At 70.0% G+C, this 114,108-nt stretch carries 96 protein-coding genes and 2 riboswitches (2 of these 98 running past the window's edge); of the genes, 45 read left to right on the top strand and 51 right to left on the bottom strand.

Annotation, left to right across the window (positions count from 1 at the left end; translation table 11 throughout):
• Window positions 1-612 carry the 3' portion of a hypothetical protein gene (locus AC1VNM_RS23685; RefSeq protein ID WP_483108530.1) on the top strand. 348 nt of this gene lie to the left of the window's left edge, so only the last 612 of its 960 coding nucleotides appear in the window; its start codon lies off the left edge, out of view; it ends in the stop codon at window positions 610-612.
• On the opposite strand, the gene AC1VNM_RS23680 is transcribed toward AC1VNM_RS23685, so the two are convergent.
• The 7 genes from AC1VNM_RS23680 to AC1VNM_RS23650 all read right to left on the bottom strand — a co-directional run bounded on the left by AC1VNM_RS23680 (window position 591) and on the right by AC1VNM_RS23650 (window position 10,246).
• Window positions 591-4,244 (bottom strand): hydantoinase B/oxoprolinase family protein, encoded by a 3,654-nt coding sequence (locus AC1VNM_RS23680; protein ID WP_483108529.1) that lies wholly within the window; start codon window positions 4,242-4,244, stop codon window positions 591-593. The two genes, AC1VNM_RS23685 and AC1VNM_RS23680, sit on opposite strands and share 22 nt — an antisense overlap.
• A 21-nt stretch (window positions 4,245-4,265) precedes the next feature.
• Window positions 4,266-5,504 (bottom strand): MFS transporter, encoded by a 1,239-nt coding sequence (locus tag AC1VNM_RS23675; RefSeq protein WP_483108528.1) that lies wholly within the window; start codon window positions 5,502-5,504, stop codon window positions 4,266-4,268.
• 28 nt (window positions 5,505-5,532) lie between these two features.
• Window positions 5,533-6,345: a putative hydro-lyase gene (locus AC1VNM_RS23670; protein ID WP_483108527.1), complete on the bottom strand. Its 813-nt coding sequence runs from the start codon at window positions 6,343-6,345 to the stop codon at window positions 5,533-5,535.
• Window positions 6,346-6,468: 123 nt separating this feature from the next.
• Window positions 6,469-7,413: a LysR family transcriptional regulator gene (locus AC1VNM_RS23665; protein WP_377158379.1), complete on the bottom strand. Its 945-nt coding sequence runs from the start codon at window positions 7,411-7,413 to the stop codon at window positions 6,469-6,471.
• A 93-nt stretch (window positions 7,414-7,506) separates the two neighbouring features.
• A complete protein-coding gene (gene amt, locus AC1VNM_RS23660) occupies window positions 7,507-9,051 on the bottom strand; it encodes an ammonium transporter (protein ID WP_377158381.1) in 1,545 nt (514 codons plus the stop codon).
• A 123-nt stretch (window positions 9,052-9,174) separates the two neighbouring features.
• Window positions 9,175-9,513 carry a P-II family nitrogen regulator gene (glnK, locus tag AC1VNM_RS23655; protein ID WP_067279313.1) on the bottom strand — a complete coding sequence of 113 codons (339 nt, stop codon included), beginning with the start codon at window positions 9,511-9,513 and terminating at the stop codon, window positions 9,175-9,177.
• Between the two features lie 10 nt (window positions 9,514-9,523).
• Window positions 9,524-10,246: a TorF family putative porin gene (locus tag AC1VNM_RS23650; protein WP_377158382.1), complete on the bottom strand. Its 723-nt coding sequence runs from the start codon at window positions 10,244-10,246 to the stop codon at window positions 9,524-9,526.
• 236 nt (window positions 10,247-10,482) lie between these two features.
• Here AC1VNM_RS23650 and AC1VNM_RS23645 point away from each other — a divergent pair, with 236 nt between their 5' ends.
• The 3 genes from AC1VNM_RS23645 to AC1VNM_RS23635 are packed head-to-tail and all read left to right on the top strand — an operon-like array spanning window position 10,483 to window position 13,227.
• Complete coding sequence (locus tag AC1VNM_RS23645) at window positions 10,483-11,118, top strand: ImmA/IrrE family metallo-endopeptidase (protein ID WP_483108526.1); 636 nt, start codon at window positions 10,483-10,485, stop codon at window positions 11,116-11,118.
• A gap of 35 nt (window positions 11,119-11,153) precedes the next feature.
• The gene (locus AC1VNM_RS23640; protein ID WP_377158386.1) at window positions 11,154-11,687 is read left to right on the top strand and encodes a hypothetical protein; all 534 of its coding nucleotides are present in this window, start codon (window positions 11,154-11,156) and stop codon (window positions 11,685-11,687) included.
• A 22-nt stretch (window positions 11,688-11,709) separates the two neighbouring features.
• Window positions 11,710-13,227 carry a YifB family Mg chelatase-like AAA ATPase gene (locus tag AC1VNM_RS23635; RefSeq protein ID WP_483109321.1) on the top strand — a complete coding sequence of 506 codons (1,518 nt, stop codon included), beginning with the start codon at window positions 11,710-11,712 and terminating at the stop codon, window positions 13,225-13,227.
• 147 nt (window positions 13,228-13,374) lie between these two features.
• Here AC1VNM_RS23635 and AC1VNM_RS23630 read toward each other — a convergent pair whose 3' ends face one another.
• Window positions 13,375-14,043: a glycine zipper 2TM domain-containing protein gene (locus tag AC1VNM_RS23630; RefSeq protein ID WP_483108525.1), complete on the bottom strand. Its 669-nt coding sequence runs from the start codon at window positions 14,041-14,043 to the stop codon at window positions 13,375-13,377.
• A 163-nt stretch (window positions 14,044-14,206) separates the two neighbouring features.
• Window positions 14,207-16,990 carry a methionine synthase gene (metH, locus tag AC1VNM_RS23625; RefSeq protein WP_483108524.1) on the bottom strand — a complete coding sequence of 928 codons (2,784 nt, stop codon included), beginning with the start codon at window positions 16,988-16,990 and terminating at the stop codon, window positions 14,207-14,209.
• Window positions 16,991-17,071: 81 nt separating this feature from the next.
• Window positions 17,072-17,176, bottom strand: a riboswitch (S-adenosyl-L-homocysteine riboswitch).
• Window positions 17,177-17,342: 166 nt separating this feature from the next.
• Here metH and AC1VNM_RS23620 point away from each other — a divergent pair.
• A complete protein-coding gene (locus tag AC1VNM_RS23620; RefSeq protein WP_377158424.1) occupies window positions 17,343-18,548 on the top strand; it encodes an HD-GYP domain-containing protein in 1,206 nt (401 codons plus the stop codon).
• Window positions 18,549-18,551: 3 nt separating this feature from the next.
• Here the strand turns inward: AC1VNM_RS23620 and AC1VNM_RS23615 are convergent, their stop codons facing one another.
• Genes AC1VNM_RS23615 through AC1VNM_RS23605 form a run of 3 tightly spaced genes read right to left on the bottom strand, consistent with a single transcriptional unit; the run spans window position 18,552 to window position 21,433 of the window.
• Complete coding sequence (locus tag AC1VNM_RS23615) at window positions 18,552-19,628, bottom strand: homocysteine S-methyltransferase family protein (protein WP_377158425.1); 1,077 nt, start codon at window positions 19,626-19,628, stop codon at window positions 18,552-18,554.
• A gap of 40 nt (window positions 19,629-19,668) precedes the next feature.
• The gene (locus tag AC1VNM_RS23610) at window positions 19,669-20,346 is read right to left on the bottom strand and encodes a DUF4197 domain-containing protein (protein ID WP_377158426.1); all 678 of its coding nucleotides are present in this window, start codon (window positions 20,344-20,346) and stop codon (window positions 19,669-19,671) included.
• Window positions 20,327-21,433: a fumarylacetoacetate hydrolase family protein gene (locus AC1VNM_RS23605; RefSeq protein ID WP_483108523.1), complete on the bottom strand. Its 1,107-nt coding sequence runs from the start codon at window positions 21,431-21,433 to the stop codon at window positions 20,327-20,329. Before AC1VNM_RS23605 ends, AC1VNM_RS23610 begins: the two co-directional genes overlap by 20 nt.
• Before the next feature lie 34 nt (window positions 21,434-21,467).
• On the opposite strand from AC1VNM_RS23605, the gene AC1VNM_RS23600 reads away from it, so the two are divergent.
• From AC1VNM_RS23600 to pssA, 18 genes are all read left to right on the top strand, one after another.
• Complete coding sequence (locus AC1VNM_RS23600) at window positions 21,468-22,346, top strand: hypothetical protein (RefSeq protein WP_483108522.1); 879 nt, start codon at window positions 21,468-21,470, stop codon at window positions 22,344-22,346.
• A 218-nt stretch (window positions 22,347-22,564) separates the two neighbouring features.
• Entirely contained in the window at window positions 22,565-22,870 is a 306-nt protein-coding gene (locus tag AC1VNM_RS23595) for a BTH_I0359 family protein (protein WP_067279348.1), read from the top strand.
• Window positions 22,871-23,189: 319 nt separating this feature from the next.
• Window positions 23,190-25,523, top strand: a complete 2,334-nt coding sequence (locus tag AC1VNM_RS23590; RefSeq protein ID WP_483108521.1) for an ATP-binding protein — start codon at window positions 23,190-23,192, stop codon at window positions 25,521-25,523.
• Window positions 25,524-25,629: 106 nt separating this feature from the next.
• Window positions 25,630-26,613: a TraB/GumN family protein gene (locus AC1VNM_RS23585; protein ID WP_483108520.1), complete on the top strand. Its 984-nt coding sequence runs from the start codon at window positions 25,630-25,632 to the stop codon at window positions 26,611-26,613.
• A gap of 100 nt (window positions 26,614-26,713) precedes the next feature.
• Entirely contained in the window at window positions 26,714-27,385 is a 672-nt protein-coding gene (locus tag AC1VNM_RS23580) for a MarC family protein (RefSeq protein ID WP_377158433.1), read from the top strand.
• 126 nt (window positions 27,386-27,511) lie between these two features.
• Complete coding sequence (locus tag AC1VNM_RS23575) at window positions 27,512-28,237, top strand: PhaM family polyhydroxyalkanoate granule multifunctional regulatory protein (RefSeq protein ID WP_483108519.1); 726 nt, start codon at window positions 27,512-27,514, stop codon at window positions 28,235-28,237.
• A gap of 29 nt (window positions 28,238-28,266) precedes the next feature.
• Window positions 28,267-29,406 carry an FIST signal transduction protein gene (locus AC1VNM_RS23570; protein WP_483108518.1) on the top strand — a complete coding sequence of 380 codons (1,140 nt, stop codon included), beginning with the start codon at window positions 28,267-28,269 and terminating at the stop codon, window positions 29,404-29,406.
• Window positions 29,406-30,347 (top strand): substrate-binding periplasmic protein, encoded by a 942-nt coding sequence (locus AC1VNM_RS23565; RefSeq protein ID WP_483108517.1) that lies wholly within the window; start codon window positions 29,406-29,408, stop codon window positions 30,345-30,347. The genes AC1VNM_RS23570 and AC1VNM_RS23565 overlap by 1 nt, the downstream gene beginning before the upstream one ends.
• Before the next feature lie 47 nt (window positions 30,348-30,394).
• The gene (locus AC1VNM_RS23560) at window positions 30,395-31,921 is read left to right on the top strand and encodes an FAD-linked oxidase C-terminal domain-containing protein (protein ID WP_483108516.1); all 1,527 of its coding nucleotides are present in this window, start codon (window positions 30,395-30,397) and stop codon (window positions 31,919-31,921) included.
• 74 nt (window positions 31,922-31,995) lie between these two features.
• A complete protein-coding gene (glcE, locus tag AC1VNM_RS23555; protein WP_377161636.1) occupies window positions 31,996-33,084 on the top strand; it encodes a glycolate oxidase subunit GlcE in 1,089 nt (362 codons plus the stop codon).
• Window positions 33,085-33,179: 95 nt separating this feature from the next.
• Window positions 33,180-34,436, top strand: coding sequence for a glycolate oxidase subunit GlcF (gene glcF, locus AC1VNM_RS23550; RefSeq protein WP_483108515.1), 1,257 nt, complete (start codon window positions 33,180-33,182; stop codon window positions 34,434-34,436).
• A gap of 407 nt (window positions 34,437-34,843) precedes the next feature.
• Window positions 34,844-36,550: an alkaline phosphatase family protein gene (locus AC1VNM_RS23545; RefSeq protein ID WP_483108514.1), complete on the top strand. Its 1,707-nt coding sequence runs from the start codon at window positions 34,844-34,846 to the stop codon at window positions 36,548-36,550.
• Window positions 36,551-36,673: 123 nt separating this feature from the next.
• Window positions 36,674-38,650 carry an ABC transporter ATP-binding protein gene (locus tag AC1VNM_RS23540; protein ID WP_483108513.1) on the top strand — a complete coding sequence of 659 codons (1,977 nt, stop codon included), beginning with the start codon at window positions 36,674-36,676 and terminating at the stop codon, window positions 38,648-38,650.
• Window positions 38,651-38,828: 178 nt separating this feature from the next.
• On the top strand, window positions 38,829-39,503 hold the full coding sequence (locus AC1VNM_RS23535; protein ID WP_483108512.1) for a hypothetical protein: 675 nt from the start codon (window positions 38,829-38,831) through the stop codon (window positions 39,501-39,503).
• Window positions 39,503-39,844, top strand: a complete 342-nt coding sequence (locus tag AC1VNM_RS23530) for an HPr-rel-A system PqqD family peptide chaperone (RefSeq protein ID WP_483108511.1) — start codon at window positions 39,503-39,505, stop codon at window positions 39,842-39,844. The genes AC1VNM_RS23535 and AC1VNM_RS23530 overlap by 1 nt, the downstream gene beginning before the upstream one ends.
• Window positions 39,841-40,755, top strand: coding sequence for an HprK-related kinase A (locus AC1VNM_RS23525; RefSeq protein WP_483108510.1), 915 nt, complete (start codon window positions 39,841-39,843; stop codon window positions 40,753-40,755). Before AC1VNM_RS23530 ends, AC1VNM_RS23525 begins: the two co-directional genes overlap by 4 nt.
• Window positions 40,752-41,906, top strand: a complete 1,155-nt coding sequence (locus AC1VNM_RS23520) for a nucleotidyltransferase domain-containing protein (RefSeq protein ID WP_483108509.1) — start codon at window positions 40,752-40,754, stop codon at window positions 41,904-41,906. The genes AC1VNM_RS23525 and AC1VNM_RS23520 overlap by 4 nt, the downstream gene beginning before the upstream one ends.
• Window positions 41,907-42,023: 117 nt before the next feature.
• Window positions 42,024-42,641, top strand: a complete 618-nt coding sequence (gene pssA, locus AC1VNM_RS23515) for a CDP-diacylglycerol--serine O-phosphatidyltransferase (protein ID WP_483108508.1) — start codon at window positions 42,024-42,026, stop codon at window positions 42,639-42,641.
• Between the two features lie 85 nt (window positions 42,642-42,726).
• Here pssA and AC1VNM_RS23510 read toward each other — a convergent pair whose 3' ends face one another.
• From AC1VNM_RS23510 to AC1VNM_RS23500, 3 genes are all read right to left on the bottom strand, one after another.
• Complete coding sequence (locus AC1VNM_RS23510; RefSeq protein WP_483108507.1) at window positions 42,727-44,760, bottom strand: S41 family peptidase; 2,034 nt, start codon at window positions 44,758-44,760, stop codon at window positions 42,727-42,729.
• Window positions 44,761-44,932: 172 nt separating this feature from the next.
• A complete protein-coding gene (locus AC1VNM_RS23505; RefSeq protein ID WP_483108506.1) occupies window positions 44,933-46,606 on the bottom strand; it encodes a S41 family peptidase in 1,674 nt (557 codons plus the stop codon).
• Window positions 46,607-46,726: 120 nt separating this feature from the next.
• Window positions 46,727-47,062, bottom strand: coding sequence for a DUF2917 domain-containing protein (locus AC1VNM_RS23500; protein ID WP_483108505.1), 336 nt, complete (start codon window positions 47,060-47,062; stop codon window positions 46,727-46,729).
• Between the two features lie 152 nt (window positions 47,063-47,214).
• On the opposite strand from AC1VNM_RS23500, the gene AC1VNM_RS23495 reads away from it, so the two are divergent.
• On the top strand, window positions 47,215-48,678 hold the full coding sequence (locus AC1VNM_RS23495; RefSeq protein ID WP_483108504.1) for an aminotransferase-like domain-containing protein: 1,464 nt from the start codon (window positions 47,215-47,217) through the stop codon (window positions 48,676-48,678).
• 7 nt (window positions 48,679-48,685) lie between these two features.
• On the opposite strand, the gene AC1VNM_RS23490 is transcribed toward AC1VNM_RS23495, so the two are convergent.
• The 5 genes from AC1VNM_RS23490 to AC1VNM_RS23470 form a co-directional block, all read right to left on the bottom strand.
• Window positions 48,686-49,720, bottom strand: coding sequence for an alpha/beta hydrolase family protein (locus AC1VNM_RS23490; RefSeq protein WP_483108503.1), 1,035 nt, complete (start codon window positions 49,718-49,720; stop codon window positions 48,686-48,688).
• Window positions 49,717-50,703, bottom strand: a complete 987-nt coding sequence (locus AC1VNM_RS23485; RefSeq protein ID WP_483108502.1) for a DMT family transporter — start codon at window positions 50,701-50,703, stop codon at window positions 49,717-49,719. The genes AC1VNM_RS23490 and AC1VNM_RS23485 overlap by 4 nt, the downstream gene beginning before the upstream one ends.
• Before the next feature lie 21 nt (window positions 50,704-50,724).
• A complete protein-coding gene (locus tag AC1VNM_RS23480; protein WP_483108501.1) occupies window positions 50,725-51,552 on the bottom strand; it encodes an AraC family transcriptional regulator in 828 nt (275 codons plus the stop codon).
• Window positions 51,553-51,630: 78 nt separating this feature from the next.
• Entirely contained in the window at window positions 51,631-52,746 is a 1,116-nt protein-coding gene (locus AC1VNM_RS23475) for an AraC family transcriptional regulator (protein WP_483108500.1), read from the bottom strand.
• Complete coding sequence (locus AC1VNM_RS23470; protein ID WP_483108499.1) at window positions 52,743-53,672, bottom strand: GGDEF domain-containing protein; 930 nt, start codon at window positions 53,670-53,672, stop codon at window positions 52,743-52,745. The genes AC1VNM_RS23475 and AC1VNM_RS23470 overlap by 4 nt, the downstream gene beginning before the upstream one ends.
• Window positions 53,673-53,804: 132 nt before the next feature.
• Between AC1VNM_RS23470 and AC1VNM_RS23465 the strand changes: the two genes are divergently transcribed.
• From AC1VNM_RS23465 to AC1VNM_RS23450, 4 genes are all read left to right on the top strand, one after another.
• The gene (locus tag AC1VNM_RS23465) at window positions 53,805-55,421 is read left to right on the top strand and encodes a hypothetical protein (RefSeq protein WP_483108498.1); all 1,617 of its coding nucleotides are present in this window, start codon (window positions 53,805-53,807) and stop codon (window positions 55,419-55,421) included.
• Between the two features lie 156 nt (window positions 55,422-55,577).
• Window positions 55,578-58,175: a TonB-dependent receptor gene (locus tag AC1VNM_RS23460; RefSeq protein ID WP_483108497.1), complete on the top strand. Its 2,598-nt coding sequence runs from the start codon at window positions 55,578-55,580 to the stop codon at window positions 58,173-58,175.
• Window positions 58,176-58,198: 23 nt separating this feature from the next.
• A complete protein-coding gene (locus AC1VNM_RS23455; RefSeq protein WP_483108496.1) occupies window positions 58,199-59,926 on the top strand; it encodes a phytase in 1,728 nt (575 codons plus the stop codon).
• Between the two features lie 105 nt (window positions 59,927-60,031).
• Window positions 60,032-60,493, top strand: coding sequence for a GNAT family N-acetyltransferase (locus tag AC1VNM_RS23450; RefSeq protein WP_431101151.1), 462 nt, complete (start codon window positions 60,032-60,034; stop codon window positions 60,491-60,493).
• Window positions 60,494-60,540: 47 nt separating this feature from the next.
• Here the strand turns inward: AC1VNM_RS23450 and AC1VNM_RS23445 are convergent, their stop codons facing one another.
• Window positions 60,541-61,149, bottom strand: coding sequence for a diguanylate cyclase domain-containing protein (locus tag AC1VNM_RS23445; protein WP_483108495.1), 609 nt, complete (start codon window positions 61,147-61,149; stop codon window positions 60,541-60,543).
• 311 nt (window positions 61,150-61,460) lie between these two features.
• Between AC1VNM_RS23445 and AC1VNM_RS23440 the strand changes: the two genes are divergently transcribed.
• From AC1VNM_RS23440 to AC1VNM_RS23430, 3 genes are read left to right on the top strand one after another with little or no spacing between them, the layout of a single operon-like run.
• The gene (locus AC1VNM_RS23440) at window positions 61,461-62,015 is read left to right on the top strand and encodes an ECF-type sigma factor (protein WP_377158483.1); all 555 of its coding nucleotides are present in this window, start codon (window positions 61,461-61,463) and stop codon (window positions 62,013-62,015) included.
• Window positions 62,016-62,072: 57 nt separating this feature from the next.
• Window positions 62,073-64,799, top strand: a complete 2,727-nt coding sequence (locus tag AC1VNM_RS23435) for a serine/threonine protein kinase (protein ID WP_483108494.1) — start codon at window positions 62,073-62,075, stop codon at window positions 64,797-64,799.
• A gap of 30 nt (window positions 64,800-64,829) precedes the next feature.
• Complete coding sequence (locus AC1VNM_RS23430) at window positions 64,830-65,210, top strand: hypothetical protein (protein ID WP_377158485.1); 381 nt, start codon at window positions 64,830-64,832, stop codon at window positions 65,208-65,210.
• A 140-nt stretch (window positions 65,211-65,350) separates the two neighbouring features.
• On the opposite strand, the gene AC1VNM_RS23425 is transcribed toward AC1VNM_RS23430, so the two are convergent.
• Window positions 65,351-65,953 carry a hypothetical protein gene (locus AC1VNM_RS23425; protein ID WP_377158487.1) on the bottom strand — a complete coding sequence of 201 codons (603 nt, stop codon included), beginning with the start codon at window positions 65,951-65,953 and terminating at the stop codon, window positions 65,351-65,353.
• A gap of 63 nt (window positions 65,954-66,016) precedes the next feature.
• Here AC1VNM_RS23425 and AC1VNM_RS23420 point away from each other — a divergent pair, with 63 nt between their 5' ends.
• The 3 genes from AC1VNM_RS23420 to AC1VNM_RS23410 all read left to right on the top strand — a co-directional run bounded on the left by AC1VNM_RS23420 (window position 66,017) and on the right by AC1VNM_RS23410 (window position 69,089).
• A complete protein-coding gene (locus AC1VNM_RS23420; RefSeq protein WP_483108493.1) occupies window positions 66,017-66,541 on the top strand; it encodes an outer membrane protein assembly factor BamE in 525 nt (174 codons plus the stop codon).
• Between the two features lie 154 nt (window positions 66,542-66,695).
• Window positions 66,696-67,019 (top strand): hypothetical protein, encoded by a 324-nt coding sequence (locus tag AC1VNM_RS23415; RefSeq protein ID WP_483108492.1) that lies wholly within the window; start codon window positions 66,696-66,698, stop codon window positions 67,017-67,019.
• Window positions 67,020-67,112: 93 nt separating this feature from the next.
• Window positions 67,113-69,089 carry an RDD family protein gene (locus tag AC1VNM_RS23410; RefSeq protein ID WP_483108491.1) on the top strand — a complete coding sequence of 659 codons (1,977 nt, stop codon included), beginning with the start codon at window positions 67,113-67,115 and terminating at the stop codon, window positions 69,087-69,089.
• Window positions 69,090-69,176: 87 nt separating this feature from the next.
• Here AC1VNM_RS23410 and AC1VNM_RS23405 read toward each other — a convergent pair whose 3' ends face one another.
• Entirely contained in the window at window positions 69,177-69,653 is a 477-nt protein-coding gene (locus AC1VNM_RS23405; RefSeq protein ID WP_483108490.1) for a tellurite resistance TerB family protein, read from the bottom strand.
• 193 nt (window positions 69,654-69,846) lie between these two features.
• On the opposite strand from AC1VNM_RS23405, the gene AC1VNM_RS23400 reads away from it, so the two are divergent.
• Window positions 69,847-70,836 (top strand): hypothetical protein, encoded by a 990-nt coding sequence (locus tag AC1VNM_RS23400; RefSeq protein ID WP_483108489.1) that lies wholly within the window; start codon window positions 69,847-69,849, stop codon window positions 70,834-70,836.
• An 80-nt stretch (window positions 70,837-70,916) separates the two neighbouring features.
• Here AC1VNM_RS23400 and AC1VNM_RS23395 read toward each other — a convergent pair whose 3' ends face one another.
• The 7 genes from AC1VNM_RS23395 to glpD form a co-directional block, all read right to left on the bottom strand.
• Window positions 70,917-72,653: an ABC transporter substrate-binding protein gene (locus tag AC1VNM_RS23395; protein ID WP_067279460.1), complete on the bottom strand. Its 1,737-nt coding sequence runs from the start codon at window positions 72,651-72,653 to the stop codon at window positions 70,917-70,919.
• A 99-nt stretch (window positions 72,654-72,752) separates the two neighbouring features.
• Window positions 72,753-73,061: a DUF2160 domain-containing protein gene (locus AC1VNM_RS23390; RefSeq protein WP_483108488.1), complete on the bottom strand. Its 309-nt coding sequence runs from the start codon at window positions 73,059-73,061 to the stop codon at window positions 72,753-72,755.
• Window positions 73,062-73,179: 118 nt separating this feature from the next.
• Window positions 73,180-73,992 (bottom strand): carbohydrate ABC transporter permease, encoded by an 813-nt coding sequence (locus tag AC1VNM_RS23385; protein ID WP_297526369.1) that lies wholly within the window; start codon window positions 73,990-73,992, stop codon window positions 73,180-73,182.
• On the bottom strand, window positions 73,985-74,869 hold the full coding sequence (locus AC1VNM_RS23380) for a carbohydrate ABC transporter permease (protein ID WP_483108487.1): 885 nt from the start codon (window positions 74,867-74,869) through the stop codon (window positions 73,985-73,987). Before AC1VNM_RS23380 ends, AC1VNM_RS23385 begins: the two co-directional genes overlap by 8 nt.
• Entirely contained in the window at window positions 74,866-76,041 is a 1,176-nt protein-coding gene (locus tag AC1VNM_RS23375; RefSeq protein ID WP_483108486.1) for an ABC transporter ATP-binding protein, read from the bottom strand. The genes AC1VNM_RS23380 and AC1VNM_RS23375 overlap by 4 nt, the downstream gene beginning before the upstream one ends.
• The gene (locus AC1VNM_RS23370; protein ID WP_483108485.1) at window positions 76,041-77,111 is read right to left on the bottom strand and encodes an ABC transporter ATP-binding protein; all 1,071 of its coding nucleotides are present in this window, start codon (window positions 77,109-77,111) and stop codon (window positions 76,041-76,043) included. The genes AC1VNM_RS23375 and AC1VNM_RS23370 overlap by 1 nt, the downstream gene beginning before the upstream one ends.
• Before the next feature lie 105 nt (window positions 77,112-77,216).
• Window positions 77,217-78,800: a glycerol-3-phosphate dehydrogenase gene (gene glpD / locus AC1VNM_RS23365; RefSeq protein WP_377161640.1), complete on the bottom strand. Its 1,584-nt coding sequence runs from the start codon at window positions 78,798-78,800 to the stop codon at window positions 77,217-77,219.
• Window positions 78,801-79,055: 255 nt separating this feature from the next.
• Here glpD and AC1VNM_RS23360 point away from each other — a divergent pair, with 255 nt between their 5' ends.
• Both AC1VNM_RS23360 and glpK read left to right on the top strand, forming a co-directional pair.
• Window positions 79,056-79,820 (top strand): DeoR/GlpR family DNA-binding transcription regulator, encoded by a 765-nt coding sequence (locus AC1VNM_RS23360; protein ID WP_483108484.1) that lies wholly within the window; start codon window positions 79,056-79,058, stop codon window positions 79,818-79,820.
• A 56-nt stretch (window positions 79,821-79,876) separates the two neighbouring features.
• A complete protein-coding gene (glpK, locus tag AC1VNM_RS23355) occupies window positions 79,877-81,370 on the top strand; it encodes a glycerol kinase GlpK (protein WP_483108483.1) in 1,494 nt (497 codons plus the stop codon).
• Between the two features lie 461 nt (window positions 81,371-81,831).
• Here glpK and AC1VNM_RS23350 read toward each other — a convergent pair whose 3' ends face one another.
• The 3 genes from AC1VNM_RS23350 to AC1VNM_RS23340 all read right to left on the bottom strand — a co-directional run bounded on the left by AC1VNM_RS23350 (window position 81,832) and on the right by AC1VNM_RS23340 (window position 85,288).
• Window positions 81,832-82,410, bottom strand: a complete 579-nt coding sequence (locus AC1VNM_RS23350) for a TMEM165/GDT1 family protein (RefSeq protein ID WP_377158503.1) — start codon at window positions 82,408-82,410, stop codon at window positions 81,832-81,834.
• 78 nt (window positions 82,411-82,488) lie between these two features.
• Window positions 82,489-82,622: riboswitch (yybP-ykoY riboswitch) on the bottom strand.
• A complete protein-coding gene (locus AC1VNM_RS23345) occupies window positions 82,602-84,014 on the bottom strand; it encodes a M16 family metallopeptidase (protein ID WP_483108482.1) in 1,413 nt (470 codons plus the stop codon). It overlaps the preceding riboswitch by 21 nt.
• A complete protein-coding gene (locus tag AC1VNM_RS23340) occupies window positions 84,011-85,288 on the bottom strand; it encodes a M16 family metallopeptidase (RefSeq protein WP_483108481.1) in 1,278 nt (425 codons plus the stop codon). The genes AC1VNM_RS23345 and AC1VNM_RS23340 overlap by 4 nt, the downstream gene beginning before the upstream one ends.
• Window positions 85,289-85,487: 199 nt before the next feature.
• On the opposite strand from AC1VNM_RS23340, the gene AC1VNM_RS23335 reads away from it, so the two are divergent.
• Window positions 85,488-85,871, top strand: coding sequence for a VOC family protein (locus AC1VNM_RS23335; protein WP_483109320.1), 384 nt, complete (start codon window positions 85,488-85,490; stop codon window positions 85,869-85,871).
• A 28-nt stretch (window positions 85,872-85,899) separates the two neighbouring features.
• Here the strand turns inward: AC1VNM_RS23335 and AC1VNM_RS23330 are convergent, their stop codons facing one another.
• The gene (locus tag AC1VNM_RS23330; protein ID WP_483108480.1) at window positions 85,900-87,207 is read right to left on the bottom strand and encodes an NAD(P)/FAD-dependent oxidoreductase; all 1,308 of its coding nucleotides are present in this window, start codon (window positions 87,205-87,207) and stop codon (window positions 85,900-85,902) included.
• Between the two features lie 62 nt (window positions 87,208-87,269).
• On the opposite strand from AC1VNM_RS23330, the gene AC1VNM_RS23325 reads away from it, so the two are divergent.
• On the top strand, window positions 87,270-87,962 hold the full coding sequence (locus AC1VNM_RS23325) for a helix-turn-helix transcriptional regulator (protein WP_377161644.1): 693 nt from the start codon (window positions 87,270-87,272) through the stop codon (window positions 87,960-87,962).
• 72 nt (window positions 87,963-88,034) lie between these two features.
• Here AC1VNM_RS23325 and AC1VNM_RS23320 read toward each other — a convergent pair whose 3' ends face one another.
• Window positions 88,035-89,129 (bottom strand): acyltransferase family protein, encoded by a 1,095-nt coding sequence (locus tag AC1VNM_RS23320; protein WP_483108479.1) that lies wholly within the window; start codon window positions 89,127-89,129, stop codon window positions 88,035-88,037.
• A 168-nt stretch (window positions 89,130-89,297) separates the two neighbouring features.
• Window positions 89,298-89,867, bottom strand: a complete 570-nt coding sequence (locus AC1VNM_RS23315; RefSeq protein ID WP_483108478.1) for an SRPBCC family protein — start codon at window positions 89,865-89,867, stop codon at window positions 89,298-89,300.
• A gap of 67 nt (window positions 89,868-89,934) precedes the next feature.
• Here AC1VNM_RS23315 and AC1VNM_RS23310 point away from each other — a divergent pair, with 67 nt between their 5' ends.
• Window positions 89,935-90,942: an XdhC family protein gene (locus tag AC1VNM_RS23310; RefSeq protein WP_483108477.1), complete on the top strand. Its 1,008-nt coding sequence runs from the start codon at window positions 89,935-89,937 to the stop codon at window positions 90,940-90,942.
• A gap of 37 nt (window positions 90,943-90,979) precedes the next feature.
• On the opposite strand, the gene AC1VNM_RS23305 is transcribed toward AC1VNM_RS23310, so the two are convergent.
• The 3 genes from AC1VNM_RS23305 to AC1VNM_RS23295 all read right to left on the bottom strand — a co-directional run bounded on the left by AC1VNM_RS23305 (window position 90,980) and on the right by AC1VNM_RS23295 (window position 93,409).
• The gene (locus AC1VNM_RS23305) at window positions 90,980-92,236 is read right to left on the bottom strand and encodes an acyl-CoA desaturase (RefSeq protein WP_483108476.1); all 1,257 of its coding nucleotides are present in this window, start codon (window positions 92,234-92,236) and stop codon (window positions 90,980-90,982) included.
• A gap of 14 nt (window positions 92,237-92,250) precedes the next feature.
• Window positions 92,251-92,658, bottom strand: coding sequence for a metalloregulator ArsR/SmtB family transcription factor (locus tag AC1VNM_RS23300; protein ID WP_483108475.1), 408 nt, complete (start codon window positions 92,656-92,658; stop codon window positions 92,251-92,253).
• A gap of 136 nt (window positions 92,659-92,794) precedes the next feature.
• Window positions 92,795-93,409 (bottom strand): DUF6515 family protein, encoded by a 615-nt coding sequence (locus AC1VNM_RS23295; RefSeq protein ID WP_377158518.1) that lies wholly within the window; start codon window positions 93,407-93,409, stop codon window positions 92,795-92,797.
• Between the two features lie 302 nt (window positions 93,410-93,711).
• On the opposite strand from AC1VNM_RS23295, the gene AC1VNM_RS23290 reads away from it, so the two are divergent.
• Entirely contained in the window at window positions 93,712-94,374 is a 663-nt protein-coding gene (locus AC1VNM_RS23290; RefSeq protein ID WP_483108474.1) for a glutathione S-transferase family protein, read from the top strand.
• Between the two features lie 76 nt (window positions 94,375-94,450).
• Here AC1VNM_RS23290 and AC1VNM_RS23285 read toward each other — a convergent pair whose 3' ends face one another.
• The 8 genes from AC1VNM_RS23285 to AC1VNM_RS23250 all read right to left on the bottom strand — a co-directional run bounded on the left by AC1VNM_RS23285 (window position 94,451) and on the right by AC1VNM_RS23250 (window position 103,666).
• A complete protein-coding gene (locus AC1VNM_RS23285; RefSeq protein ID WP_483108473.1) occupies window positions 94,451-95,335 on the bottom strand; it encodes a hypothetical protein in 885 nt (294 codons plus the stop codon).
• Window positions 95,332-97,770: a penicillin acylase family protein gene (locus AC1VNM_RS23280; RefSeq protein WP_483108472.1), complete on the bottom strand. Its 2,439-nt coding sequence runs from the start codon at window positions 97,768-97,770 to the stop codon at window positions 95,332-95,334. Before AC1VNM_RS23280 ends, AC1VNM_RS23285 begins: the two co-directional genes overlap by 4 nt.
• Window positions 97,767-98,363, bottom strand: coding sequence for a response regulator (locus tag AC1VNM_RS23275; RefSeq protein ID WP_377158525.1), 597 nt, complete (start codon window positions 98,361-98,363; stop codon window positions 97,767-97,769). The genes AC1VNM_RS23280 and AC1VNM_RS23275 overlap by 4 nt, the downstream gene beginning before the upstream one ends.
• A gap of 219 nt (window positions 98,364-98,582) precedes the next feature.
• Entirely contained in the window at window positions 98,583-100,106 is a 1,524-nt protein-coding gene (locus tag AC1VNM_RS23270) for an ABC transporter substrate-binding protein (RefSeq protein ID WP_483108471.1), read from the bottom strand.
• Between the two features lie 9 nt (window positions 100,107-100,115).
• Complete coding sequence (locus tag AC1VNM_RS23265) at window positions 100,116-100,922, bottom strand: ABC transporter ATP-binding protein (protein ID WP_483108470.1); 807 nt, start codon at window positions 100,920-100,922, stop codon at window positions 100,116-100,118.
• Entirely contained in the window at window positions 100,919-101,872 is a 954-nt protein-coding gene (locus AC1VNM_RS23260; protein ID WP_483108469.1) for an ABC transporter ATP-binding protein, read from the bottom strand. Before AC1VNM_RS23260 ends, AC1VNM_RS23265 begins: the two co-directional genes overlap by 4 nt.
• Window positions 101,869-102,678, bottom strand: a complete 810-nt coding sequence (locus AC1VNM_RS23255; protein ID WP_483108468.1) for an ABC transporter permease — start codon at window positions 102,676-102,678, stop codon at window positions 101,869-101,871. Before AC1VNM_RS23255 ends, AC1VNM_RS23260 begins: the two co-directional genes overlap by 4 nt.
• 10 nt (window positions 102,679-102,688) lie before the next feature.
• A complete protein-coding gene (locus AC1VNM_RS23250; RefSeq protein WP_483108467.1) occupies window positions 102,689-103,666 on the bottom strand; it encodes an ABC transporter permease in 978 nt (325 codons plus the stop codon).
• Between the two features lie 224 nt (window positions 103,667-103,890).
• Here AC1VNM_RS23250 and AC1VNM_RS23245 point away from each other — a divergent pair, with 224 nt between their 5' ends.
• On the top strand, window positions 103,891-104,619 hold the full coding sequence (locus AC1VNM_RS23245) for a cistern family PEP-CTERM protein (RefSeq protein WP_483108466.1): 729 nt from the start codon (window positions 103,891-103,893) through the stop codon (window positions 104,617-104,619).
• 53 nt (window positions 104,620-104,672) lie between these two features.
• Here AC1VNM_RS23245 and AC1VNM_RS23240 read toward each other — a convergent pair whose 3' ends face one another.
• From AC1VNM_RS23240 to AC1VNM_RS23225, 4 genes are all read right to left on the bottom strand, one after another.
• Window positions 104,673-106,913, bottom strand: a complete 2,241-nt coding sequence (locus tag AC1VNM_RS23240) for a S8 family serine peptidase (protein ID WP_483108465.1) — start codon at window positions 106,911-106,913, stop codon at window positions 104,673-104,675.
• A gap of 230 nt (window positions 106,914-107,143) precedes the next feature.
• Entirely contained in the window at window positions 107,144-108,514 is a 1,371-nt protein-coding gene (locus tag AC1VNM_RS23235; RefSeq protein ID WP_483108464.1) for an MATE family efflux transporter, read from the bottom strand.
• A 201-nt stretch (window positions 108,515-108,715) separates the two neighbouring features.
• Window positions 108,716-108,979, bottom strand: coding sequence for a hypothetical protein (locus tag AC1VNM_RS23230; protein WP_431101109.1), 264 nt, complete (start codon window positions 108,977-108,979; stop codon window positions 108,716-108,718).
• 93 nt (window positions 108,980-109,072) lie between these two features.
• Complete coding sequence (locus AC1VNM_RS23225; protein ID WP_483108463.1) at window positions 109,073-110,281, bottom strand: phospholipase A; 1,209 nt, start codon at window positions 110,279-110,281, stop codon at window positions 109,073-109,075.
• A 98-nt stretch (window positions 110,282-110,379) separates the two neighbouring features.
• Between AC1VNM_RS23225 and AC1VNM_RS23220 the strand changes: the two genes are divergently transcribed.
• The 3 genes from AC1VNM_RS23220 to AC1VNM_RS23210 form a co-directional block, all read left to right on the top strand.
• A complete protein-coding gene (locus AC1VNM_RS23220; protein WP_483108462.1) occupies window positions 110,380-111,783 on the top strand; it encodes a hypothetical protein in 1,404 nt (467 codons plus the stop codon).
• Window positions 111,784-111,900: 117 nt separating this feature from the next.
• Window positions 111,901-112,794: an N-acetylmuramic acid 6-phosphate etherase gene (locus AC1VNM_RS23215; RefSeq protein ID WP_483108461.1), complete on the top strand. Its 894-nt coding sequence runs from the start codon at window positions 111,901-111,903 to the stop codon at window positions 112,792-112,794.
• Window positions 112,795-112,892: 98 nt separating this feature from the next.
• A protein-coding gene (locus AC1VNM_RS23210; RefSeq protein WP_483108460.1) for an MFS transporter crosses the window boundary here: on the top strand, window positions 112,893-114,108 show its 5' portion. Its footprint extends 86 nt past the window's final position; only the first 1,216 of its 1,302 coding nucleotides appear in the window; it begins with the start codon at window positions 112,893-112,895; the stop codon falls past the right edge of the window.

Here is a 114,108-nt window from a genome sequence, read left to right as displayed (position 1 = left end):
AACGTCGGCCTCATCGTCGACCTGAGCACCGGGGAGTCCTGCCGCACGGGCCCCCACGGCCTGTCCTCCACCTGGGACGGCGAGTTGCCCACCGGCGAACGGGCGGACATCTGTCGGGTCGACACGCCGCCGACGCAGGGCCTGCCCGAGCGCGCAACGACCGTTCAGCTCGATCTGATGCTGGCTCCGCCGGCACGCCATGGCAGGGCGGCGGCGCGGACGCAGAAATGCAGCATCGATCTGGTGGAACTCGGTCGGACGGACCCAAGCGACGCCCTGACGGTGGCAGAAGCGCTCGCCCTCGTCCGCCATTGCCAACGCCACCGCCAGGACTGCCCTGACGAGCGGATCGCCTTCCTGTCCGTCGACGGACGCGGGCCTGCCGCCGCGCTGGCCGGCATGGAACGCATCTTCACGGACTGGACCGGGCACCGGCTGCGCCCTGCCGAAGTCGACGCCGTCACGCTGCGTCACGCCCGTGATCTGACAGCGCTATGCGGCGCCTTCTCCCTGATGGAGAAGGATCTGACGACGATGGCCGACTTCACCGAATACCTCGCCGCAAATCCCCTGAGCGGCGCTCCGGACGATCAGCGCCGGTCCACGCCGTAACCCCCGCCGCCGGGCGTGCGGATGACGAAGACATCCCCGGGCGCCATCTCCACCTGGCCGATGTGGCCCAGCGGCTCGATCCGGCCGTCGGCGCGCTCGACGAGGTTCTCGCCGACCGCCCCCGGCTGGCCGCCGGCCATGCCGAAGGCGCCCGACGTCCGCCCGTTGCTCAGGATCGAGGCCGTCATCGGCGTCAGGAAACGGATGCGGCGTTCCCCGCCCTCCCCGCCGGACCAGCGGCCCGCGCCGGCCGATCCCTGCCGGATGGCATAGCTGTCCAGCCGCACCGGGAAGCGGAACTCCAGCACCTCGGGATCGGTGAGCCGCGAGTTCGTCATGTGCGTCTGCACGACCGAGGTGCCCGCGAAGCCCGGCCCGGCGCCGGAGCCGCCCGAGATCGTCTCGTAGTACTGGTGCGTCGCATCGCCGAAGGTGAAGTTGTTCATCGTGCACTGGCCGGCCGCCATCACGCCGAGCGCGCCGTACAGCGCGTTGGTCACGCACTGCGAGGTCTCCACGTTGCCCGCCACCACCGCCGCCGGATAACGCGGATTGAGCATGCAGCCCTCGGGCACGATCACGTCGATCGGCTTCAGGCAGCCGGCGTTCAGCGGGATCGCGTCATCGACCAGCGTGCGGAACACGTAGAGCACCGCCGCCATCGTGATCGACCTGGGCGCGTTGAAGTTGTTGGGCTGCTGCGCGCTGGTGCCGGTGAAGTCGACGGTCGCGCGGCGCGCCGCCGTGTCCACGGTCACCGCCACCTGGATGCGGGCGCCGTTGTCCAGCGGCAGCGTGAACGCGCCGTCCTTCAGCACCGAGATCACGCGCCGCACCGAGGCCTCGGCGTTGTCCTGCACGTGCTGCATGTAGGCCTCGACGGTGGCGCGGCCGAACTGGGCCACCATCGCCTGCAGCTCCTGCACGCCCTTCTCGTTGGCGGCCACCTGGGCGCGCAGGTCGGCCAGGTTCTGCGCCGGATTGCGGCTGGGGTGCGGCCCCGAGCGCAGCAGGGCCTGCAGCTCGGCCTCCCGCAGCCGGCCCTGCTCGACCAGCTGGAAGTTGTCGATCAGCACGCCCTCCTCGGTGATGTCCCGCGAGAACGGCGGCATCGAGCCCGGCGTGATGCCGCCGATGTCGGCGTGGTGGCCGCGGCTGGCGACGAAGAAGCCGGGACTGGCGTCGTCCTCGTCCAGGAACACCGGCGTCACGACGGTGATGTCGGGCAGGTGCGTGCCGCCGTGGTACGGGTCGTTGAGGACGTAGACATCGCCGCGCTTCATCGACGGATTGCGCTCGATCACCGAGCGGATCGACTCGCTCATCGAGCCCAGGTGCACCGGCATGTGCGGCGCGTTGGCGATCAGCTGGCCCTGCGCGTCGAACAGCGCGCAGCTGAAGTCCAGCCGTTCCTTGATGTTGACCGAATGGGCCGTGTTCTGGAGCCGCAGGCCCATCTGCTCGGCGATGTTCATGAAGAGGTTGTTGAAGACCTCCAGCACCACCGGGTCGGCCTCGGTGCCGAGCGCCCGCGTGCGGGTGCGTTCGCGGACGCGGGTCAGCAGCAGGTCGCCCGAGGACTGCAGCTCGGCGCGCCAGCCGGCGTCGACGACCGTGGTCGCGTTGCGCTCCGCGACGATCGCCGGACCGTCGATGCGCGCGCCCGGGCGCAGCGACTCGCGGTGGTGGAGTTCGGCGTCGCGCCAGCCGGCGGGCGACTCGTCGGCCAGGCAGTACATGCGCACGCGCTCCAGCGGCTCGGGGCGATGCGCGCTCGCGATGGCGGCCTCGACGGGCGCCTCCAGCGACGCGCCGGCGGCCAGCGCCTCGACCGAGACCGCCTCGATCACCAGCGCGCGGTCCGGCATCAGGAAGGCGAAGCGCCGCCGGTAGGCCGATTCGAAGGCTTCGCGGATGGCGGCGATCGCGGCCGGCGCCGACCCGTCGAGCGGCAGCGGACAGGTGAGCGCCGTGTCGGTGCCCTGGTAGCGGACCTGCGCCCGCGCGATGGTGCGCAACGCGCCGGCGGAGACGCCCTGCGACGCCAGCTCGCCGCCGGCCTGCGCGGCCAGCGACGCCGCCGTCTCGCGCGCGGCGGACAGGCCGTCGGCATCGAGCGCACGCTCGATCGAAGCCTCGCGCATGGCGGTCTGGTCGGCCAGGCCCATGCCGTAGGCGCTGAGCACGCCGGCGAACGGATGCGCCAGGATGCGCGTCATGCCGAGCGCGTCCGCGACCAGGCAGGCGGCCTGGCCGCCCGCGCCGCCGAAGCATTGCAGCGTGTAGCCGGTGACGTCGTAGCCGCGCGCGACCGAGATGCGCTTGATCGCGTTCGCCATCGCGCCGACGGCGATCTGCAACGCGCCGGCGGCGGCGTCCTCCGCCGTCATCGGCTTGCCCGCGGCGGACATCTGCGCGGCGAGCTCGGCGAAGCGCGTCTTCACGACCTCGCCGTCCAGCGGCTCGTCCGCGCCCGGTCCGAAGACCTTGGGGAAATGCGCCGGCTGGATGCGGCCCAGCATCACGTTGGCGTCCGTCGTCGCGAGCGGGCCGCCGCGGCGGTAGCTCGCGGGACCGGGGTTCGCGCCGGCCGAGGCCGGCCCGACGCGCAGACGCGCGCCGTCGAAGGCGATCACCGAGCCCCCGCCCGCCGCCACCGTGTGGATGCTCATCATCGGCGCACGCATGCGCACGCCGGCGACCTCTGTGTCGAAGGCGCGCTCGAACTCGCCGGCGAAGTGGCTGACGTCGGTCGACGTGCCGCCCATGTCGAAGCCGATGACCCGGTCGTGGCCGGCTGCCTCGGCCGTGCGCACCATGCCGACGATGCCGCCGGCCGGGCCGCTGAGGATCGCGTCCTTGCCCTGGAAGCGACGCGCCTCGGTCAGGCCGCCGGAGCTCTGCATGAAGAACAGCCGGACGCCGGGCATCTCGGCCGCCACCTGGTCGACGTAGCGCCGCAGGATCGGACTCAGGTAGGCGTCGACGACGGTCGTGTCGCCGCGCGGGATCAGCTTCATCAGCGGACTCACCTCGTGCGAGACCGAGATCTGCGTGAAGCCGATGTCCTGCGCGAGGCGCTTGGCCGCGAGCTCATGCGCCGGCGCGCGCCAGCCGTGCAGGAACACGATCGCGCAGGCGCGCAGGCCGGCGTCGAACGCCGATTGCAGCTCCACGCGCAGCGCGGCGTCGTCCAGCGGCGCGATCTCGCGGCCCTGCGCGTCGACACGCTCGTCGGCCTCGACGACGCGCTCGTACAGCAGCTCGGGCAGCTGGATGTGGCGCTCGAAGAGCCGGGGCCGCGCCTGCGTCGCGATGCGCAGCGCGTCGCGGAAGCCGCGCGTCGTCACCAGCAGCGTGCGGTCGCCGCGGCGCTCCAGCAGCGCGTTGGTCGCCACTGTCGTGCCCATCTTGACGCAGTCGACCCGCTCCGCCGTGATCGGCTCGCCGGCCTTCAGGCCGAGCAGGCGGCGGATGCCCTCGACCGCCGCGTCGCGGTAGTGCTCGGGGTTCTCCGACAGCAGCTTGAGCGTTTGCAGCGTGCCATCGGGCGCGCGTCCGACCAGATCGGTGAAGGTGCCGCCGCGGTCGATCCAGAACTGCCAGCGATCGGGGGAAGGGGTGGCTTGCATCGTGAGGTCCCAGGAGTTCATTCAGGCTGCCGCGGGCGCGAGTTCGCGTCCACGGGTCTCAGGCAGCGCCAGCGCCGCGACGATCACGAGGCCATAGCACAGCGCCGCGATCCATCCCAAGGTCTGCCCGAGAGGGTACTGCGTGCTGAAGTGTCCGATCAGCGCGGGACAGGCCGCGCCGAACGCCCGTCCGATGTTGTAGCAAAAGCCCTGGCCCGAGCCCCGCACGTCGCTGGGGAACAGCTCCGACAGGAAGGCGCCCATGCCGGAAAAGATGCCCGAGAGGAAGAAGCCCAGCGGGAAGCCCAGCACCAGCATCAGGCTGTCGGTGATCGGCATTTGCGTGTAGGCCAGCACCAGGATGCCGCCCATCAGCGCGAACAGCATGAAGCAGCGGCGCCGGCCGATCGCGTCGCAGAGCCACGCGCTCGTCAGGTAACCGGCGAAGGAGCCCGCGATCAGCACCAGCAGATAACCACTGGTGCCCAGCACCGACAGGTGGCGCTCGGTCTTGAGGAACGTCGGCAGCCAGGTCGTCACCGAGTAGTACGCGCCCTGCATGCCGGTGGCCAGCACGCTGGCGAGCACCGTGTTGCGCAGCAGTTCTGGCGAGAAGATCCGCAGGAAGTTCGCGCGCTCGCCGCGGGCCTTGGCGCGCGCCTGCTCAGCCAGGTAGACCGGCGGCTCGTCAAGGTTGCGGCGGATGTAGAGGATCAGCAGCGCCGGCAGGATGCCGATCCAGAAGAGCACCTTCCACGCGGTCTCCGGCGGCAGCACCGAGTACAGCCCCCAGAACGCCAGCGCCGACGCCGCCCAGCCGATGGCCCAGCTGCTCTGCACCAGGCCGGCGGCCTTGCCGCGATGTCTCGCCTTGATCGTCTCGGCGATCAGCACCGAGCCGACGGCCCACTCGCCGCCCATGCCGAAGCCCTGCATCGCGCGGGTGAAGAAGAGCTGCTCGAACGAGGTCGTGAATCCGCTGAGGAACGTGAACAGCGCGAACCACAGCACCGTCCACTGCAGCACGCGGACACGGCCGAAGCGGTCCGCGAGGACCCCGGCCGCCCAGCCGCCGACCGCCGAGGTCAGCAGCGCGCCGGTGGCGATCGCGCCGGCCTGTCCCTTGCTCATGCCCCAGGCCGCGATCAGCGTGGGGATCAGGAAGGTGTAGATCATGTAGTCGAAGCCGTCGACGGCGTAGCCGGCGAAAGTCGCGGTGAGCGTGCGCCGTTCGGTCGGCGTGGTGTCTCTGAGCCACATGGTGTCGTTCCTTGTTGTTGGACCGCGATCAGGCCGCGATGAGATCGCGGTTCAGGAGGTCGGTGACGAGCATGTGCCCCGGCGCATGCGTGATGCAGAACGGCGGACGGGCCGTCGCGATCGCCGATTGCGGCGTGACGCCGCAGGCCCAGAACACCGGGAGCTCGCCGTCCCGGATGTCGACGGCGTCGCCGTAGTCGGGGCTGGCGATGTCGTGGATGCCGATGCGCGACGGATCGCCCAGGTGCAGCGGCGCGCCGTGCACCTGCGGCAGCTTCGACGTGATCTGCACCGCGCGGATCGCATCGGCGGCGGTCAGCGGCCGCATCGACACGACGGTCGGTCCGCGGAAGACGCCGGCCGGCGCGGTCTCGATGCTGGTGCGGTACATCGCGACGTTGCGGCGCTGCTCGACGTGACGCAGCGGAATGCCCTCGGCCAGCAGCGCGTGCTCGAACGAGAACGAACAGCCGATGACGAAGGCGACCAGGTCGTCGCGCCACCAGCGCGTCACGTCGGCGGGCTCGTCGACGAGTTCACCGTCCCGCCACACGCGGTAGCGCGGCACGTCGGTGCGCAGGTCCAGGTCGACGCCGAGCGCGGCGAGCGTCGGATCCCCAGGCTCGGTCACGCCGAGCAGCGGGCAGGCCTGCGGGTTCAGCGCGCAGTAGCGGCGGAAGTCCGCGGCCAGCGCCGCCGGCAGGATGGCGAGATTCGCCTGCACGAACTCGCTGGCCAGGCCGCTGGTGTGGCCGGTGAAACCGCCGCGACGCGCGGCGAGTCGGACGTCGAGCGCGCTGGAGGACGCGTCGAGATCGAGGGAATCGGTCGGGTGGCTCATGGCGGGATCGCGAAGGCTGTCTGACGATGCGGCGGATTGTGGAAGCCGCCCGGCCTCGCGATCCAACGGAAATTTTCCGCCTCGCCTCATCGATTTTTTCGATGAGCCCAGCAGTGCTTCCGCTTAGCGCGGGGTCGACGTTCCGGCCATGCGGGGTTTCCCGGAAGCCCGCGCCGCGCGCTGTTGCCGCGCGACGAAGTCCAGCGCGGAGTCGAGCACCGTCTCGGTGAGCTGCGAGCTCGGATCCTCGCGGTAGCTCGCGTGGATGGGCAGCGCCACCAGGTCGGTGTCGCTGCGCAGCACGCGCAGCGAGAGCCGCTTCGCCAGCTGCTCCGCCACCGCCACCGGCAGCGTGGCGATGCCGAAGCCCCCCTCCACCAGCTGCACCATCGCGGAGATCGACGAGATCGCGTGCACGCGCGGCAGCGGCAGGCCGGATTCCTGGAACATCTGCAGCAGCGCCTGGTGCGGCTGCGAGCCGCGCTGGAAGGTCAGCAGGTCGTGGCCCGCCAGGTCCGACAGCCCGTAGCGGCGCTTCGTGTGCAGGTCCGACCGGCCGACGAAACCCATCGGCATCGACGCCATCGCCCGCGTGCGCACGCCGCCGGCGTCCGCCGCGGGGATCGCCGCGAAGACCAGGTCCTGCGCGCCCCGCCGCACCTGATCGACCAGCACCGGCGAGGTCTCCACCGTCAGCTCGAGCTCGAAGTCCGGATTCGCCGCGCGCATCTCCTGCAGCCAGCCGGTGAGCCAGCTGTGCACCACCGACTCGATCGCGCCGATGCGCAGCACCACGGGCCGCCCCGCGCCGCCGGCGCCGCCCATCTCCTCCTTCACCTGCCGCTGCACGTCGAGCAGGCGCTGCGCCAGCGTCTGGAAACGCTGGCCGGCCACGGTCAGACGGAACTGCTTGTCGCGACGGTCCAGCAGCACCACGCCGAGTTCCTCCTCCAGCGACGCGATGCGGCTGGACAGCGCGGACTGCGTGATGTGCAGCTTCTCCGCCGCGCGCGTGACGCTGCGCAGCGAGGCGGCCCAGTGGAAGGCTTCGACAAAGCGGAGGTTCATGGCGGCGGATTATGGGGATGCACCGACGAAAAAAGCCGCCCCGAGGGGCGGCTTTGAGCATTGCAGGAGACTGGAGATCTACTTCTCGAATGCTTACTTGTGATACGCGGTTTCGCCGTGCGACGCGATGTCCAGGCCCTCGCGCTCTTCCTCTTCGGAGACGCGCAGACCGATCACCAGGTCGACCACCTTGAACGCGATCACCGAGACCACGCCCGACCACACGATGGTCAGCAGGACGGCCTTGAGCTGCGTGAAGACCTGCGAGCCGATCGAGTAGGCGTCCGGCGCGATCGTCGCCGCGGTCACCCAGTCGCCGACGGCCGAGGGGCCGCCCAGGCTCGGGGAGTTGAAGACACCGGTCAGCAGCGCGCCGACGATGCCGCCCACGCCGTGGACGCCGAAGACGTCCAGCGAGTCGTCCGCGCCCAGCAGCTTCTTCAGGCCCGACACACCCCACAGGCAGGCGAAGCCGGCGACCAGGCCGATCACCAGACCGCCGCCGATGCCGACGTTGCCGGCAGCCGGCGTGATCGCGACCAGACCGGCCACGGCGCCCGACGCGGCACCCAGCATCGAGGCCTTGCCCTTGAGCAGCGCTTCACCGACGCACCAGGCCAGCACCGCGGCGGCGGTGGCGAACAGCGTGTTGATGAAGGCCAGCGCGGCGAAGCCGTTGGCTTCCAGCGCGGAACCGGCGTTGAAGCCGAACCAGCCCACCCACAGCAGCGAGGCACCGACCATCGTCAGCGTCAGGCTGTGCGGCGTGAACGCTTCCTTGCCGTAGCCGATGCGCTTGCCGACCATGAAGGCACCGACGATGCCCGCGACGGCGGCGTTGATGTGCACCACGGTGCCGCCGGCGAAGTCCAGCGCGCCCCATTGCCAGATCAGGCCGGCCTTGCTGTTCATCTCATCGACGACCGCCGCCGAGGCATAGGCGTCCGGACCCATCCAGAACCAGACCATGTGGGCCATCGGCGCGTAGCTGAAGGTGAACCAGAGGACCATGAACAGCAGCACCGCGCTGAACTTGATGCGCTCGGCGAAGGCGCCGACGATCAGGCAGCAGGTGATGCCGGCGAAGGTGGCCTGGAACGCGGCGAACACGATCTCGGGGATGTAGACGCCCTTGCTGAAGGTCGCCGCCGGCGCGAAGGTGCCGGCCACGTTGTCCCAGATGCCCTTCATGAACAGCCGGTCGAAACCGCCGACGAACTTGTTGCCTTCGGTGAACGCCAGGCTGTAGCCGTACAGGGCCCACAGCACCAGGATCAGCGAGAAGGTCACCATCACCTGCATCAGCACCGACAGCATGTTCTTGCTGCGGACCAGGCCGCCGTAGAACAGCGCCAGGCCGGGAACGGTCATGAGGATCACCAGCAGGGTGGAGACCATCATCCAGGTGGTATCGCCCTTGTTGGGGACCGGCGCGGGCGCGGCGGCGGCCGAGGCGGCGTCGGCGGGGGCCGAGGCGGCGGGCGCGGCGGCCACCGGCGCCGTCGGCGCGGGGGCCTGGGCGGTCGTCTCGCTGGCGACGGCGGCGGGCGCGGAGGCCGCATCCTGCGCCATGGCCGCGGGAGCCAGGCTGGTGAAGGCTGCCGCGGCCAAGGCCAGGCAGGCGAGTAGTTTCTTCATGATCGGGACTCTCTTCGTTGGATCTTGATCGGCGCACGCGCGGAACTGCTGCGCGCGGGGACGGCGAAGGACTGCTGCGGAGTGCGCGGCCTCCCTCGGGGGCCGCGGCGGATCAGGGGGCGATCAGAGGGCGTCCTGCCCGGTCTCGCCGGTACGGATGCGGATCACCTGGTCCAGCGGGGAGACGAAGATCTTGCCGTCCCCGATCTTGCCGGTGCGGGCGGCGTTCTCGATCGCCTCGATGACCTGCTCGACCACGGTATCGGAGACCGCGGCCTCGATCTTCACCTTGGGCAGGAAGTCGACGACGTACTCCGCGCCGCGGTACAGCTCGGTGTGGCCCTTCTGGCGGCCGAAGCCCTTGACCTCGGTGACGGTCAGCCCCTGGACGCCGATGGCGCTCAGCGCCTCGCGCACTTCATCCAGCTTGAAGGGCTTGATGACGGCAGTGATCAGTTTCATGCGTAGCTCCTCAGAAGACCTTCTTGACGGACACGACCACACCGTTCTTGCCCAGGTCCTTGCCCTTGCCGCCGATGTAGTTGTCGGTGTTGGTGGCGACGAAGCCGGCGCCGAAGGTGAAGCCGGACCAGTCCTTGTTCACCGTGAGCGAGTAGTCCGTGTAGCTGAAGTCGCCGTTGTTCTTGACCTTCTGGTGACCGATGTGCGGGGTCAGGGTGAAGCCGCCGCCGACGTCGAAGGTGGCGCTCAGGTCGAGGTAGCCGCTCTGCTTGGAATCGGCGAAACCGAACAGGTTGCTGATCGAGTGCGAGTACTTCAGCGTGGCGGGACCGAAGGACACCGCGCCGTACAGCTCGTTGGTGTTGGCGCTGGTGGGCAGGTCGTTGCCGGGGTAGTTGTAGCGCAGGAAACCGACGTCGACGGTGACGCCGCCGCCGACTTCGGTCTTGTAGCCGGCGTAGGTGTCGATCTCGATGTCGGCGTCGCCGCCGCCGTCCTTGATCCACTTGATGGTCGAGGCCCAGGCGCCGATGTAGAAGCCGCTCGAATGGGCGTAGTCGACACCGCCTTGCAGGGCGGGCTTGAGGCGGGTCTGCGAGATCCCGCGATAGCGGTAGTCGGAGGTGACGCTGACGTTGAAGGACAGCGGGTTGGCCTCCTGCGCCAGCGCCGGGAGGGCGATGGCGGCGATGGCGGCGACGGCTGCGGCGCGGACGACGGCGATGGGATTCATGCGCGGGGGCTCCTGATTGTTTGGGGCGACTCTGGGCGACTGCTTCCGGACGTGGCTTTGCAGCTTTTGTGCCAAGCGGGCCTTGGCGAGTCCCTTCCCCCATGAAGGGGCCCCATTCCGGCTCACATCGCCACGAACGGTTGCCGATCACGCCCCGTCAAGCGTCAAAGCGCACCAAATGCATGCACAAGCGGGGGAGTGGTTAACCCTGGAAACGCCCCAACAGGGTGCTAGGCGTGAAATCGTTCGCTGCGGACACTGCGGAGCTCATGAACCGAATGGGTGCGGAAGGAATGCAGATGCAAGGCGACGGATCGAACGAGAGGTCGAACGGCGGGTCGAACGGCGAATCGAGCGGCGAATCGAGCAACGTGACGGTGCGGTGGCCGGTGGACCTGTCGCACCTGCGGCCGGAGGACGCGGCGGAGTGGGTGGTGGCGCGGTACGGCGATGGCGCGATGCCGATCCTTCCGGAGAAGATTGCCGAGCAGATGGGGATCCGTGTGTGTGCCCTGGCTGATCACCATCGCCATTCGGTGTACGCGGGTCCGGACGGTGGACTGCGGATCGTGATCGACACGAACGGCAGCAACCATCGCAAGCGTTTCGCGGTGGCTCATGGCCTGGGGCATATCCTGCTGCGTCACGAGCATCCGCCGCTGGAGGCGTGGAACTCGTTCGGAAACCACCCACCCGACCCGCGGGACCATGCGGCCAACATGTTCGCGGCCAGTCTGCTCGTGCCCACCGAGAAGCTGCGGTGGTGCGTCACGAGCGGCTGGATGAGAAACGTCGACCACATCGTCAAGACGCTCTGGGTTCCATTGGAACTCCTCGAATTCCGATACCAACAGCTGCTCCGACGTCGTTGACTCGATGACGCCGCCTGCTGCTCAAGGAGCTGCAAATGTCCCAACTTCCCTCGGAGCACGCACCGGACCGACAAGGGGAGGCGGAGGCCGCGATCACACCCGAGATCCCGCTTCTCCGCGTCTCTGACGACTCGATCGAAGCGCGCGCCCGCATGTGCTTCCGCGCGTTGTCGCTGTGCCTCGCCGCCATGGTGCTAGTCCTCACCACACTCGGCCTCCACGCCGTGATATCCGGCTTTGTCAGCGATGTGCATGCCGGGCAGTACGACGCTCCACATGCGACACCCGCGAGCCTCGACACGGCGACCGACGTGGACGCCACCAACGGTTCACCGGCCCAAGCCTGGCCGCACGCCGTCGTTGCCGTGATCTCGATCCTGTTGATTGGCGAGGTTGTCCTGGCGATCGGACTGGTCCGCGCAACGTTCTCGATGAAGGTCAATACGGATGTGCCTTCAACGCCCGAGAAAGAGACCTCCTCCGCAGGCGGCGGTCTTCCCGGCATCGAGCTGCTCAAAGCCGCGACAGACACCATTGAGATGGTGCTCAAGGGCCTGCCCAAACGCTGACGCTGGGCGACGTCACATGGCGATGTCCCTCTCCATCATCCACAGCCGCGCGCTGGACGGCCTATCCGCCGCGGCCGTTGAAGTCGAGGTCCATCTGGCCAACGGGCTGCCGAGCTTCACCCTGGTCGGTCTCGCGGACCTGGAGGTCAAGGAGTCCCGCGAGCGCGTGCGCGCCGCGTTGCAGAGCAGCGGGCTGGAGTTCCCCGCGAACAAGCGCATCACGGTCAATCTGTCGCCGGCCGACCTGCCGAAGGAAGGCGCGCGCTTCGACCTGCCGATCGCGCTCGGCCTGCTTGCGGCGAGCGGGCAGATCGACGCGGACATGCTCGCGAACATCGAATGCGCGGGCGAACTCGGTCTGTCCGGTGAACTGCGGCCGGTCAAGGGCGCGCTGGCGATGGCGCTCGCGCTGCGCGCCGCCAAGCTCGATCGGGAACTGGTCCTGCCGCGCGGCTGTGCCGACGAGGCAGCGCTGGTGCAAGGCCTGGTGGTGCGGGAAGCGGCACACCTGCTCGACCTCGTGAATGCGCTGCAAGCCCGCAGCGAAGCGCCCTTGCCTCGCGTGCAGCGCGATCCGCCGCCGCGCGGCGAGACGCCGCTCGACCTGCGCGACATCAAGGGCCAGACCGGGCCGAAGCGCGCCCTGGAGATCGCCGCGGCAGGCGCATTGAGCATCCTCCTGGTCGGCCCGCCGGGTACCGGCAAATCGATGCTCGCGCAGCGGCTGCCGACGCTGCTGCCGCCCTTGTCGGAGTCCGAGGCGCTGGAGTCCGCCGCGCTGCTCAGCGCCAACGGCCAGTTCCGCCCGTCAATGTGGGCGCAACGCGCCTTCCGCGCGCCGCATCACAGCGCCTCGTCCGCCGCGATGATCGGCGGCGGCTCGCCGCCGCGGCCGGGCGAGATCACCCTCGCCCAGCACGGCGTGCTTTTTCTCGACGAACTGCCGGAGTTCCAGCGCATGTCACTCGAAGCCCTGCGCGAACCGCTCGAGACCGGCCGCGTCCACATCTCGCGCGCGGCGCATCAAGCGGAGTTCCCGGCGCGCTTCCAACTGATCGCGGCGATGAACCCCTGCCCCTGCGGACACCTCGGCAATCCGACCAAGGCCTGCCGATGTTCGCCGGATCAGGTCACGCGTTATCAGAACCGCCTCTCAGGTCCGCTGCTGGATCGCATCGATCTGACGGTGGAGGTGCCGGTGCTGCCGCCCGCGATCCTGTCGGCGGCCGCGGACGGCGAGACCAGCGCTGCCGTTGCCGCCCGCGTGGCCGTGGCCCGTGACCGCGCCATCCGTCGGCAGGGATGCACCAACGGACTGCTCGGGGCGGGACAACTGGACCGGCATCTCGCCATGGCGCCGGAAGCCGAAGCGATGCTGCATCGCGCCGCGGCGCGGCTGGCCTGGTCCGCGCGCAGCTTCCATCGAGTGATGCGCATCGCGCGCACTGTCGCCGACCTGGCGGAGAGTGACGCCATCACGGCATCGCATGTCTCCGAAGCGATCCAGTGGCGCCGCGCGCTGCCGGGGCGCGATGCGTGAGCGATGACGGAGCGCCCGTGTCAGTCCTCGTTCGGATCGAACTGATGGAGCGGGCAGTAGCCGGCCCGGGTCGGCGCTTCGAAAACGACAACGCCGACTCGGAGGTCGGCGTCGGTCGCAACACCGGGCAAGCCCGGGACGCAGCGTTTACTGGCGGATCAGCTGACCGTCGCTCACGCGCACGATGTCGCCGTTCTGCACACCCGGGTCGTGGCTGAACGTCATCGTGCGGTTGCTCTGGTCGGCGTTGCGCATCTTGACCACCCACACGGTGGTGCTGCGCTGGCGCTTCTCGATCTCGTTGCCGGCGTAGCCGCCCGCGACCGCACCGCCGACCGTGGCGATCTTCTTGCCCGTGCCGCCGCCGACCGCGCTGCCCAACAGGCCGCCGACCACCGCGCCGCCAACGACGCCGATGCCCGTGCCCTGGCCTTCACGCGCCTCGGTACGGACCGACAGCACCGTCGCGCAGGATGCGCACAGGCGGGACTCGGTCTGGCCCGCGCCGGACGTGCCGGCGTTGTCCGCATAACCGGTCGAACCGCCGTCGCGCGGCGCCTGCTGCTGCGCGACGCGGCGCGAGTCGTTGGCCGGACGCTGCTGGACGGCGTCATCGCCGGAGCGGCGGGCCGCCCGGGCCTCGTCCGCGGCGTTGGCGCCATTGCGGTCGACGACGTTGCCTTGCTGCTCGGTCGCCGCCACCGGCGAGTCCGGCAAGGTCGGCGCGGCCTGCCGGCCCGCGAAGAAGGCCGCCACGACCAGCACGGTCGCCCCAACGGCCCCAGCCGCGATCTTCTGATTGGTATTCAACGCCATGATTCACCTCTTATGGTTTTCCCCTATCTCGGGGGATGAGCGAAGAATGCCACGCTGTTACAAGTCGCGGGGGCCTAAAACTGTCCCGTTTGTAAAGGGGTGAAACGCCGCCTGTAGGACAAGGCCGCGTCCTGCGGCTTTCGTTGCGCGGACGCGTCGCGCGTCAGCCGAGCAGCGGCGCCAGCGCCCGTTGCGCGGCCTGATGGTCGAGCGCCATCCGTGCCGCCCAGTCGGCGACCTGGTCGTCCCCGATGCGGCCGACGTTGAAGTACGTCGCCTCCGGATGCGCCAGGTAGAAGCCGCTCACGCTGGCCGCCGGCGTCATCGCCATGCCCTCGGTGAGCGCCATGCCGATGTCCTCGGCCTGGAGCACGCGGAACATGTCCCGCTTGACCAGGTGATCCGGGCAGGCCGGATAGCCCGGCGCCGGACGGATGCCGCGATACGACTCCGCGATGAGTTCCTCGTTGCTGAGGGTCTCGTCCGCCGCATACCCCCACAGATCCAGCCGCACGCGCTGGTGCAGCCGTTCGGCGAAGGCTTCGGCCAGGCGGTCCGCCAGCGCCTTCAGCATGATCGCGGAGTAGTCGTCCAGGTCGTCGATGAACTGCTGCTCCTTCTTGTCCACGCCGAGCCCGGCGGTGACCGCGAACAGCCCGATGTAGTCCGGCACCGTGCCCTTGGCGGCGATGAAGTCGGCCAGCGCGCGATTGGGCCGGCGCACGCCGTCGACCACCGGCCGCTCGGTCTGCATGCGCAGGCCGCGCCAGGTCATCAGCACCTCGGTGCGCGACTCGTCGCTGTAGATTTCGATGTCGTCGTCGTTGACCTGCGCGGCGGGGTACAGGCCCATCACGCCACTGGCAGTCAGCCAGCGGCCCTCGATCAGCCGCTGCAGCATGCGCTTGCCGTCGCTGAAGACACGCTGCGCCTCGGCGCCGACGATCTCGTCCTTCAGGATGGCCGGGAACGGCCCCGCCAGGTCCCAGGTCTGGAAGAACGGGCCCCAGTCGATGCACTGCGCAAGTTCGGCCAGGTCGTAGTTGCGGAACTGGCGCCGGCCGACGAAGCGCGGCACCGCCGGCGTGTAGGTCGTGAAGTCGGCGCGGTGCTTGTTCGCGCGCGCCTGCGCCAGCGTCACCAGCGGGGTCTGCTTCTTGTTGGCGTGGAGCTCGCGGACCTTCTCGTAGTCGGACTTCAGCTCGTCGATGAAACGCGTCGCGCGCTCATCCGACAGCAGTTCCGAACACACGCCCACCGAGCGCGACGCGTCCGGCACGTAGACCACCGGGCCTTCGTAGTGCGGCGAGATCTTGACGGCCGTGTGCACGCGGCTGGTCGTCGCGCCGCCGATCAGCAGCGGGATCTTCTTCATGCGGAAGTAGTCGTCGCGCTGCATCTCTGCGGCGACGTACTGCATCTCCTCGAGGCTGGGCGTGATCAGGCCCGACAGCCCGATGATGTCCGCGCCCTCGACCTTGGCCTTCGCGAGGATGTCCTGGCACGGGACCATCACGCCCATGTTGACGACCTCGAAGTTGTTGCACTGCAGGACCACCGTGACGATGTTCTTGCCGATGTCGTGCACGTCGCCCTTCACCGTCGCGATGACGATCTTGCCCTTGGAGCGCACGTCCTCGCCGGCGGCGGCCATCAGCCGCTTCTCTTCCTCGATGTAGGGCACCAGGTGCGCGACCGCGGACTTCATCACGCGGGCGCTCTTCACCACCTGCGGCAGGAACATCTTGCCGGCGCCGAACAGGTCGCCGACGACGTTCATGCCGGCCATCAGCGGCCCTTCGATCACGTGCAGCGGCCGGCCGCCCTGGGCAAGGATGCCCTGCCAGGCCTCCTCGGTGTCCTCGACGATGAAGTCGGTGATGCCATGGATCAGCGCATGCGACAGCCGCGCCGCGACGTCGCCGGCGCGCCAGGCCAGCTTGGCGCTGTCGTCCTTGGCGGCGCCCTTGACCGTCTCGGCGACCTCGAGCAGCCGCTCGGTCGAATCCTCGCGGCGGTTCAGCACCACGTCCTCGACGCGCTCGCGCAGGTCGGCGGGGATCTCGTCGTAGACGCCGACCATGCCGGCGTTGACGATGCCCATGTCCATGCCGGCCTGGATCGCGTGGTACAGGAAGACCGTGTGGATGGCCTCGCGCACCGGCTCGTTGCCGCGGAAGCTGAACGACACGTTCGAAACGCCCCCGCTGACCTTCGCGCCGGGCAAGTTCTTCTTGATCCAGCGCGTCGCCTCGATGAAGTCGACGGCGTAGTTGTTGTGCTCCTCGATCCCCGTGGCGATCGCGAAGATGTTGGGGTCGAAGATGATGTCCTCGGGCGGGAAGCCGATCTCGTCGACCAGCATGCGGTAGGCCCGGGTGCAGATCTCGATCTTGCGCTGGTAGGTATCGGCCTGGCCGGTCTCGTCGAAGGCCATCACCACCGTGGCCGCGCCGTAGCGGCGGATCAGCTTGGCCTGGCGGCGGAACTCCGTCTCGCCTTCCTTCAGCGAGATCGAGTTGACGATGCCCTTGCCCTGGATGCACTTCAGGCCGGCCTCGATCACCTCCCACTTGGACGAGTCGATCATGATCGGCACGCGCGCGATCTCGGGCTCCGAGGCGATCAGGTTGAGGAAGCGCACCATCGCGGCCTTGCTGTCGAGCATGGCCTCGTCCATGTTGATGTCGATGACCTGCGCGCCGTTCTCGACCTGCTGACGGGCGACGCTCAGCGCGGCCTCGAACTCGCCGTTCAGGATCAGCCGCGCGAAGGCCTTCGAGCCGGTGACGTTGGTGCGTTCGCCAATGTTCACGAACAGCGTGCCGGCGCCGATGTTCACCGGCTCCAGGCCGGAGAGCTTCATCGGCGGCACGGCCACGGGCGAGGCCGGCGCGGCGGAAAGATCGGAAGCAGCGGAAGCGGAGGCGGAATTCGGGGCGGACATGGCGGCGGCGCTTTTCGAAGCTGGACGTGAGCTGAAACGAAAGACGGGGCCGCGCAACTCACCGCAACCCCGCGGAACGCGGGTCGGTGAGCGCCGTTGTGAGGCGGGGTCCAGGGGTCCGACACCGCCGTTCCGAGCCTGGCGGGAACCCGGGTGACGGGACCTGTCGCAACGCTCCTCGGAAACCACCGCCGCCGCAGGGGCGCGGTGCGGCCTTGCTGGTAGCGGGAACAGCGTGCATTCTACCGGTCCGGCCCTGGTTTGTTCGTGCCGTATTGCCTTCCCGGCCCAGGTGCGCCCGTATCCTGCGCGGCACAACGACAAGACGACGACACGTCGATGGGAAGCCACCGTGGATCTGGTCCAACTTCCTCCCAACAGCCTGCGCGTGGGACAGGTGCTGACGTTCTCGCTGCGCGACGCGGCGGGACATCTGCTGTTCGCCTCCGGGCATCCGCTGCCCGACACGCCGCAGGTGCGCGACCTGCTGGCCCGCGGGCCGTGGGTGCAGGCGCACGAGACGCGCGAGTACCAGCGCGCCCTCGCCCACAAGCTCGACACGATGATGCTGCAAGGCGCGTCGATGTCCGCGCTGGCCAACGCTACCGCGGAATACAAGCCCACGCGTCCGATGCCCATGCCGCAGTCGACGTCGCCGGCGCACACCGCCATCTGGGCCGACCTGCAATGGCATGCGCAGCAGGTGCTGCGTGATCCGCGACGGCCGGAATTCCTGCTGCGCCTGAGCGAACTGCTCGACAAGGTGCTGGCCCGGCTGACGCAGCAGCCGGACGCCTCGCTGGCGATGCTGGTGCACGACGCCGGCCAGGAGCCGCTGCAGTACAGCGCGCGGCATGCGCTGCTGTCGCTGGCGCTGGTCGAGATGACGACGCGCCAGCTCGGCTGGGGTGAAGGCCGCCGTCGCACGCTCGGCCTGGCGGCGCTGACGATGAACCTGGACAGCGGCGCGCAGCAGGACCAGCACGCGATGCGTCCGCAAGCGCTCGGCGACGCGCAGCGCGAGCAGTTGGCCGGGCACGGCGACCGCGCGGCGGCGACGCTGCAGGCGATCGGCGTGGACGACGAGGACTGGCTGACCGCCGTGCGGCTGCATCACGACGCCGGTCCGGGCCCCCTGGCGGGCCGATCGGACGGCGAGCTGATGGCGCGGCTGCTCCGGCGCATCGACGTGTATGGCGCCCGCCTCAGCCCGCGACGCAGCCGCCGGCCGCTGTCCGCGGCACAGGCGGCGCGGGCGGTCTACCTCGACGAACTCCAGCAACCCGACGAGGCCGGTGCCGCGCTGATCAAGGCGATCGGTCTCTACCCGCCGGGCTCGTTGGCCCGGCTGGCCAACGGCGAGGAAGGCATGGTGCTCAAGCGCGGCCACAGCGCCAACGCGCCGCTCGTGGCCTCGCTGGTCGGCCGCAGCGGCACGCCGTTGACCGTGCCGGTGCTGCGCGACACGCGGCTGCAGGCGCAGGCCATCACGGCCAGCCTCGCGCCGCATGAGATCCGCCTGCGGATCAACATGGACGCGATGCTGAAGTTGTATTGAGGCTCAGACCTCTTCGGCGACCAGCCCGCTGAAGAGCTTGCTGCCCCAGCGACGCGGCTGGTAGGCGGAGACCTTCTGCGCGATCGCCCGGATGTGATCCGGCGTCGTGCCGCAGCAGCCGCCCGCGATGTTCAGGAAACCCGCGGCGGCGAACTCGCCGACCAGACGGCCGGTGACGTCCGGCGTCTCGTCGAAGCCGGTGTCGCTCATCGGGTTGGGCAGGCCGGCGTTCGGATAGCAGGAGATCGGCGTGTCGCCGGCCGCCTTCGAGAGTTCCTCGATGTAAGGCCGCATCAGCGCCGCGCCGAGCGCGCAGTTCAAGCCGATCGCGATCGGCTGCGCGTGCCGCACCGAGTGCCAGAACGCCGTCACCGTCTGCCCCGACAGGATGCGGCCCGACGCGTCGGTCACCGTGCCGGAGATGATCACCGGCAGACGCTCGCCGGTGTCGTCCATCAGCTGGTCGACCGCGAAGATGGCGGCCTTGGCGTTCAGCGTGTCGAAGATGGTCTCGATCAGGAACAGGTCGACGCCGCCTTCGAGCATTGCCTTGGCCTGGTCGTAGTAGGCCGCGCGCAGGGTGTCGAAGTCGACGTTGCGGGCGCCGGGGTCGTTGACGTCCGGGCTGATCGAGGCCGTGCGCGGCGTCGGGCCGAGCGCGCCGGCCGCGAAGCGCGGCTTCTCCGGCGTGCTGAACGCATCGCAGGCCTCGCGCGCCAGGCGCGCGGCGGCGACGTTCATCTCGTAGGCGTAGGCCTCGAGGCCGTAGTCCTCCTGCGCGACGGTGGTCGTGCCGAAGGTGTTGGTCTCGATGATGTCGGCGCCGGCGTCGAGGTACTGGCGGTGGATCTCGCTGATGACCTCGGGCTTCGTCAACACCAGCAGGTCGTTGTTGCCCTTGAGGTCCTTGGGATGATCGGCGAAGCGCTCACCGCGGAAGTCGGCTTCCGTCAGCTTGTAGCGCTGGATCATCGTGCCCATCGCGCCGTCGAGGACGGCGATGCGTTGCGCCAGGATGGCAGGCAAGGCGGCGCCGCGGGTGTAGGCGACGGCGGGACGGGCGGAGGTCGGGGCGTTCATGGGGCTCGATTGTAGGAAGCCCCGCCCCGCCCCATCGTTCTCAACCGCCGAAGACCTTCTTCAGGATGGCGCTTCCGGTGCCGACCGGGTCCTGGCGGATCTTCTTCTCCTCCTGGCCGATCATGAAGTACAGGCCGTCCAGCGCCTTGTCGGTGACGTAGCCCTGCAGGTTGGCGTCTTCCTTGCGGATGAGGCCGAACCCGGAGGCCTTGCCGGCGACCGCGTTGTACTTCTCGCTCAGCGACTGGCGCTCGGTGGCCTTCGTGACGATGGGCAGGAACTTCGTCGTCAGCGGCGAGCGGGTCTTGTCCTCGAAGAACTGCGTCACCGCGTTGTCGCCGCCACGCACGATCCTCACCGCGTCCTCGACGCTGATGTTGCGCACGGTGGTCACCAGCAGCTGGCGCGCCTCGGGCATCGCCTGTTCGGCGGCGCGGTTCATCGAGGTGATCAGGTCGTCGATGCGCCTGCCCTGGCCGGTCGTGCGCAGCAGGCGCGCGGCGTCCTTCAAGGCGCCGGGGAGCTCGATCTTCACCTGAGGGTTGCCGAGGAAACCGTCGGTGCGACCCAGGTTGGCGAGCGCCGCCTGGGCGCCGCGCTCGAGGGCCGCGCGCACGCCGGAGGCGGCGTCGCCCTCGCTCAGGCTCAACGCCATCGCCCACGGCGAGGCGCAGCCCGCGCCCAGCAGCGCGATCAGGTCACGGCGAAGCAGGTTCATCGGTGTCTCCTTCTTGAGCTTCAGTGGGGGTCGCTTTCTCGGCTTCGATCGCCGCCTCGGCAGCGCCTTCCGAGGCGGCGGCGGCGTTCGAGGGCCTGTCGTCGGTGTTCTCGGCGTTCTCGGCGTTCTCGGTGTGCTCGGTGTGCTCGGTGTTCTCGTCGAGGCCGGCGTCGTCGGACGTTGCATCTTCCGACTCCGCGAGATCCATGTCGATGGCGCCGAACGGGCCGGGACCGTCGCCGAGCTTGAACTCGATGCGCAGGCTGTCCCCGGCCTCCAGCACCACCGGCTTGCCGAGCACCGGCGTGCCCGCGCCGACCAGCGTGCCGGCGCGCAGCGGCCGGTTGAGGGCCGCCTCGGCGAGCAGGTCGCCGAAGGACCAGCGCATGCCGGTCTTCGCGTCGACGACCGCCTGCTTGCGTCCGTTGCGCATCACCTGCAGCTGCAGCGCCGCGCGTCCGAGGTACCACGCACCGGGCAGTTCGTCGGGTGTGACGGCGACCGGCGCGAACTGCAGCGCCGGGCGGCTGTGCAGCGCCGGCCAGCCGTTGGCGAGTTCCTCCTGCTGCACCGGCCGCAGCACCCAGTCGCTGACCAGCATCAGCAGCCGGATCGACTCCAGCGCCTGCGACGGCACCGCGCCCTGCGCCAGGTCGCCGGTGAGCACGGCGAGCTGCGGCTCGGGTTCCAGCCCCGGCGTGCGCAGGTCCAGCAGTTCGGTCGGACCGAGCAGCGCCTCGGCGCCGCCGGCACGCAGCAACGGGGCGCTGAGGCGCTCCGGCCACGCGAGGCCGCGCTCGCGCAAGGCCTGACCCTGGTCCGGGTAGGCCTCGCCGGCGATCCAGCCGGCCAGGCGCGGCAGCGGTGCCAGGCATTGCTTCGGGTCGAACGCGAACGCATGCCGCGCGCGGCCGTGATTCAGCGACTGCGACAGCATCTCCAGCTGAGGCGCCATGAAATTCCAGTCGTCGAGCACCTGTTGCAGGCGCGTCGCGATGCCGTTGGCATAGCATGCCTGACTCAGGTCTCGCGACACGACCACCAGTTGGCCGTCGCGGGATCCGTCGCGGTAGGTTGCGAGTTTCATTGTGGTGGGCGGACAGTCATTCGTCGGGCGATCGTTGGCGGCATTTTCACCTCAGGATCGGGTCGCGCTCGCGACGGCCGTCGCGGGGGCGCTGGTGCTGCACGCGGCGGCGATCGGTGCGCTGTCTCAGCGTCCGCCGCCGCAGGCGATCGATGCGCCGGTGGTGTCGACCCGCGTCATCGAGGCGCCGCGCCCGCCCAAGCCCGAAGCGGTCGCGCCCGTGGCCGCTCCGCCCGCCACGCCGCGCACGCCATCGCGTCCCAGGCCCGCTCCCGATCCCGAAACCCGGCCCGTGCCAGCGCTGCTCGCGCTGCCGCTGCGCGGCGACGGCGCCCTCGCCTACGCCTTCGTCATCGACGGCCAACCCGGCGAGGCCGCCTTGAACTTCCACATCGGGAACGGGCGCTACGACATCACGCTCGAACGCCGCTCGGGCGATCGCGAGCTGCCGGTCTGGCACAGCGAAGGCCGCGTCGGTCCGCAAGGTTTGCAGCCGGAGCTGCACCGCGTGTCGCGCCAGGGTCGCGAACGGGAGCTGCAGATCTTCGACCGTGACGCCGCGCGTCCGGTTCTGCTTGTAGGCGCGCGCGCCTTTCCGCTGTCGGCTGGCACGCAGGACCGCCTGTCGTGGTGGCTGCAGGTGGCCGCCATGATGGCCGCCGAACCCGCGCCCTACATCGGGCAGCGCCTGCGCGTGCCGGTGGCTGGTCCGACGGGCGTCAGCGACTGGGATTTCGAGGTGATCGCGCGCGACGGCGGCCGGTGGCTGCTGCGGCGCGACCTGGCCCGCGGCGCGGGCCGCCCGGCGCTGCAATGGTCGGTCTGGCTCGACGGTCAGCGCGGTTTCCTGGCCGTCGACCTGCGCTTCAGCCTGGACGACGACGAGCAGTGGGCGCTCCGATTGCTGGAGTGACCCTGTCCGCCGCGTGCATGTCCGCTTGATCTCGATTCCGTGTGTGCGCGTTACGGTTCGTGAATCCGTGAAACCCTGTGCGGTTGGCACCACAAATGCTTGAGACACGGTGCAGCGTGTTCCGCGAGATCTGCCACCATGGGTCATGGCCTGGTTGGGAGCGACGGGTCTTGAATCTGTCGCAACAGGCCATAACTCCTCCAACCAAGGAGTCCTTCATGCACATGCTTTACGACTCACCGAGCTACATCGTCGTCCAGTTCGATGTACCGGTCGCTCCGTCCGCTGGCGATGCCGCGCACGCCGCCCAGGTGGACCACACGAACCTGCCATCGCTGCAGCGTGACGGTTTCGAGATCGTCGACAAGTTCACCCGCAAGGAGATCTTCATCGAAGGCGCCCTGGCGCAGACCTTCCAGGAGGGCGTCGAAGCCCTGATCGAGCAAGGTCCCGACGTCGACGACCTCGACGCCTTCATCGCGCAGTACGCGAACCTGGGCCAGCAGCCCGTGATCATGCATTGATCCCCCACACCACCCGCCCCTGACACGCAGTCGACCACTGCCCCGCAAACGGGCAGTCAGCGATTGCTGGTGGGGCCGGAGTGGCGCTTGGGGTTCCCGGAGGGAGGCCCCATGCACCGCGGAGAGCCCGCGCCTGGCCTCCCGCACGCTGACCGCCGCTGATTCCGTCAGCCGGGGCTTGTCCCCAAACCATCCCTGCGCCAAGATCGTGCAGCCGCGCCCCTTCGAGGGGTGACGCGGCAAGCGGCGCCCGGGTCCGGGGCCATGTCCGCGTCCTCGACGCCGTCCTCGTTCCGGAGATCTCCCTCCCGCACGAACCATGGGCAAGCGCGCGCAACTTCCACTGGACTCCCCGGGCCTGTCCGACAGCCCGGTGCTGGACCGCATGTGCTCGCACTTCGTGCTGACGCTGACGGTCCGCCACGCCAACCGCTTCAATCCGCGCCGCGACCTCAGCGGCCTGCTGGCGCTGACGGCGCGCCACCTGGTCTGGCCGCCGCAGGTGCTCACGCGTGTGCGGGGCTATCTGGCGCGGCGTTGCCAGGGCCACTCGCTGTGGGCCGGCCATGAACGGCTGGGCGACGCCGCCTTCCTTGCCCGCCACGGCGTGTGGCGCGGCCCGTTCGCTGAAGGCACGGTGTTCTTCTACCTCGACGAGTACGTCAAGGATGCGCCGAAGGACCTCCTCGCGCTGCTGTCCTGCACCTGCGACGCCCTCGACGGCCAGCTGCGCAGCCGGTCCACGCTGGTCGAGCAGAACATCGACGTGCTGGGCCGCCTGCTGCAGCTGAACGCGGCCGAGCGCGCGCTGCTGCTCTACGGCACGCTGGCGCGATACCAGCGCGAATTGCGCGGCGCGCTGGTCGAGTTCAAGGTCAACACCGCGCAGGAAGCCTTCGCCGCGATCGCGGACCTGGCCGGCGTCGATCCGCACGAGGTGGCCGACGCGCTGCGCGCCGGGTCGCGGCTGGAGCGGGTCGGCATGATCGAGAACCTGATCGCCGAACACAACATCACCGATCTCTCCGACCTGATGAAGGTCAGCGAGCAGTTGCCGCCGGTGCTGATGCGGGCCTATGACGGTCCGCAGGACCTGATGGCCGTGTTCACGCGCCCGGTGACGCCGAGCCCGCTGCAACGCGCGGACTTCGACTTCATCGCCGAGGACGTGACGCTGCTCGCGACCCTGCTGCGCCAGGCGGTGGCGCAGGGACAGGCCGGCGTGAACGTGCTGCTCTACGGGCCGCCCGGCACGGGCAAGACGGAGCTCGCCAAGGTCGCCGCGCGCGAGGCCGGCCTGGCGCTGTACGAGGTCGAGTACGCCGACCGCGACGGCAATGCGCTGAGCGGCCGCGACCGCTACCGTTCGCTGCAGATCAGCCAGGTGTTCCTGAAGGCGAGCCGCGACGTCGCGCTGCTGTTCGACGAGGTCGAGGACGTCTTCCCCCACCTGAGCGGCGACACCGCGCATCTGATGGCCCGGCTCGACGCGGCGCTGGAACTGCCGGCGACGATGGCCGTCAACGGCAAGGCCTGGGTCAACCAGATCCTCGAGAGCAACCCGGTCCCGGTGCTGTGGATCACCAACCGCATCGAGCACATCGACCCCGCGTTCCGGCGCCGTTTCCAGTACCACCTGGAACTGACCTCGCCGCCGCCCGGCGCGCGGCTGGGCCTGGTGCGCAAGGCGCTGGAGGAGCTGCCGGTCCCCGAGGGCTTCGCCGAACGGCTGTCCGAGCGCCGCGGCCTGACGCCGGCGCAGGTCCGCACCGCCGTGCGTTTCGCCCGGCTGGCGGGGGCCGGACGGGGAGGCGACGACAGCGCCGCCGATCCTGCCGAGGTCGCCGCCGCCAACGAGCGCCTCGTCAGCCGGCAGCTGCTGCACGCCGACAAGGCGCTCGGTCTGGTCGATGCCTCGCCCCAGTCGCGGCCGTCGGCGACGCGTTACTCGCTCGACCTGATCCACTGCGAATGCCGCTTCGCGCTGCCGCGCCTGATCGAGGCGCTGCGCCGCCGCGGCATGGGCAGCCTGTGTTTCCACGGCCCGCCGGGCAGCGGCAAGACCGCGCTGGCGGAGCACATCGCTTCCGAGCTGCAGCGGCCGCTGATGGTGCGGCTGGCCAGCGACCTGATGTCCAAGTACGTCGGCGAGACGGAGCAGAACATGGCCCGCATGTTCGAGACCGCCGCCGCCGAGGGCGCGCTGCTGCTGCTGGACGAGGCCGACAGCTTCCTGCGCAGCCGCCGCGCCGCCGAGCGGCACTACGAGGTCAGCGAGGTCAACGAGATGCTGGCCGGCATGGAGCGCCACGCCGGGCTCTTCATCTGCACGACCAACGCCTTCGACGATCTGGACGAAGCCGCGCTGCGCCGTTTCAGTTTCAAGATCCGCTTCAAGGCGCTGCGGCCGGACCAGCGGCTGACGATGTTCGAGCGCGAAGTCGGCGTGGCGCTCGACGATGCGCACGCGGACCGGCTGGGCGCGCTGGACGCGTTGACGCTGGGCGACTTCGCCGCGGTGCGGCAGCAGGCCGAGATCCTCGGCGAGGCGTTGTCGCCCGACGAATTCCTGACGCTGCTCGAGGCCGAGCATCGCGTGAAGCCGGAAGTCCGCCAGCGCCGCCCGATGGGCTTCCGCGCCGGCGAGGCCTGACCCCGGCCCGTTCATCCGCCCCAGCCGATCTCCCGCGTCACGCCGGAGAGCGCCGTCGTGCACCGCCTGCCTCGAACCGCGCCGGTTCTATGGCATCGTGCCGCCCATGCTGAACCCGTTCCTCTCGACGCTGCTGATGCGGGCCTCTCGCGGTCTCGCCACCGGCTCGCTCGCCTTGTTGGCGCTGCTGGCCGGCGCCGGCGCGCTGGCCGCGCCGCCCAAGCCCTCCTGCCCCCCGGAACCCGCGCCGCTGCCCGCCGACCGCCTCGCCGCCCAGGCCAGGGATCGCGGGCTGATGTGGACGCTCAAGCGCGACGGTCGGACCTCCTACCTGTACGCCAGCCTGCACGTCGGCAAGCCGGGCTGGGCCGCGCCCGGTCCGCGCCTGCGCAAGGCGCTGGACGAGGTCGACGCCGTCGCGCTGGAACTGGACCCGCTCGACCGCGACGCCTGGAAGATGCCGCCGATGCCCGAGCTGCCGCTGGACGCCGCGATGCGCCAGCGTCTGGATGCGCAGGCCGTGGCGGTCTGCCTGGAGCCGCACGCCCTCGCCGCGATGCATCCGCTGCTGCAGACCAGCACCTACATGCTGCTGCGCGCCCGGTCGCTGGGGCTGGACGTGCGTTACGGCCAGGAGATGCTGCTGAGCCAGTGGGCGCGCGACCGCGGCCTGCCGGTGCTGGCGCTGGAAACGCTGCAGGGCCAGCTCGAAGCTCTGCTGCCCGCCGACGTGGACGCGGCGCGGCACGAGTTGCGCTCGAACCTGCAGCAGCTCGAACGCCCGAAGTCGCTGCTGCGCACGCTGGACACGATGGTGGGCGTCTATGACCGCGGCGACCTGGCCCGCCTGAACCGATACGCCGAGTGGTGCGACTGCGTGACCGACGCCGCCGATCGCGCGGCGCTGCAGCGCATCAACGACGGGCGCAATCCGGCCCTCGCCCAGCGCATCTCCGAACTGCACCAGCGCGGCCAGTCGCTGCTGGTGGCCGTCGGCGCGATGCACATGACCGGCCCCCGCGCGCTCACCGCGCTGCTCAAGGAGCAGGGTTTCGAGGTAACCCTGATGCCGCGATCCGGATCGCGGTGACCGAGTTGCGGCACACTGGGCCGCGCCGGCCTGGCCGGGCCTTCCCCACCCCCCTTTCCACCGACCTTTCCACCGACTTTTTCCTCTGGAGTCGCGCATCTTGGACAACCTGCCGTCCTTCCTCCAATCCCTGTTCCTGGTGCCGCTGACGCTGCTGCCGATCATCAATCCGGTGGGCGTGGCCCCGATCGTCATCGGCGCGGCCGGCGGCGACGACCGGGTCCTCAAGCGGCTCGCGCGCCAGGTCGCGATCAACGGCTGGGTCGTGATCATGGTGTCGCTGCTGGTGGGGACCTACGTGCTGGACCTGTTCGGCATCTCGCTGCCGGTCGTGCGCGTCGGCGGCGGCCTGCTGGTGGCCTACAGCGCCTGGGTCATGCTGACCCGCAACGAGACCGACGACGTTCAGACCGCCGTCGTGCACGCCTCGCCCGGCGACATCAGCGAGACCGAGATCGTCCGCCGCAGCTTCTTCCCGATCACCTTCCCGCTGACCACCGGGCCGGGCAGCATCGCCGCGGCGATCGCGCTGGGCGCGCAGATCCCGCGCTCGCCGGTGCCGTACGTGATGGGCGCGGGCATCGCCGCCATCGGCGCGGCCTTCACCGCCGCCGTGGTCTATCTGGTCTACCGCAACGGCGGCCGGCTGCTGATGAAGATGGGCGAGGTCGGCACGCTGGTCATGATGCGGCTGATGGCCTTCGTGCTGCTGTGCATCGGCATCCAGATCCTGTGGACCGGCTGGGCCGACCTGAACCACATTCCGACCTGACGCGGCCACCGCCCTTCCCGACATCGGGCGGCCGCCGCCAGGACGTAGGATCGAGCCCATGGCCGCCCCCGGGGCGCCCCTGCGCACGCCGGGGTCCCTGGCGAGGACGGCTCCCGAGGAGACACCATGGCGGACACCGACTTCAGCAAATTCGTTCCGGGCTTCGACTTCCTGCAAGGGCTGATGAAGAACGCCGGCGCCGCGATCCCCGGCTTCAACCAGTGGGTCGCGCCGACGCTGGACCCGCAGGAGCTGGACAAACGCATCGACGAGCTGCGCACCGTGCAGTTCTGGCTCGAGAACAACGCCCGCATGCTCAACGCGACCATCCAGGCGCTCGAGGTGCAGCGGATGACGCTGTCGACGCTGCACGCGATGAACGTGCCCATGGCCGACCTGAAGGACGTGCTGAAGACGCAGGTGCCGCCGCGCCCGTCGCCCGCGCCGAGACCCCAGGAGCCTGCCGCCGCCGCGACGCCGGCTCCCCAGGACGCGCCGGCCGACGTGAAGGGCGAGGCAAGGGGCGAGGCAAAGGGTGAGGCGAAGGCCGGCGACCCGGCCGGGCCCAAGCCTGCCGGCGCCGACCCGATGCAATGGTGGAACGCGCTGACGCAGCAGTTCACGCAGGTCGCGGCCAACGCGATGAAGACGGCCCAGACGGCGGCGACGGCCGCCACGTCGGCCGCGACGTCCTCGGCTTCCGCGGCCTCGGCCCCGACGTCCACCGCGAAGCCGGCGACGAAGACTTCGCCGGGCGCGGCGAAGAAGACTTCCGCCACGTCCGCGGCCAGGCCAGCCGCGAAGAAGGCGGCGCCCGCGCGCAAGACCGCTCCCAAACGCAAGGCTCCCTGAGCCATCCCCAGTTTCCCCGAGGGCCGTTCATGCCTCGTTTCCTCCAGGCGCACGCCACCCATCCCGATCCCCACATGGCGCTGGCGCTGGCCGGCGCGCAGCTGGAGGGGCAGCGCGCCGGCATGACGCCGACGCTGGGCTTCCTCTACCTCACGCATCCCTACGTGCCGCACGCGCAGGCGCTGCTGGACGAGGCCCGTGAGCGCTGGCCGGGCTGCGGCTGGGTCGGGGCCTCGGCGCTGGCGGTCAGCGCCAGCGGCGTCGAGTACTTCGACGAGCCGGCGCTGGTCGTCATGCTGTGCGACCTGCCCGCCGACCAATGGCGGATCTTCTCGGGACTGCGGCCGCTGACGCCGGACTGCGAATCCCGCAGCCTGCTGCTGCACGCCGACGGCGGCACGCCCGACCTGCAGGAGTTGATCGCCGAGCTCGCCCAGCGCTGCAGCAGCGGCTACCTCTTCGGCGGGCTGGTCAGCGGCGGTGACGACGCGGTCCAGATCGCCGACGGCATCTTCGAAGGCGGCCTGTCGGGCCTGGCGCTGGGCCCGGACGTGCGCTGGATCTCGCGCGTCAGCCAGGGTTGCCAGCCGCTCGGTCGCGAGCGCCGCGTCACCGCCTGCGACGGCCCGCTGGTCACGGAGCTCGACGGCCAACCCGCGCTCGACGCACTGCTCGAGGATCTGAAGCTGCCCGCCTACACCGGCGAATCCGGTTCCCTGCGCCAGGCGATGCCGCTGTTCCGCCGCACGCTGGTCGGCCTCAGTGACGAACCTGGCGCCCGGCGCGAGTACGGCGCCGAGGTCCGTGTGCGGCATCTGGTCGGCCTCGACCCGGGCCGACGCGGCATCGCCGTCGCCGAGCAGATGCGCGAGGGCGAATTGCTGAGCTTCTGCGAACGCCACCCCGACGCCGCCCGGCGCGACCTGGTGCGCATCTGCACCGAGATCCGCGCCGAGGCCGAGGAGCGCGGCGCGCGCATGGCCGGCGCGCTGTACTTCAGCTGCACCGGTCGCGGCGGTCCGCACTTCGGCGCACCGTCGGCGGAGCTGCAGTGGGTGCAGCACGCGCTGGGCGAGGTGCCGCTGGCCGGCTTCTTCGCCAACGGCGAGATCGCCCACGCGCGGTTGCATGGCTATACCGGCGTGCTGACGGTCTTCCTGGACGCCTGATGCCGGGACGCCGCGACCTGCTGCAGGCCGCCGCGGCCTCGGCCCTCTCCGCCACGCTGCCTGCGCTGTCCCTCCTGCCGGGCCGCGCCACGGCCGCCCGTGCTGCGCCCGCGGCCCCGCTCGCCGCGGCGCCGCCGGAGCCGACCACCGTCATCTATCCGCGCCACCTGCCGCAGCAGGACCGGCAGGTCGACTACTTCATCAGCCTGTTGCACGCCGCGTTGCAACGCAGCGGCGCGCGCTATGCGCTGGTCCAGACGCAGTCGGAGATGGTGCAGAGCCGCGCGCTGCTGGAGATGGCGAGCAACGACCCCAGCATCGACGTGTTCTGGACGATGACCGACCCGCAGCGCGAGAAGAGCCTGCTGCCGATCCGCGTGCCGCTGGACCGCGGACTGATCGAATGGCGTCTGTGCCTGACGCGCGCCGCCGACCGCGACCGCCTGCGCGAGGTGCGTGACCTGAAGGACCTGGCACGGCTGACCGCCGGGCAGATGCACGACTGGCCGGACACCGCCGTGCTGCGCGCCAACGGGCTGCCGGTGCAGGTCAGCACGCATTACCAGGGGCTGTTCCAGATGCTGTCGGCGGGACGTTTCGACTACTTCCCGCGGTCGATCTTCGAGATCGACGCCGAGCTCGGCAGCTTCGCCGACCAGAACCTCGTCATCGACCCTTACCTGCTGTTGCACTATCCGGCGGCGCTCTACATGTTCGTCCGCCCGGGGCGTCCGCGCCTGGCGGCGGACCTCACGCGGGGCATGAATGCCCTGGTGGCCGACGGCACCTTCGAACGCCTGTCGCGGCAGATCTTCGGCGATCTGCTGCAGCGTCACCGGATCGACCAGCGCCGCGTGCTGCGGCTGCGCAACCCGCTGCTGCCGGCGCAGACGCCGCTCGACCGCAAGGCGCTGTGGTGGCCGCTGCCGGGTATGCGCTGACGCCGCGTTCAGGCCGGGGTCAGCGCGCGGGGCTACAGTTCGACGCCATGACCGCCGTCCTCCCTTCGACCCACGAGCCGCCCGGCGACCAGGCCGCCGCGCTGGCCGGTTTCCGCGCCGGGCGTCGCGCGCAGCTGGTCCAGGCCCTGCGGGCCGAGCTGCCCGCGCACGCGCTGCTGTGGCAGGACGAGCAGACCCGCCCCTACGAGTGCGACGGCCTGACCGCCTACCGCGAGCGTCCGCTGGCCGTGGCGCTGCCCGAGACCGAGGCCCAGGTCGCCGGCGTGCTGAAGGCCTGCCATGCGCTGGGCGTGCCGGTGGTGGCGCGCGGCGCCGGCACCGGCCTGTCCGGCGGCGCGATGCCGCACGCCGAAGGCCTGACGCTGGCACTCGCGAAGTTCAACCGCATCGTCGCGATCGATCCCCTGGCACGGACCGCCCGCGTCCAATGCGGCGTGCGCAACCTGGCGATCTCCGAAGCGGCCGCCGCGCACGGCCTGTACTACGCGCCGGACCCGAGCAGCCAGATCGCCTGCACGATCGGCGGCAACGTCGCGGAGAACTCCGGCGGCGTGCATTGCCTGAAGTACGGCCTGACGCTGCACAACGTGCTCAAGGTGCGCGGATTCACCGTCGAGGGCGAGCCGGTCGAGTTCGGCTCCGAGGCGCTGGACGCCGCGGGCCTGGACTTGCTCAGCGTCGTGATCGGCAGCGAAGGCATGCTGGCGGTGGTGACGGAGGTGGTGGTCAAGCTGACGCCCAAGCCGCAACTGGCGCGCTGCATCATGGCCAGCTTCGACGACCTGCGCCGTGCCGGCGACGCGGTGGCGGCGATCATCGCGGCCGGCATCATCCCCGCCGGCCTGGAGATGATGGACAAGCCGATGACCGCGGCGGTCGAGGACTTCGTCCACGCCGGTTACGACCTGGACGCCGAGGCGATCCTGCTGTGCGAGAGCGACGGCACGCCCGAGGAGGTCGAGGAAGAGATCGGCCGCATGAGCGCGGTGCTGAACGCCAACGGCGCCACCCGGCTTGAGGTCAGCGAGAACGAGGCGCAGCGCCTGCGCTTCTGGAGCGGCCGCAAGAACGCCTTCCCGGCGTCGGGGCGCATCAGCCCGGACTACATGTGCATGGACTCGACGATCCCGCGCAAGCGGCTGGCCGACATCCTGCTGGCGATCCAGGCGATGGAGCGCAAGTACGACCTGCGCTGCGCCAACGTCTTCCATGCCGGCGACGGCAACCTGCATCCGCTGATCCTGTTCGACGCGAACGATCCGGACCAGTTGCACCGCTGCGAGCGCTTCGGCGCGGACATCCTCGAGACCAGCGTCGCGATGGGCGGCACCATCACCGGAGAACACGGCGTGGGCGTCGAGAAGCTCAACAGCATGTGCGTCCAGTTCTCGCCGCAGGAGCGCGAACGGATGCTGGCCCTGAAGCGGGCCTTCGACCCGCAGGGCCTGCTGAATCCCGGCAAGGTGATCCCGACGCTGCAGCGCTGCGCCGAATACGGCCGCATGCACGTGAAGCGTGGCGCACTCTCATTTCCAGAACTGGAGCGATTCTGATGGCAGTGCAAGCAGCAGGTGTCGCGGCGGCGGACACGGACCCGTCCCCCGGCTTCGTCCCCGCGACGCAACTGATGGCGACGCTGGAGGCGATGGCGGCGCGCTTCGCCGAAGGCCGGCCGGTGCGTTTCACCGGCCACGGCAGCAAGGACTTCTACGGCGGTCCGCTGGGCGACGCCGAGCCGATGTCGACGCTGTCGCTCAACGGCGTGATGGCGTATGAGCCGAGCGAGCTCTACGTGACCGCGGCCGCCGGCACGCCGGTGGCGGACGTGGAGGCGCTGCTCGCGCGGCACGGGCAACACCTGGCCTTCGAGCCGCCGCGTTTCGTCGGCGCGGCCTCGGGCGGCACGGGCACGATCGGCGGCATGGTCGCGAGCGGGCTGTCGGGCCCGGCGCGCGCGACGGCCGGCGCGGTGCGCGATCACGTGCTGGGGCTGACGATGCTGGACGCCAAGGGCGAGCTGCTGCACTTCGGCGGCACGGTGATGAAGAACGTCGCCGGTTACGACGTGTCGCGGCTGATGGCCGGATCGCTGGGCGTGCTCGGGCTGATCGCGCAGGTGACGCTGAAGGTGCTGCCGCAGCCGGTCGCGACGGCGACGCTGCGCTTCGAGGCCAAGCAGGACAAGGCCCTGCTGCAGATGAACCGCTGGGGCGGGCAGCCGCTGCCGGTGTCGGCGAGCGCGTGGTGGGACGGCGCGCTGGTGGTGCGGCTCTCGGGCGCCGAGGCGGCGGTCCGCGCGGCGATCCACAAGCTCGGCGGCTCCGCGATTCCGGAGGCGATGGCCGCGCCATTCTGGCAGGGCCTGCGCGACCAGTGCGACGAGTTCTTCCTCGGCGCGCGCCGGGCGGTGCAGGGCGGCGCGACCTTGTGGCGCATCGCCGTGCCGTCGACGACGCCGCCGATGCCGCTGCACGGCGAGCAGCTCGTGGAATGGGGCGGCGCGCAGCGCTGGGTCGTCACGCCGATGGCGCCCGCGCAGGTGCGCGAGGTGGTGGCCGCGGCCGGCGGCCACGCGACGATGTTCTACGCCAACGACAAGTCGGCCGGCACCTTCTCGCCGCTCGGCCCGCAGCTCACACGCATCCACAAGGAGTTGAAGCGGCAGTTCGATCCGGCGGGGATCTTCAATCCGGGGCGGCTCTATCCGGATCTTTGATTCGAACCTCTGACCCGGGCCGTTGAACCGGATCTCCGAAGCGAGACGTCTCCTCCAGCCTCACGACGCGCAGCAAGCCCACAGCAAGCCGACCGATGCAAACCCACCTGGCCCCCGAATTCCAAGGCACCCCGGAAGGCGAGACCGCCGAGGCCATCCTGCGGCGCTGCGTGCACTGCGGCTTCTGCACCGCGACCTGCCCGACCTATCAGCTGCTGGGGGATGAGCTCGACGGACCGCGCGGCCGCATCTACCTGATCAAGCAGGTGCTCGAGGGCGAGCCGCCGACCGCGGCGACGCAACTGCATCTGGACCGCTGCCTGACCTGCCGCAATTGCGAGACGACCTGCCCCTCGGGCGTCCAGTACGGCCAGCTCGTCGAGATCGGCCGGCAGATCGTCGACGCGAAGGTCGAGCGCCCGCGCGAGGAGCGCCTCAAGCGCTGGCTGCTGAAGGAGGGGCTGACCTCGCCGCTGTTCAAGCCGGCGTTGCGGATCGGGCAGGCCCTGCGTCCGCTGGTCCCGGGCGCGCTGAAGGACAAGGTGCCGCCCAAGCCCGACGCGCGCGCCCACCAGTGGCCGCAACGCACGCATCCGCGCAAGGTGCTGATGCTGCTCGGCTGCGTGCAGCCCGCGATGATGCCCAACATCAACGCCGCCACCGCCCGCGTGCTCGACGCGGCCGGCGTGCAGACGCTGGTCGCCGACGAGGCCGGCTGCTGCGGCGCGATCCGCACGCACATGAACGACCACCACGGCGGCCTCGACGACGCGCGGCGCAACATCGACGCCTGGTGGCCGATGGTCGACGGGCACGGCGAGCAGGTCGAGGCCATCGTGATGAACGCGTCCGGCTGCGGCGTGCAGGTCAAGGACTACGGCCGGCTGCTCGCGCACGACCCGGACTACGCGGAGAAGGCCCAGCGCGTGTCCGCCCTGACCCGGGACCTCAGCGAGTTCCTGCCCGAACTGGTCCAGCCGCTGCGCTCGCGCATGGGCCAGGACGCGTCGACGGCGCCGCGCCCGAAGCTCGCCTATCACCCGCCCTGCACGCTGCAGCACGGCCAGCAGCTGCGTGGCGGCGTCGAGGGCCTGATGCGCGAGCTCGGCTTCGAGATCTCGGTCGCCCCCAGCGAAAGCCACCTCTGCTGCGGCTCCGCCGGCACGTATTCGGTGCTGCAACCGCTGCTGTCCAAGCAGTTGCGGGAACGCAAGCTCGCCGCGCTCGCGCCGCTGGCGGCCGAGGCCATCGTCTCGGCCAACATCGGCTGCATCCAGCATCTGCAAAGTGGCACGGACGTCCCGGTCCGACATTGGGTCGAAATGCTGGACGATGCACTTCTACATCGATGAGTCATTGACTCGCGCCCCGAATCTCTTGAGGAAGCGTCGCTTCGGCGCATCACTTCGCGCCTAAACCCTTCCCACTTGAGGAGGAGTTCTCACGTCAATCGCCCCACCTCGGGCAAACCCGGGCATGCCCTTTGCCTGCGGCCCGCAGAATCGCCTCCCATAACAGGAGGGGAGCGCGTCAAGCGATCCAACCAGAAAGTGAAATGGGCCGGTCACCGCGTGGTGACCGGCCTTTTTTCCGTCCAGGCCCCTTCGGCTCCCCGGCAGGATCCCGGCCGCCCGGTCAGGGTTTCCCCGCCGCGCAGAGCGAGCAGATGCGCCGGCAGCCGCCCCGACACCGCGAGCGGGAGGCGGATACTCCGCTGTCATATCTGTTTCAGCGGCTTCGTCCGGAGCCCCGATCCGCCATGACCCTGACCCGTCGCACCTGGCTGCTGGTGCCCGTCCTGGCGGCGCTGGCCGCCTGCGCCAACGCCCCGTCCTCCCCGACCTCGGACGCCGGCACCGCCCCGGCAACACCTGGCCCCGTGGCCCCCGCCTTCGCGGCGAAGAAACCGCCCAGGCTGGTGGTCTTCATGGTGGTCGACGGGCTGCCGATCCGGCAGGTGCTCGGCTACCGCGACCAGCTGCAGCCGGACGGCTTCAAGCGCTTCCTGGACCGCGGCGCGTGGTTCGCCAACGCGTACTACGGTCACGGCTACACGGTCACGGCCGCCGGCCACTCGATCATGCTGAGCGGCGCCTACCCGCAGCGCAGCGGCATCATCGGCAACGAGTGGCGCGATCCGCAGACCGCCGCCCCGCAGTACAACACCGCCGATGCGCGCTACCAGTACATCGGCAACAAGACCGAGCCGCTGGCCGGCACGAGCCCGAACAACTACAAGGTCGAGACCGTCGGCGACGTGCTGCGCACGCTGCAACCGGGGTCGAAGGTCATCGGCATCTCCGGCAAGGACCGCGGCGCCATCCTGCCGGCCGGCCACAAGGGCACGGCCTACATGTACATGGGCGGCAGCGGCGAATTCGCGTCGTCCACCTACTACATGGACAAGCACCCCGCCTGGGTCGACGCCTTCAACGCGGCCAAGCCGGCCGACAAGTTCTTCGGCAAGACCTGGTCCCCGATGCTGCCGGAGGCGGCCTACGCGCGCAGCGTGCCGGACGGCCAGCCCTGGCAGGCCAACAGCGGCAACGGCAACAAGCTGCCGGCCGTGCTGGGCGCCGGCATGGACGGCCCGGGGCCGCGCTTCTACGGCAACATCCTGCCCTCCCCCTTCGGCGACGAGCTGACGCTGGCCTTCGCCAAGGCGGCCGTCGAGGGCGAGCGGCTGGGCACCGACGACCAGACGGACATCCTGTCCGTCAGCCTCTCCAGCCATGACTACATCAACCACGCCTTCGGTCCCGAGTCGCGGCTGTCGCACGACCACTTCCTGCACCTCGACGCCTACCTGCAGGACTGGTTCAAGTACCTCGACGCCAAGGTCGGGCGCGACAACTACGTCGCCGTGCTGACCGCCGACCACGGTTTCACCGACACGCCCGAATGGGCGAAGTCGCAGGGCCGGGACGCCGGGCGCATCAACCCGGCGCAGGTCGTGGGCGTCATCAACGCGGGCCTGTCGAAACGCTTCGGCGAGTACCGCTGGGCACTCAACATGTCCGGATCGGGCGTGATCTTCGACGAGGTGGCGATCAAGGCCGGCGGCCTGAACCCCGACGACGTCTATGCCGTCGCCAAGGCGTCGGTCGAGCAGATCGATGGCATCCAGGTGGCCTTCACCCGCGCGCAGCTGGCCGGAACGGACACCACGACGCCCTACCTCGAGCAGTTCCGCCGTTCCTGGTACCCCGGCATCGCCGCGCCGCTGCAGGTGGTGCCGAAGGCGGGCTGGATGTTCGGTTCCCGCGCGACCGGCACCACCCACGGCAGTCCCTACGAGAACGACACCCACGTTCCGCTGCTGACCTGGGGACCGACGTGGGTCGGCCAGGGCCGCATCGAGCAGCGCGTCGAGATCGTCGATCTCGCGCCGACGCTGTCGGCCCTTCTGCACATCCCCGCGCCGAAGCAGGCGCAGGGCCGGCTGCTGCCCCTGCCGGCGAAGTAACCCAACCGAGCGCGGATTCCCCCCGTTCACCCCACCCACCCGCCACCGAAGCGGGGGTGGGGTGCGCCCGCCACACGGCTCCTGTAGGCTCACCGGTCTCGCAGAAGTGACAGGGAGACCGCCGTGTTTGGCTGGTTCGAAAAGCTCGTCGATCCGTTTCCGCAGACCCCGGCGCCTCAGCCGCCCAAGGGGTTCTTCGCCTTCGTCTGGGCCGGCTCGCACGGCATGCGCGGACTGGTGGGGGTGCTCATCGTCCTGACCGCCGCCATCGGCGCCTTCGAGGCGCTGCTGTTCTCGATGCTGGGCTCGGTCGTCGACTGGCTCAGCCAGGTCCCGCCCGCGCAGTGGTGGGCGACGCAGCAGGACAAGCTGCTGATGCTCGGCGGCATCCTGCTGGCCAGCCCGCTGCTGATCGCGCTGCAGTCGTTGAGCAAGTACCAGGGCCTGTCCAGCAACTTCCCGATGCGGCTGCGCTGGAACTTCCACCGCCACCTGCTCGCGCAGAGCATGAGCTTCTACCAGGACGAGTTCGCCGGCCGCGTCTCCGCCAAGCTGATGCAGACCGCGCTGGCGGTGCGCGAATGCTGGCTGATCGTCACCGACATCCTGGTCTTCATCACGATCTACTTCGTGACGATGCTGGGCGTCGTCGGCAGCTTCGACGCGACGCTGCTGCTGCCCTTCCTGGGCTGGCTGGCCTGCTACGTGGTGGCGCTGAGCTACTTCGTGCCGCGCCTGGGCAAGGCCGCCACCGCGCAGGCCGACGCCCGCAGCCTGATGACCGGCCGCATCACCGACGCGTACACCAACATCAGCACGGTCAAGCTGTTTTCGCACTCCAACCGCGAAGCCGGTTTCGCCCGCGGCGCGATGCAGGACTTCCTGAACACCGCCTACCGCCAGATGCGGCTGATCAGCGGCTTCGAGATCGTCAACCATGCGCTGTCGATGGGCCTGATCGCCTCGACCGCCGGCATGACGGTCTGGCTGTGGACGCAGGGCCAGGTCGGCATCGGCGCGGTCGCCGCCGCCACCGCGATGGCGCTGCGCCTGAACGGGATCTCACACTGGATCATGTGGGAGATGGCCAGCCTGTTCGAGAACATCGGCACCGTGCAGGACGGCATCACGACGCTGTCGCGTCCCATCGCGATCCAGGATGCGGACGACGCCAGGCCGCTGGACGTGACCCGGGGCGAAGTCCGCTTCGAGCATGTCGACTTCAGCTACGGCGGTCGCAAGACCGTGCTGCACGACCTGACCCTGACGATCCGCCCCGGCGAGAAGATCGGCGTGGTGGGCCGCTCGGGCGCGGGCAAGTCGACGCTGGTCAACCTGCTGCTGCGCTTCTACGACGTGGACAAGGGCCGCGTCCTGATCGACGGCCAGGACATCGCCACGGCTACCCAGGATAGCCTGAGACGCCAGGTCGGCATGGTCACCCAGGACACCAGCCTGCTGCACCGCTCGGTGCGCGACAACCTGATGTACGGCCGCCCCGACGCGACGGAAGAGGAAATGCGCGCCGCCGCCGAGCGGGCCGAGGCCGTGGACTTCATCGACGGCCTGACGGACCCGAAGGGCCGGCAGGGCTACGACGCCCACGTCGGCGAGCGCGGCGTGAAGCTGTCCGGCGGCCAGCGCCAGCGGATCGCCATCGCCCGGGTGATGCTCAAGGACGCGCCGATCCTGCTGCTCGACGAAGCGACCAGCGCACTGGACTCCGAGGTCGAGGCCGCGATCCAGCGCAGCCTGTACCGGCTGATGGAAGGCAAGACGGTGGTGGCGATCGCGCACCGGCTGTCGACGATCGCAGCGATGGACCGGTTGATCGTGATGGACCAGGGCCGCATCGTCGAACAGGGCGACCACGCGGCGCTGCTGGCCCAGGGCGGCCTCTACGCGAAGCTGTGGGCGCACCAGAGCGGCGGCTTCCTGGTGGAGGACGACGTGGACGTGGAGGAGGACACCCCGGCGCAAGAGCGGGCGCGGGCGTTGTCGCCTGAAGCCGTCACGGGCATGGGCCATCCGCCTCATGCCGTCGGATCCACCGTTGGACACATGGATCCAGCGTCAACGACAGCAAGGGATTCCGCGTAAGCCGGCGCTGACTTATCTGGCGCGCGACGGACACCGCACGCCACCCGTTCAAGGGGTTGGGCGGGGTATCCGGTGGCAGGCTTGTATGGAACACTGCGATCGCAGGTCGGACGGGAGCGCCGATCCGCTTGAGCGTCCGCAGGAATCAGGACGGCATAGCACCACGAAAGCTGAGCATATGGACAACAGCAGCGACACCACCCCGCAGTCTTCGGCCACCCCGACCCCGGTCAAGGGTTCCGTCGTCTCGCAACGCCGCCGCCGTTTCATCCAGGCAGGCGTGGTGCCGGTCGGCCTGACGCTCGCCAGCCGTCCCGCGATGGCGTGGCACTGCAACACGACCTCGGCCTGGGGCTCGGCGATCCTGCGCAACGGCGGCGCCAGCGTGCAGGCGCGTGCCGACGCGGCGGTGATCAACAACACCGAGTGCTGGTACATCTCCAACTGGAAGGACAACTCGGGCCGGTCCCAGGTGCGCGGCGGCAACGCCCCCTGGAACTACGTCATCGCCCAGTACTACTCCGGCAAGACGCTGGCCTACGCGCGCAACAACCTGACCGTCTCCAAGCTGTTCCCGGCCGGTCTGAAAACAGTGGACGGCGCCGCCAACGTCTACAAGATGCTGAAGGATCAGTCGACGAGCTACGGCACCATGATGGTCGTCGCCCGCCTGAACACCCTGTTCGCCGGCAACGGCGTCGCCCAGTGCGTGATGTCCTCGAACAACCAGGACATGCTGCTGCAGATGGCCTCGCAAGGCCCTGACATCTTCAAGCCGACCAACTCGTCCGGCGCGCCCTGGACCGCGGCGGACTTCAGGCGCTATCTGTACGACAACTTCCTCGTGGCCTGATGCCAGGTTCAGCCTGGCGCTGCAGGCAATCGGGCACGGACGTGCTGCTCGCCTGGGAGGGCGAACAGCACGCGGTCTATTTCGACCCCGACAGCGGGGACACCCACCTGATCGCCGCGCTCGGCGCGCAGCTGGCCGAATGGCTGGCCGCCGAGCCGCTGGACCGCGACCAACTCCTGGCGCGCCTGGCCCGGGACGTCGACTGGGACGAGCCGCCCACCCCAGAGGCCCTGTCCGAACTGCTGGACCTGCATCTGCGCCGCCTGGCCGACATCCACCTGCTGATGCCGACGGACCTGGCGGATGCGGTGGCGGAGGCGGCGGAGGAGCCGGTCGCTTGAGACTGCAGGACGTCGGCACCGCCGGGCTGCGGGCCCGGATGCGCGACGGCGGCGTGACGCTGCGGCTGTCGCCCTTCACCGTGCGCGTGCGCTCGGACATCCCCCACCTCGCCGACGACGTCGCGGCCATGTACCGCGACTTCGATCTCGTCGACGAGAACGAATTTGTCGACTTCCACGTCGCCGTCCTGCGCAGCCCCCATTGGCTGAGCCGTCTGCAGGGCCGCGCCGAGTTCTGGTTCGACGGCCAGCGCTCCTTCACGCCGCTGCCGGCCGCGCAGGCGCTGGCGATGCTCGAATGGGGCATCAACTGGTGCATCGCCGCCCACGCCCATCAATACCTGCTGATCCACGCGGCGGTGCTCGAGCGCGACGGCCGCGCGCTGCTGATGCCGGCACCGCCGGGCTCCGGCAAGAGCACGCTGTGCGCCGCGCTGGCGCATCGCGGCTGGCGACTGCTGTCGGACGAACTCGGCCTGCTGGACATGGCCACCGGCCTGGTGCATGGCATGGCGCGGCCGATCAACCTGAAGAACGCGTCGATCCCGTTGATCCGATCCTTCGTGCCGGAGGCGCACTTCAGCGCGTCCATGCCCAACACGTCCAAGGGCACGGTCGCGCTGGTGCGCGCGCCGCAGGACGCGATCGAGCACCGGCTCGCGCCCGCCCGGCCCGCCTGGGTCGTGCTGCCCGCCTGGCGCGCCGAGGCGGCCGCGCAGCTGCTGCCCATCGAGCGCGCCCGCGCCTTCATGGACCTCGCCGAGCAGTCCTTCAACTACGACGTCCATGGCCAGGCCGGTTTCCAGACGCTGGGACGGCTGGTCGACGCCTGCGCGTGCTACCGCTTCGAGTACAGCCGGCTCGACGAGGCCGTGGCGCTCTTCGAGACGCTGGCGGAGGCGGCGCCATGAGCGCGCGTCATGGTCGCGGTCACGGCGAACGCCGCCGTCCGCTGCTGGTCCGCGTGCTGCTGCAGCCCGCGATCGCGGCCGGATTGAGCCTGACCGACTGGGACCTGCTGCTGCGCCAGGCGCGGCGGTCCAACCTCGCCGGCAAGCTGGCCGCGCAGATGGAAGCCGGCGGCTGGCTGGCCACACTGCCCGAGCCGGTGCAGCCGCATCTGCGCTCGGCGCTGCTGCTGTCGCGGCGGCAGGCGCAGATGCTGCGGCGCGAGGTCGACCTGCTGCGCCGGACACTGGCCGAGCTGCCCGGGCCGCTGATCCTGCTCAAGGGCGCCGCGTATGCGCTCGGTGGACACGCCCCGGCGCCGGGGCGGATGTTCAGCGACATCGACCTGCTGATCCCGCCAGAACAGCTGCCGCGCTGCGAGACGACGCTGCTGGTGCACGGCTGGGACTTCGACGACGGCCTGGACGCCTACGACCAGCGCTACTACCGCGCCTGGATGCACGAGCTGCCGCCGCTGCATCACAAGCGCCGGGGCACCTCGCTGGACGTGCACCACACGCTGCTGCCGCCGACGGCGCGCACGCCGCTGGACAGCCGCGCGCTGTTCGACGCCCCGCGCCCCCTGGACGGTCTGCCTGGCGTCTTCACGTTGCCGCCCGAGGACATGCTGCTGCACAGCGCCGCCCACCTGTTCCACGAGGGCGAGTTGCCCAACGGCCTGCGCGACCTGTTCGACCTCGACGCGCTGTTGCGCGAGTTCGGCGCGATCGAGGGCTTCTGGCCGCGGCTGGCCGAGCGCGCGCGGCGGATCGGCCTCTCCCGCCCGCTGTGGCTCGCGCTGCGCTACACGCGGATGCTGCTGGACACGCCCTATCCGGACACATTGCCGTCGGCACTCGGCCCGCCGCCGGGTCCGGTGGCGCTGCGACTGCTGGACGCCTGCTATCGCCGCGCGCTGCGGCCGGCCCACGACAGCTGCCGCCTGCCCGGCCACGCGCTGGCCGAGGTCGCGCTGTACGTGCGGTCGCACTGGCTGCGGATGCCGGTCGGGTTGCTCGCGCTGCACCTGGGGCGCAAGGCCTGGGGCCGGATGACGGCGGTGCCCGAGGCGCCCCCGGTCGACGCGCCCGGCGCGACCCGGGGCGACGGCTGAGAGCCCTCCCCCGCCCTCTTCTTCCCTTCTCAGCTCGCGAGACTGGGCCGAGGTGAGGGCCTGCCCGGGCGCGGCCTTTGCCACGTGGGCCAAGGCCTTCGCTTATGCTCGCTTCCCATGAACCGACCCAAGCCTTTCTCCATGATCCGCGAGTTCCACCTGGCGGACTGGTTCACCCTGGGCAACGCCTTCTGCGGCGTCGGCGCGCTGTTCTCGGTGATGACCTTCCTGCAGACCGGCGCGGTGCAGCACCTGTACTACGCGTGCGCGCTGATCCCGGCGGCGCTGGTCTTCGACGTGCTCGACGGCCGCATCGCGCGCTGGCGCCAGAAGAGCTCCGCGATGGGGCGTGAGCTCGACTCGCTGGCCGACGTGATCTCCTTCGGCGTCGCGCCGGCGGTGATCGCCTACGGCTGCGGCATGCAGGGGCTGTGGGACCGCATCGTGCTGGGCTTCTTCGTCGCCTGCGGCGTGTCGCGTCTGGCCCGCTACAACATCACCGCCGAGACGCTGTCCGGCGGCAACGACAAGGTCGCCTACTTCGAAGGCACGCCGATCCCGACCTCGCTGCTGATCGTGATCGTGCTGTGGGTCGCCGCCTGGCAAGGCGCGATCGGCGAGGCGCTGTGGTTCGGCGGCGTCAAGCTCGGCGGCTTCACGCTGCACCCGCTGGTGCTGCTGTTCGCGATCTCGGGCTCGCTGATGATCAGCCGGATCAGGATTCCGAAGCTCTGATCCGGCGCGACGGTCAGGTCGGCATCATGCCGACTGACCGCCGCCAAACCGCCGCCAGACCGCCGCCAGACCGCCGCCGCCGCCCTCAGTGCGGCGGCGTCGTGACGATCGCGCCACCGCGCAGCGGATCGCGCCAGGGCGCCCGCGGCGCCGCGTCTGCCGGCCGGTCTTCCAATGGCCTCGTCACCCGGCACTGGCCGGTGGCGGCATGGATCAAAGCCGCTTTCAGCAGCGCCTCATTGGGATCGCTGAGCTCATGGGCGAGATCGTCCACCACGAAGCAGCCCTGAACCCCATTGGCGCCCGATCCGCCCGGCACGAATCCCTCGCCGTAACCTGAGAATCCCTGGGCGTTGCTCACGACATGGTCCAGCGGCAGGTAGGTGTGGCCGCAGTTGGCCCTCGGGCTGGCGGCATAGGGGCGACCGCAGGTGGTGCTGCCGATCAGCACGACATCCACGCCGACGCCCCGCAGGCCGTTGATCAAGGCCTCGCTGGCCGCGCATGTGCCGGCCTGGGTCAGGACGTACACGCGCCGAAGATGGCCGGCATCGAGCGTGGGCAGGTCAGGCGTCAGACAGCGCCCGCTCAGGTCGGCGCAGCCATGGAACGGCAGCTCCGTGCCGCTCAGTTGCCCGCCCTGGAGGCGCGCGAAGGCTTGTCCCATGCTGCGTTTGCCAGCGACCATGTAGGCCAGTTGACTGGCGACGGACAAGTCGCCGCCCTGGTTGAAGCGCAGGTCGATCACGAGGTGGTCGATCCGCGCCTCGCTGAAGTCATTGATCGCGCTGACCAGCTCGGCGGTCGCGAGCGCGCCATGTTCCTGGAACAGCAGATATCCGACATCGTCCTCTCCCATCTTGATGAGCTTCGCCAACGGCACGGGCTGCCTGGCGAGGCCGCTGGTCAAGGTCACGGTCCTCGTCGAAGCGTCGCCCTCCGACCTCAAGATGAAGCGGTGCTCCGTTTCCATGTCGCGCGGAAACATCAACGCCGCGAGGAGGGCCGCGCGTTCCTCGTCGTCGTCGTCGGCCTCGACGCCGGCGGCAGCAACCAGCGTATCGCCTCGCTTGACGCCTTGCCGCTCCGCCCGGCTGCCGGGCTGAACGAAAGCGACCCGGATGTTCCTGGGCGGCGTGTGCGATCCCACGGACCATTCGATGCCGAAACCGGGCACTTTCTCGCCGCTCATGAAGGCATTGAACGCGGACGTGGGCACGACCTGGGTGTATTCATCCCGGCGCTTTCCGCCGGGCTTGAACGCGGGCGAGCGCAGCGCGTCCAGATAGGCCGACAGGGCTCGCGACACGTCGTTGTCGTCGAGTCCATCGACATCGACATCGACATACGGCACGTCCTGGCGCCAGAGGTAGACCTCGTCCATGAGTGAACGCACCCAGTTCCGCTCGATCGCCAAGCTGCCGGTGGGCGCTCCGTCCCGGGCGTTCTCCGCTTCGACGTTGTCCGGGGCGCACTGCCCGGCGTAGACCGAGCTGTGCTGAAAGGCGCGATTCAGCACCCGCCCGGCATCGACGCCGTCCTTGCCGTCCGCGCCAGCCGGACCACGCGGGCCTGGAAAACCGGGCCGGCCTGGAAGACCTTCCGGACCAGGAAAGCCCGGCTCACCACGTTCACCCGGATTGCCGGGCGAGCCGTCCTTGCCATCCCGCCCGTCCTTGCCCGCCGGTCCGGGCAGGCCCGCTTCGCCGGGCAGACCGCGAAGCCCGTGCAAGCCGTCCTCGCCATCCCGTCCATCCTTGCCCGCCGGTCCAGGCAGGCCCGCTTCGCCGGGCAGACCGCGAGGTCCGGGCATGCCGTCCTCGCCATCCAGCCCATCCTTGCCATCCCTGCCCGCCGGTCCGGGCAGACCGGCCTCGCCAGGCAGACCGCGAGGTCCGGGGGAGCCGTCCATCCCGGTCATCCCATTCGTCCCGTTCGTCCCGTCCCGGCCATCCTTTCCAGCCGGCCCCGGCGGGCCGTCCTTGCCATCGGCCCCGTCCACGGCCATCACGTCTTCGCCGCCGTCATGGCAGCCTTGCAACACCGCGACGCAAGCGGCGCACATCACGATGATCGACGCACGCTTGGCCGCGCGCTCGATCCAGGTTCTCTTGGTCATCTCTGCTGTCCGCCGAACGAATCGGCCGCCTCTGTGGGAGAAGGCGACTTTGTCGAAGCGCTGCGGGCAGGGTTCCGTTGCCCAGTGCAACAAATCGGCGCGCGCGACAACGAAAAAGCCGCTCCGGGGGAGCGGCTTCTTCAGTGCGCCATGAACGGCGCGGACCGACGGCTCAGGGCCGTCCGCCGACGATCCGGTTGCTGCGCGCCGCGAGCTTCTTGAGACTCAGCGCGATCGCATCGCCGTCCGCCGCCCGCACGCCCATCGCGCGGGCCCGGCCCGTTTCCGACGACTGCGCCGCCGGGCAGGTGCCGTTGGCCCGGTACTGCAGCGCCGCGGCCAGCATCGCCTCGCTGGTGTCGCCCAGCGCGTGGTCGAAATCGTCCGCGACCTGGCAACCCTTGACCCCGGTCGCGCCCGTGCCCGCGGGGACGAAGCCGTCCGCGTACTCGCCGAAGCCCTTGTTGTTGGTGCCGACGAACTCGATCGGGAAGTAGCTGTAGCCGCAGTTGTCCTTCGCGGAGAAACCGTAGGGCTTGCCGCAGGTGGTCCCGCCGACCAGCACGACCTCGATGTCGACGCCGCGCAGGCCGTTGATCAGCGCCTCGCTGGCCGAGCAGGTGCCCGACTGCGCCAGCACGAACACGCGCTTGAGGTTCAACGCCGGCAGCGGCTGCTGGGACGTGCAGTTGTTGCCCGACAGCAGGCAGGACTCGCTGTAGAACGGCGTCTTCGAATCCGGGCTATTGGTCTCCGCGCTGCGCTTGCTGTTGTAGCGCAGCTGCTCGAAGGTCTTGCCCGACGTCGCCGTGCCGCCCGCGATCATGTAGGCCAGCTCGCTGGCAATGAACAGGTAGCCGCCGCCGTTGTAGCGCAGGTCGACGACCAGATCGCTCACGCCGCTGGCGCCGAAGCTGCGCATCGCGCTGATCAGCTGCGCCTCCGCCGTCAGGATGTGGTCGTTGAAGACCAGGTAGCCCACCTTCGCGCCGTCGGCGGCGGTGAGCACCTGGCTGGTCGGCACCGGCGTCTTGGTGACATTGCCGGCGACCAGCGAGACGTCGCGCGACAGCCCCGCGTTGGACGTCAGCACCAGGCGGTGGCTGCCGCCGGCGGTGTCGGGGAAGAGCGCCGCGTTGAGCGTGTTCACGCCGGCCGCATCGGCGGCATCCGCGGACGCGCCGTCCGCGGTCACCAGCGTGTCGCCGCGGCGCACGCCGGCCCGGTCGGCGACGCTGCCGGGTTCCACGAAGGCGACGCGCAGACCGCGCGGCGGCGTCGGCGACTTCATCGACCATTCGATGCCGTAACCGACCTCCACGCCGCTCTGCGACAGCGCGTTCCACTCGCGCGTGCTCATCATGAAGCTGAACTGGTCCTTGCGCTTGCCGCTCGCCGTGAACGCCGGCGACAGCAGGTCCTCGAAGTAGGCGTTCAGCGCGGTCTCCACGTCGCTGCCGCTGTAGGCCGCCGCCGAGGCGTTGATCGACGGCACGTCCTCGCGCCACAGGTAGGCCTCGTCGAGGTAGGAACGGACCCAGCTCTTCTCCGTGGACAGCGAGGCGGTGCGCAGATTGGCCGCCGCTTCCGTGTTGCCCGGCGCGCATTGCTGGGCGTAACTGGCGCTGGGCTGGATCGTGGTCTCGCCCCCGGTGTTCCCGCCGGTGTTGCCCCCGCCGCCGACGGAGCCGCCGCCGTTGTTGCTGCCGCCGTTGCTGCCGCTGTTGCTGCCGTTGAGCGGCGTCCCGCTCTCACCGCCCCCGCCGCCGCAGGCGCTCAGCATCATCACGCCAACAGCGCCGGCCACGGCCAGACGCGCCACCCGGCCCATCACGGATCGATTCATCGCAACTCCCTCGTGGGACTTCGGTCCCATGTCTTTGTAGGTTGGCTGACATCATCGTGATGTCATCGGGAAACCTTCGAGGGCCGATTTATAGCGAAAAACCGGTGACAGGCCTTGGACTTAATCGAGGGTCTCCGCCCTCAGGGTGACGAGTGATGCGCCCTCGCCACTGGCGAAGATCCGCCAACCGAACCAACCCGGTGGCGCCGGCAGGTCCAGCGTCTGGCCGGGTTCCAGCCAGTGATCGTCCGGCCAGCCGACCCGGGTGATCCAGGCCCGGCCGCCGAAGACCCGCAGCCGCACGGGGCGCCGCAGGCGCAGCGCGACCGGGCGGCCGTCGGTCGGCAGCACGAGGGCGCCGGGACCCGGCCCGGGAGGGACAAAAGCCGGCGCGGGCCAGACCTGGGGCTGGAGGCGGGGCCGGAACGGCGAGGGGAGCAGGCGGAGCGGTTGCATGCCGTCACCTTAAAAAATATGGCTGTCGCGCTCCATCCACAGCCGCCGACCGACACGAGGCATACAGCCCGCGCACGAACCGGGCCTGTGCTGGCCGGCTTGCCGCTCATCTGTATCGGTCATCGCCGGGCGGGAACACACAGAATCGATGCATGGACGCGCCGCTGTTACCGCTGTACATGCAACTCGCCGACCGGATGGCCCGGTCGATCCGCTCGGGCACCTTGAAGCGCGGCGAGCGGCTGCCGTCGGTGCGGGAGCTGGCGGGACAGCACGGCGTCTCGCTGTCGACGGCGGTCCAGGCCTACCGGTGGCTGGAGGACGCCCGGCTGATCGAGGCCCGGCCGCGCTCGGGCTACTTCGTCGCGGCACGCCCGCCGCGGCTGCCGGAACCGCGCGTCTCGCGCCCCGACACGGCGTCCCGGATGGTGCAGCTGGACCAGCTCGGCGTGCAGGTGATGGCGCTGTCGCAGGACCCCGCCTTCGTCTCCTTCGGCGCGGCCTGTCCGGGCCCGGAGCTGTTCGACCAGGACCGCGTCCGCCGCGCGATGGCGCGCGCGGTGATGCGCCATCGCGACCTGCTGTGCACCTACCCGCTCGGCCCCGGCATGGAGGAGGCGCGGCGCGCGGTCGCGCGGCATGCGCTCGGCCTGGGCTGCGTGCTCGACCCGGACGAGGTCGTTCTCACCAACAGCTGCATGGAGGCGATCAGCCTGTGCCTGCGCACGGTGTGCAAGCCCGGCGACGTGGTGGCGCTGGAATCGCCGACCTATTACGGCTTCCTGGAGATCCTGCAGAGCCTGCACCTGCGCGCGCTGGAGATCCCCACGCATCCGCGGCACGGCATGTCGCTGGACGCGCTGCAGCTGGCCTTCGAGACCCAGCAGGTCAAGGCGGTGCTGACGGTGCCGACGCTGTCGAATCCGCTGGGCGCGTCCATGCCGGTGCCTGAGCGCCGCCGGCTGGCGGCGATGCTGGCGCAGCACGACGTCGCGCTGATCGAGGACGTGCTCTACAACGACCTGTCCGAACAGGAGGACAAGCGCCGCGCGGTGAAGTCCTTCGACACGACGGGGCACGTGATGATCTGCGGCTCGTTCTCGAAGACGATCGCGCCCGGGCTGCGGCTGGGGTGGGTGGAAGCGGGCCGCTGGGGCCAGGTGTTGCGGCGGACGAAGGCGGTGCAGTCCGGCGGCCAGACCAGCGTGCTGGAGCTGGCGCTGGCGGACCTGCTGACGCAGGCCGGCGGCGGTGCCGCGTTGCGGCAGCTGCGCGCAACGATCGCCGCGCGCGTCGACCACGCCCGCCAGATGATCGCGGAGAGCTTCCCGAAGGGCACGCGCGTGTCCGACCCGGCCGGCGGCTTCATCCTGTGGGTGGAACTGCCCGACGGGCTGGACACCGCCCTGCTCTACGAGGCCTGCCTGGCCGAGCACATCGTGATCGCGCCGGGGATGATGTTCTCGGCGAGTCCGCGCTTCCGGAACTGCGTGCGTCTGGGTGTCGGCGGCCAGTGGGGCGACGCGCACCCGCGCGCGCTGCGCCGCATCGGAGCGTTGGCGAAGGCGCTGCTCATGGCCCCTTCCAACACGTCCAACGACGAGCTCGCGGCTTAGCAGTCGCTCATCCCTGAAGCCATTCGTCCTTGGCGTCCAGACCCTTCGGTGACTTCAGGCGCGTCAGCGCGCCTTCGTCCTCGAGCAATCGCCAGCGCCACCAGTCCGTACTGATGGACTTGATGAGCGACGCGTGGTGCGCGGCGAGCTTCTCCGGAGCGCCCTCACGCGCCCGCCCCAGCAGCCGCTGCCCGAAACCCGCGCCTCGCTCGCCGCCGCCGCCGAAGCTCATGTGATCGGCGCCCTCGAGCCACAGCTGCGCCTTGGCGCCGGCCGGCAGCGTGTCGTAGACGACGCGGCGATAGCGACCGTCGCGCTCCTGGCCGATCGGGTTGCCGTCGAGGCTGCCGGTCAGGCACAGCATCGGGCGCGTGATGCCCTTGATGCCGCCCGGGAAGTGGCCGGCCGACGGACTGAACGCGGCGAAGGCCCTGAAGTGCGAGTCGGTCAGGTCCGGCGCGTTGCGCACCTGGAAGTCGCGTCCCGCGACCGCCAGCGTCGTCTGGGCGCCGAAGGAGTGGCCCGACATGCCGAGCGCCTTCGGCAACACGCGCGCCCACGGACCGCTGCCGTCCTTCTGCAGCTTCAACATCTGCCCGACGGCGAACTGCACGTCGTGGCCGCGTTCGATCAACTGCTCGACGCTCGCGGCGGCCTTCACCGCCTGCAGCCCGCCGCGCCAGATCGCGCGATCGCTTCCCGCATGCTGCAGATGCAGCGTCGCGATGCCGGCCTCGGCCCAGGCCTGCCCCCACTCGGTGCCGCCGTCCAGGCTGCCGCCCAGGCCGTGCGAGAACACCACCAGCGCCATCGGCCGGTCGCCGTCGGGCAGGCGCAGCCGCCAGGGGATGTCGCGCAGGCGGGACTGATCGCGCCAGACGCCTTGCTGGACGCCGGCATCCGGCGCGCTCTGCGCACGCGCGGGAAGCCATGCGGCGGCACCGAAGGGGAGGCCCACGGCCGTCACGGCGGAGAAGGCGGAAAAGGCGGAAGCGCGCTTCAGGAGCGCGCGGCGAGCGGGGTCGTGAGGCAGAAAATTCATGGCGACGAGGCGGGCAGATGCCGTTCCCGCCCCGGTGGCGGCACCGGCTTGAGGCGCAGGGCCCAGGAGACGCCGCCGACCAGCAGCACCACGCCGGCCACGCCCATCAGCGGCGGCCACTCGGCGCGATGCCACTGCGCGTAGGCGAGCGCGGCCAGCGTCTCGAAGACGATCAACTGGCCCACCAGCGCGGTCGGCAGGCGCTGGCTGGCCTCATTCCAGCACAGCGTGCCGAGCCAGGACGCGAACAGCCCGATGGCGGCCATCAGTCCGACATAGGGCCACAGCCGGGGACCGGCGGGGAAGTCGAAGCCGGCGGGCAGCAGCGGCAGCCCGGCGCCGTCGGCGATCGCGAGCACCACGAAGGCCAGCACCGCCATCGGCAGCGTCACCAGCCCCTGCGCGGTGGCCCAGGCCCGGGGGTTGCGGTCGGCGTGCGCGCGCAGCCAGTCGGCGTTGCGGATCGGGTACCAGGTCCAGCAGGCCAGCGCGATCAACGCCAGACCCGCGCCCTGCAGGTAGCGGCCCAGTTGCTGGGGCGCGACCGCGGCCTGCTCGACCTGGTTGACGCAGCCGATGCCCAGCGCGATCAGCAGCAGCGCCGGTGCCAGGTCGCGCCAGCGGTAGTGACCGTCGCGCGCGGCGTTGCGATGGTTGGAGCAGACCGCGATGACCACGGGCAAGGTGCCGATGATCATCGTCGGCAGCGGTCCGCCGGCGCGCTGGATGGCGGCGGCCAGCGTCAGGTAGTAGAGGAAGTTGCCGATCGCGCTGAGCTTCACCGCGTCGACCCAGTCCGCGCGGGTGAGGCGCTTCAGCTCCCGCCAGTCGATCGACGCCAGCGGCACGGCCAGCAGGCCGAACGCGAGGTAGCGGCCGGCCATCAGCATGGCGGCGGGGTAGTCGGGCAGCAACAGCGGGGTGACGAACACCAGGCCCCACATCAGGCCGGCGGCGAGCGCGAACAGGAATCCGGACAGCATGCGGCGCAGTGTCGCCGGGCGTCAGGGGCGGCGTCTTGTACCCAGTTGCTGCTGGTAGCGCGCCGGCGTCACGCCGTAGCGACGCGCGAAACCGCGCGTCAGGTGCGCCTGGTCGGTGAGTCCGACGGCGGCCGCGACCTGCGCGGGCGCGTGGCCGGCGGCGAGTTGCCGCTTGGCCTCATTGAGCCGCAGTGCCATCAGCGCCTGCTGCGGCGTCGCATGGTGCTGCGCCTTGAAGCTGCGCAGGAAGTGGAACGGGCTCAGGCCGGCCACGGCGGCCAGGCGCCCGGTGTCCATCGACTCGTCGAGGTGGGCCCGCATGTGCTCGATCACCGGCGCGAAGCGCGGCGCGCCGCCGTCGGGGCGGACCGGCGCGCGATGCGCGTGGCGGCTCAGTCCCTGGACCAGTTCGAGCAAGGCGCTGTCGAAGGCCAGCGGCTCGCGCGCGCGCCACAGCGCGGCGATCAGCGCGGCGGCGCGCGTGGCGGCCGCCGCATCGTGCGCCACCGCGACGTCGAAGCGCCACGCCGGGCCGCCGTACAGCTCGGCCAGCAGCGCCTCGTCGAGGTAGACCATCCGATATCCCCAGGCGTCGGCCGTGGCCGCCTCGCCGGTGTGGATGTCCTCGGGGTTCATGAGCATCAGCGTCGCCCGGGGCGCGAGGTGCTCGCCGCCCCGCCAGCGGAAGCGCCCGACTCCGTCCGTGATCGCGCCCAGGCCGTAGGCCTCGTGCGTGTGCGGCTCGAAGCTGTGGCGCAGGATGTGGGCGTGGTACAACTCGACGCCCGCGCGATGCGGGGGGCGACGGTACTGGGCCTGATCCTCGGGATGTTCGAACGCCGTGGGCATGAGGCCGAGTCTATGCGGGCCTCGCGCCGCGCGTCGGCGCCAGCCTTCGCGGCTTCGGAAGTCCGTGGACCGCGCCGCTCAGAGCAATCCCGGCGTCATCCCCGTCCAGCGCTTGAATGAACGCCGGAAGTTGCTCTTGTCGGTGAAGCCCAGCGAGCGCGCCACCGCCTCGCCGCGCTGGCCGCGCATCAGCATGAGGTAGAGCGCCGCATGCGCGCGGACCTGGTCCAGCTGCGCCTGGTGGTGGGTGCCGAGCTGGGCCAGCTGGCGCTTCAGCGTCGCCGGGCTGACGCCGAAACGCCGCGCGCTGCGTTCCAGCGACGGATCGCCGCCGACCTCGGCCAGCAGGTGGTCGTAGAGCGCCGCGAGCTGGCCGCGCGAGGCAGCTTCCGGATCCGCACCCTGCGCCAGCGCGCCGGCCGCCATGGCCGGTCGGCCGGGGACTGCCGCGGGCCAGGGCGCGGTCGCCGCCGCCAGCGGCAGGCGCATTGCATCCACCTGGCAACCGAAGCGGAGATCGCTGCCGAGGTAGGCCGCGTGTTGCGACAGCTCCCGTGGGCGCGTGCGATTGAAGCTGAACGACCAGGGCAGCGCCTGCCCGCCGCCCAGCCATTGCGCCATCGCGACGACGGCGCTCATCTGCATGTCCACGAGCAAGGGCTGCAGGCTGGCCGGCGCGCCGCAGGATTCGGTCCAGACGAGCAGCAGTTCGTCCGAGGTCTCGACCAGCCGAGGCGTGAGCAGCGGCGACAGACGTGCCGGCCAGTCGCACAGCACGCGCAGCGCCTGGCGCAGGTCGCCGGCCTGCTGCATCGCCTGGCTGGCGAGGCCGTAATGCCCCGGCAGGCTCAGCTGGCCGACGACGAACCCGACGTCGCGCGCCAGCGGCTGCAGCGCGGCCAGCATCGACAGCAGTTGCCGAGGCGACAACACCTGCCCCGGCACCACCCCGCAACGGCCCAGCCATTCCTGCGGTTCGAACGCGCGGCTCCGGGCGAACTCGGCCAGCAGCGCGCCCTGGTAGGCCCACGGGATGAAGGCGCGGTCCGCGCCGTGATGCGGCACGGCGCGCGTCGGCAAGGCCTGGCGCAACGCGGCCAGCGCATCGTCGGACGCAGCGGTCGCTGCGGTCGCCGCGACCGTGCCCACCGCGGCGCTGGCAGCGGCGTCGGCTTCGTCCGCGACGAGCCTCACCGCAGCCGCTCCAGCAGGCGCAGCAGCTGCGTCTCCGCGTCTTCCTGCAGATCCAGCGCGGCGCTGGCCATGCGGGCGCTCAGCCGCGCCCGCGTGCGTCCGTCGGCGCACGGATGCACATGGGAGGACAAGGCCCCCAGCAGATCGCCCGGCAGCGCCGAATCGGCGTCCGGCAACACGGCCACGAAGCGGTCGGCCGCATAGCGGCACAGCAGGTCGCCGCCACGCAACTGCAGCAGCAACAGCGGGCCGGTGGCCTGCAGCAGCCGGTCGGCTTCGGCCAGCCCGTGCTGGCGCGCGAGCGTGGACAGGTCCAACCAGCCCAGCATGACCAGCGTGGTGCCCACCGCCGCCGTGCCCGCCGACGTCGCGTTCGACGCTCGTGCCAGGTCTTGCTGGCGGCGGATCTGATCCAGCAGGTAGGCGCCGTCGCCGAGTTGCGTCAGGCCGTCGATCTGCGTGTGTTCGCGATAGCCCCGCTCGCGCCCGGCGCGCAGCGCATTCAGCGCGAGCTGCTCCTGCCGCCACAGGTGCAGGCCGAAGGTCAGGCCCGTCATGCCGATGACGTGGAAGGTCGACTCCATCCCCATCAGCAGCGTGAACTCGCGCGGGAACTTCCAGAACTCGTCCATCAGGTCGGCCCAGCCGCCCAGCAGCATCCCCGACAGGCCCAGGCACAGCCAGGTCGTCACGCGGCCCGCGGGCCGGCTCGCGCGCAGCTGGACGAGCCACAGCGCCAGCATCGCGACGATCGAGGTCTCGCTGACGAGGTCGATCCAGCGCCAGATCGCCATCGGCTTGGCCACGGCCCAATAACCGAAGGCCCAGGTGATGCCCGCCATGGCCAGCAGCAGCGCATGGCCGAAATGACGCGAGCCCGCGACCGGAGCGAGCACCAGCGGCGGGCGAGGCAGCACGACTTTCATGGCGCGCGATGCTAGGCGGCGTGTGTGACAGCCGTTGTCACACGGCGGGGACGGGGTCGTTTCGGCTCACGAACGCCCGGCCAACGCCACTCACCGGCCTCCGTGGCCCCGCCACGTCAACCGGAGAGCCCCTTGCCGAACCGCGTCCTGTCCCTCACCCCGATCGCCGCCGCGCTGCTGGCGCCATTGACCGTTTCCGCCCTGTCGACCGCCTTGCCTCCCCGATCCGTCACGGTCGTCACGACGCTCCCACCGCCGATGGTGATGTGCGGCAACGAGCCGATGCCCATCCTCGAAGCGCCCTACCAGGTGGTGTGCGCGCTCAACGAAGGCGTGATGGCCGATTCGGGGGCTGACCAGGGCGACAACATCCGTGCCGCGCTGGAACGCCTGGCCGACAAAGACACCGGCCTGTACTTCCCGACGGGCCGCTACCTCGTGTCGGGGCACCTCTGGCTGCGCAGCGGCAACGTGCTGGTGGGCAGCCGGTCCGGGGTCACGCACTTCGTCAATCCAGCCGGGAAGACGTCTTCCATCGATCAGACCTTTCACAGTGCCAACAACATCCTGGTCGAGGGCCTGGTCCTGGACAACATCACCATCAACTTCACGCACGCCGGCACCAGCGTGGCCCGCTACAACGGTTTTCGCAATACTGCGTCCGAACAACCGCAGATCTGGACCCACGGGGCGGACAGGATCGTGGGCAACGTGCTGTGGCGTGAGCCGGACCATGCAGGCCGCGGCATCGCCGACTACGGCGGTCGCGGAGCGCTCATTTCGGGCAATCTGCTCGGCAGCGGTGACGCGAGCTCGACCGCAGGGATGAAGCGTCTGGCCGTCGTCGACGCCCGCACGCTGAAGCTCGCCAAGCGGATGACGCGGCTGGCCGCCATTGACGGGATGGTGCCCGACGCAGGGCAGCCCCAGGGCTACTTCACCGTTGCCCTTCATGTCGACGGCACCCGCGGGGGGCAGATCACCAGGAATGACGTCTCGGTGAACGGTTCGCGCGGCGGCGAGGTCGGCCCCGCGGGCCAGGTGGCCCAGCTGAGGAACGTTCAGGACCTGTCCCTGATGGACAACCGTTTCGCCGTCGAGGGCGACGCGGCCACCACCGGGCTGCCGCTCCTGATCGAGGCGCCGCAGGACACGCACATCACCGGGAACACGCTTGAGGGCGTCCCGCTGCAGCTGGTGCCAGACGCCGAGGGGAAACGTCCGACCAAGCGAACCATCGTCAAGACGAATGACCTGGTCGGCACTGCCGTGAGCGTCACCCAGCCTGTCACCGGCGACGACAAGGCCAGCACCACGATCGACGACCTGTCCTTCGTCCAGAACCGCTTCTGGCGGGTGGACCGTTCGCACTGCATGATCGACGCCCCGGTCCCCGTGCAACCGGGCAGGACCTTCGGGGAAATGGGCAACGTGCGGGTCCCCGGCAACGAGCCGGCGAAGACCTGCAATCTCCGCCCCTTGTCTCGCAAGGTGCCGGCGGGGACGACGGAGATCAAGCCGTCGGCAGAGGGTCGCCCCCCCGAAAGGACCACGTCCACGCCCTCCCCCGGCGACGGCAATGCGACGGCACCGATTCCCGAGGTCGCGATGCGACCGGTCCCAGCGACCGACGACCGGCAGCCCGAAGCACCCAGGAAGCGCCGCTGGTACCAGCGGGCGTCCGAGTTCATCGACGAGCAATCCGACGAGATCATCGACAGGCTGAGGGCCATGATCCGGCGGCTCTGACGTCGCCTGCGCGCCACCAGGGGGTCGGATCGGCTCACCGCGCCCCCGCGACGGAGCCGTCCGGGCCGGCACGACACGAGAATCGCGCGCTGTCACGGACCCGCCATCCGCGGTTCCTAACGTGCGTCGCCATCCGTGACTCACCGACCCCCGACCATGCGCACGCCTCCCCGCCCCACCCTGCTCGCCCTCTGCCTGTCCAGCCTCTTCGCCGCCGCGCCGGCCCTGGCCCAGCAGACGCAGGATCCGAAGAACGACGCCAGGACCGCATCGAAGGCCGAGGCGACGTCCGACGCGAAGGCCGATGCGAAGAAGAACGCCAAGGACTCGACGCCCGAGGCGAAGCAGCTCGAGACCGTCGTCACCGTCGGCCAGGCCGCGTCGCTGCGCTCCGCGCTCGACAAGCAGACCGCCGCCTCGGGCATCGTCAACGTCGTGCACGCCGACGGCATCGGCCAGCTGCCCGACAACAACGCCGCCGAGGCGCTGGCCCGCATGCCGGGCGTCTCGGTCGAGCGCGACCAGGGCGAAGGCCGCTTCATCCGCGTCCGCGGCCTGGGCCCGGACTACAACGCCGTCAACATCAACGGCGCGCTGACGCCGGCCTCGGAGTCCGACCGCCGCGCGCCCGGCCTGGACCTGGTGCCGGCCGGCCTGATCCGGTCGCTCGAGGTGCAGAAGACGCTGACGCCGGACCAGGACGCCAACTCGCTCGGCGGCACGGTGACCGTGCGCACGCTGAGCGCCTTCGACCAGCCGGGACGGCTCTTCACGATGGAGCTCGGCGGCAACTACGACGCCAATGCGTCCAAGACCAAGCCGCGCGGCTCGGTGGCCTTCGCCGACCGCTTCGCCGGCGGCACGCTGGGCGTGGCGATGGCGCTGTCCGGCGACCAGCGCCGCTTCGCCAGCGACAACGTCGAGACCGGCGGGGATTGGGACGGCGAGAAGCTCAACAGCTTCGAGCTGCGCCGCTACACCATCACCCGCGAGCGCGTCGGCGCCGCGCTGAACCTCGACTTCAAGCCTGACGACGCGTCGCTCTTCTACCTGCGCAGCTTCACCAGCAGGTTCACCGACCAGGAAAGCCGACAGTCGGTCGCCGTCGAGTTCGAGGAGCCTCAGGCCCCCGGCGAGACCGGCGAAGGCACCGTCAGCCGCGGCCTGAAGGCACGCAAGGAGATCAACAAGTCCAGCGCCGTGGTGCTCGGCACCGAGCTGTCGCGCGGCGACTGGAAGTTCTGGGCCGAGGCCGGCGCCGGTCGCGCCGGCGAGAACAAGCCCGACACGCTGGCCTCCTCCTCGTTCACGGCGGACTTCTCCGGCCTGGGCTACACGGACACGGTCAAGCCGATGCCCACGGCGGTCGCGGGCCTGAACGATCCGTCGCGGTATGCCTTCAACAAGGCCAAGATCGAAAAGAGCAACGCCACCGACCGCGTGCGCCACTTGAAGGCGGACGTGCAGCGCGAGTTCGACCTCGGCGGCTGGGACCTCGACCTCAAGACCGGCCTGAAGGCGACCCGTCGCGACAAGGACAACGAGCAGGAGACCTACGCGCCCAGCGCCAAGCTGCTGAAGAAGGCGCCGTACAACGTGCCCTCGTCGCAGCTGGGCCTGGGCGGCTATGTCGGCGGCGGCCCGGTCGACTATCCGTGGACCTCGTTCGGCCCCGGCATCGATGTCGGCAAGCTGCGCGGCCTGTACGGCGGCTACGACCTGAACGCGTTCCGCGACGAAGTCGATTCGACGGTCAACGACTACGGCATGAAGGAACGCACCGACGCCGGCTACCTGCAGGCGACGCTGGAGAGCGGCGGCACGCAATGGCTGGTCGGCGTGCGCCACGAGCGCGTGCGCTTCACCGCCGACGGCACCGCCTGGAAGGACGGCGTGCTGAGCCCGGTGCACGAGGAGACGCGCTCGCGCCATTGGCTGCCGGCGGTGCTGCTGCGCCAGAAGCTGAACGAGGGACTGGTGCTGCGCGCGGCGCTGACGCATTCGGTGGTGCGGCCGGCCTTCGGGCAGTTGAGCCCCGGCGTGACCGTCGACGGCGACGAGGCCACCATCGGCAACCCGCTGCTCAAGCCGCTGCGGGCACGCAACCTGGACCTGGGCCTGGAGCAGCGCCTGGGCCGCGACGGCGCGATGTCGGCCTACGTCTTCCACAAGAAGATCCGCGACTTCGCGTTCCAGACCGACCTGGCGGGCACGCCGGGCTGGGAGGACTTCAGCCATGTCGAGGCCTTCGCCAACGGCGGCGACGCGACCGTGCGCGGCGTGGAGCTCTCCTGGAGCCAGGCGCTGAGCACCCTGCCCGCCCCGTGGAACGGCCTGGTGATCGGCGCGAACGGCAGCTTCGTGAAGTCGCGCGCGACCATCGGCGGCTACGACGCCGGCCAGTTCGTCAGCCGCCGCATCGCGCTGCCGAGCCAGTCCGACCGCAGCGTCAACCTGAGCCTGGGGTGGGAGTCGCCGGCCTTCGGCGCGCGGATCGCGCTGAACCACAAGTCGCCCTACCTGCTCGAGGTCGGCGACGTGCTGGACGCCCGCCAGGACCGCAAGGTCGACACGCAGAACCAGATCGACGCGTCGATGCGCGTGCAGCTGACCCCGCAGCTGCAGCTCCAGTTCGAAGCGCTCAACCTGAGCAACGAGCGCTACTACGTGTACCAGGGCAGCAAGGCCTTCAACACCCAGTACGAACAGTACGGCCGCGCCTACAAGCTCAGCCTGAAGCTGGCGATGTTCTGAGGCGGCGGCACACGATGACGATGATGACAAAGACGATTCGCGCATTCGCGTCCACTGCCGCACTCGCCGCGACGCTGTCGGTGGCGGGGTTCTCCGCCGGCGCGGCGACGCCGAAGGCGGCGCTCGAACTCGGCAAGAGCGGGCTGCGCCTGCTCGACGACAAGGGTCAGGTGGTGGACGAGTTCGGCGTCCGGGCCAAGCGCTGGGATCGCCGCCAGTTGGCGGACGGGACGACGGTCGCGCTGCTGCAGGACGCCGATTCCGGCGCCCTGCGCCTGATCGAGGTGGGCGATCGGCAGCTGCGTGAACGCGCGCACTGGCATGGCCCCGCCTTCGATGTGGAAGCCATCTGCCTGTACCTGGAGCCACGGCAGCAGACGCTGCAGGCGTTCCTGCTGAGCAGCGACGGGTTGGCCGAGCAATGGGTGCTGGGGCCGTCGAACCAGGGCCAGGGCAGCGCCAAGAGCAACAGCAACAGCAACAGCAACAGCAACAGCAACAGCAGCGGCAGCGGCAGCGGCAACAGCAAGGACGGTGGCAAGGATTTCGCGAGGGGCCAGGTGTTGCGTCAGCTCGCCACGGTCCCCGATGCCAAGGCCTGCACGGTGCGCGACGACGAAGCGACCTTGTACGTCGCCGAGGCTGGCGTCGGCCTGTGGGCCTTCGTCGCCGATGCGGAGCGCGCGGGCCGTGAGCTCGTCGCCCCCGGTCTGGCGCCGCAGGACATGGCGCTCTGGCTCGACGCTCGCGCGGCGCAGCCGCGTCCCGTGATCCCGGTCGCGACGCCCTCGGCGCAGACCGAGCCGGTGCGCGGCGGCGGCGATGCGGCGGACGACCCGGCGATCTGGGTCCATCCGACCCAGCCGTCCCGGAGCCGCATCCTCGGCACCGACAAGAAGCGCGGCCTGGCGGTCTACGACCTGCAGGGTCGCGAGACGCAGTTCCTGCCGGTCGGCCGGGTCAACAACGTCGACCTGCGCCAGCGCGTGCGCGACGGCGATCGCACCTGGGACCTCGCGGTCGCGACGCAGCGCGACCAGCGCAGCGTGCTGCTCTTCGGCATCGACGGCGCGGGCAAGGTCTCGACGCTCGCCGAGCTGCCGACGGGGCTGGACGAGGTCTACGGCGTCTGCAGCGCCCGCCATCCGACGGGCGGGCTGGATGTGTTCGTCAACGACAAGGATGGCCGGCTCCTGCAGATGCGCGTGACGCGCAAGGCCGGCGTGTGGACGTCGGAGACGGTGGCGTCGATGAAGCTGGCGACGCAGCCGGAAGGCTGCGTCGCGGACGAGCCCGGCCGGCAGCTGTTCATCGGCGAGGAGAAGCGCGGCCTGTGGCGCGTGGCGCTGGACGCGGACGGCCGGCTCGGCGACGCGACGCTCATCCTGCCGGTCGGCGAGGTGCTGCATGCCGACGTCGAGGGCATGGCGGTGCATCGCAGCGCGGCGGGCGCATGGCTGGTGGTGTCCTCGCAGGGCAACGACAGCTACGTGGTGCTCGACGCCGACGCGCCGCACGCGGTCAAGGGACGCTTCCGCGTCGGACTGAACCCGGCGCGCGGCATCGACGCGGCGTCGGAGACGGACGGCCTGGACGTGACCTCGGCATCGCTCGGCGGCAAATACGGCGAGGGCCTGCTCGTCGTCCAGGACGGCCACAAGCGCTGGCCGATGGGCCGGCAGAACTTCAAGCTGGTGCCGTGGCGCGAGGTGATGAAGGCGATCGAGGCGCCGACCACGCCGGTGCGCTGAGACGTCCGCTCACCCCGCGCGCCGGCGACGGCTTGATCGTGCGGACACCAGGGCTGATGATCCGGGCCTTTTCAACCCCGGGCTCGGCCCTCAGCTTCACCGCGCATGTCCTCAGATCTCGTCGTCCGTCCGATCGCTCCGTCCGACCTCGCCGCCTGGCGTCCGCTCTGGGACGGCTACAACGCCTTCTACGGACGCGTGGGCGAGACCGCCCTGCCCGAGGCCGTCACCGCGTCCACGTGGTCGCGCTTCTTCGACGAGCGCGAGCCGGTGCACGCCTTCGTCGCGGAACTCGACGGCCGGCTGGTCGGCCTGACGCACTACCTCTTCCATCGCAGCACGTCGCGGATCGAGGACACCTGCTACCTGCAGGACCTGTTCACCGCCGATGACGTCCGCGGCCGCGGCGTCGGACGTGCGCTGATCGCGGCCGTCACGGCCGCCGTCCAGGCGCGAGGCGGCCATCGCCTCTACTGGCAGACGCACACGACCAATGCCGCCGGTCGCGCGCTGTACGACCGCGTTGCGCAACACAAGGGGTTCATCGTCTACGGCCAGGATTTCTGACCGGGGCGGAAATCGCGACGGCGGAGGCGCCGGATCCTGATCCGGCCTCAGCGCATCCGCCGGCGCAGATCCTGGCGCGCGCTTTCCGCAAGATCGGTGCCGCGCGCGCCGCCTTCCGGGAAGGACGCCATGCCCATCTGCAGGCGCACCTGCATCGTCACGGCACCCACGCCGTACGGCCCGTTGAGCGCGGTCTCCAGACGGTGCTGCACCAGGTGCGCCTCGGCGACGCCGGCATCCAGCAGCAGCACCGCGAAGCTGGTCTCTCCCACCTGCAGGACCATGTCGGTCCCACGCACCCGGCTGCGCACGCGACGACCCACGGCCGTCATCAGCCCGTCCCGGACCTCGGCCGCGGCGGCGCGTTCCCGGGCGCCCTCGCCCTCGTCCTCGTCCTCGTCCTCACCGACATCGTCGGCACCGGCCATGGCCTGCGCCGCGGTCGCCGCCGCCTCGGCCTCCAGCCACAGCACCGACAGGTGCCCGCCGTAGCGGCGGCACTGTGTCAGCTGGCGCGAGATCATGAGGCCGAACTCGGCCAGCGAATCCACCCGCGGCACCCACAGCGCCGGCGTCTGGCGCGTCGGCTTGAGGAGCCCGACCGGGGCCTGCTCCAAGGCGTCGGCGGGCGCTGCGGCGGCGGTGGACGAACTCATGCGCAACTGCTCCAGGCGGAAGACGGGTCACGCCCGCGCCTTTGCCTTTGATCGGCCTTCCGCGGGTGCGAATGAAGAGGGTGAGGACACGACCCGCTGAAGCAGCCCGATCCATGCCGGCCTCCCTTGCCACATTGACCAAGCCGTGTCCTCATCTATCTAAAACGGATCCCCGGCGGCCATCCCGACATCCGCTAACAAAAATCTTCTCAGTGGAAACCCTTGAATTGACGCCGCCATGGCGCTGATCGCGTCATCCGTCGCCCGCGCCTGTGTAACAGGGTCATACGGGGCCGCTAGAGTTCTGCTCCATGAAGGACATCACCGAACTGCTGCACGACGCCGGTCAAGGGGACCGGTCCGCCGCTGACCAGGTGGTGGCGCAGCTGTACGGCGACCTTCAGCGCCTGGCGCGGCAGCGCATCCGGCAGGCAGGAGACCTGACCCTGCTGGACACCACCGCGCTGGTGCACGAGGCCTGGCTCCGGCTCGCCGGTTCGCAGGGGCAGACGTTCCCGGACCGGCGTCACTTCCTGGCCTACGCGGCCCGCACCATGCGCCACGTGGTCATCGACCTGGTGCGCGCGCGCCAGGCCGAGCGCCGCGGCGGCAACCAGCCGGACCTGACGCTGAACACCGCCGTCGTGGAAGGCACGCCGCAATCCGACGACAGCATCCTGCGCGTGCACGAGGCGCTGGAGGAGCTGGCGACGATCGATCCGCGCCTGGCGCAGGTGGTCGAGATGCGCTACTTCGGCGGGCTGCTCGAGCAGGAAATCGCGGAAGCCCTCGGCGTCACCGAAAGGACCGTCCAGCGGGACTGGCAGAAGGCGAGAATCCTGCTTTCGATGAGCCTCAAGGACTGACCCCCACCGGGTCGGGTCCGAGACCCGTCGTCCTCACCGACACAAGACGCCCGACCGATGGACGCACTCGATAAACAGCGCTGGATCGCGCTGAGTCCGCTGCTCGACGAACTCCTGGACCTGGAGGGGCCCGACCGCGTCCGCCGGCTCGAGGAGATCCGGGCCGGTGACGTCGCCATGGCCGAGCACCTCGAGGCGCTGCTCGCGCGCGACGAGGCCCTGAACGACGACGGCTTCCTGGAGCAGCCCGCCGCGGAGGCGCTGCAGGGACCGGTGCCGTCGGCGGTGCCGCCGCTGGACTTGCGCGGCGAGTCGCTCGGCCCCTACGAGCTGGAGCGCGAGATCGGCCAGGGCGGCATGGGCGCGGTGTGGCTCGCGAGCCGGGCCGACGGCCGCTTCGAGGGCCAGGTCGCCGTCAAGTTCCTGAAGTCCGGCCTGTTCGGCAAGGGCGACAGCGGGCGCTTCGAACGCGAGGGACAGATCCTTGCGCGGCTCTCGCATCCCAACATCGCGCGGCTGCTCGACGCGGGCGTGCACAACGGGCACCAGCCCTACCTGGTGCTGGAGTACGTCGACGGCCTGCCCATCGACCGCCACTGCCAGATCAACGCGCTGGACATCGAATCGCGCATCCAGCTCTTCCTCGACGTGCTGGCGGCGGTGGCGCACGCGCATTCGCGGCTGATCCTGCACCGCGACCTCAAGCCCAGCAACATCCTGGTCACGCACGACGGGCAGGTGAAGCTGCTGGACTTCGGCATCGCCAAGCTGCTCGACGACGCCACGCATTCGGGCGCGGCGACGGAACTCACGCAGCGCGCCGGCAGCGCGTTCACGCCGCAGTACGCGGCGCCGGAGCAGGTCCAGCAGGCCGACGTCACGACCGCGACGGACGTCTACGCGCTGGGCGTGCTGCTCTACCAGATGCTGGGCGGCCGCCATCCGACGGCGGACGACACGCAGACCCACCTCGACCGGCTGCGCGCCGTCGTCGAGCTCGTGCCCAAGCGGCTGTCGGAGGTGGCCAGCGACCAGCTCGACCCGGTCATCGCGCGCCAGGCCAAGCTGCTGCGCGGCGACCTGGACACGATTGTCGGCAAGGCGCTGAAGAAGAAGCCGTCCGAGCGCTATGCCAACGCGGAGTCGATGGCCGTCGACCTGCGGCACTGGCTGGCGCATGAGCCGATCACGGCAAGACCTGACACGCGGCTCTATGTGTTGGGGCGGTTCGTCCGGCGGCACCGGTGGAGCGTGGCGGCCAGCAGCGTGGCCGTGCTGGCGATGGTGTCGCTGACCGGGCTCAGCGTGCTGCAGGCCCGGCGTGCCGAGCGGGCCGAACATCAGGCGCAGGAGCGGCGGCAACAGGCGGACGATCTGCTGAGCTACATGCTCGGGGAACTGGCAGACAAGTTGCGCCCTGTCGGCAGACTCGAACTGCTGGATAGCGTGGGCAGCAAAGCGCTCACCTATCTTGCACAGGATTCAAATGCCACTCCCGTCGAGCGTCTGCAGAGGGCCAAGGCGCTGATGGTGCTCGGCGAAGTGCGGATCACCCGACGCGACCTGAAGGGCGCGCTCGAGCCTTTGGAACTCGCTCGACGATTGCTTGAAGGCACGCCCCCGGAGCCATCGCTTGCCGCAGAGTGGCGCAGGGCACAGGGTGCTGCGGCATTCTGGGTCGGCAATGTCCATTACTACGCGCGCGACACCGACAAGGCAACCTCCGCCTGGCTGGCCTATCGCGACGCCGCCCAGGCTTGGCTCAATGTCCAGCCTGACGACAAAGAAGCCCTGATGGAGCTCTCCTATGCCTACAACAGCCTGGGATCGGCGCGAATGCTCAATGTGGACCTGCCTGGCGCCTCAACCTACTTTGTGCGTTCGATTGAACTGAAGCGGCGCAGTCTCGGAGATGGCAGCAAGTCAGACGCAGCCGCGCAGATAGATCTGTCCGACAGTCTCAGCTGGTTGGGCAGCGTCTATCTTCAACAGGGACTGGATGCTGCTGCAGCGCGCATGTATGCGGACGGCGCCGAGATCATTGCCGCTGTGCGCGCCAAGGCTCCGGGCGACGACAAGTGGGGCTACCACGAGTCCATCGTGCGCCGCTGGCACGCGGTCGCGCTCTCTCGCCTGGGTAGCCAGGACGCCGCCGCCCAAGAGTCAAAACTTGGCCTGGGAATTCTTCGCACGCTTCAGCAGCAGGATCCGACCAACCTTCAGTGGCGGATCAATCTGCTGATTTCCGAAGGATTCGATCTCGAGATCCGCGCTGCGAGGCTCGTGCCCGCTGAGTCGGCCGAACAAGCCCGCGCGCTGTTGACCCGCGTCAACGAGGCGATGGGGGCTGCGAATGCAAATACGAAGAACAAGCTGCTGGAGTTGACTGGCAGTCTGTCCAATGTGTTGGCTCAATCACTGCTCCGCCTTGGCGACGCGGGAGGTGCGTTCGAGGCGCTTGATGAAGCGGCGCGTGTGCAGGATACGACGCTCCCGTCCCGATCAACGGACCTGGGCTTCTTGACCAGTTATGTCGAAACGCGTCGTATGCGGATGATGGTCGAATCGTTGACCCGGCGACCAGCACCGAGCGAAGCGACCAAGGCCGCATGTCAGCAGATTCTTGACGCTACCGTGAAGATAGATGCGGCGATCCGGGTTCATCAGAGGATTACCCAGGCATGGGTTGAGGCCCAATCCTGCCTGGGTCAGGGAGAGCGGGATGACGTGAAGCGAGCCGCTGCTTGGTTGCTACGCGACAGATCGGCCATGCCGCACCCTTGATCCTGGCAATCAACCCCAAGGAGGAAAAAAATGTCCTACAACGTGTACGTCGAGGCGAACATCAGTACGGACGGCAACTTCGCCGACTGCAAGTACTTCAAGGATCGGGAGGCTACCCAGCCCATTGAAGGTTCCGAGATTCACATTCCTACAACGTCCGGCGCGTGCACCTTTGGCCAAGCCGACACGACCGGGTTGCTGCTGATCGGCGCGACCTTCAAGACCATTGGCTCCACGCCAGGAATGAACGCCAGCAATTTCTGCCCTGCCAATGATGAAAACGAGGTGGCGGTGACGATGCCGACGGATGCAGTCATCACCAAAGGCGTCGTACTGCTGTTCTCCACGCCTGGCAGCGTGCAGAGCCTCTATCCGAGCAGCGACCCGCAGGTGATGAACGACTCGCACTGAGATCCGATCGGGATACTTCCAGAAGGCCGCTGAACCGCACCTGCGTTACCTGCCGGCATGACGCTGCAGGCGGACCTGGTGCTTGAGGAACGCCGGGTCGAGGAGTACCTGTTCTCCCCCGTCCTGGGGCTGTCCAGAAATCATTGAGACCGGAGCGCGCCGAGCGCCTCCTCCGCCATGACCCGTCCCAGCCGGGACGGGTTCACCCGATCCATCACGCGCGCGTCGAGCGCGAATTCCTTCTGCTGCGTGTAGGCCACCGCGCCGATCCTCGGCACGCTGCCGGCCGCCTGCGGCCCGAGCATCCCCAGCACCGGATAAACGCGCAGCCGCGCGATCAGCAGGCCCTGCGCCGCATCGGCGAACACCGCCGTCTCCAACACCCGCGTGCAGCCGCGCCGCTGCACCTCCGCCACCAGTCCCTGCAGATTGCGTGGCACATCCGTCGCGGACACCGGCAGCACCACGTTCACCACCGGCAGGCCCGCGGCCACGAGCGGCTCGCGCGCGGCGAGGTTGAAGGCCCCGTTGGCCTCGTCCCAGCGGCGGTTGGCGGCGGGCTGGTCGGGATCGAAGTTGCGGCCCTGGCCGAACAGCAGCACGCACGGCGCGCCGCTTGCCACGGTGGCTGGCGCGGGCGTCGGAGCGGACGCTGGCGTTTGCGCCTGCGACGGCCCTGCGGCCACGGCGAAGGCGACGAGGGCGGCGTTCTCAAGCGCCTTCCGGATGTGCGATCTCGACATGGCGCGGATTGTGCGCTGCCCCGATCGCCGCACAATGTCCGCTCCGCCTTGCAGGAGACAACGATGCGCGAATGGACGAGCCTGGGCACCGTGTGCGCCACGACGATGGCCGTGGTGGCGACCGTCGCTCTCAGCGGCTGCGCGACGCCGGTGAAGGATGAGCGGATGAGGGCCGGCGTGACGACCAGCGCCGACGTGCAGCAGTACTACGGCGCCCCGACGCGTGTCTGGCCCGAGGCCGACGGCGGCCGCACGCTGGAGTACGCGACCCAGCCGTTCGGCCAGACCTGCTACATGGTCCGTCTGGACGCGCAGGACCGCCTGGTCGGCACGACGGACGGCCTGTCCGCGGCGAGCCGCGCCCGCATCGTACCGGGCCTGACGACCGACCAGGTCACGCGGATGCTCGGCCGGGAGCGCAAGCGCGTGTTCTTCAGGCTCAGCGGCGAGGACGTCTGGGACTGGAACATCCCGCCGGAGATGAACGGCTACCTGCTGCGCTTCAACGTCCACTTCAAGAACGGCGTGGTGGTCCGCACCTCGCAGAGCGTGGTCTACCCGGACCGGCGCTTCTTGTGGGATGACTGAAGGGCGCGCAGTCGCGGTGGCGCACCATCCGGACGACGACCTCGCAACTTCAGGCTGCTTGTGTAGCAAGACGAGTCATTGAATCGGGACGTCGTCTTGGGGACGATGGTCCATCGCGATGCCCATTCCACGGCAGCGAGAAAGGACCTCTCCCGTGACCTCCATTGAAATCCAACTGCCGCCCCTTCTTGCGCGCGAGGCGGCGCGCGCCGGGCTGTTCGCTCCTGATCGCCTGGAGACGATGTTCCGCAGACAGCTCCACGTCGCAGATCTCCAAGCCTTCTTGAAGGAAGAAGAAGACCTCGAAGAACTGGTCATGCAACAGATTCAGGTGGAAGTCGATGCGGTCCGAGCAGGCAAGCGAGCAAAGCGCATCGTTCGCCCCGACGCCGCGATCGCGATGCTGGGCGGTCCGCCGTTGCGCGGAAGGCCGCCTGCTCTCCTCCCAAAGGGGGAAGGCCCACCCTCATGCCTGTGACGGAATGAATACAGCTCCCGCGCTGTCGTCGAGCTGACGCACGAAGCCGTTCACACCCTCTTTACACTTCCTGCCCAAGAGGGAGAGAAGAGGATGTCGAACCAATCCGTCGGCCTGGCGCCCCGCGCACTGGCCATGGTCATCGACGGCGTTTTGATGATCGCCGCGAGTACCTTGTTGATGTGGGCCGTGTACGGCGACCCCGTGTCGAAGTGGAACGATCTGCGGCCCGGCACCATCGCCATCAACTGGCTGCTGCCGCTGATCGTCTGCGTCGCGTTCTGGACCTGGCAGGGCGCCACGCCCGGCAAGCTCGTCGCCGGCATCAAGGTCGTGGACGCCCGCAGCGGCGGACGCCCGACCCCCGTGCAGGCCGTGATCCGCTGGGTCGGGTATCTGATCTCCGCGATCCCGCTCTTCGCCGGCTTCCTGTGGGCGCGCGTCGATGCCGAGGGACGCACCTGGCATGACCGTCTGTCCCGCACCGCCGTCGAGCGCAGCCGGCCCGCCCCGGCCGACGGGGAAGGCCTGCTCATCGGCTACATCGCCAGCCACTGGCGCGGCGAGCAGAGCCTGGCCCAGAGCTTCTGGATCAACCACGTCCTCCTGACCTGGCCCCTCGCCGCCGGCGTGCAGGGCCTGGTCGCCTGGCTCGCCACCAAGAGCGACGGCCTGCAGGGCGTCGCGATCGCGCTGCTGATCGTCTGGCCGCTGCTGATCCTCGTCGAGATCTGGAGCGCCGTCGGCACCTGGCGCTCGGTGCGCGGGTATGTCGACGCCGGCGGCTCCTTCCTGATCTCCGGTTTCGCCCGCCTGTGCCTGCTGTTGTCGTTCCTGCAGATCGCGTTCTCGCTGGCGCTGGGCGTGTTCGGGGAACTCCCCGAGCTGTGGAAGCTCGCGCGCGGCATCGATCCGATCGGCAACGTGCGCCTGGTCGTGAGCACCGACGGCCGCACGATGCAGCTCAACGGCCCCATTGGCGCCGGGGACGCCGGCCGGCTGGGCACGCTGCTCGCAGCCTCGCCGGCCGTGCGGCTGCTGGAGGTCGCCTCGCCCGGCGGCCGCGTGACCGAAGCCGAACGCATGGTCCAGCTGATCCGCCAGCGCGGCGTCGGCACGCGCGCGATCGGCAATTGCGAGAGCGCCTGCACGCTGGTCTTCCTCGCCGGCAACAAGCGCCAGCTGATGCCGGGCGCGCAGCTCGGCTTCCACCGCGCCAGCAGCGGCACCTTCAATCCGGCCTTCGACGAGATCGCCAACCAGGAGCTCGCGCGCACCTATCGCCGCATGGAGCTGCCGGAGGAATTCATCCAGAAGACGCTGAGCACGCCGTCGCGCACCATGTGGTATCCGCCGCCCGTCGACCTGGTGCGTCACTCGCTGATCCAACCGCCACCGAAGACGCTGGACGTCGCCCTGCCCGAGGGCGACAAGCCCGGCCAGTACGCGCCGCTGAGCGACTACGTCAACGCGCTGCGCGCCAGCGATGCCTGGTTCCGGCTCGACCAGCGTTTCCCCGGCCTGATCGACGAGGCCGCTGGCCGCATGCGCGCGGCGCAACTCGCGCTGGGCGACTCGGAGCACGCCGTCGCCGGGGCCCAGATCGCCGCACAGAGCGTGCTGGCCCCCAATGTGCGTGAGATGCTCCTGAACGGATCGCGCGACCTGCGCCGCCGCTACCTGCAGGTGCTGCGCGCGCAACTGACCGCCGCGCAGACACTGGGCGCCGACACCTGCCAGTCCTGGTTGTCCGGCTCCCCCGTGCCGCGCCGGCTGCTGCCGGAGGACGCCATGGCACTCGAAGCCCTCTGGCTGACCGACGCAGCGGGGGAAGCCCTCCCCACGCGTGCCCGCGCGCCGCAAGCGACGCCGCTGGAACTCGAGGTCGTGACCCGCACTGTCGGCGCCACGGCCCCCGGCGCGTTCTCCAAGCTGTGGACCGACGGCAATGCCGGCCCCGCGCCCATCACATGCGAGCGTGCCGGTCAGGTGTTGGACCACATCCAGCGCCGGACCGTGGGCGCGCCGCGCGAGCTGGCGGAGCGGGTGGTGTTCCAGAACGCGCGCTGACCCCGCGACCGCGCGGAGTGCCCACGAAGAAGGCCCTCCTCAGGAGGGCCTTTCCGTTTCGGGCGTCGAATCGGCGCGCGCAGCGGGTCAGTCGTCCTCGCCGAGGCCGGCCGCCGCCTTCGCGCGGATCCGTGCGTGGTGGTACGCGCCTTGCGGGATGTGCAGCAGGTCGGCGATGCGCCACATCGTGTGGCGCTCGATGTCGCCGAGCTTGCCGTCGGCGTAGGCCACGCCCCACATCAGTTCGACCAGGCGCAGCTTCGCGGGCATCTCCCAGCGCTCGTCGACCGGCGAGGTGAAGGCGAACAGGTCGGACGCCGTGCGGGCGGTGCGCTCGGCCTGCGCGGTGAGCGCGTCGGCCTCGTCCTCGGACAGCGCGAACAGCACGGTGAGCGCCTTGCCCACCGCCGAGCGCTCGACGCCGGAGAAATCCGCGTCGGAGCGCATCACCTCGACGAGCAGCACCGCGGCCGCCAGCGGCAACGACGGCGCGCCGCCCCGCGAGCCGCCGAACGCGTCGTCCGGCGCCAGCGTGTCGAAGAGGTCCATGAGCGACTTGAACATGTCTGCATGGTGGCACGCGCAGGGGGCCGGACCTTACGTGCGTCTTAAGGTTGCCCGCCCGTCGGATGGATGGCACGCACCCTACCGAATCTCCCCCAAAGGGAGGTGACACACCTTACAGTGGCACGCCTCCCTGAGTTTCACGACCATCCGCCCCGACGGCAGTCCCGCCGTCGTTCACAGGGAGAGTGTGTTGAAGAAGATCGTTCTACTGGCGGCAGTCCTGCTCGCCGCTCCGCTGGCTCATGCGGATTACAAGCCCATCGTCCAGGACCGCTACTACACAGCAACCGTGGCCGTGGGCGGTGGCAGCGCTTCCTACCGCCAGCCCTGGCTGGTCGGTAACGGCCTGTCGACCGTCGCCAATGACATCGTGGCGCTGCCCGCCTCGCTGCAGAGCGGCATCAATGCCGAACTCGACAAGCTGCTCAAGGAGAAGTACGGCGGCTTCCTGATCAACGGCACCTTGACCGGTCCGTACAACCTGCACCTCTATCCGAGCTCCGGCTATGTGCTGAGCGACCTGACCGGTCCGACATACGTCGGCGTCGGCCGAGCCACCCGCAAGGAGTTCGGCGTCACCGTCACCTGCCAGGTCACCGTCTCGCTGCGCGACATCTCCATCCGGGCCCAGTTCGGCTCCGACGGCAGCGGAACGACCAACGAGCGTCTCGGCATCTCCGCCACCTCCTCGTCGACCTCTATCTGCGACAACAGCCTGAGCTGGGTGCCGTTCCTGGGTGACCTGCTGAACAACGTCATCGAGGGCAAGATCAACGACGCTGTCGGTAACGGCATCAAGCAGTTCAGCAACGAGGTCGCATCGAAGTTCTTCTTCCTGCGCGACGTGAATTTCCAGAACGGTTTCGATCGCCTGCTGGCCAACGTGCCCAATCCCACCCGGGCTGACGGCACGGTCATCTTCCCGCTCCGCGAATTCGTCCGCGACAACGTCGCCTACCTGCTGACCGGCGCGGACATGACGCTGTCCCTCGGCACCTGGGCGCCGGTCAACGTCAAGCCGGGCGTGGGCGAGCCACACGAGACCGTACTCGTCGGCACCTTGCTAAGCTGGAGTGTCAGTTCCCAGGCGGTCAGCTTCAGTGCCAGCCTCACCGACACGGCCGTGGTGAGTTGGCAATACATCTGCCCGAACAACCGCCCGACCTGCACCGCACCCTGATTCGCGGATCACGCGAAAAGTCAAAGGCCGCGCCCGAGGGCGCGGCCTTCCTCATGGGATGAAGCGAATAGACGGCGCGATCACCGCACCTTGCCATCCTTCCACGCATTCAGCAGCTTCTCGTAGGCGATGGTCTCGCCCTTGGGCTTCTCGTTGGCCAGCTTGGCCCACGGCGCGCCCTTGTCGGACAGCCACTTCTTCGGGTCTTCCTTCTTGTTGAGCTTGGGCGCGCACTTGGCCATGCCGGCGCGCTCCAGCCGCGCCATCACCGCGTCCATCTCGTCGGCCAGCGTGTCCATCGCGGCCTGCGGCGTCTTCTCGCCGGTCACCGCCTGCGCCACGTTCTTCCACCACAGCTGCGCCAGCTTCGGATAGTCCGGCACGTTCGTGCCCGTGGGCGTCCACGCCACGCGCGCCGGCGAGCGATAGAACTCGATCAGGCCGCCGTACTTGTTGGCGTTCTTGGTGAAGTAGTCGCTGCGGATGTCGCTGTCGCGGATGAAGGTCAGGCCCTGGATGCTCTTCTTCAAGCTCACCGACTTGGCCGTCACGAACTGCGCGTACAGCCAGGCCGCCGCGGTCCGGTTGGCGTCATGACCGCTGAAGAAGGTCCAGCTGCCCACGTCCTGGTAGCCGTTCTGCATGCCGTCCTTCCAGTACGGCCCGTTGGGGCCGGGCGCCATGCGCCACTTCGGCGTGCCGTCCGCGTTCACCACCGGCAGGCCCGGCTTGACCATGTCCGCCGTGAACGCCGTGTACCAGAAGATCTGCTGCGCGATCTGACCCTGCGCCGGCACCGGGCCCGATTCCCCGAAGGTCATCCCGGTCGCTTCCTTGGGCGCGTACTTCTTCATCCAGTCGACGTACTTGGTCAGCGCGTAGACCGCCGCCGGCGAGTTGGTCGCGCCGCCGCGCGCCACCGAGGCGCCCACCGGCGTGCACTTGTCGTCGGCGACGCGGATGCCCCACTCGTCGACCGGCATGCCGTTGGGGATGCCCTTGTCCGCCGCGCCGGCCATCGACAGCCACGCGTCGGTGAAGCGCCAGCCCAGCGACGGGTCCTTCTTGCCGTAGTCCATGTGGCCGTAGATCGGCTTGCCGTCGAGCGTCTTCACGTCGTTGGAGAAGAAGGCGGCGATGTCCTCGTAGGCGCTCCAGTTCAGCGGCACGCCCAGGTCGTAGCCGTACTTGGCCTTGAACTTGTCCTGCAGGTCCTTGCGCGCGAACAGGTCGGCGCGGAACCAGTACAGGTTGGCGAACTGCTGGTCGGGCAGCTGGTAGAGCTTGCCGTCCGGCGCCGTCGTGAAGCTGGTGCCGATGAAGTCCTTCAGGTCCAGGCCCGGGTTCGTCCACTCCTTGCCCGCGCCGGTCATGTAGTCGGAAAGATTCATGATCTTCCCGTACCGGTAGTGCGTGCCGATCAGGTCGGAGTCGGAGATCCAGCCGTCGTAGATGCTCTTGCCCGACTGCATCGAGGTCTGCAACTTCTCGACGACGTCGCCTTCCTGGATCAGGTCGTGCTTGACCGTGATGCCGGTGATCTCGGCGAAGGCCTTGGCCAGCACCTTGCTCTCGTACTCGTGCGTGGTCAGCGTCTCGGACACCACCGAGATCTCCTTCACGCCCTTGGCCTGGAGCTTCTTGGCCGCCTCGATGAACCACTTCATCTCGGCCGTCTGCTTGTCCTTGGACAGGGTCGACGGCTGGAATTCGCTGTCGATCCACTTCTTCGCCTCGGCCTCGCCGGCCCACGCGGCGTTTGCTCCCAACGCCAGCAATGCGGCCACGGCCAGCGCGGAATACTTGCTCTTGTTCACGCTTGTCTCCTGTGTCTGTCGAATCTCCCCCTGCATGAGGACGAATCGCGGCTCCGGGGGAACGGGGAAGCCGAATTCCTTGAAGCTTGAACTACTCGATCATCCCTTGCGCAGGATCAGGCCCAGCACCAGCATCGACGCGATGAAGCTGATCCAGACGCTGGGTTCGGCCTCGAGCTGGAACCACTCGGCCATCTTCGCGCCCAGGCCGACGAAGGCCAGGTTGATGTACGCGGCCGTCAGCAGGCCGATGAACAGCCGGTCGCCGCGCGTCGTGCGCATCGGCAGCCAGCCCTTGCGCAGCGTCGTCGGCGACTTGATCTCCCACACCGTCATGCCGATCAGCATCAACACCACGCAGGTGAAGAAGACGGCGACCGGGGTCGTCCACACCATCCAATCGAACATCAGAACTCCTTTTGGCCGGCGTCAGCCCGGCCGTCGTCAAGCGGCACCCATGGACCGGGCTCCGCCGGGCCATCGGGTGCGCCCCCTTGAGGGGGCCGCCGTAGGCGGTAGGGGGTGGTCATACTCTGCCCATCGCAAAGCCTTTTGCGATGTAGTGCCGGACAAACCAGATGACGATCGCGCCCGGCACGATCGTCAGCGTGCCGGCCGCGGCCAGCGTCGCCCAGTCCATGCCGGAGGCGCTGACGGTACGCGTCATCGTCGCGACGATGGGCTTGGCGTTGACGCTGGTCAGCGTGCGCGCCAGCAGCAGTTCCACCCACGAGAACATGAAGCAGAAGAACGCCGCCACGCCCACGCCCGCCTTGATCAGCGGCAGGAACACGGTCAGGAAGAAGCGCGGGAAGCTGTAGCCGTCGATGTAGGCGGTCTCGTCGATCTCGCGCGGGATGCCGCTCATGAAGCCTTCCAGGATCCACACCGCCAGTGGCACGTTGAACAGCAGATGCGCCAGCGCGACCGCGATGTGCGTGTCCATCAGCCCCAGCGTCGTGTACAGCTGGAAGAACGGCAGCAGGAACACCGCCGGCGGCGTCATGCGGTTGGTCAGCAGCCAGAAGAAGACGTGCTTGTCGCCGAGGAACGAGTAGCGGCTGAACGCATAGGCGGCCGGCAGCGCCACGCTGACCGAGATCACCATGTTGATGCCGACGTAGATCAGGCTGTTGATGTAGCCGCTGTACCAGGACGGGTCGGTGAAGATGGTCTTGTAGCTGGCCAACGAGAAGTGCTGCGGCCAGAGGCTGAAGCTGGAGAGGATCTCCTCGTTGGTCTTGAAGCTCATGTTGACCATCCAGTAGATGGGCAGCAGCGCGAAGAGCAGGTACGCGATCAGGAAGATCGTGCGCTTGCGGAAACGGCGTTCATCCATGAGCGCTCTCCGTTTTGTCTTGCGTGCCGAGCGACTGCATCCAGTTGTAGAGGATGAAGCACAGCAGCAGGATGATCAGGAAGTAGATCAGCGAGAACGCCGCCGCCGGGCCGAGGTCGAACTGGCCGACCGCCTTCTGCGTCAGGTACTGGCTGAGGAAGGTCGTCGCATTGCCGGGACCGCCGCCGGTGAGGACGAAGGGCTCGGTGTAGATCATGAAGCTGTCCATGAAGCGCAGCAGCACCGCGATCATCAGCACGCCCCGCATCTTGGGCAGCTGGATGTAGCGGAACACGGCGAACTTGCTGGCGCCGTCGATGCGCGCGGCCTGGTAGTAGGCGTCGGGGATGGAGCGCAGTCCGGCGAAGCACAGCAGGGCCACCAGTGGCGTCCAGTGCCAGACATCCATGACCAGCACCGTGATCCACGCGTCGGTCGCATCGCCGGTGTAGTTGTAGTCGACGCCCAGCGCCTGCAGCGACGCGCCGAGCAGCCCGATGTCCGCGCGGCCGTAGATCTGCCAGATGGTGCCGACGACGTTCCACGGGATCAGCAGCGACAGCGCGACGATCACCAGCACCAGCGACGAACGCCAGCCCTGCGCCGGCATCGACAGCGCCAGGCAGATGCCCAGCGGGATCTCGACCAGCAGCACCGCCAGCGAGAAGCCGAGCTGGCGCAGCAGCGCGCCGTGGAGCTCCTCGTCACGCATCACCGCGGCGAACCACTCGGTGCCGACGAAGACGCGCCGCTCGGGCGAGATGATGTCCTGGACCGAGTAGTTCACCACCGTCATCAGCGGCAGGATGGCCGAGAAGGCCACGCACAGGAACACGGGCAGGACGAGGAACCAGGCCTTCTGGTTGATCGGTTTCATGCGAGGCCCTCCGGAGCACCCGAGGTGATCGCCGCGAAGGTCGCGGCCATGGGTACCGCGCCGGCGATCAGCCGCTCGTCGGCACCGTAGAAACAGGTGTGGGGATTGAGGACGCGCAGGGCCACCGTGGCGCCGGCCGCGGGCGGCTGCGCATGGGCGGACAGACGCGCCTTCAGCGTGTGCGGTCCCACCTTGGCGGTGAGCAGCCAGTAGGTGCCGATGTCCTGGACCTGGCTGACCACGCCGGTCACCGTGCCCGGCAGCGCGGGCACGCCGTCACCGACATCGTCGACCTCGACGTATTCGGGTCGGATGCCCACCATGAACGGCTCCGCCCGGGAGAGCGCGGCCCCGGCGACGGGATCGACCGAACCGGCGACCGGCTGCCCGGCGACGCTCAGTCCGCCGCCGTCCTCCAGCGCCGCCGGCAGGAAGTTCATGCCCGGCGAACCGATGAAGTGGCCGACGAAGCGATGGCTCGGGCGTTCAAACAGCTCGCCCGCCGAGCCGACCTGCACCGCGCGACCCCGCGTCATGACGACGATCTGGTCCGCGAAGGTCAGCGCCTCGACCTGGTCGTGGGTGACGTAGATCAGCGTGAGCTTGAGCTCGTTGTGGATCTGCTTGAGCTTGCGGCGCAGCTGCCACTTCAGGTGGGGATCGATGACGGTCAGCGGCTCGTCGAAGAGCACGGCCGAGACGTCCTCGCGCACCAGCCCGCGGCCCAGCGAGATCTTCTGCTTGGCGTCGGCGGACAGCCCGGAGGCGCGCTGGTTCAACTGGCCGTTGAGCTCGAGCATCTCCGCGATCTTCCCGACGCGCGCCTTGATCTTGTCCGCCGCCACGCCGCGGTTGCGCAGCGGGAAGGCGAGGTTCTCGGCCACCGTCATCGTGTCGTAGATGACGGGGAACTGGAACACCTGCGCGATGTTGCGCTGCTGCGGCGTCAGCCCGGTGACGTCGCGGCCGTCGAAGCGCACGGTGCCCTGCGAGGGCCGCAGCAGCCCGGAGACGATGTTCAGCAGCGTCGTCTTGCCGCAGCCCGAGGGGCCGAGCAGCGCATAGGCGCCGCCGTCCTCGAAGCTCATCTTCAGCGGGAGCAGCGCGTAGTCGCTGTCTTCCTTCGGATCGGGCCGGTACGCGTGGGCGAGGTCCAGGTCGATGCGGGCCATCAGCGGGCTCCCTGGCGCTCGGGGGCGCGCGTCAGCAACCCGGCCGCGTCGAAGACGTGGACATGGGCGGCATTGAGGTACAGCGTCAGCGGGGCGCCGAGCTCGAAGTCGTGCACGCCGGTCAGCTGCGCGACGAGTTCGCCGACCTCGGTGTGGGCGTGGACGAAGGTGTCGGAGCCGGAGATCTCGGCCAGTTCCACCTCGCCCTTGATCGCGATGTCGCCGGGCCGCTGCGTGACATGCAGCGCGCTGGCACGCACGCCCACCGTCACGCCGCCCTGCCCCGGCAGCGCCAGGTCGAGCCCCGGCCGCAGTTGCAGCCGGTCGCCGAGTCCCTGGGCGATGACGAGGTTCATCGGCGGATCGCTGAAGGCCCGCGCGACGCGCAGCGACGCGGGTCGGTGGAAGACCTCGGCGGTCGGACCGTATTGCAGCAGCTCGCCGGCGTCCATCACCGCGGTGTAGCCGCCGAGCTGGAGCGCCTCCGCCGGTTCGGTCGTCGCGTAGACCACGGTCGACTCCCCGGCGGCGAACAGCTGGCCGAGTTCCTCGCGCAGTTCCTCCCGCAGCTTGTAGTCGAGGTTCACCAGCGGCTCGTCCAGCAGCATCAGCGGCGCCTGCTTGGCCAGCGCGCGCGCCAGCGCGACGCGCTGCTGCTGGCCGCCGGACAGTTGCGCGGGCAGCTTGTCGAGGTGCATCTCGATGTGCAGCTTGTCGGCCAGTTCGTCGACGCGCTTGCGGATGGCGTCGCGATCGAGCTTGCCGCGCAGCTTCAGCGGAGACGCGATGTTGTCGCGCACGCTCATCGACGGGTAGTTGATGAACTGCTGGTAGACCATCGCGACGTCGCGCTTGCGCACCGGCCAGCCGGTGACGTCCGTGCCGTCGACCGTCACGCTGCCGTCGCTGGGCTTGTCCAGGCCCGCCATCAGGCGCATCAGCGTCGTCTTGCCGGCCTGCGTCGCGCCCAGCAGCACGGTGACCGCGTTCGGCACCAGCCGCAGGTCCATCGGGTACAGGTGTTGCTGCGCGCCGACCTTGTGGCTCACGCCGCGCAAGCTCAGCTCCATGATGTCGGCTCCATCGGGGTGTCTCTTCGCATGTCGTTCTTGTGGATCGGTCTCTGGATCGGTTGCCCGATCGGAGTCGGGATCGGCGCCCGCGCCGGGGTCAGGTCATGCCGCCGCGGCCGGCGGCTTGGCCCAGAGGTGCTCGCGCTCGGCGAACCACTGGACCACCGCCATCCGCTGCGCCTCGGTGTAATGCAGTCCCAGCTTGGAGCGGCGCCACAGCACGTCGTCCGCGGCGCGCGCCCACTCCTCGCGGACCAGGTATTCGAGTTCCGCCTGGTGCAGCCCCGGGGCAATCTCCGGGCCAAGGTCGTCGATCCGCTCCGCGCCGCCGAGCACGCGCCCGAGACGCGCGCCGTAGGCCCGCGCGAGGCGCCGCGCCAACGACGGCGGCAGCCACGGATGGCGCTGGCCGACGGCCGACAGCAGGCGCTGGAAATCGGTATCGGGCCGCTGCGGCGCGCCGATCCAGTCGCGCAGGTCGCCGCCGGGAAGATGGGCGTGCTCGGTCCAGGCCCGGCGCCGATCGCCGAGCAGGTCACCCAGCAGGTCGGCCGCATCCTCCGCCAGCTTGCGGAAGGTCGTGATCTTGCCGCCCCACACGCTCAGCAGCGGCGCGCCGCCGTCGGCGTGGGTCTCGAGCAGATAGTCGCGCGTCACCGCCGACGGATCGCCGGACGCGTCGTCCAGCAGCGGCCGCACGCCGGCGTAGGTCCAGACCACGTCCGACGCGACCACAGGCTCGCGGAAGTAGCGGCTGGCCTGCTCGCAGAGGTAGGCGATCTCGCGCTCGTCGATGCGCGCCTTGCCAAAGCCCGCCAGCGCGTCCGGCGCCAGCTCCACGTCGGTCGTGCCGATCAGCGTGAAGTCGTCTTCGTAGGGGATGGCGAAGATGATCCGCTTGTCCGGGTTCTGGAAGATGTAGGCGTGGTCGTGCTGGAAACGCTTGTGCACGATGATGTGGCTGCCCTTGACCAGGCGCAGGCTCTTCGTGGCGAGCGCCTCGCCACGCGCGGGCGCGGCGACCTCGCGCAGGAAGCCTTCGGCCCAAGGGCCCGCCGCGTTGACCAGCGCGCGCGCCTTCAGCGTGCGGTCGCCGTCGGCACAGCGCAGCGTCGCGGTCCAATGATCCGCGTGTCGCTGCGCGGCGGTGACCGTCGTGCGGGTGTGCAGCACGGCGCCGTGCTCACGCGCGTCGAGCGCGTTCAGCAGCACCAGCCGCGCGTCGTCGACCCAGCCGTCGGAATAGACGAAGCCCTTCGTGTACTCGGCCTTCAGCGGCTCGCCGTAGGGCGAGCGCCGCAGGTCCACGCCCTCGGAGCCCGGCAGCACCTCGCGCCGCGCCAGGTGGTCGTAGAGGAACAGGCCGATGCGGATCATCCAGGCCGGGCGCATCGCCGCGTCGTGCGGCATCACGAAGCGCAGCGGCCACATGATGTGCGGGGCGCTGCGCAGCAGGACTTCGCGCTCCTGCAGTGCCTTGCGCACGAGCGAGAACTCGTAGTACTCGAGGTAGCGCAGCCCGCCATGGATCAGCTTGGTCGAGGACGAGGACGTGTGCGCCGCGAAGTCCGAGGCTTCCGCCAGCACGACCTTCCAGCCGCGGCCGGCCAGGTCGCGCGCGATGCCGGCGCCGTTGATGCCGCCGCCGACGACGAGCACGTCGCAGTCACCGATCGCGCCGCCCACGCCGGCGGCGTCGCGCGCGCCGGCGACGCCTGCATCGAGGGAGGCGCGGTCAACGGAGATCGGTTCGGGGATCGAGGCGGCGGTCAAGGTGTCTCCTTGGAGCGAATTGGCCGGACAGTCAAACGGCCACCTTGCGATGGCCGTTGGAAAGTTCGCAATTCTGTTCTTCTTTTTTCTTTTTAGCGCGAATATGCGCGTTTCGATTGAGGGTTAACCCGATCAATTGTTCGTTTCGGTTCCTTTAGCCTGCGCGCCATGAATCCGAACCCTCGTCAGAACAATCTGCTGCAGGAGGTGCGCGCCCATGGATCGGTGAGCGTCGAGGCGCTGGCCGAGAAGTTCGGCGTGACGCTGCAGACGGTGCGCCGGGACGTGCAGCGCCTGGCCGAGGCCGGCCTGGTGCAGCGCTTCCACGGCGGCGTGCGCGTGCCGTCGTCGACCACGGAGAACATCGCCTACCGCCAACGCCAGGCCATGCAGGCCGACGGCAAGGCGCGCATCGCGCGCGCCATCGCGGCGCGCATCCCCGCCGGCTGCTCGCTGATCCTGAACCTGGGGACAACGACGGAGGCGGTGGCGCACGCGCTGCTGCGCCACAAGGGCCTGCGGGTGATCACGAACAACCTGAACGTCGCGATGATCCTGAGCGACAACCCGGACTGCGAGCTGGTGATGGTCGGCGGCTCGGTGCGGCACCGCGACCGCGGCATCGTCGGCGAGGCGGCGGTCGACTTCATCCGCCAGTTCAAGGTGGACATCGGGCTGATCGGCATCTCGGGCATCGAGTCCGACGGCAGCCTGCGCGACTTCGACTATCGCGAGGTGATGGTCGCGCGGACCATCGTCGAGCATTCGCGCGAGGTGTGGGTCGCGGCGGACGCGACCAAGTTCAACCGGCCGGCGATGGCCGAGGTGGCCCGCCTGCCGCAGATCGACGCGCTGTACACCGACGAGCCGCCGCCGGAGCCCTTCCCCGCGCTGATGGCCGATGCGGGCGTGGAGCTCGTGGTCGCGCCGTAGCATCGCGACGGGTTCTTTCCAAAGGCAGTTCAAGAACACAACGAGCGAGACAAGCCATGACCTATCTGCTGGCCCTGGACCAGGGCACCTCGAGTTCGCGCGCGATCGTCTTCGACGCGCAGGGGCGCATCGTCGCGATGGCGCAGCGCGAGTTCCGCCAGATCTATCCGCAGCCCGGCTGGGTCGAGCACGATGCCGATGAAATCTGGGAGACGCAGCTTGCCGTCGCCCGCGAGGTGCTGACCAAGGCGTCGCTGAAAGCCGCCGAGGTGAAGGCGATCGGCATCACCAACCAGCGGGAGACGACGCTGGTGTGGAACCGCAAGACCGGCCGGCCGATCCATCACGCGATCGTCTGGCAGGACCGGCGGGCCGAGCCGCAATGCGCCGCGCTGCGCGAGCAGGGCCACGGCGCGCGCATCCAGGAGAAGACGGGGCTGGTGGTCGACGCGTACTTCTCGGGGACGAAGCTGCAGTGGATCCTCGACAACGTCGCTGGCGCGCGTGACGCGGCGGAGCGCGGCGAGCTCGCCTTCGGCACGATCGACAGCTGGCTGATCTGGAAGCTCACGAACGGCGAGGTGCACGTCACCGACGTGAGCAACGCGTCGCGCACGATGCTGTTCAACGTGCGTGAGAACCAATGGGATGAAGCGCTGCTCGCGCTGCTGCGCATTCCGAAATCGCTGCTGCCCGAGGTGAAGCCGTCGGCTTCGGACTTCGGCCGTGTCGCGCCGGAGCATCTCGGCACGGCGCTGATGATCGGCGGCATCGGCGGCGACCAGCAGAGCGCGCTGTTCGGCCAGGCCTGCTTCGAGGCGGGCATGGCCAAGAACACCTACGGCACCGGCTGCTTCATGCTGATGCACACGGGGCCGCGCTTCCAGACCAGCGCGAACGGGCTGATCACGACGAGCGCGGCGCAGATCGACGCGACGCCGCAGTACGCGCTCGAAGGCAGCGTCTTCATCGGCGGCGCGGTGGTGCAGTGGCTGCGCGACGGGCTGAACGCGATCAAGGGCAGCGGCGAGGTGCAGGGGCTCGCGGAGAGCGTTCCCGACGCGGGCGGCGTGATGTTCGTGCCGGCCTTCACTGGCCTGGGCGCGCCCTACTGGGACGCGGAGGCACGCGGCGCCATCGTGGGCCTCACGCGCGGATCGACAGTGGCGCACATCGCGCGCGCGGCGCTGGAGAGCATCGCGTTCCAGAGCGCGGCGCTGCTGCAGGCGATGAGCCGCGATGCCGTCGCGGCCGGCGGCGCGCCGGTGAGCGAGCTGCGCGTCGACGGCGGCGCGTGCGTGAACGACCTGCTGATGCAGTTCCAGGCGGACCTGCTCGGCATCCCGGTCGTGCGTCCGAAGGTGATCGAGACGACGGCGCTCGGCGCGGCCTACCTCGCCGGCCTCACGGCGGGCGTCTACGGCAACCTCGGCGACATCGGCCGCAACTGGCAGACGGAGCGCACCTTCCGCCCGACCATGTCGCGCGACCGCGCCGAGACGCTGATGGCGCAGTGGGAACGCGCGGTGAGGCAGGCCTCGGCGCGCTGAACGGCCCCCTCTTCGGAAGGCCCCATTCAGGGGGTCAGGTCTTCACCCCTCAATGACAAGTTTGAGGAAGTGCCAGACGGAATCGGCGTGCCTAGAGTTGCGAGCTTCTTCCATTGAGAGCTTGAATCTGCCGATGCCCAAATTTCACTTCCGCGAAATAGGTCCGTTTGCAACGATCGATGAATGCAATCGAGTCACGATACCTGACCAAGTATTGAAAGAGTTCCATCTGGAGCCCGGTGACCAAGTGGAGTTCTCGTCGCTCAGTGACGACGAGTTTCTCTTCTACATCAGACCCAGGCCTCCGCTTGGCGAAGGTCCTCAGCCCAACCGATTCGGTCGCCCGTTGACGATCGAGGAGATGAACGACGGAATCGGCGAGGCGGTGGTCGAGAGCTATCTCCGGTCGGTTGGTGAGTTACCTCGCGTGCGCGCACGCTATCGCGATGACAACAGGGGCCTCACAGCCCCAGCGACTCCCCTGCCCCCAGAAGCGTGAGCACCCCCAGCACCGCGAAGATGATCGCCGCGATGCCGTGAACCAGCCGCACCGGCAGCTTGTGCGCGAGCTTGTCGCCCACCAGCACCGCCGGCACGTTGGCGATCATCATGCCGAGGGTCGTGCCCGCGACCACCATCCACAGGTCGTTGAAGCGCGCCGCCAGCGCCACTGTGGCGATCTGCGTCTTGTCGCCCATCTCGGCCAGGAAGAAGGCCACGATCGTCGTGCCCAGCACGCCCAGGCGGAACTTGCCGCCGGTCTCCTCTTCGTCGATCTTGTCGGGGATCAGCGTCCACGCCGCCATCGCGATGAAGCCCACACCCAGCACCCAGCGCAGCGTCTGCGGCGACACCTGCGTCGTGATCCAGCTGCCGACAGCACCCGCACAAGCGTGATTGACCAAGGTCGCGATCAGGATGCCCAGCACGATCGGTCCCGGCTTGCGGAAGCGCGCCGCCAGGATGAAGGCCAGCAACTGGGTCTTGTCGCCGATTTCGGCGAGGGCCACGAGGCCGGTGGAGATGAGGAAGGCTTCCATGAAAGACTCAGCGGCCGAGACGAACCAATGACCACGTCACCGCCGGCCGCAAAGTCCGGGGACATGGTCAAAGGTCTCGCCAGGCTGGGAACCGGTGGGTTCCTGGCTACCTCGCGCCATGAGCCAAGGCTCAAGTCTGTTGACGCGGGTCTGCTGAATCGGCCCGTCGGGCGACGGGCGGGGTGCAGCGGCTACTCCCCAATGACAGCCCGCATTGTAGTCAAGGCCAGCCCCGGCCACGCGCGCTGCGCCGGCTCCGGCGACCCCGCGTCGCCCAGCAGCAGCAGATGTGTGCGGCCTTCGCGCCAGCTGGACGCCATCAGCAGCTGCAGCACCGGCGCGCTCACTGCGCGCACGCGCTGCGGCCAGTGGACGCAGTCCTCGAGTTCCCCCACCGCCAGCGCCTGCGCCAGCAGCGCATCCGGCGCTTCGGTGAGCTCGAACTCCCAGTCCCCTTGTGCCAGTGCCTGCGCGAGCGCCAGGTCCTCCGGCGTCACCGCCTCGGCCGCGAGCAATGGCAGTTGCTCGCGCAACAGCGTGAGCTGCTCCGGCACCGCCGACGCCGGCAAGGTCACGCTCAGCCGCCAGCACAACGCGCCGCCGAGGGACTCCATCTCACTCTCCCACGGCCACGGCAGCCGCGCCGCGAGCCGTTGATGCATCAGCGTGCGCGCCAGCTCGCGCAAAGCGGGCGGCGTGCCGCGCGGCACCGGCGTCTGCACGATCAGCCGGCAGCCCTGCCCCTGCGGCAGCGGCAGGAACTGCGCGATCGCCGGCGTGGGCGCCGCGGCGGGCAGCGCCACCGCCGGCGTCGGACCGGTCGCCGGCACCTTCGGCACGCGCCAGCCGCCCATGAAGTCCTCGGCTAGCCCGCGCGCCGTCTGCAAGCTCAGGTCGCCGGTGAACAGCAGCACCGCGCGCTCCGGCCGCCAGTACTGGCGGTGGAAGGCCAGCACGTCCTCGCGGCGCAGCCGCTTCAGGCTGGCCGTGGTCTGCACCGGCTGCGCGCGGCCCCGGAACTGCCGCCGCGCCGCCCACGGCGCGAGCAGCAGCGCATCGGCGCGACGCAGCACCAGCGCATCGATGGCGCGGCTGCGGATGTGCTCGAGCGATTCGAAGGCGAGCAGCGGCCGCTGCGTCAGGTCCGCCAGCAGGTTGACCGCGTCGTCGCACTGATCGGGCAAAGCCTCCAGCACGATCTCCGCCGTCGACGGCGTCAACTCCAGCCGCAGCGGCAGGCCCAGCAGGTCGCCCGCATAGGCGATGTCGGCGGATTCCATCTCCTCGCCGTCGCGCTTCGCGCCTTGCGCCAGCATCGACAACGCCACCTCCGCCAGACCGTCCTTGCCCGCCGGGTCGCGCAGCCAGCCGCCTTCGCCGATCAGTCGGACCGCCGTGCGCGGCGCGCCGGGACGCGGCAGCACGATGACGCGCAATCCGTTCGCGAGCTTCGTCTGCTCGAGCGGCAACGGCTGCGGCGCCGGGGCCGAAGGCGCCTCGGGCGGTCGGTCGAAACCATCCTGCGCCAACGCCGGCCAGGCCGTCGATCCCGACACGATCGCCGTGCCGAGCATCAGCCCCCGGCGGCTCAGATCGACCGTCATGCGGCGACCCCCGCGGCGGCGCCGATGTCCGCCAGCAGCGTCAGCACGGGCGCCTGCACGACCTGTTTGCGCCAGAACTGCTGCACCTCGGCACCGCTCAGCTTGACCCACGTCGCCATGTCCTTGGCCGGTGCGCCGGCGTCGCCCCGCACCGCCCAGGCCGTGCCGAGCGAACGCGCCAGGCGGTCCGCGGTCCAGTCGTCCGACAAGGTCTGGCGCCGCAGCAGCGCCTTGGCCTTGTTGAGTTCCTCGTCGGTCACCGGCTCGTCGGCCAGGCGCAGCACTTCCTGCTGCAGGGCCTGCGCCACCGGCGCGGACGTCTGCCCGTGGGCCGCCAGCGCCTGCGCGACCAGCAGCCCCGCGTCCCGATGCGTGTCCAGACGCAGGCTGAGCTGATGCGCCAGCGCCTTCTCGTCGACCAGCGTGTCGATCAGCCGGCCGGAACGACCCAGTCCGAGCAGCGCGTGGGCGAGCTGCCAGATCGGCAGGGTCGGATCGTCGGCGCGCGGCACCTGCCAGACCAGCGCGGCGGCCGGCAGCGGCGCCTGCGCGAGCGACAGTTTCTGAGTCTGACTCTGAGGGCGGCGCGACTCGCGAACGTCGACCGGCTCGGGCGCCGTCGCGGGCGGCATCGGCGGCCGGATCGAGCCGAAGTAATGCATCACCCAGCGCGCGACGGCCGCTTCATCGAACGCGCCCGTGACGACGAGCAATGCGCGGTCGCAGCTGAAGCGGTTGGCATGGAAGGCCCGCACGGTGTCGATGTCCAGGTCCTTGAGCTGCTCCGGGTCGCCGAGCGCGCCGCGCTGGTACGGATGCGTCAGGTAGCCGTGGCGCTGGACGGCGAGGTCCAGCCGCGCATAGGGATGGAGCTGCGGCGCCTGCACCGCCTGGCGCAGCTGTTGCCGCGCGGTGGCGAGCGCGTCCGGCTCCAGCCGCGGGTTGCTCATGCGTTCGGCCTCGGCCCACAGCACGCGTTCGAGCTGATGCGCGGGCACGACGGTCTGCAGCGCGGCGAAGTCCTCGTCGATCTCGATGCCGCTGCGACCGCCGGCCGAAGCGACCAGCCGGTTGAACTGGCCGGGCTCCAGGTAACGGCTGGCGCCGGCGACGAGTCGCAGCACCAGATGCGTCATGCCGCTGCGGCCGGTGGGATCGTCGCGTCCGCCGCAACGGTAGACGACGCGCACCGCCGCCTGCGTGCTTGCGACCGGACGCGCCAGCCAGAGCAGGCCGTTGGGAAGCCGTTGCGGCTCGAGGGACGGGGCACTCATGGGCGGCAATCCTAGCTGCCAATCCGCTGTCAGCAGCCGGTCCGCATCATGGACGCGACGTCGTCCTACACGATGGCCCACCCGAATCGGGGGGCCTCGGTCAGGGCGACGGGGGAGCCGGCTCGCGCCGACGCCCCGCGCGCAGGGGACATGTGCCCCGCTGTCATCGTCCTTCCACGGAGAGCCCGCCATGAGCGCCTTGAACTTCGCCTACACGATCGTCTACGTCGAGGACGTGGGTGCGTCGCTGGACTTCTTCGAGCGCGCCTTCGGGCTCCGGCGACGTTTCCTGCACGAGTCCGGCGCCTATGGCGAGCTGGAGACCGGCGCCACGACCCTGTCCTTCGCGCGGCACGACATCGCGCGCGGCAATCTCGGCCAGGACTACCGGAAAGCCGAGGACGGCGCGCCCCTGGGCATGGAGATCGGACTCTCCACGCAGGACGTCCCCGCCGCCTACGCCCTGGCGCTGGCCGCCGGCGCGCAAGGCCTGACCCCGCCGATGACCAAGCCCTGGGGCCAGGTGGTGGCCTACGTCCGATGTCCCGACGGGACGCTGGTCGAGATCTGCACGCCCATCTGAACGCCCACCTGAACGCTGCCGACGCGTCCTACGCGTCGTCTCCAACGCCCGGGCGCGGCTCGACCACGATCCGGGCGTGGCGCTGGAAGGTGAAGTAGGCCCAGGCCCAATCCGCGAAGACGCGGACGCGGTTGCGGAAGCCGATCAGGAAGTACACGTGCACGAACAGCCAGAACAGCCACGCGGAGAAGCCGCTGAACTGGATCGTCCCCAGGTCGGCGACGGCCGCCTTGCGGCCGATCGTCGCGAGGTTGCCGTAATCGCGGTAATGGAACGGCGGCTCCGAACGCCCTTGCATCCGCGCCAGGATCTGCCGCGCGGCATGCCGGCCGGCCTGCTTCGCACCGGGGCTGACGCCGGGCACCGGCTTGCGGCTGCCGTCCTTCTCGAGGCTGGTCGCCGCGGCCATGTCGCCGACGACGTAGATCTCCGGATGGCCGGGGATGTTCATGTGCTCGTCGACGACCACGCGACCCGCGCGATCGAGCGGCACCTCCAGCGTGCGGGCCAGCGGCGACGCCGCCACCCCGGCCGCCCAGACCTTGGTCCGCGACGCGATGCGTTCCGTGCCGCCATCGGCGGTCTGGAGGTCGACGCCCGCCTCGTCGATGCCGACGACGCGGCAGCCGGTCCGCACCACCACGCCGATGCGTTCCAGCTGCGCCTGGGCCTGCGCCGACTGCGCCGGCTTGAACGCCGCCAGGATCCGGTCCGAGCCCTCGACCAGCAGCACCTGCGCGCGGCTGGGATCGATGCGGCGGAATTCGTCGCGCAGCGTGTGGCGGGCGATCTCGGCCAGCGTGCCGGCCATCTCGACCCCGGTCGGCCCGCCGCCGATGACGACGAAGTTCAGCCACGGCGCGCGGCTGGCGGCATCGGGCAGTGTCTCGGCGCGCTCGAAGGCGCTCAGCAGCCGGGCCCGCAGCTGGAAGGCGTCAGCCAGCGTCTTCAGTCCGGGCGCGTGCGCCTGCCACTGGTCGTTGCCGAAGTAGCTGTGCGTGGCGCCGGCGGCCACGATCAATTGGTCATACCCCACGCGCTGGCCATCGGCGAGCACGATCTCCCGCGCGTCCTTGTGGACGGCCTCGACGTCGGCCATCAGCACCGTGAGATTGCGCTGGTGCCGCCGCATGTGGCGGATCGGCGAGGCGATCGACGGCGCGGACAGCCCTGCCGTCGCGACCTGGTACAGCAGCGGCTGGAATAGGTGGTGGTTGCTGCGATCGATCAGCGTGACGCGGACCGGCGCGCCGTCGAGGACCTTGGTGGCCTCCAGGCCGCCAAAACCGCAACCGACGATCACGACATGGGGAAGCACAACATGTGGGTCAGCCATGCGACACATCGTAGCGGGGATGACGACCTGGACAGGTCATGCCCATGGCCGACAATCATCGGATGCGCCGCGCCGACCGCCTGTTCCAGATCGTCCAACTCATCCGTGGACGCCGTCTCACGACGGCCGAGTTCCTCTCCCAGCGGCTGGAGGTGTCGATCCGCACCGTCTACCGCGACGTCGCCGCGCTGCAGCAGCAGGGCGTGCCGATCGACGGCGAGGCGGGCGTCGGTTACCGCATGCGGGTGGGCTTCGAATTGCCGCCGCTGATGTTCAGCGCCGAGGAAGCCCAGTCGCTGGTCGCCGCGGTACGGCTGGCGCAGCCGCAGCTCGACGCGGTGCTCGGCCAGCGCGCGGAGGAGGCGCTCGGCAAGATCTTCGCGGTGCTGCCCGGCACGGCGCGCGCGGCGGCCGAAAGCCTCACCGTCTACGCGCCGCAGCGCGGCCTCGACGACGCCACCCGCGAGCGCCTCACCCACCTGCGCCAGGCCACCGAATCCCGCACCAAGCTGCGCCTGCACTACCTCGACCTCAGCGACCAGACCAGCACGCGCCTCGTGCGGCCGCTGGCCTGCTTCTTCTGGGGACCGGTGTGGACCTTCTCCGCCTGGTGCGAGTTGAGAGAGGATTTCCGCAGCTTCCGCGTCGACCGCGTGCAGCAGCTCGAGATGACGGAAGAGCGCTTCCGCGACGAGCCCGGCAAGACGCTCGCCGATCTGCAGCGGCGCGAGAACGCGCGCGAGAACTGGGCCTAGTCCGAACGGACCGGCGTCAGCGGTCCTGGATCAGCGGACAGGCATCGGCGGCTCCAACGCCGTCGAGCGGCATCAGCGGACCGCCACGCCCTGCGGCAGCACCGCGGCGCGCGGACGCCAGCGCAGCAGCGGCGCCTCGATCCAGCGATGGAAGGGCAACGCGGCCAGGTTGCTGAGGAACCAGGCGGCCACCAGCGCCAGCGGCGCGAGCGCATCCAGCATGGGGGCGGGACTCTCGGCGCGGTGCTCGTAGATCGCGTTCACGAGCAGGCAGACCGGGAAGTGCACCAGGAAGAGCGCATACGCATGACGCGCCATGGCCTGGACCGGCGCCTGTCCGCGCCGCTCGAACCATGCCGGCAGCGTGCCGCGACGCCACATCACGATGACCACGGCCGTCAGCGCGGCGACGACCAGACGCTCCCGGAACTGCAGCGCCAGCGCGACCACCATCAGGCCGCCCAGCGCCAGCAGTCCGGCGCGGCGCGCGGCCGGCGCCCAGCCCTGGCACCAGTAGAGCAGCACGCCCAGGCCATAGGCGCCGAAGAAGTAGATCGCGTAGGCGTCCATGTCGGCCATGCGGTTGAACTTCAGCAGCGACGCGGCGCACAGGGCGCCGACGACGGCCGGCGCCATCCACTGCCGCGACGCGCGCGTCAGCGGCAGGCAACGCAGGCCCCACATCACCAGCAGCAGCAGGGCGAAGAGCTGGAAGTCGATCGCCACGTACCAGGCGCCGACGGTCAGCGCCTCGACCGACATCAGGTCGTGCAGCAGCAGCGCATGGGCCAGGATCTGCGTCAGGTGGACCTGGGTCGGGACCAGTTCGGGCAGCAGGGGCTGGACCAGCCAGGACGCCAGCAGCGTCAGCCCGACGGCCGCCATGAAGGGCGGCACCAGGCGCCAGTAGCGCTGCGCCAGCAGGGCCGGCGCGGAGCGGCGCAGTTGCGGCTCCTGCGCCGACAGCGCTCGCGCGCTGAGATAGCCGCCCAGGACGAGGAACACCTGCACGGCCATGCGGCCGTAGTCGTAGAGCCATCCCGACAGCAGCGGGAACAGGCCGTGCATTGCCTCGGCGATCGGTCCGTAGACCGACAGGTGATGCAGCACGATCAATTGCGCGGCGGCCGCGCGCAGCGCGTCCAGCGGGAACAGGCGAGAAGCCATCGGGGGTCGGCGGATTCGGTCGCCGACGATCCTGGGGAGCGCATTCGGCGGAAAACGAAGCGGCCACCGCGAGGTGGCCGTTGGATTGCGCCGGATTCTATAAGCAAATCAACAAGTTACATCGAGGCACAGATTCGGTGGCGGTCGCATGACGCCCGGGTGTCGCGCTCAGCGCTTGTCGCGCGGGCCCGGAGGACGCGGTTTCGGCGCGGGAAACAGCGTCCCGTTGAAGATCGCCGCGAACCAGCCGAGGTACCAGTCGACCAGCCGCTGCGGCCACGGCTTGGGCGGTGCTTTCACCGGCAGCGGGCGGTCGGAGGGATGGCGGCGCTCGACCGCGGCGGCGAAGGCGACGAGCCTCGCCCGGAGCGCCTGCAGCCCGGCGACCTTCGACGGCGTGGCGCCCTCGGCCTGGATCACGATCGCCACATGCAGCAGCGTGCGGTCGTCGCCGAGCGACTCCAACCGGAGTTGCGCCTGGCCCGTCACGGCGCCGGTGCGAGGGCCGCGCCCGTCGAAGCTCAGGCGCAGTCGGCTGGGCGCGTCGAGATCGAGCTGCAGGACACGTCCGTCGAATCCCGCCAACGCCAGCGCGAACGCGCCCGGCGCATCGCCGGCCTGGAGGCGGGCGCCCTCGGGCAGGCTGTCCGCGAGCAGGGTCAGGTCGTGCAGCGTCTTCCAGGCCAGGGCCTGCGGGACGGGCAGCACGAGGTCGTCGTTGAGGGCGAGCGTGGGCATGTCGTCGATTGTGAGCCTGCATGCCCGGTGCGACGCAGACGGGAGCGAAATTCGCTATGGTGCGCGGATGGACAACATGGACCTGCAGGTGCTGCGCCAAGTGCAGCAATGGATCGACGCCGACCAGCGCGTCGTGCTCGGCACCATCACGCGGACCTGGGGCTCGGCGCCGCGGCCGGTCGGATCGATCGTCGCGGTGCGGGCGGACGGGCTGATCACCGGATCGGTCTCCGGCGGCTGCATCGAGGACGACCTGGTCGCGAAGATCCGCGAGGGCGCGCTGTCCCTGGAAACGCCGGAGCTGATCCGCTACGGCGTCGGGGCGGAGGCGGCGCAGCGCTTCGGCCTGCCCTGCGGCGGCACCTTGGAGCTGATGCTGGAGCCGGTCGGCGCGCACTCGGCGATCGCGCCGCTGCTGGAGCGGCTGTCGCGCGGCGAGCGCGTGCTGCGCACGCTCGACCTGGCGACCGGCGCCGTCTCACTCGCGGAGCCCGGCGCGCATTCGCGCGACGGCGCGGACCGGCTGGTGCTGAGTGACACCCAGCTGGTGACGCACCACGGGCCGCAATGGCGGCTGCTGATCATCGGCGCGGGGCAGATGAGCCAGTACCTGGCGCAGATGGCGCTGGCGCTCGACTACCAGGTGCAGGTCTGCGATCCGCGCGACGACTACCCGTGGACGCTGATCGCCGCGCCGCTGACGCGCGAGATGCCTGACGACGTCGTCCAGCGCCTGAAGCCCGACGGCCACACGGCGATCGTGGCGCTGACGCACGACCCCAAGCTCGACGACCTGGCGCTGATGGAGGCGCTGCGCGGGCCGGCGTTCTACGTCGGCGCGATCGGCTCGCGCGTGAACCAGGCCAAGCGCCGCGCGCGGCTGAAGGAACACTTCGACCTGACCGACGCGCAGCTCGATCGCCTGCACGGCCCGGTGGGCCTGCACATCGGCGCCCGCACCCCGCCCGAGATTGCGCTGGCGATCCTGGCGCACATGACCGCGGAGCGGTATGGGGTGCAGGTCAGCAGCAGCGCGGCGCCGGTGGATGGGAGCGAGGCCGGCTGCTTGCTGTGAACCAGGCGCGGCGTGGATCTGACGGTGACTCGCCCGCTCAGGCAGGCTGCGATGCCGATCGACCGGACTCCCAGGCTGCGGCCATCGGCAGCAACGCCGCCGCCGCCCAGCTCGCCAAGGCACCTCGCGCAGCGAGGCTGACGCACAGCGCGGGCAGGCCGCGCACCACCTGGCCGGTGCTCGGGACGAGCACCTCCAGACGCGCCATCTCGCGTCGACGCTCGAAGGCCGCGCCCGACCAGGCGGTCAGCCACGCCGCCGGCATCAGCGCCGCGGGTCCTTGCAATCGGGCGCCGTCACGCGCCGCGGTTCTCAGCACGCCGCGCAATGCCGGCAGGTCGCGCCAGGCACCGAGGCCCGCCGCCGTCGCGACCGGCATTGCGTCGATCGCGCGAAGCTCGGCCCGCGGGGGCATCGCTGCCGGCAGCCGGAAGTCCCAGGCAAGGCCGAGCCGCTTCAGCAGCATCAGCATCCACCAGCCCGGATCGAACTCACCCGGATAGAGACCCAGCCGCGCGGAGCCGGGAAAGGCATGGTGGTTGTTGTGCCAGCTCTCGCCCATCGTCAGCAGCGAGGTCCACCGGATGTTGCGCCCCTGGACGGCAGCGCCCTCCACCTCGTGATGCATGCCGCCCGCGTTGTGGGCGAAATGCCCGATCAGCCAGTGCCCGACGACACCGGCGCAGATCCGCGCGCACACCCCCCAGCAGACGAATGCCCAGCCGCCCACGGCGTACAGCAGCAACGCGGGCGGCAGCTGCTGCAGCATCCAGGTGCGTTCCAGCAGGCGCAGGTAGCGGTCATCGGCGATGCGGGGTTCCAGCGCAATACGCGGCTCGCGCGCGAGCCGCAGCTCGCAATGCAGCTGCCACCAGCCGTCACGCCAGAACGAGACACCGTGACGCAGGTACGGATGGCAATCGGGCAGGCGCTGCGCGAAGTCCCGCAGTTCGTGCTGACGCAGCAGTCCCAGCGGCCCCGCGAGGCCGACCTGGACGCCGAACCAGATCAGCAGCCGCTCGAGCCAGCGCGGCGCTTGATAGCTGTCGTGGATCAGCTTGCGATGGCTGCCGAGCGAGTGGCCCAGCAAGAGCACCGTGACCGTGGCCATCACGAACATCAGCACGGCGGACCAGGACAGGAAGAACCAGACGCCGACGAGCGCGCCAGCCAGATTCGCGAGCAACCAGAGCGACTTCAGCGGCGAGTAGCGGACCTCGCCGATGAGGACGTCTTCCGGCGCATCGACATGCACGCGATGGCCGTCGAGGGATTCAGGGGCGGCGAATGGCATGGTGGTCTCCAGGATCAGCCTTTGGCGGGCTTGGCTCGTTTGGCGGCTGCAACGGTCTTGATGGCCTTCGTGACCTTCGCCGTCCTGGCGGGAGTCGATGGCGCCGCGGCCTTGGCAGCACTGGCGCGCGCCTTTGCCTCCTGCTTGAGCGGCCGGCCGACCGGGCAGACCTCCAGCGCGTAGCCGGTCAGGCTGTTGACGAGGTTGTCCGGGTTCAAGCGATACAGGACGAACTGCCCCTGGCGCTCGCTGCTGACGAGACCGGCCAACTCGAGGATGGAGAGATGACGGGAAATCGCCGGCGCGCTCATGTTGAAGCGCTCGGCGAGCGCGCTCGTGCTCAGCTCGCCGCCGGACAGATACGCCAGGATCTGGCGACGCGGCCCGGAGGCCAATGCTTCGAAGACGCGATCGAGTTGCATGCGAATCAGCTATTAAGCAATTTGTTAATAGCTTATCGCCAATACACGTCGCCTGACAAGTGGGAGATCGAAATGACGAAGGGCCAGCACGCGGCTGGCCCTTGCTCGACGTCAAAGCCCTCGCCGAGGGCGACGTTCACCGCATGCTGTATCCCCGCCCATCCATGCATGCCTCCACCGCGCGGTTGAACACGCCGGCGTCGTTCATCGACGAGGGCTGCGTCGTCGCCCAGCGGTTGCATTCCTGGCGGTCGGCTTCGGTCTGGCCGGCGGACTGTCCGTTGCGCGGATAGATGATCGGATCGGGCCGCGGCGGCGCGACAGGCGCGGGTGTCGCGGCGTCGGCACCCGGCGGAGGCGCGACGACCACGTAGCCCGGCCCCGGCGAGGCCACCGTGTAGTAGGCGCCGTTGGCGTAGTAGTACGGGTAGCCGCCGATGCGCAGCGTCACGTAGGCGCTCGGCAGGATCGGCACCACGAAGCCCAGCGGCGGCGCGATCACGCGGAAGCTAGGGCCCCACGGCTGGTACCAGACGCCGCCGTGGTACCAGTAGCGGTTGCCCACGAACACCGCGCCGCCCGGCAAGCCGCGTGCGACGTAACCCGGCGCGGGGTAGTAGTGGTCATGGTGGTAGCGGCTGTCCAGGCGCAGGCCGATGTCGACGCGCGCACCGCCGCCGTGATGTTGCGCCGACGCCAGCCCCGCGGACAAAGCCAGTGCGACGGGAATCAACCAACGAAGCTTGTTCATGCTGCTCATGATCTGCTCGCGCCGTCCAACGGCGCCCAGGAAGTCCAGATGGCCTATTCAACGCCGCAGCGCTCGGCCACGTCTACGGGAGGGCGTTTCGCCGGGGTAAAGAACCATTGCTTCCGAAGCCCCCTGTGCACGCCGTCATGCACGCCGTCATGCACGCCGTCACGCCGGGTCGCGGCCGGACCCGCCGCCGGATCGGCGATGATGCCCGCCGCCTGGCGCCTCCCCCGTCATGGCACACCTCCACGAGAGATTCACGAGACATTCACGCCGCCGCCACGCGCCACCCCCACGCCATGATCGAGCTCTACTACTTCCCCAGCAACGCCAGCTTCGCGCCTCACGTCGTCCTGCATGAACTGGGCGTTCCGTTCCAGCTCCGGCTGGTCGACCGCGACAAGGACGAACACAAGTCGCCCGCGTTCCTCGCGATCAACCCGAACGGCCTGCTGCCCGCGATGCGCGACACGCGCGCAGGCGCGGACGACCTGGTGCTGTTCGAGACCGCGGCGATCCTGCTGCACCTCGCCGACACGCACCCCGACGCCGGCCTGATGCCGCCGCTCGGCAGCGCCCAGCGCGCGCGGGCCTACAAGTGGCTGATGTGGCTGACCAACACGCTGCAGCCCACCGTCATCGCCTACTACTACCCCGATCGTTTCGTCGCGCCGGGCAACACCGCCGGCAGCGCCGAGGTGAAGGCACAGGCGCAGGTCCGGGCCGGCGCGCAGCTGGATCTGCTCGCCGCCGAGTTCGAGCGCCATGGCGGCCCCTTCATGCTCGGCGAGCGCTACTCGGTGCTGGATGCCTTCGCGTTCATGCTCTGCCGCTGGACGCGCAACTTCGTCGATCCGGCGCGCAACCGCCCGGCGCTGGGCGCCTTCCTCGAACGCATGGCGCAACGCCCCGCGCTGCAGCGCGCGATCGAGACCGAGAAATTGCCGAAGCCCTGGTTCTGAGCCGACCGACGCGCATCCCACGCGTCCCGCTCGTCCTGCTCGTCGTCGGCATGTGTCCGGCGCGTCGCCGTGTCCGTCAGCGCGGGGGCAGCGCCTGCAGGTAGTCGTAAAGCCGCTGCGCGATGGCGGCACGTTCGTCCGCCGGCCTCTCGACGACCAGCGGCGGCATCGTCGTGCCGGGGCGCACCGCGGCGGGCTCGAGCAGCCAGCGCTTCCACGCCGCGGCGTCGTAGCCCTTGACGACCACGTCGAGGTCCAGCGGCATCTTGTCGCCGCCGTAGCCGCGGATGCGGTGGCAGCTCAGGCAGTACGTGCGGGCCAGGTCCGCCGCGTCGGCGTACTTCGCCGCCAGGCCGTCCGGCAACAACGCGCGCGTGGAGGACGGCCCCACGCTCACCGACGCGACCTGGTACGGCCACAGGGCGCCGCCCTCGGCCTGCAAGGCTTTCGACGAGCGGTTGTCCCAGACCAGGTAGAACGGGCCGAGCGGCACCTGCTTTTCGCCCTGCAGGTGGTTGTCGACCTGGAACGGCTGCCCGTCGGCACGCGCGTAGACCAGCCACGCGCGATGCTGCGCGAAACGTTCCACCGGGATGCGCGAGACGAAACCGTCCAGCGCGCGGAACTCGAACTCCTGCCCGGGCGCGCGCCATCCCTTGCCGAGCACCGCCGTCAGCACGGCCTCCGCCGGGAAGCCGACATAGCGCACCTCGGGCATGCGGCCGTCGTGAATCAGATGCGGCTCGAGAACGGCCACAGTGACCGCCGCGCCATTGCGCGTCGTCTTCCTGCCCGTCCCCTTGTCGACCTCCGGGCCGACGCCCTTGCCGGCTGGCGCAGCCAGTTCCCGGCCGAGGTCGGCCGGCTTCGGCAGTTCGACGGCGAGGACCGGCATCGCGGCCCACGCACCCGATATCGCGATCGCCGCGGCGATCGACTTGGCGCCTCGCATCGCGTTCATGGTTTCAGGATCAGCATCCCGCGAGAGTGGGCCTGAACGTCCGTCTCGTTCAACCACTCGCGACGGTATTGGCCCTTGGCCAGCAGCTCAGCCTGATCGCTGTAATGCGCATCGGGCCAGACGCCGCTCTGGCCCACCGGATTGACGCCGAGCGCCTCCTGCGGCCGCGCGAAGTCGATCAAGCGTCGCGTCGACGGCCCGTAGACCACGCCCCATGGCGCGCTGCCGTTGCGCTGCGCGAGGTTGTTGGGCACCTCGTGCCCGCCGGGCACCGGGAACGGGCCGACGTTGAACACCCGGTCGAGCGGCTTCTGCTTGCCCAGCGGGTGTTCGTGCGTCAGCGTATGGACGCTGTCCCAACGCCACTTCGTGCTGTCGGCGCCGAGCGTCATGGTCAGGTGCGCGACCGCCGCCTTCCAGGCGCGACGCACGATGTCGGTCTGCGTCTCGCGCTGCGGTGTCGAGCGGTCGTCCCACCACGGCGAGTCGGTGTCCGCGGTCAGCTTCGGCAGCGCCTGATCGAGCGCGCGCGTGCGGCGCAGGTTGTCGAACTGCGCGTCACCGAGCTCGTCCTTCATCGCCGCGCGCAGCAGCTCCGCCGCGAACTGCTGGAACAGCACCGGCGCCACGGCGTCGGCCTTGTAGGCGCCGTTCCAGCGCACCAGCGCTTCGACCAGCGACTGCTCCTCGGCCGAGGCCGAGCCGCGCAGCAACGGGATGATCGGCCGCAGCACGCGCGGGCCGTAGTCGGTCTGCACGTCGAGCTGCAGCGCCTGACTGTTGTGGATGTCCCAGCGCTTGCCCTGGTTCAGCAGCGCGTCGAGCCGGATGCCCCGCTCGGCCAGGTTGTAGTAGCCCGGCACCGGCGTGTCGCCCGGCGGCTGGAAGTTGGCCGACACGATGTAGCCGCGCGCCGGATTCTCCTCGTGCGGATTCGCGGAGAACGGCAGGAAGCCGGGCTTGTCGGCCTCGTCCGTCGCGCCGTCGAGCACGAAGGTCGGATTCACGCCCTCGGGCCGCATCGGCAGCTTCGCCGCGGCCCACCAGGCGATGTCGCCGGCCGCGTTGGCCCAGACGACGTTCAGGCCCGGGGCGTGGATCAGGCTGACGGCCTCGCGCGCCCGGTCCAGCGTGTCCGCGCGGCCCAGCTTGTAGAAGCCGTCGAGCACCGGGTTCTCGGTCTCCAGGAAGGCCCACCACATCGCGACGGGGCGCTCGCCGCGGTCGCCCGGGATCGCGTCGTTGACGATCGGTCCGTGCGGCGAGCGGCGCAGCGTCAGCACCTGGTCCGGCTGCCCCTTGACCTTGAGCACCTCCTGGCGCGAGGTCATCGGCACCCAGCGGTCCTTGATCCAGACCTCGTTCGGATTCTCCGGGTTGACCTTCTCGGCGATCAGGTCGACGTCGTCGTTCTGGAACATCGTCAGGCTCCAGCCGAAGCGCTGGTTGTGCCCCAGCAGCGCCATCGGATTGAGCGCGAGGTGATGCCCGTAGAGCTCGAACTGCGGCGTGCGCAGATGCGCCTCCCACCACACGGCCGGCGTCGAATAGGCGATGTGCGGATCGCCCGCCAGCAGCGGCTTGCCGCTGGCCGTGCGGCTGCCGGAGACGACCCAGGCGTTGCTGCCTTCGAACTGCGGCAGGCCGGCGAGTTCCGCCGCGCGTCCGCTGACCTCGGCCAGGCGCGCCAGCACCGGCGCCACGTCGGCGAAGCGGCGGTCCGCGCCGTCCGGCGCGCGGGGAGTTCCCGGCGCGTTCAGCGCCTGCGGCTCCAGCGCGCCTTTCGGACGCCACGCGAGATCGAAGATGCGCAGGTAGTCGGGCCCGAGCTGATCCCGCACCGCCGTCAGCGCCGGCTCGGTGCGGAAGGCCGCCGCGAAGCTGTAGGCCAGGTACCCCGCGATGCTGTAGGTATCCGCGGCGGTGAACGGGCGCTTGGGAATGCCGAGGATCTCGAACTCCAGCGGCGCCGGCCGGGTGGCCTGGTATTGGTTGATGCCGTCCAGGTAGGCGTACAGCGCCCGGACCGCGCCCGGTTGCGCGGTGATCGCCGACGAGGCCGCGGCCAGTTCATCGGCGCGCTGCCGGATGCCGAGCGTGCGGAACAGCCGGTCGGTCTCGACCAGCTTGGGGCCCAGCACTTCCGCCAGTTCGCCGCGCGACAGCCGGCGCAGCATCTCCATCTGGAACAGCCGGTCCTGCGCGTGCAGATAACCGAGGGCGCGGTAGAGGTCGTCCTCGTTGCGCGCGTCGACGTGGGGCACGCCCCATTCGTCGTAGCGGACGGTGACCGGCGCGCTCAGGCCCGAGAGCTGCAGCTCGCCGTCCCGCACCGGCAGCTTCTTGTAGACGTGCCAGGCCGCGCCGGCCGCCCCGATGGCCACGAGCACGGCGAGCGTGATCGCGCCGCGCCTGAGCCAGCGACCGACGCTCATGGGCGGACCGGTGCGCGCAGGTGGGACAGCGCCTCGACGCGCTTGATCAGCTCGCGGTCGTTCCAGGGCTTGTGGAACATGCCGTACAGCCCCTGGATCTGATGCAGTCGCGCATGCAGCTCCTCGTGGCCGGTGATGGCGATCATGGGCAGGTCCTCGGTGGCCAGCGCCCCCTGCACCGCCTTGATCAGCTCGAAGCCGTCCATGTTGGGCATCTCGAGGTCGGTGATCAGCACGCCGAAGCGGGTCTGGCCGAGCAGCTCCATCGCCTCGACGCCGTCACGCGCGGCGACCACCTCATGGCCGGCCTCGCTGAACAGCTTCAGCAGCTTGGCGCGCACCACGGCCGAATCGTCGACCACCAGCAGCGGCAGGCGCTCCGGCGCGGCGCTCGGAGCGACCGGCGCCGGCGGAGGAACGGTGGCGGCCGTCGGCGCCGGCGGCTGCGGTCGCGACACGGGTGGCGGCGGCGCGCCGAAGTCACGGTAGTCGCCGCGGCGCACCGTGATGATGATGATCAGGATGGCCAACGGGACCACGATCAGCAGCGGCAGCAGGAACGGCTGCAGGGTCTCAGGCAAATCAAACGGCATTCGTCTCTCCGACTCCTCCCCAAACCGGGCACGCTACACGGTCGAGGGGCGTCACTGTAGAGGAAAAGCCCTCTCGGTGGATGGCCGGTGGATGACGACCGACGAGCCGCCACCGCGCTCCCGGGGCCGATGCGCTTGCACCACAGCCCTTTGTGGTGCCGTCCCTGCATCAGGGGGCTTGTGTGACCTCCGGCCAGGCCAAGGTCGCGCCGGGGCGGATCAGGCCCAGCTCAGCGCCGACAGGTCGTTCGCGAACAGCGGGGTGCGTGTCCACAAGCCCTTCAGGCCGGCACGCGCGACGGTGATCCACTGCGGCTGGTACAGGAAGGCGGCGACAGCGTCTTCCGCCACCTGGCGCTGCGCCTCGCCGAAGCGCTTCAACCGCTGCGTCGGATCGGCCGCGTTCTGCATGAGTTCGTAAAGCGCATTGAACTGTTCGCTGCGGTAGCCCCAGTAGTAATCGGACCGCGCAAAGTTGCCGAAGTCATGCGGCTCGACATGCGAGATCACCGTCAGGTCATAGGCCTTGCTGCCGTAGACGCTGGACAACCACTGCGCCCATTCGATCTGCTCGATCCTCGCCGTGATGCCGACGGCCGCCAGCTGCGCCGCGATCAACTCGCCGCCCTGGCGCGCGTAGGGCACCGGCGGCAGCTTGAGCGAGAGCGACAGCCCGGTGGCCTTGGCCTCGGCCAGCAGCGCCTTCGCGGCGGCGGGGTTGTAGGCGTTGATCGCGGTGCAGTCGACGTAGCCCGGCGTGTCCGGCGTGACGAAGCTGCCGATGGGCACGCCGAAGCCGTCGGCGCTTGCCTGGATGACGGCCTTGCGGTCGATGGCCATCGCGATCGCGCGACGCACGCGGACGTCGCCCAGCGGCGCGCGCTGGTGATTGATCGCCAGGATGGTCTTCGCACGCGAGGACGCGGTGATCACCTGGAAGCGCTTGGGCTGCGCCTTGAACTGCGTCATCGCGCGTGCCGCGGCGACGCGCGGGAAGACGTCGACATCGCCCGCCAACAGGGCCGCGACCTGCGCGGCCGGCTCGCCGATGAAGCGGAACTGCACGCGCGGGATCCGGATCGCCGCCGCGTCGCGGAAGCCCGGCCAGGCGACGACGCTCAGGCTCGCGCCGCGCTGCCATTGGGCGACGCGATAGGGCCCGGTGCCCACCGGGTTCTGCGCGTTGCCCGCGGCGCTTTTCGGCTCGACGATCACCGCCGGCGACTGGGCCAGCAATGCGGGAAGCTCAGGTTCCGGATGCTTGAGCGTCAGCACCACGGTGAGCGCATCCGGCGTGCCGATCGCGGCGATGTTCTCGAAAACGCGCCGGTCCTTGTTCAGGCTGTTGGGCGCGCCCGCGCGCTCGAAGCTGAACTTCACCGCCTTCGCGTCGAACGGCTCGCCGTTGTGGAAGCGCACGTTCGGGCGCAGCGTGAAGGTCCAACGCTTCTGATCGGACGACACGTTCCAGCGCAGTGCCAACAGCGGCAGCGCCGAGCCGTCCTCGGCGACCTTGGTCAGCGGCTCCATCACGTTGTAGAGCACGATCTCGCCGATCGCGGCGGCGGCACCCGTGGTCGGATCCAGGCCCGGCGGTTCGAGCGTCATGCCGAGCACGAGCGGACGCGCGGCGCTGCCCTGCGCCAGCGCCGGCAACGAAGCGCCGAGGGTCGCGCCGGCGGCGCCGAGCGACAGCAGATGAAAGCGGCGGCGGTCCAGGGCAATCTCCAGGAGGGGGTCCATGGCGGCGGATCATGCCAAAGCGGCGAGCAGGTCCTGCGTGTACGGGTGTTGCGGCTCGCCCAGGACGCGCGCGGCAGGTCCATGCTCGACAGCCTCGCCGCCGCGCAGCACCAGCGCGCGATCGCACAGGACCTCGATCGCCGGCAGGTCGTGACTGACGATGACGAGGCTGATGCCGTCGCGTCGCTGCAGCTCGCGCAGCAGCGCCAGGATCTGTGCCTGCACCGAGACATCGAGCGCCGACAGCGGTTCGTCCGCGACGATCAGTCGAGGCCGTGTCGACAGCGCCCGCGCGATCGCCAGCCGCTGGCGCTGGCCGCCGGAGAACTGATGCGGGAAACGCAGCGCGGCGTCGGCCTCCAGCCCGACGGCGGCGAGCACCTCGGCCACGCGCTCACGGCGCTGGGCGTCGTTCATGGGCAAGGCCTCGAGCGGCTCCATCACGCTGCGTCCGACGCGCCAGCGCGGATCGAGCGAACCGTACGGATCCTGGAACACCATCTGCACCCGCGGCCGCAGCGCGCGCCGATCGCGCGCCGCCATCGCGTTCACGTCCTGCCCGTCCCACCACACGCGCCCCTGATGCGGGCGCTCCAGCGCCATGACGAGCCGCGCCAGCGTGCTCTTCCCCGCGCCCGATTCGCCGATGACACCAAGCGACTCGCCAGGCATCAGCGTGAAGTCGATGTCGCGCAGGACCGACCGACCGCCGTAGCGCTGGCCAAGACCCTCGACCTGCAGCAACGGGGTCGCCGAGGGTGGCGGCGTCACCGGGAATGCCGGAGAAGGCACCGTCATCGAGGACGGCCCGGTCATGGTGTCACCTCCCAGCAGGCCAGGCGGCCGTCGAAGCGCGGAGGCTCCGCGGCGCAGCGTGCCGTCGCCAAGGGACAGCGCGGCGTGAACGGGCAGCCCTCGCCGAGCTGCGTCAGCGCCGGCACGTTCCCCTTGAGCGGATGGAGCGCCTGGTCGCGCCCGGCCCCCAGCCGCGGCCGCGCGGCCCACAGGGCCTGCGTGTACGGATGGCGCGGGTGGTCGAGCAGCTCCGGCCCGGCGCCCTGCTCCATCACGCGCCCGCCGTACAGGATCGCCAGGCGGTCGACGCGGCGCGCCGTCAGTGCCAGGTCGTGCGAGATCAGCAGCAGCCCCATGCCGCGTTCGGTCACCAGGTCGCGCAACAGGTCCAGCACCTGCACGCGCAGGCGCGCATCGAGCGCCGTGGTGGGTTCGTCGGCGATCAGCAGGTCCGGCTCCGCGGCGAGCGCCATCGCGATCAGCGCGCGCTGCCGCTGACCGCCGGACAGTTGATGCGGGTAGGCGCGCGCCTGGCGCTCATCGAGACCCACGCGCGTCAGCAGCGCCATCGCGCGCTCGCGGGCGGAGGCGCGGTCCGGCAGCAGCCGATGGAGGAGGATCGGCTCCGTCACCTGCGCCAGCACGCGCTGGAGCGGATTCAACGCCGTCAGCGGCTCCTGGAACACCATCGCGAGGCGACGGCCCCGCAGGCCGCACCAGCCGTCCTCATCGAGCGTGAGAAGCTCGCGGCCGTCGAGCGCGATCCGTCCGGTGACTTCGGCGCCTTCGGGCAGCAGGCCCATCGCGGCGAGCGCCGTCAGCGTCTTGCCGCTGCCGGACTCGCCGATCAGCGCGAGGCTCTCGCCGCGCGCCAGCGACAGGTCGATGCCGCGCAGCGCGTGCAGACGCTCGCCGCGGCGCCCCGGCAGATGCACGTGGAGATCGCGGATCTCGAGCAGCGGGGCGCTCATCGCGGCTGCTCCTTCGGATCGAGCCGGTCGCGCAGGCCGTCGCCGAGCAGATTCAGCCCGAGCACCGCCAGCGTGATCGCGACGCCGGGCGCGAGCGCCAGCTGCGGCGCTTCGAACATCAGCGTCTGGGCCTCGGCGAGCAGCCGGCCCCAACTGGCCTGCGGCGGCTGGGTGCCCAGGCCGAGGTAGGACAGGCCGGCCTCGGCCAGGATCGCGAGCGCGAAGCTGGTCGTGCCCTGCACGATCAGCAGCGGGAGCAACTGAGGCAAGACATGACGCCACGTGATCGACCACGGCCCCTGGCCGGCGACGCGAGCGGCGAGCACGAAATCGCGCGCCCACCAGCTCTTGGCGCTGCCGTTGACCAGTCGCGCGAACGAGGGCACCGCGTGCAGCCCGATCGCCGCCATCGCGACCGTCATGCCGGGGCCGAGCGCGGCGGCCAGCAGGATCGCGAGCAGCAGCGCGGGGAAAGCGTAGCCGAGGTCGGCGCCGCGCAGGATGAGCGCCTCCACCGGACCGCGCCGCGCGGCCGCGAGCAGGCCCAGCGCCGTGCCCGCGATCAGCCCGATGCCGACGGCGACGATGCCGACCAGCCAGGCGCTGCGCGCGCCGGCCATCAGGCGGCTGAACACATCGCGGCCGAGCTGGTCGCAGCCCAGCCAGTGCGCGACGCTCGGCGACGCGAGCCGGCGGGTCATGTCGATCTGCTCGGGCGGCCACGGGGTCCAGGCCAGCGACAGCAGCGCGGTCAGGAGCAGCAGCGCGGTGAGCATGATGCCCGCGAAGAATCCGGCGCGTTTCATGTCCCGGCCCTCATGCCCCGGTCCTCGTGCGCAGCCGCGGGTCGATCCAGCCGTGCAGCAGGTCGATCGCGAAGTTGAGGAGCAGCACCAGCGCCGCGAGCCCCATGACGCCGTTGCGCACGACGATCAGGTCGCGGTTGGCGATGGCCTGCGCCATCAGCCGACCGAGTCCGGGCAGGGTGAAGACGTTCTCGATGACGATGGTGCCGGCGAGCAGGTTGGCGAACTGCAGGCCGCCAAGGGTCAGCAGCGGGATCGCCGCATGGCGCAGGCCGTGGCGCCACAGCGCCGCGCGGCGCGACAGGCCCTTGGCGCGGGCGCTGCGCATGAAGTCCTCGCGGACGATGTCGAGCAGCGCCGAGCGCGCGATGCGCGCCAGGATCGCGGCCTGCACCAGCGCCAGCGCGGCGGCGGGCAGCAGCAGCGCGCGCAGGCCGGGCCACAGGCCGCCGCCGAGGTCCTCGCGCCAGCCGGGGAAGCCGCCGGCATCGAACCACTGCAGCTTCACCGCGAAGAGCAGCACCAGCAGCATGCCGAGCCAGAAGCTGGGCACCGCCAGACCGAGCTGGGTCAGCCCCATCACGAGGTGATCGCCGGCACGCCCCTGCTGGCTCGCGGCCCACCAGCCGGCGGCCAGCGCCAGCACGACGGTCAGTGCCATCGCCAACAGCGCGAGCGGCAGCGTCAGCGCGAGCCGCTCCAGGAGGAGATCCATGACCGGCGCGCCGTAGGCATAGGACAGGCCGAGATCACCGCGCACGAGCCCGGTGAGCCAGTCGACGTAGCGGTGCCAGGCGGGCTGGTCCAGGCCCAACTGACGCGCAAGCGCGGCGACGGCCTCGGGCGGCGCCTCGGGGCCCATGATCAATTGGGCGGCATTGCCGGGCAGCCATTCCAGCGCGCCGAAGATCAGCGCCGAGGCGGCCAGCAGCGTCAGCAGCAGCACGGCCAGGCGCTTGAGCAGGTAGTTCATCGCGGGCGGGATCATAGGGGTCGCCAGCGTCTCGCCCGCCGCCCTGTCGGGCCATCCAGCCCGCGCAATTGGCGTGCCGTACGGTGTCGCACTTTTTTACAGTTTCACCGGCATCTTTATCACATTGGCCAGAATCAGCCGCTGGATCAAGCACTTGGCGCATTGGCCCGGCTTATGCGTATCCCGGACACAGGGGGACAAATAAGAAGCCACGTGCACTGCCCGGAAAGGGGTCGGTCATGAAACCAACAAGGATCCGTTGGGTCGTCGCCGCGGCGGCGCTGAGCCTCTGCAGCCAGGCGCAGGCCGCGGCTGTGCTGTTCAACAGCCTCAACAGCACGGCGACGCTGCTGTTCACAGGCGCCCAGGACGGGGCGACGCTGAACGCCACGGTCAAGTTCACGCTGACCTCCTGGTCGGCGCAGACGGCGACCTTCTCGACCATCGTCACCAACAACTCAAGCGGCCCGGGCCAGAACGTGCTGATGGCCTTCGGCATCACCGCGATCTCGCCGACGCTGACCGGAGCCAGCACCAATTCGGCGGCCTGGGGGGCGGGCATCGACGTCAACTTCCCCTCGTTCCAGAACATCGATCTCTGCCTGCTGTCCGGCAACCAGTGCGCGGGCGGATCGATCAACGACGGCCTCGGCATGGGCGGGTCGTCCTCCTTCAACCTCACGCTGACAACCGACGCGTCCAACAACTTCATGACGCAGGGCATCGGCTTCACCAGCCCCTACGCCATCAAGTTCCAGGGCGTGGGGACCCTGGGCAGGTCGATCGAGTTCGAGGGCTGCATCCAGGGCACCGGGGCCTGCGGCGGCGGCGGCGGTGGCGCGGGCGGCAGCAACGGCAACGTGCCGGAACCGAACGCGCTGGCGCTGCTGGCGGCCGCCGCGCTGGCAGCCGGGTTGGCGCGCCGCCGGACGCCGCGGTTGCCGTGGCTGCCCAGCTTCTCCCGCTGAGCACAGCGCACTGAAGGAAGGCCCGCCTCGGCGGGCCTTTTTCGTGGTGCGTCCTACTTCGAGACCGTCGTCGTGGCCACGCTGGTGTTGCCGGCCACGTCGCGGGCGACCGCCTGGATCGTGTGCGCGCCCGTCGACGCCTTCTTGACGTTCCAGGTGTAGCTGAGGCTCGTTCCGGTGCCGCTGGCGACCAGTTCGCCGTCGATGTAGATCGTCTGGCGGATGCCGGCCGCGCCACCGTTGTCGGCGGCGCTCGTCGAGATGGTGACGGTATTGCCGGCGACCTTGCTGTTGCTGGCCGGCCTGGTGATCGCGATCGTCGGCGGCTCCGTGTCGGCCAGGGCCGCATTGGCGACGGTCAAGGTCACCGGCGCACTGGTGGCGCTGTTGCCGGCCGCGTCGACCGCGGTGGCGGTGATCGTGACGGGGCCGTTCGCCACCGCCGCCGAGTTCCAGCTGAACCCATAGGGCGCCGAAGTGTCGGAGGCGACGACCGCGCCGTTGACGCGCAGATCGACGCGCACGACGGCCTGGTTGTCGGCGGCGGCGGCGTCCACCGCGACCAGCCCGCTGACGAGCGCGCCGGGCAGCGGCGCGCCGACCGAGACGACGGGCGGCTGCGTGTCGGGCGCCGGCGCGGCCAGAACGGCCTGCATCGCGGCACCGGCATTGACGCGGCCCCAGCCGTAGAACGGATCGCGGCCGGCGGCACCGAGATCCGTGGCGGTGCTGAACAGCACGTTCTGGATCGCGCCACCGCTCATCGTCGGGCGGGCCGACATCAGCAGCGCCACGGTGCCGGCGACGACCGGGCTCGCGAACGAGGTGCCCCACCACGCGCCGTAGCCGCCGCCGCGGTTGGTGGTCCAGATGTTCTGTCCCGGCGCGGCGATCGCGACAAAGGCGCCGTAGCTCGACCAGCTCGTGCGGTTGTCGGTCTCGTCGGTGGCCGAGACGGGAATCATGCTGGCCATGGGGGCGAGGCCCTCATCGATCCCGTTGTTGCCGGCGGACACGATCACCAGCCCGCCCTTGCTGCGCATGTCGTCGGCGGCGCCCTGCACGGTGGCGCTGCCGGCGACGCCGCCATAGCTGATGTTGGCCACGCGGGCACCCTGGTCCGCGGCCCAGTTCAGGCCCTGGGCCACGGTGCTCCAGTACGCATAGGCGTTGGCGTCGGCGATGCGCACCGGCATCAGCGACGCCTGCCCGGCCACGGCGGCGACACCGATGCCGTTGTTCATCGCCGCAGCCGCGGCACCGGCCACCGCGGTGCCGTGGCCGTGCACGTCGCTGGTGTCGGCGTTGCCGTCATAGAAGTTCCAGCCGGGGACCAGGCGGCCGGCCAGGTCGGGGTGGGTCGCGTCGACGCCGGTATCCAGGATCGCGATCCTGATGCCGGCCCCCTGCGCGCTGTCCCAGGCCAGCGGCGCGTTGATCCGCGCGAGGTGCCACTCGCTGCCCAGGTAGGGGTCGTTGGGTGTCATCGCCGGGGAGATGCGCATGTCGAGTTCGGCCGACTTCAACTGCGGATGGCGCGCGAGCAGCATCGCGACGGCCGTCTCCGACGCATTGGGAGGCAGATCGACGATCGCCAGCGAAGAGCGGCCGATGCGGCGCGCCTTGCCGCCATGCGGCGAGAGGATCTTGTCGAGGTCCTTGTCGCCCAGGCCGGCGCGCATCTGCACGAGCACGCGCTGGCGCGCCCAGCCGTTGGCGGTCCCGGCGGCGGGCGGCGGCATCTCGAGCGCCGACTGCGGTCCCCCGGGGCGCACACGCAGCGCCTGCGCAAGTGCGTCGAAGGCATCGGGCTTGCGACGCGTCAGGCGCGCGAGCATGCGGCCGTCGACGGTCATCGCCACGCAGTGGTCGCCTTCGCAGAACACCAATGCGCTGGCCTCGTCGGAGGCCTTCCACGCGGACAGATCGAGCCGGTCGCAGAGTTGGCCGCCGATCAGCGCGTGGCGGATCTCGTCGTCATAGCGGTACTGCCCGCTGACGCCGGCGCGGCCGAGCATGACGAGGTCGTCGACGCGGAGGTCCGCGATGCGCTGGGCGAGCTGCCTCCGGACGTCGGGACTGAGATCGGTGTAGCGGTCCAGACCGCTCGCGGCGGACGCGTCGTCGCGCAGCAACTCGGGCCGGGCGGGTGCGCACGGCGGCGCGGAAGACGGCATCGCCGTCGAAGCCGCGGCTGCGGCGAGGACGAAGGAGGCAAGCATGGGCATGACGATCCCCTCGACTCCGCCGGGTCCGCCGACCTTGCCGGCGAACGCCGCGGGGCGTGTTGTCACCCCCCTGCTCCTCGCCGACGCGTCTGCGCGCGACCGGCACGCAAGACGCAGCAAGCCCCGGGCCAGCGCGGCAAGTGGCGATGGGCATTGAGAATTTTCAGTGCCGCGATCGGCACGCGCGCGGGAGTGTCAATTTCGCCGACGGTGAGACCGGGATCCACGCCGCGCTGCGCTGACGAACGCCGGGCTCAGTGGGCGCGAAATCCCGGCACCACGGTGGCGGTCGCGACTCAGTGGCCCCGTGCCGCCAGACGCAGTCGCCGATGCACCGCCCTCGCCTGCGGCACCCAGCCCAGCCGCGCCCATCGGCGCCACATCAGCAGGCCGCGGATCCACTCGTCGGCGGCGTAGGCGATCCACAGGCCCACCAGGCCGAGTCCCAGCACCTCGCCCAGCAGCCAGCTGCCGCCAGCCAGCACGAGGAGCATCGACCCCGCGCCCACCATCACCGGGTACTTCGCGTCGCCCGCCGCGCGCAGCGCGTTGATGACGACGAGGTTGAAGGTCCGCCCCGGCTCCAGGATCACCGTGATCCACATCAGCACCACCGCGCTGGCGAGAATCTTCTGGTCGTGCGTGAACATCTGCAGCAGCCACGGCGAAGCCGCCGCCGCACCGGCCGCCACCACGACGCTGATCAGCAGCCCGCGGGCGAGCGCGCGTCGCACCAGGCGGTGCGCCTCGTGCAGCTGCCCCGCGCCGATCAGGTGGCCGACGACGATCTCCGCCGCGAAGCCCGTCGCCAGGCCCGGCAGCAGCACGAAGTACATCAGCTGCGAGGTGTAGCTGTGCGCCGCCAGCGCCGACGCGCCGAGGTGACCCGCGATCGCCACGCTCACCATGTAGGCCAGCCGGTAGGCGATGTTCTCCGCCGCGCCCGGCAGGCCGATGTGCAGCACGCCGGCGAGCTCCGCGCGCGGCAGGCGCCACCAGTCCGACGCCTTCGGCCGCAGGTCCAGCCGCGCGCGCCACAGCCACACGTGCAGGCCGAGGCCGAACGCCCGGCTCACCGCCAGCGCCACCGCGAAGCCCGGCAGGCCGAGCTGAGGCATCAACGTGATCGACAGCAGCAGTTGCGCCACCTGCATCGCCACCAGCACCATCAGGGTGTCGCGGCTGCGCAGGTGGGCGCGCATCACGCTCGCCATCGAGGCATTCCAGGCGTCGAGCATCATGGCCGGCGCCAGCGCCATCAGGAAGGGCTGCGACAACGGCAGCACCTCCGCCGGCGCATTCATCAATCGCAGCAGCGGCCCCGCGAAGAGCAGCGCCATCAGCGCCGTGACGCCGCCCAGCCAGGTGCTCGCGCCGAGCGCCGCCCGCGCCGTCGCATCGGCCACCGCGCGACGGCCTCCGCCCAGCGCCTGCGTGATCACCACGCTGATGCCGGCGCCGATGATGCGGAACAGGATGAACAGCGTCGCCGCCAGCTGGTTGGCCAGGGCGAATGCGGCGCCGGCGGGATCGGAGATCCGCGCCGCCAGCATCGTCCCGATCACCCCGATGGCGATGCCCAGGCAGAGCTCGAGGAACAGCGGCCAGGCCAGTGCGAACAGGCGGGGCGACGGCGTGGGGGGCGAATGGGATGAGGGGGACGACATGGACGGCGGCGGCAGGGAGGTCCGCGCCGCCGCTGACAGCGGTGGACACGACGCGCGGAATTCTCGCGTGATGCCTTCGGGCCGGGGGCCGTAACCGCGATGAAACCGACATGAAACCGTGGCGGCGCCGGAAGGACGCCCGGGTCTGTGGTTTCGCCGCCACCGCGGCGGGCGATCATCGATCGCCCGAGGGCCGCCGGTTCAGCCCGACGCGGGTCCCGGCGGGGTGGCGACCGGGCACATCGGCAGCCCGCCGGCCATGAGCGTGGCGCGTTCGGCGTCTTCGGCCTGCCGCAGCGAGACCAGTTCCGAACGCGCGCCGTAGAGCTCGTCGAGCTCCTCCAGCAGCAGCGCGCGCACCTGCGCCTCCGTCGTGGGCGGTAGCGCACGGACCCATTGGCGGTCGCGCCCGTCCAGGCGGTAGACCACGACCCAGATCACGCAGGTGTCGATGAATGCGGACATCCGCGCAGCCTAGTCCAGCCGCACCGGGCTGACGATGGGGACTGCCCCGACCTGTGCGCCATATTCATCGAATCAAAGCCCCAGGAAGAGGCATCAGCGCCACTCGACGACCGACACCCCCAGCCCGATCCGGGACTCGCGGAAGTTGTAGTCGATGAGGCTTTCCCCGTAGCCGCTGAACAGCTGCAGGTAGCCGTGCAGCCCGCCGCCGATCGGGAAGGCCCACTCCAGCTGCGCCGATCCGCGCGAACGATCGCCCCCCTTCAGGCTGTGCCGCGCCGTGAGGGCCAGGACGTGCCGGCCCAGCTTCTGCGTCACCAGCATCTCGCCGCGGCCGACATAGTCCTGGATGCCCGGGTTGTCGTCGCTGCCGGTGTTGAGGATCCGCCACCAGGGGCGCAGGCTCACCGTGGTCTCGCCGCGCTCCAGGCTGAGCTCGCCGATCACCCGGTTCCAGCTGCGCGACAGCGGCACCGCCCGCCCGTTGGACTGGTGGTTCAGGCTCAGGCCCACCATGCTGGCCTTCCAGCCGAACGGCAGCTCGACGTCGGTGCCGTGGGTCACGATCAGCTCGGGCTCGTAATTGGTCTCGCGGAACGGTCGCGACTCGCGCCCGTTGTAGATCTGCCAGCGCGAGTTCTGCGTGTACGCGCCCCACACCGACAGGGTGCCGTGATCGTCGAGCGCCCAGATCTTGGACTTCAGGCTGATCTGGAACTTGGCCTCGTTCTTGTCCAGGTCCAGCGCCTGGACCACGCCGTTGTCCGGGCTTTCCGACGAGGACGGCGCCGGGGTCCGGTTGGAGCGCGAGGTCCACGACACCGGCAGCAGGTAGACCGGCCGGTGGGGGCGCGGCAGGAAGCGCGGCATCTGGTCGCGGCAGGACAGTTCCCAGCGCTCCGACAGCGTCGAGCCGAGGTAGTTGCGGGCGCTGCCGGAGGCCTCCGGCAGACGCGTGCAGGGATCGTCCACACGCGGCGAACTCGCCGCGGCGGCCACCGGCAAGGCGGCCGGCACCGGCTGGAGCCGGACCTGGGCCGCCGCGGAGGGCGGCGGCGCGTCGGGGGCCCGGCCGTTCAGGCGGTCATAACAAGCCAGACGCGCATCGTTGTCGCGGATCAGGGCGCAATCGGCCGGCGTCCTGGCCGACGAGGCCGCCGACATTGCCGGGTTCTCCGCCGGCAATGCCGCGATCTGCGCGGACGCGTCCTGCGGCATGGCCGCGATGAGCGCCGCCAGCGCGGCGGCCGCCCATGTCATCGCCATTGCCAGACGGCGGCGGAACTCCCTGATCGACATCATTGTGCTTGGCCCTTGTTCAGTCGGGCCGTCGAGTGCAAACAGCGTTCCTGGGTCCACATGGCAGAACTTTCCGCCCCGCGTCCCTAGAATCGGCCGCCATGCAGATGTATCCCTTGGTCGACCATGCGCCGGGCAAGTCCTGGCCCCGTTGGGCCGCGCTGGTCGCGCCGCTGCTTCTGGCGGCCTGCTCGCAGTTGCCCCGGACGCCGGCACCGTCCCCCGAGCCGACACCGGGCGGCGCCTTCAGCCCGGCGGCACTGCAAGCATTGCGACCGGAGCAGTTCCGCTCGACGGTCGGCTCCGCCGTCCAGGCCCAGGACCGGTGGACCACTGACCGCGCCCGCATCCGGACGGCCTCCGCGCAGGCCTTGGCCGCGCCGCAGGACGGCGCCGCGCTGCGCGAGTTCGCCCAGGCCCTTCGTCTCGTCGCCCACTACCGGACCGAGATCGACACCGCCCGACCCGCGCTGCTCGCGGCTGTGCCGGCGCTGGACAGCCAACCGGCGGACATCCAGCGTCCGCTGCTGACCGCGGCGTACACGCTCTACGCGGTCGACGCCGCGCCGCTGCTGCGTCCGCTGCTGCCGCGATTGACCACGCCGCGCGAATTCGCGATCGCCGCCTACGCACTGATGCAGACGCGCCAGCCCGCGGACCTGGCACTGATCCAGTCCCAGCTCGCGCAGCGTGACCGCGACGAGCCACGCCTGCAGGCGCTCGCACAGGCGGCGTCCACCGCGCAGGGCGTGCCGCAGCCGGCGCGTCCGCCGCTGGCCGACCTGCTGGCGATCCGTCCGGGCCATCCCGTCGTGTTCAGCTTCCAGCGGCCTGGCCGCCAGCAGATGGGTCTGGCTCTGGTGCGACAAGCCGACGGCCGCTTCGTGCGGCGTCCCGACGGCGGCCTGTTCAACATCGAGCAACTGGCGCTGTCCAGCAGCGGCCTGCCGGGCACGATCACGCTGGGCAACACGCCGCAAGGCCTCTTCACGATCCAGGGCGCGGGACGCGCGGCGTCCAACATCTGGATCGGCCCCACCCCGTACCTGCACACGAAGGTGCCCGGCGAAGCGAGCGTGGCCGAATACGAGCAGCGCACCCCGGGCCCGAACGAGCCCGCCTGGTCGCTGGACCGCTACCGGTCCTTGCTGCCGGCGTCATGGCGCGACTACGCGCCGCTGCAGGAAGCCTGGCTCGCCGGCCGCGCCGGACGCGACGAGATGCTGATGCATGGCAGCACGATCGATCCGCGCTACTACGCCGGCAGCCGCTACTACCCCGGCACGCCGTCGGACGGCTGTCTGGTGGCGATGGAGTACTGGTCCCCGGACGGCGTGATGGTGCACAGCGACCAGATCGCCCTGCTGCAGGCCTTCACCGCGCAGGGCCGCGACCGCGGCTACATGGTGCTGATCGAGCTGGACGCCGCCCCCACGCCGGTGGCCCTCGCCGAGGTGATCCAGTCTGTGCTGGACGCCGAGGGCCGCACGAACGGACGCCGATGAGGCTTCTGGATTACCGTGGGTTATGACGCTCCCGCCGGGTTTCATTGGCAGCGGAGGCCGTCTCCCCACTAGAGTAGGCCGCACCTTGCGGGCCTCCCCTTCCGCTCCGGCCGAGCCATGTCCCACCCTCTGAAGACCGAAACCCCCAGCGCCCACCATCAAGACCTGGACCTGTACGACAGTGCCCGCCTGATGGAGGTCTTCATCGATGACCAGCGGTCGGCGGTGGAGGCGGTGCGGGCGGCGGCGCCCGCGCTGGCCGCGGCGGTGGACGCGGCGTTGCCGCGCATCGCGGCGGGCGGCCGGCTGCTGTATGCCGGCGCCGGGACCTCCGGCCGGCTGGGCGTGCTGGACAGCGTCGAGCTGGTGCCGACCTTCTCCTGGCCGCGTGACCGCGCGGTGGCGGTGCTGGCCGGCGGCGAAGGCGCGATGTTCGTCGCCGTCGAAGGCGCGGAGGACGACGAGCCCCAGGGCCGTCGCGACATCGAGGCGCTCTCGCCCACGCCGCAAGACGTGCTGATCGGCATCGCCGCTTCGGGCCACACGCCCTACGTGCTGGGCGCGCTGGCCGCGGGCCGCGCCGCCGGTTGCCTGACGATCGCGATGGCCAACAACCCCGGCGCCGCGGTCCTGGCCGCGGGCGACCATCCGGTCCTGCTGGACACCGGCGCCGAGGTGATCTCCGGCAGCACGCGCCTGAAGGCAGGGACCGCGCAGAAGATCGCGCTGAACACGTTCTCCAGCGCGCTGATGGTCAGGCTGCACAAGGTCTACGGCAACCTGATGGTGGACATGAAGGCCACCAACGCGAAGCTGGTCCGGCGCGCCGTCGCGTTGACGATGCGCGCCGCCGGCGCCGACGAGTCCGCCGCGCGCGCGGCGCTCGATCAATGCGGCTTCCACGTGAAGACGGCCGTCGTGATGCTGCTGCGTCAGCTCGACGCGGCCGGGGCGCAGGCGCTGCTCGCGCGACACGCCGGCGACGTGCGGGGCGCGCTCGCCGATCGCTGATCGCCGAGCTCACACCCGCCGGCCCTGCACGGTCCTCGCACGCAAGCGCTGCAATCCCCGATGCGACGCCCTCCCGGTTTGCGCCGACACTGAGCGTCATGCACGCTTCTTCCCTTCCGTCGGGTGCCGCCCCGGGCGCCCGCAGCCCCTGGCACTGGGTGCCCACGCTGTACTTCGCGCAGGGCATGCCGTACGTGGTCGTGATGACGCTGTCGGTCATCATGTACAAGAACCTGGAGATCTCGAACACCGACATCGCGCTCTACACCAGTTGGCTCTACCTGCCCTGGGTGATCAAGCCGCTGTGGTCGCCGCTGGTCGAGATGCTGGGCACGAAACGGCTGTGGGTCGTGACGCTGCAGTTCGCCGTCGGCGCGGCGCTCGCGATGGTGGCGCTGACGCTGCCGATGGAGCGCGCGTTCCAGATGTCGCTCGCCGTGCTCTGGCTGATGGCCTTCGCTTCGGCCTCGCACGACATCGCCGCCGACGGTTTCTACCTGCTCGCGCTGGAGAAGCATGAGCAGGCCGCCTTCGTCGGCGTGCGTTCGACCTTCTACCGGGTGGCCAACATCGGCGGCCAGGGCGGCCTCGTCTGGCTGGCCGGCGAGCTGCACGACCGCGGCGACAGCTGGGTGCTCGCCTGGCAGGGCGTGATGGCGGTCCTCGCGGGCGCCTTCCTGCTCCTCGCGGCGTATCACCTGTGGCGCTTGCCGCGCCCGGCCGTCGATGCCCCGCTCCCCCGCGACCAGCGCGATCCGGGCACCTTCTTCCGGATCTTCGCCGCGTTCTTCCGCAAGCCCGGACTCGCGGTGACGCTGGGCTTCCTGCTGCTCTACCGATTCCCGGAAGCGCAGCTCCTGAAGCTTGCCACGCCTTTCCTGCTCGACCCGCTGGACAAGGGCGGCCTCGCGCTGACCAACAAGCAGGTCGGCCTGGCCTACGGCACGGTCGGCCTGATCGCGCTCACGCTCGGCGGTCTGCTCGGCGGCTGGATCATCTCCCGCGTCGGCCTGAAGAAGGCGCTCTGGCCGCTGGTGCTCGCGATGCACCTGCCCAACGTCGTGTTCCTGGTCATGGCCTACGCGCATCCGGGAAGCCTCGCCGTCATCAGCGCGGCGCTGGCGGTCGAGCAGTTCGGCTACGGGCTCGGCTTCACGGCCTACCTGATGTACATGGTCCTGGTCGCCGAGGGCGCCCACAAGACCGCCCACTATGCGATCTGCACCGGCTTCATGGCGCTGGGCATGATGCTGCCGGGCATGTGGAGCGGCTGGCTGCAGGATCACCTCGGCTATCCGCACTTCTTCGCGTGGG

The sequence above is a fragment of the Mitsuaria sp. MSU3D genome, from assembly GCF_056867975.1.
The sequence above is the reverse complement of the archived record's forward strand: the minus strand, read 5'-3'. Positions and strand labels throughout refer to the sequence as shown.

Excerpts from the sequence above, each read along its gene's own strand:
- AC1VNM_RS23680 (WP_483108529.1), bottom strand. The coding sequence starts at position 4,244 with ATGCAAGCCACCCCTTCCCCCGATCGCTGGCAGTTCTGGATCGACCGC.
- AC1VNM_RS23675 (WP_483108528.1), bottom strand. The coding sequence starts at position 5,504 with ATGTGGCTCAGAGACACCACGCCGACCGAACGGCGCACGCTCACCGCG.
- AC1VNM_RS23670 (WP_483108527.1), bottom strand. The coding sequence starts at position 6,345 with ATGAGCCACCCGACCGATTCCCTCGATCTCGACGCGTCCTCCAGCGCG.
- AC1VNM_RS23665 (WP_377158379.1), bottom strand. The coding sequence starts at position 7,413 with ATGAACCTCCGCTTTGTCGAAGCCTTCCACTGGGCCGCCTCGCTGCGC.
- amt (WP_377158381.1), bottom strand. The coding sequence starts at position 9,051 with ATGAAGAAACTACTCGCCTGCCTGGCCTTGGCCGCGGCAGCCTTCACC.
- glnK (WP_067279313.1), bottom strand. The coding sequence starts at position 9,513 with ATGAAACTGATCACTGCCGTCATCAAGCCCTTCAAGCTGGATGAAGTG.
- AC1VNM_RS23650 (WP_377158382.1), bottom strand. The coding sequence starts at position 10,246 with ATGAATCCCATCGCCGTCGTCCGCGCCGCAGCCGTCGCCGCCATCGCC.
- AC1VNM_RS23640 (WP_377158386.1), top strand. The coding sequence starts at position 11,154 with ATGTCCCAACTTCCCTCGGAGCACGCACCGGACCGACAAGGGGAGGCG.
- AC1VNM_RS23635 (WP_483109321.1), top strand. The coding sequence starts at position 11,710 with ATGTCCCTCTCCATCATCCACAGCCGCGCGCTGGACGGCCTATCCGCC.
- AC1VNM_RS23630 (WP_483108525.1), bottom strand. The coding sequence starts at position 14,043 with ATGGCGTTGAATACCAATCAGAAGATCGCGGCTGGGGCCGTTGGGGCG.
- metH (WP_483108524.1), bottom strand. The coding sequence starts at position 16,990 with ATGTCCGCCCCGAATTCCGCCTCCGCTTCCGCTGCTTCCGATCTTTCC.
- AC1VNM_RS23615 (WP_377158425.1), bottom strand. The coding sequence starts at position 19,628 with ATGAACGCCCCGACCTCCGCCCGTCCCGCCGTCGCCTACACCCGCGGC.
- AC1VNM_RS23610 (WP_377158426.1), bottom strand. The coding sequence starts at position 20,346 with ATGAACCTGCTTCGCCGTGACCTGATCGCGCTGCTGGGCGCGGGCTGC.
- AC1VNM_RS23605 (WP_483108523.1), bottom strand. The coding sequence starts at position 21,433 with ATGAAACTCGCAACCTACCGCGACGGATCCCGCGACGGCCAACTGGTG.
- AC1VNM_RS23595 (WP_067279348.1), top strand. The coding sequence starts at position 22,565 with ATGCACATGCTTTACGACTCACCGAGCTACATCGTCGTCCAGTTCGAT.
- AC1VNM_RS23590 (WP_483108521.1), top strand. The coding sequence starts at position 23,190 with ATGGGCAAGCGCGCGCAACTTCCACTGGACTCCCCGGGCCTGTCCGAC.
- AC1VNM_RS23585 (WP_483108520.1), top strand. The coding sequence starts at position 25,630 with ATGCTGAACCCGTTCCTCTCGACGCTGCTGATGCGGGCCTCTCGCGGT.
- AC1VNM_RS23575 (WP_483108519.1), top strand. The coding sequence starts at position 27,512 with ATGGCGGACACCGACTTCAGCAAATTCGTTCCGGGCTTCGACTTCCTG.
- AC1VNM_RS23570 (WP_483108518.1), top strand. The coding sequence starts at position 28,267 with ATGCCTCGTTTCCTCCAGGCGCACGCCACCCATCCCGATCCCCACATG.
- AC1VNM_RS23565 (WP_483108517.1), top strand. The coding sequence starts at position 29,406 with ATGCCGGGACGCCGCGACCTGCTGCAGGCCGCCGCGGCCTCGGCCCTC.
- AC1VNM_RS23560 (WP_483108516.1), top strand. The coding sequence starts at position 30,395 with ATGACCGCCGTCCTCCCTTCGACCCACGAGCCGCCCGGCGACCAGGCC.
- glcE (WP_377161636.1), top strand. The coding sequence starts at position 31,996 with ATGGCGACGCTGGAGGCGATGGCGGCGCGCTTCGCCGAAGGCCGGCCG.
- glcF (WP_483108515.1), top strand. The coding sequence starts at position 33,180 with ATGCAAACCCACCTGGCCCCCGAATTCCAAGGCACCCCGGAAGGCGAG.
- AC1VNM_RS23545 (WP_483108514.1), top strand. The coding sequence starts at position 34,844 with ATGACCCTGACCCGTCGCACCTGGCTGCTGGTGCCCGTCCTGGCGGCG.
- AC1VNM_RS23535 (WP_483108512.1), top strand. The coding sequence starts at position 38,829 with ATGGACAACAGCAGCGACACCACCCCGCAGTCTTCGGCCACCCCGACC.
- AC1VNM_RS23530 (WP_483108511.1), top strand. The coding sequence starts at position 39,503 with ATGCCAGGTTCAGCCTGGCGCTGCAGGCAATCGGGCACGGACGTGCTG.
- AC1VNM_RS23520 (WP_483108509.1), top strand. The coding sequence starts at position 40,752 with ATGAGCGCGCGTCATGGTCGCGGTCACGGCGAACGCCGCCGTCCGCTG.
- pssA (WP_483108508.1), top strand. The coding sequence starts at position 42,024 with ATGAACCGACCCAAGCCTTTCTCCATGATCCGCGAGTTCCACCTGGCG.
- AC1VNM_RS23510 (WP_483108507.1), bottom strand. The coding sequence starts at position 44,760 with ATGACCAAGAGAACCTGGATCGAGCGCGCGGCCAAGCGTGCGTCGATC.
- AC1VNM_RS23505 (WP_483108506.1), bottom strand. The coding sequence starts at position 46,606 with ATGAATCGATCCGTGATGGGCCGGGTGGCGCGTCTGGCCGTGGCCGGC.
- AC1VNM_RS23500 (WP_483108505.1), bottom strand. The coding sequence starts at position 47,062 with ATGCAACCGCTCCGCCTGCTCCCCTCGCCGTTCCGGCCCCGCCTCCAG.
- AC1VNM_RS23495 (WP_483108504.1), top strand. The coding sequence starts at position 47,215 with ATGGACGCGCCGCTGTTACCGCTGTACATGCAACTCGCCGACCGGATG.
- AC1VNM_RS23490 (WP_483108503.1), bottom strand. The coding sequence starts at position 49,720 with ATGAATTTTCTGCCTCACGACCCCGCTCGCCGCGCGCTCCTGAAGCGC.
- AC1VNM_RS23485 (WP_483108502.1), bottom strand. The coding sequence starts at position 50,703 with ATGCTGTCCGGATTCCTGTTCGCGCTCGCCGCCGGCCTGATGTGGGGC.
- AC1VNM_RS23480 (WP_483108501.1), bottom strand. The coding sequence starts at position 51,552 with ATGCCCACGGCGTTCGAACATCCCGAGGATCAGGCCCAGTACCGTCGC.
- AC1VNM_RS23470 (WP_483108499.1), bottom strand. The coding sequence starts at position 53,672 with ATGAAAGTCGTGCTGCCTCGCCCGCCGCTGGTGCTCGCTCCGGTCGCG.
- AC1VNM_RS23460 (WP_483108497.1), top strand. The coding sequence starts at position 55,578 with ATGCGCACGCCTCCCCGCCCCACCCTGCTCGCCCTCTGCCTGTCCAGC.
- AC1VNM_RS23455 (WP_483108496.1), top strand. The coding sequence starts at position 58,199 with ATGACAAAGACGATTCGCGCATTCGCGTCCACTGCCGCACTCGCCGCG.
- AC1VNM_RS23450 (WP_431101151.1), top strand. The coding sequence starts at position 60,032 with ATGTCCTCAGATCTCGTCGTCCGTCCGATCGCTCCGTCCGACCTCGCC.
- AC1VNM_RS23445 (WP_483108495.1), bottom strand. The coding sequence starts at position 61,149 with ATGAGTTCGTCCACCGCCGCCGCAGCGCCCGCCGACGCCTTGGAGCAG.
- AC1VNM_RS23440 (WP_377158483.1), top strand. The coding sequence starts at position 61,461 with ATGAAGGACATCACCGAACTGCTGCACGACGCCGGTCAAGGGGACCGG.
- AC1VNM_RS23435 (WP_483108494.1), top strand. The coding sequence starts at position 62,073 with ATGGACGCACTCGATAAACAGCGCTGGATCGCGCTGAGTCCGCTGCTC.
- AC1VNM_RS23430 (WP_377158485.1), top strand. The coding sequence starts at position 64,830 with ATGTCCTACAACGTGTACGTCGAGGCGAACATCAGTACGGACGGCAAC.
- AC1VNM_RS23425 (WP_377158487.1), bottom strand. The coding sequence starts at position 65,953 with ATGTCGAGATCGCACATCCGGAAGGCGCTTGAGAACGCCGCCCTCGTC.
- AC1VNM_RS23420 (WP_483108493.1), top strand. The coding sequence starts at position 66,017 with ATGCGCGAATGGACGAGCCTGGGCACCGTGTGCGCCACGACGATGGCC.
- AC1VNM_RS23410 (WP_483108491.1), top strand. The coding sequence starts at position 67,113 with ATGTCGAACCAATCCGTCGGCCTGGCGCCCCGCGCACTGGCCATGGTC.
- AC1VNM_RS23405 (WP_483108490.1), bottom strand. The coding sequence starts at position 69,653 with ATGTTCAAGTCGCTCATGGACCTCTTCGACACGCTGGCGCCGGACGAC.
- AC1VNM_RS23390 (WP_483108488.1), bottom strand. The coding sequence starts at position 73,061 with ATGTTCGATTGGATGGTGTGGACGACCCCGGTCGCCGTCTTCTTCACC.
- AC1VNM_RS23385 (WP_297526369.1), bottom strand. The coding sequence starts at position 73,992 with ATGGATGAACGCCGTTTCCGCAAGCGCACGATCTTCCTGATCGCGTAC.
- AC1VNM_RS23380 (WP_483108487.1), bottom strand. The coding sequence starts at position 74,869 with ATGAAACCGATCAACCAGAAGGCCTGGTTCCTCGTCCTGCCCGTGTTC.
- AC1VNM_RS23375 (WP_483108486.1), bottom strand. The coding sequence starts at position 76,041 with ATGGCCCGCATCGACCTGGACCTCGCCCACGCGTACCGGCCCGATCCG.
- AC1VNM_RS23370 (WP_483108485.1), bottom strand. The coding sequence starts at position 77,111 with ATGGAGCTGAGCTTGCGCGGCGTGAGCCACAAGGTCGGCGCGCAGCAA.
- AC1VNM_RS23360 (WP_483108484.1), top strand. The coding sequence starts at position 79,056 with ATGAATCCGAACCCTCGTCAGAACAATCTGCTGCAGGAGGTGCGCGCC.
- glpK (WP_483108483.1), top strand. The coding sequence starts at position 79,877 with ATGACCTATCTGCTGGCCCTGGACCAGGGCACCTCGAGTTCGCGCGCG.
- AC1VNM_RS23350 (WP_377158503.1), bottom strand. The coding sequence starts at position 82,410 with ATGGAAGCCTTCCTCATCTCCACCGGCCTCGTGGCCCTCGCCGAAATC.
- AC1VNM_RS23345 (WP_483108482.1), bottom strand. The coding sequence starts at position 84,014 with ATGACGGTCGATCTGAGCCGCCGGGGGCTGATGCTCGGCACGGCGATC.
- AC1VNM_RS23340 (WP_483108481.1), bottom strand. The coding sequence starts at position 85,288 with ATGAGTGCCCCGTCCCTCGAGCCGCAACGGCTTCCCAACGGCCTGCTC.
- AC1VNM_RS23330 (WP_483108480.1), bottom strand. The coding sequence starts at position 87,207 with ATGGCTGACCCACATGTTGTGCTTCCCCATGTCGTGATCGTCGGTTGC.
- AC1VNM_RS23325 (WP_377161644.1), top strand. The coding sequence starts at position 87,270 with ATGCGCCGCGCCGACCGCCTGTTCCAGATCGTCCAACTCATCCGTGGA.
- AC1VNM_RS23320 (WP_483108479.1), bottom strand. The coding sequence starts at position 89,129 with ATGGCTTCTCGCCTGTTCCCGCTGGACGCGCTGCGCGCGGCCGCCGCG.
- AC1VNM_RS23315 (WP_483108478.1), bottom strand. The coding sequence starts at position 89,867 with ATGCCCACGCTCGCCCTCAACGACGACCTCGTGCTGCCCGTCCCGCAG.
- AC1VNM_RS23310 (WP_483108477.1), top strand. The coding sequence starts at position 89,935 with ATGGACAACATGGACCTGCAGGTGCTGCGCCAAGTGCAGCAATGGATC.
- AC1VNM_RS23305 (WP_483108476.1), bottom strand. The coding sequence starts at position 92,236 with ATGCCATTCGCCGCCCCTGAATCCCTCGACGGCCATCGCGTGCATGTC.
- AC1VNM_RS23300 (WP_483108475.1), bottom strand. The coding sequence starts at position 92,658 with ATGCAACTCGATCGCGTCTTCGAAGCATTGGCCTCCGGGCCGCGTCGC.
- AC1VNM_RS23295 (WP_377158518.1), bottom strand. The coding sequence starts at position 93,409 with ATGAACAAGCTTCGTTGGTTGATTCCCGTCGCACTGGCTTTGTCCGCG.
- AC1VNM_RS23290 (WP_483108474.1), top strand. The coding sequence starts at position 93,712 with ATGATCGAGCTCTACTACTTCCCCAGCAACGCCAGCTTCGCGCCTCAC.
- AC1VNM_RS23285 (WP_483108473.1), bottom strand. The coding sequence starts at position 95,335 with ATGAACGCGATGCGAGGCGCCAAGTCGATCGCCGCGGCGATCGCGATA.
- AC1VNM_RS23280 (WP_483108472.1), bottom strand. The coding sequence starts at position 97,770 with ATGAGCGTCGGTCGCTGGCTCAGGCGCGGCGCGATCACGCTCGCCGTG.
- AC1VNM_RS23275 (WP_377158525.1), bottom strand. The coding sequence starts at position 98,363 with ATGCCGTTTGATTTGCCTGAGACCCTGCAGCCGTTCCTGCTGCCGCTG.
- AC1VNM_RS23270 (WP_483108471.1), bottom strand. The coding sequence starts at position 100,106 with ATGGACCCCCTCCTGGAGATTGCCCTGGACCGCCGCCGCTTTCATCTG.
- AC1VNM_RS23265 (WP_483108470.1), bottom strand. The coding sequence starts at position 100,922 with ATGACCGGGCCGTCCTCGATGACGGTGCCTTCTCCGGCATTCCCGGTG.
- AC1VNM_RS23260 (WP_483108469.1), bottom strand. The coding sequence starts at position 101,872 with ATGAGCGCCCCGCTGCTCGAGATCCGCGATCTCCACGTGCATCTGCCG.
- AC1VNM_RS23255 (WP_483108468.1), bottom strand. The coding sequence starts at position 102,678 with ATGAAACGCGCCGGATTCTTCGCGGGCATCATGCTCACCGCGCTGCTG.
- AC1VNM_RS23250 (WP_483108467.1), bottom strand. The coding sequence starts at position 103,666 with ATGATCCCGCCCGCGATGAACTACCTGCTCAAGCGCCTGGCCGTGCTG.
- AC1VNM_RS23245 (WP_483108466.1), top strand. The coding sequence starts at position 103,891 with ATGAAACCAACAAGGATCCGTTGGGTCGTCGCCGCGGCGGCGCTGAGC.
- AC1VNM_RS23235 (WP_483108464.1), bottom strand. The coding sequence starts at position 108,514 with ATGTCGTCCCCCTCATCCCATTCGCCCCCCACGCCGTCGCCCCGCCTG.
- AC1VNM_RS23230 (WP_431101109.1), bottom strand. The coding sequence starts at position 108,979 with ATGTCCGCATTCATCGACACCTGCGTGATCTGGGTCGTGGTCTACCGC.
- AC1VNM_RS23225 (WP_483108463.1), bottom strand. The coding sequence starts at position 110,281 with ATGATGTCGATCAGGGAGTTCCGCCGCCGTCTGGCAATGGCGATGACA.
- AC1VNM_RS23220 (WP_483108462.1), top strand. The coding sequence starts at position 110,380 with ATGCAGATGTATCCCTTGGTCGACCATGCGCCGGGCAAGTCCTGGCCC.
- AC1VNM_RS23215 (WP_483108461.1), top strand. The coding sequence starts at position 111,901 with ATGTCCCACCCTCTGAAGACCGAAACCCCCAGCGCCCACCATCAAGAC.